The following is a 115343-nucleotide window of genomic DNA, read 5'->3' as shown; positions in this document are numbered from 1 at the left end:
GTATTAGTGTAGACCTGTCAACCAATACGATGTTTACGGCCGGATATTTAGCCATTCCTGAAAAACAAAGTGTTTACGGCCGTGGTGAAAACAATACTTATCAACAAACGAAAGACCAGTCCTGGGGTGGTGCAATGGACGGATCCACTCAAACACAATGGGATCCTATCGCAAAAGAATACAGGGATTATGCATATTTACCGGTAGGAAAAGACAACTTCAAAAACTTTCTGGAACAAGGCTATATCACAAATAACAATGTAAATGTTGCTTTTAACCAAAAAGGCATTGCACTTAGGAGTTCGTTAAACTGGACGCAAAACAAAGGCCGCTATCCAAATGCGAAAGTGGATAAATATACTTACACCTTAGGGGGGGATATCAATTTGGAGAAGTTCCGCTTAACATCCAATTTATCGTATACCAGAAGGCACACTCCCAATATGGGCTCAAATGGCTATACTTCCTATGATCCAATGTACACCTTACTGGTAAATAGCTCGGCTGATTTTGATGTACGCGACTATAAGGATTATTGGTTAAACCCAGGTGTGCTCCAAAACAACCATTTTGGTTACGATTTAGAGAATGATTCATATAGTGGGAAAAACCAAAACAACCCTTATTACGACAGATATGAAAGACTAAATGAAGTGACCCGTGATATTTTTAATGCCGACTTAACTGTAAGTTATGATGTGACAAACTGGCTAAGGGCTACCTTGCGTTCTGGTCTGGATTTCTATGGAGATGTTGGACAATTGAGCTTGTCGCAAGGTTCCTATACTTCACTCGGAGATACGGGGATTCCGTATTTCACCTATAGATCCGGATTAACATTTAACGGATCACGAACAGGGGCTTACCTGGTAGGGAAAACATCCGGAATGAGTTCTAACAGTGATCTGCTATTAACCGGCATCAAGAAATTTGTTGATGATAAACTTGAAGTAGAATATCTTGCAGGAGGAACTATTTTCTATCAAAAAGACGAAAATATTAATGCTTGTACGGTAGGCGGCATTTCCGTTCCGGGCTTTTTCTCATTAGCTGCATCGGTTAATCCGGCTACGGTTGCAGAAGAAAGAAGATCACAGCAAGTTAATTCAGCATACGGACGTATAGCTCTGTCATGGAATAAATTAGTTTATGTGGATGTGACAGGCCGTAACGACTGGAGTTCTACTTTAGCGGGACCTGGTGTTGATAAATCAAGCAGGTCGTATTTTTATCCTTCGGTTTCCGGTAGTTTTATTGTTTCAGAATTAATAGGTGAATCATCAAAAGAATGGTTGGACCTTTTCAAAATAAGAGGTTCGTGGACACAGGCAAAAGATCCGGCAGGCATTTATGCCATTAACAGTGTATATACCTCAGTATCCAGTATTTGGAATGATGTAAGTGGGACTTATGCTCCGGATGTACTTTATGACCTTGCCAATATTCTTCCATCTGCTACTGATACCTATGAAGCAGGAGCACAGGGTATTTTCTTTAATAAGCGACTGACGGCTGATGTTTCTTATTTTAACCGCCGAAATTATGACGCGCTAACAAAAGGTCCATTGACCTCTGCTTCGGGATATAACTCAATGTATATCAACACCGAAGAAGAGACGAAAAGAAAAGGTTGGATTGTGGCCTTAACAGGAACTCCGGTTGAAACTGCTAACCTGCGCTGGGACATGGGGCTTAACTGGTCAACTTATAAAGAAGTTTATTCCAAATTAGATCCTGTTTACTCGGCCAACAAACCATGGGTAAAAGTCGGCGAACGAACTGATGCCTATACTATCAGGACATATCAAACAGTTCCATCCGGAGAATATGCAGGACAGCGTATCTATAAATCAGGTCTGTTACAAAGAGAAAACTTTAATTCAGTTATCGGGTATAAAAGCCCAGATTGGATTTGGGGATTTAACACAAGCTTACAGTATAAAAACTGGAGTCTGTATGCATCGTTTGATGGAGTTGTTGGAGGGATGATGTCTTCAACTACAGAAGCATATATGTGGATACAGGGAGTTCATCCTGAGTCTGTAACTCCCGAAAGGGCGTTGGATGTGGCTACTCCCGGATCTAAAAACTATCTTGCAAGTGGTGTTATGGTAGTTTCCGGCACCTATACAACAGATAGTAACACCGGAGAAATCATTGAAGATAGCCGGGTTTTTGCTCCAAACGATGTGTTTGTGACCTACAAAGATTACATCCGTTCGTTGCACGGAGGTACAGCCTGGGGTGGCACAGGATACGAAGAAGACATTTTAGACAGAACCTTTTTAAAGCTTCGTGAAGTATCACTTACGTATACATTCCCAAAACAAATGCTGGCCAAAATAGGCCCGGTTAAAGGCGCATCCATAAGCTTTATAGGACAAAATGTATTGTTCTGGGCGAAGGAATTCAGGTATTCCGACCCCGATGGTGGTAATGAAAACTTTGCGGATCCATCTTCAAGGTATATTGGAGCTAATATTAAACTTTCATTTTAATAATTAGAACTATGAAAAATCTAAAATATCTTTTAATAATTATAATTTTCCTTTATACAGCAGCGTGCAGTAATTTTGAGGAAATTAATACGAATCCGGACAAATCGACATCTGCTACGCCGGATATGCTCGCATCCTATACCCTGATGAAGACATTTAAGCTATCGAACAATAGCCCTGATGTCTATACTCAAATCACTTTGTTTGATCATCACGTAACCAAGCTAACCTCTACGCCAGACCCAGGTCAGTATTATTGGGCCTACTGGATATACGGAAGCTTTGGTAATTTTAAATACCTAACCGATCTCAACGATATGGTTCAGTTTGCCGAAGGCAGTGTAGCAGAATCTTCCTATAAGGGCCTGGCATTGTTTTTAAAAGCGTGGTATGGATTTAATGCAACATTGAGTATGGGAGATATTCCTTATTCCGATGCCGGCAAGGCAAAAGAAGGTATCACTCAACCTGTTTATGACAAACAGGCCGATGTATTTGCGCAAATTCTTGACGATCTGAAGCAAGCAGAATCCTTTTTTGCTCAAGGCCTTGATTTTAAAGGTGACATAATGTATGACGGAGATGCCGGCAAATGGCAAAAACTCTGTAATGCCTTACAGCTAAAAGTGATTCAAACCATCAGCAAAAAAGCAACTGCTGAACAAAAAGCCCGATTTGCGGCCATTGTAAATTCAGGGAATTTAATGACCAGTTATGATGATGATTTAAAATTGGTATACACCGAAAACACCAATGCAACTTATCCTTTTTATAATGGAAATAATCAGAGGCTGGACCAAGCTCCTTCAACAATTTCAGTAGATGCCCTCAAAAAGAACAATGATTATCGATTATTTTATTTTGCAGAACCGGCAGCTCAAATGTTGGAAACCTACACTGCAACTGACTTTGAAGCTTATGTAGGAGCTCCTTATGAAATGGATGCAAACACATTGTCAATCAATAATGATGCGGGTATGTATTCAATATTGAATCAGCGCTATGTGAAATTTAGAGACAACGATCCGTTGCTATATTTTACTTACGCTGAACAATGTTTCATTATAGCCGAAGCCATAGAAGAAGGCTGGGTGAGCGGCAACGCAAAAGATTATTACGAGAAAGGAGTGAAAGCTCAATTATCTTACTACATGAATCTCCCTCACACGGAAGGCTTCGTACACGGAATGGAAATCACACAAGATTATATTGATAACTATTTCACAGGTGAGGCTGCATATAAAACCGGAGGGAGTAAAACAAATCGCTTGCAACAGATCTGGATACAACGTTGGCTGATTGATTTTTTCCAACCCAACAGCAGCTATTACTATCAGTTTCTACGTACTGGCTATCCGGAATATATTTTAAATCCTGTAACCTGTTTAAATCAAGACAATCCAAATGAGTTCCCAAAACGTTGGTATTACCCAAACAATGAGGTAACCACCAATCCTGAGAACTATCAGAAAGCCATTGATGAACAATTTGGAGGTATTGACAACACGATGCAGGTTCCCTGGTACCTGAAATAACGCTTTTAGTTAGATTACAAATAGTCTTGTTTAGTTTGAAAGGAATGGGAAATGTTCCCATTCCTTTCCTTTCACTGCCAATTAGGATAAAGCTATGGGATTCCAGATTGACAGCCGGACAAATTTCCGGCTTTAGGGAGGACAGCTATTTCTTCGCGCATATCAAATTTGGCGCGCAACGAAAGACACTTAAAAGGCTTGAAGAACCTAACCAATGCAGGGTTCCATTCAAAAACGCATCGGGACAAAACAAAATCTTACAGTAACACCATTAAAAACATAGATAGATGACACAAATAAAAAGTTTGCTTTTACTTCCATTGATTGCCTTGTTCTTCATCCAATGCGGAAGCAGCAAAAAGCAAAAAGCCGATACCATCACGGTAGATCAGAACACCTGGGAGTTGGTTTGGTCTGACGAGTTTGATACCGACGGACTTCCCGATACCAGCAAGTGGAACTACGACACCCGCGGAAATACCTATGGATGGGGCAACAATGAAAAACAATGGTACACGGTGGCTGATCCTGACAATGCTTACATCCGTGACGGGATTTTAACCATCACCGCCATCAAGGAACCAACTGAAAACAAAGACTACAGCTCGGCCCGCCTGACGACCAAAAACAAAGGCGACTGGCAATATTGCAAAGTGGAAGTGAGAGCCCAAATGCCCACCGGCAAAGGAACCTGGCCCGCTATCTGGATGCTTTCTACCCACAACTCTTACGGCAACTGGCCCAAAAGCGGCGAAATCGACATTATGGAACACGTGGGTTACGATCCCGACACAGTGCATTCAACCGTTCATACCGAATTTTTCAACCACACCATTGGTACACAAGTGGGAAAAGAAATCTACCAACCAACCGCGACTACTGATTTTCATGTGTACTCAATGGAATGGGATGCCAACGAAATCAGAAGCTATGTTGACGGACAACAATACTTTAGCTTCAAAAACAATGGAGAAGGTCCCGGAGCATGGCCTTTCGACCAGCCCTTTCACCTGATTCTGAACCTTGCCGTTGGAGGTGGCTGGGGAGGAAAACACGGCATCGACGATTCGCTGTTTCCGCATCAGTACCACATTGATTATGTACGGATTTACCAAAAAGAGCTTACCGGAAAATGAAAACCTTTGTTGAGAAGACCTGGATAATATTCCTTACTGCCGCAGTGTTTTGCGCCTGCTCTCCTTCGGGAAAAAAAAGTCCTGAAATACTTGTACAGAACACTGTTGCTGACACCAACGTAATTCTCCCACCGGCATGGGCATTTGGCCTGGTATATGGCGCTTACACCAACCAGGAACAGTCGATCGAACTGATCAACAAGATCATCGAACATGACTATCCGATCGATGCTTTCTGGATCGATTCTTGGTTCTGGGACTGGCAAAACCAGGGACAGGGCCCCAAGAAGTACATGGATTTTGTAGCCGACACCATCTCCTATCCCGACATGAAAGGCATGTGGGACTACATGCAGGAACAAAATATCAAAGCCGGCATATGGATGTGGGATGCCATTATGCAAACCGGAAACGAAGCCGAATACGAAGATTTCAAATCAAAAGGATTTTTTAAGGCTGAAAAAATACGCACCGATGGCTGGCACAACGGATTACGCACGACCATTATTGGCGACAACAGCCAGAAAGTAAGGGGAACCTGGTGCGGCGACATCGATTTTACCAATCCAGAAGCCACAGCTTACTTTCAGCAAAAAGTAAAACACTTTTTTGATAAGGGGGCCGATTTTATCAAGCTCGATAAAACCGATGCCATTCCGGTTTGCAAAGCTATGTTTGAGACGACCCAAAAACTTGGAAAAGAAAGCCGGGGCCGTGGTTTTATTCTCTCGCACAGCCACGGGGTGGAAACCGAAGAATTCAAACGCTATCCCGGAAAATGGACCGATGATACCCGCTCCGACTGGACGGTTGAAGATCCGAAGCACGAATTTTCGCCCTGGTTGCCACGGGTTGCCTTTAAAGAGAACCTGGCCATGTACACCGATACTTCCCGCCATTTCCACCAAATTCCGTTTTTATCGAACGACCTTGGAGGCTTTGCGGTTGGACTCGATGGCCAGATTGACGAAGAACTGTACATTCGCTGGGTTGAGTTCGCGCATTTTGTGCCGCTTACAACTCCTTTTTCGCAACCCGAAAACCCAAGCGGCAACATTGCTTTCAATATCTCGGAACGTGCCGATTCGGTTTTCCGGTTTTATTCGCACCTGAAAATGCAGTTGTTCCCTTACATTTACTCGTATGCACACCTGGCCCGCCTGGAAGGGGTGAACATCATCCGCCCTACCCGCCTGTACGAATATTTGTTTGGCAACGAATTACTGGTAGCACCGGTTTACGAACAAGGTGCGCGTACCCGCGAAGTGTATCTTCCGGCCGGAGCGAAATGGACCCATTACTGGAGCCGCCAAACTTTTGAAGGCGGACAAAGCGTGGCGGTGGAAGCACCCCCCGGACAAATTCCCTTGTTTGTAAAACAGGGGGCTATTGTTCCGAAACGCGCCTATGCCCGTTCAATTGAAGCCGGAACCAATGACTGGCTTGAACTCGACATTTTTACCGGCGACAACGGAACATTCAGGCTGGTGGAAGACGATGGCGCAAGCAACGATTACCTGGAGGGAATGTTGGCACAAACAACGCTGTCGTACACCGAAAGCGACAAAAAAGCGACTCTTACCATTCACCCGGTGGAAGGCAGCTTCTCGGGAATGAACCAACTGCGAAGCTGGCGGATCGTTCTGCACGGCGCCGGCAATGTAAACCGGATTCAATACAAAGGAAAATCCATCGATTTTACGGTGTGTTCCTCTTCGGTTCAATTTGAATTGCCGGAACAGAACAAACACGAAACAATCGAGATCAATATTTCGAAGGACAGATAAGATAGCCCAACGGGAAAGCGCTACAGACAAGCGGCTTTCCCGGCTATCTTTTATTCCTGTTCTTTCATTCCAAGCTCCAGGCCCAGCTGTGTCATAAAACCCAACTCGTCCATAATTTCCCATTCTTCCATAATTTTCCCCTCTGCCAGGCGAAAAATGGTAAACACACTTACGCTGATCTGCTTCCCTGTTGGCGGCAGTCCGTCGAGTTCGCCTGTATGGGTTCCGCTTAAGCTTATGTAGCTGGTCACCCAATCTCCTTCGGCTATTAGCTTGTTAATTTCCACATGTGTGGCGGATATGGCTGCGAGGTAAGTGCCGTACACCTGTTTGTATTCTTCCATGCCGTTCATTTGCATCGAAGTGCCGTGGTACATCACATCTGCAGACAGACATTCACCCAGGATTTCGGGCCGCCGGTCGTTCCATTTGCCTTCCCAATAGCGCTGAACAAGCATCTTGTTCTGCTCCTCCACCTTTTGCCGGGCTTTTAATGCCTCCAGTTCGGTTTCGTCTGTTTTATGATGACAGGAAGTAGCTGCCACTAAAACACATGCCAGGATCATAAAAACGATTTTTTTCATGACAGTTAATTTTTGGTTGCAGCATACAAGTTACGAAACAACTACCTGGCAAACAACCAAGTAGACACTGCACCACAAGCAATCTTCAGCACGATTGGCTTACTGTTCTGAAGATGGAAGATGCTTCTCCGGACTTTTCAGCACGCATCTTCCCATTACTGGCCCTGTGGTTCCGATTTTATTTCCGACGAAATGATTTCTGCCGGGAAAGCTTTTTTCCACTGGCAGTTCCAGCGAAGCCAAAACCTTTGCCAGCAGTTGAAATAGGTTTTCCGGTAATGTTTCACCCTTTCCTTTTCGATTTGCTTGCGGGTTGGATGGGCAGGCTCCATTTTATTTTTATGATCACAGAACTCACGCACCCGATCAAACGACCGTTCCCAGTCTTCCTTCTCAAACATTACGGCTTCCGGGGCATCTACCTTTTTCTCATCACCCAAAATATTATCCTGAAGAATCTGGTGCATGGTTTTGATCCACTCGATTTTGATATCGACGGGCACATAATGGTTGCGGATGTAAAAAAGCTGTTTGTGAAACAAGCCCAGCATATCGCGCTTGATGGTTGCCGGGGGATTCCCCTCCTGAATCTGCCGCATGTAACAGCGAAATTCTTTGGAGCAACTCTCGATGGTGGAAAGGTACTGAGTCTTTTTACTCACCGAATAAGAAACAACGGCAAACAAAGCGGCAATAGCCATTATCACACTGGCTACGGCAGTTAAAAACGGCCACAAGTGGCTGTTTCTGCACAAAAAATCGGCCTGTACGGCTACGGTTACAAAATTCATGGTTTTTCTTTTTAGATGGGTTGATTGTTTTTTGAAAATAACGGGCTGAGTTTATCTCCCGCTGTGGTATTTATGAGTGTTCACACTCTCTTGTTGAACTTACATATTGCCTTATTGAAGATTTAGATTGCTCATTCGAACATTCATAATGCTTTTTTGAACTTTTATACTGCAATATTGAACATGCATATTGTCTTTTCGAACATTTATGTTTCTTTATTGACCATCAAGAATGCTCTTTCGAAGCTAAAGACAGGTCTTTTGAATTTATAGGATGCTCTGTTGAAAGTTTATGGAGCTCTAATGGAGAGTCAACCCGGCTGTTTGCACAACCGGGTTTATCTGTTGCAGTTAAATCTTCTGTTTTGTAAAACGCAGCTTGCCTATTTGTTTGTACTGCGGGCTCGATGCACCAAACACTGCCATTACATAACTTTTCACGGTTAGCGCTATGTCGCACAGGCCGCTTACGGGCGTGTACAACACTTCGTCGCGGGCAATGCGGGCGTTGCTTAGCGGAACGCTGGCATTGATCACTGCCGCATTCTTTGCTTTCAGGTCTTCGCCCTGCGCGGTAAGGGTGGCCACCTGCAGTTCTTCTTCGTTGGGGGCATACTGCGGAATGGCGGCCAGCAGCTGGATAAAGCGGCCGAAGTTTTCTTCGCGGCTGTCGTAGCTCATTTGCGAACTCGACACAGTTCTGACTTCCGCAACGGGTTCTTCTCCCCCATCGGCGGGCACTGTTTTGGGTTTGGCCGAAGCCCGGGCTCCTTTAATCTTACGCGCTACGGTTAACACGCTGTCGTACACTTCGGGGGTAACGCCCGAAGCTTTCAGGAAGCTCATTACCCGTGTAACCAGCTTGCTTAAGGGAGCAAAAGCCACCTCGCGGGCGGCAACGGCGGCATTGTACGGCGCCTGTGCGGTATACACCGCATCGAGCAGGGTGCCGGCACTGGCGGCAAGGGTCTGCAACTGTGGCAGGGCAAGGGCCTCGTTCGATGGGTTGTAGGCACTTCCGTAGCCGTTTACGAACGAAATTAAATCGTTGAAGGTTGCCACGTTAATAGCGTGGCCTGATTCTGTTTTACTGGGCATAACACTTAAATTTTAAGTTAATAAATGGATGTCAGGGCGGCTAAAAACCATCTGCAGGAAACGGATTCGCGTGCCGAAGGTTCAATAGCACTAACCAAAGTTGAAGTTACGGCAGTAATTTCTGTAATGCAATGTTTTACAGCAGGTAAGAGAGGAAAGGCAGAGGGCGAAGGGCGAAGGGCGAAGGGCAGAGAGCAGGGAGCAGAGAGCAGAGGGCAGAGAGCAGAGGGCAAAGGGCAGAGAGCAGAGAGCAGGGAGCCAAGGGCGGAAAGAGCGATGAAGCATGACCGGGGCTGAAGCCCGGAGGCGGTCCGGGTGCATTAACCCCAGGCTTAAGCCTGGGGTTAGTGCGTATTCCTGTGAACGGGCTTTAGCCCATAACTGAAAGCGGTTAAAAACAGCATTAGGAAATACCTCAACATACCGCTTCATTTCAAATGAAAACACACTTATTATCCCCCTGGCAGGACAATGCTTATTCAATAAAAAGTTAAGATGATAGAATCCGGAAAAAAGAAAAGAGGGGAAAGCTATGGACGCTTTTTGAAGATGATTGATAATTTACAAACCCCTAAACACAAAACCAATCATAAATACAGAAGTCGCTTTCCCCCTATTTTTTATCTCTTTTTTATCATGGACGGGAAGAGTAAAGCAAGTAACAGGCCAAAAATCCTTAGTCACTGTTTTTCAACGAAGTAAATATTTTGTTAAGCATTTGCCTTTCTCTATGTGGGAAAAATTTGCCAAAACGGAACCGAAAAGACTCCTTTTTGCCTGCCGGATGTGTCCCTCAAACAAGTTACCCGGGAGGCAAAACAAGCCGGGCTTCTGCCCCATTTTAATCGAGGGTAATGGCGGTCATTTCATTTTGAAGAAGGGCCGTCATGGCGGCGGCAAGCACCAGTTTTGTATCCTCATCGAGGCCCTTGTGCAGCCAAACAATGCTTTTGTTCATGCCCAGCACTCCCGCGCCCAGGTACTGAATGGCCGAGAGCGTTTGTTCGCCTTCGCGAAACTGGTAACCCCGTGCCGGGAGCATTTGCCGGTGTTCCCCCTCCTTTTCCGAAGTAGCCGAAACAATCAGGATCTTTCGCTGCCCGTTGGTAAGCACAGCGCCACCGGGTTCGTCCGATTCAGTGCCCGCCGACTTTTTCATAAACAAGAGCCAAAGGTGGGTGGTGTCGTTGTTCAGGATAATGGATGCCGAGAAATTATGCTGCGCCAGTTGCAGTTCGTCGTCGCCCAGGTAAAACCCCGAAAAAAGCTCCAGACTGTTTTTGAGTTGCACCTTTACATCGGTTGCGGCATTAACACGGGCGGTGTTCGACTTGCCGTCATCGAGGGTAAACGAGAACTTGTTGCGGGTGGTGCTTTCTTCGCGCGTGCCCCAGAAATTTGACTTCCCGCGGGTGGTGGTCCAGCCGTTTTTGCTTTCGGTTACCGCGTACCCGCCAAATTTGTATTTGGCAACTTTCCCCATGCTTTGTACGCCGATCTTAACTTTCAACGGCTCCGAGTTATCGGCCAGGTCTTGATCGATCACCACGTTTTTCTGGGCCGAAGCCCCGAGAACAATCATTGCCAGCATGAACAGTAAAATGGTTTTCATAGCTACCTCCTTTTAAAAGTGTTGCCTGCTTTCGGGAGATAAAAGTTACGGCGAAAAAACGGTTTTTGCCTTCGGCGCTAACTTCTTTGCGGGGCCGCACCCGCGTCATTCTAAAAAGAAAGGCCGGTATTCCAACAAGGGAAGCCCGGCCTTTTGCACTGTTTGCTGTTTAATTATTTCTCTTCTTTCTGCTTCTGTTCTACTTCTACGTTTACTTTTACTTCGTCGCCTTCGCGGGTTTTGCGAATCACGATCTTTTTACCGTCTTTTTCAATCACTTTCACGTCTTCGCTCATTTCTTCCACGTGAATTTGTTTGCCGTCTTCAATGATCTCCACTTTGCCATCGTCGCCTGCAATTACCTGAATGGTTTTGGCTTTGTGCGGCAGTCCGCTGTGCATCATCACCGGCGCCCCGGGAATCACGATCTCCTCGTGCACTTCCATTGCTTCGCCCGATGGTTTCTCACGGATGATGGTGATCTTTTCGCGGCCGTCTTTTAGTTCTTTTTTCTCAAACGAAATAATTCCGGGATCGCTCAGATCGATCACATTTCCGTTGGCACCGCTGCGCATCATCATCATTTTAGGCCCTGCAAAAGGAGCGCCCATCAGGTTGTTACTACCTTTACTGGTCCATTCCATAAGCTCCCGGTCGTCGCCCGAAGCAATCATTTTCACCTTGTACTGCCGGGCAGAGTCCTCATCACAGAAGAATGAAATTATTTTGGAACCCGAAAGATCGCCTGCCTTGCTTATAAATATCTTATGAATGGAATCGGTATCAAAGTCGAAGTCAAAATCCATGTCGGAGTCGAACATAAACTTTCCTTCTTTGGCCATCCACTGCATTTCCTTGTCGTGGCCGATGGTATCGCCGTTCCACACAAAAACTTCCCCGGCATTTAGTACCGTATCCAGTTCGGTTTTATTTCCCTTGTTGTCGATTTTCGTGAGTTGAATGTGTTTTTTCCCGCGGGGCGGGTCCTGTGGCATTTCCCCGATCGAAACAGCCGAGGTCAATAAAACTGTCAGTACCAAAATTCCGCTTGCCGATAAAATGTTCTTCATGTTGTTATTTTTTGAATTGTTTTCCTGCAAACAAAGATAGATGGAAGGCTGCCTGCCAATCAGTTAAAGCCAGGTTAAACTCTGTTAAGGAAAAGTTAAAACCGGTTTTTGCCCTGCTCAAATAACTATATTTGAAACATGAACAAAAAATTATTTACCGGACTGATTGTGTTGATGGGGATTTCCATTTTGGGGATTATTGCCGTTCAGCTGGTTTGGATGAACCAGGCCGTCAGGGTAAAAAATGAAATGTTTGGGCGCAGTGTGAACGAAGCACTGATCCGCACGGTAAACCGACTGGAGGACGTCCAGAACCTGGGCATTGTAAACGAAATGATATTTTCGGACGACTCGGTATTTCGCATGCCGTCCCACGCTACCACTCTCAATATGGATTTTGATGTGGACACCGAGTTTGAGTGGAAAAGCCAACCCGAATCGTTAAAAGTAGTTACCCGCCCTCCACCCCGGCCTTCCGGGAAACCGGTTCAGATCATCCGGCAGGTAAGTCCCGACAAAAAGAACGCGCTGATTGAAATAAAAACGAAAAGCGACTCGACCCAAAGCACGCAAACATTTTCGTACAACGTAAGCACTTCGTCGTCAACCAGCAACCATGTGGTAATTGCCGGGAACAACACCCGTTCGAATGCCACGGTGTTTGTGAGGCAGGACACCCTTTTCACCGATATGGATTCGCTGTATACGATCAGTACCCTAAAAATCGACTCGCTGCTTACCGACCTGGATACCTTTAAGATACTGCGCCCCGATCTTTCGCAGCGTATTCATTTTAAAGCCGGCAGCCTGAAAAAACTGGCCAACCGGATGGTGACAGAAGTGTCGACATGGGATGTGCGGAAAATTGACGCGCAGCTGGTTTCCGAAACCCTCAAAAAAGAACTGGAAGAAAGCAGTATTCCGCTTGATTTTGAGTTTGCAATCCTCCGCGACAGCAATGCTGAGTTTCCCCTTGGGGTGAGCGACTCGGTAGCGGTGGTTCATTCGGGCTTCCAGGCAGAACTTTACCCCAACGATATTTTCCAGAAGAACCTGAAACTGGCGGTTAGCTTCCCCGGGAAAAGCGGGTTTATTTACCGCTCGCTCAACTGGCTGCTGGTGGCTTCGTTCCTGTTCTCGTTGTTTATCCTGACCACGTTTGCACTCAGTATCTTCTACATTTTACGGCAAAAGAAGATTTCGGAAATGAAGTCGGATTTTATCAATAACATGACCCACGAATTTAAAACACCGATTGCCACCATTTCGGTAGCCACCGACTCGATCACCAACGAGAAAGTGCTGGGCGACACGGAACGCATCCGGTATTTTGCGGGCATGATCAAAAAGGAAAACAACCGGATGAACCGGCAGGTGGAAGATATACTGACCATTGCCCGGCTCGACCGGAAAGACTTTGAATTTAACTGGGAAGCGATTGATGTGCACGAACTGATCAAAGACGCGGTGCAGGGAATTATTCTGCAAGTGGAAAAGCGGGGCGGCAAAATCGACCTCGACCTGCAGGCCCCCAACCCGATGATCACCACCGACCGGAATCATTGCACCAACGTGGTGTACAACCTCATCGACAATGCCAATAAATACTCGGCCGATGTGCCGGAAATAAAAGTGCGGACACGTAACCAGCACAACGGCGTTCTGGTTTCGGTAGAGGACAAAGGGATTGGGATGAGCAAAACGGTGCAATCGAAAATATTTGAACGCTTTTACCGGCAAACCAGTGGCAATATTCACAACGTAAAAGGTTTTGGACTGGGACTCAGCTATGTAAAAGCTGTACTGGAGGCCAACCGCGGAAACATCAGCGTACAGAGCGAACCCGGGAAAGGAAGCAAATTTGATGTATTTTTACCTTTTGTGAGGGAGTAAGGGACCACCGCCTGCAGGAGGAGAAATTGACCCGGCAAAATTAAACCGGCAAATAGATTCCGGAGCTGACAACAAAAATAAAAATTGAAGATGTTACTAAAGCATATAAAATAAGGTTCTCGCAAAGACATAAAAGAAGCGCCAAGATCGCAGAGTATTCACTACCGTTTCTGATTTTGCGTTCTTTGGGCAAAACCTTAGCGTACTTTGCGTGAAATTTGTTTTTCGGACATCCTATCCGGTTTTAACCGGGGAGTGAACCAAGATGACAATGACAGCAAAACAACACATATTCCTGGTAGAAGACGACCTCAGCTTTGGGGCGGTGTTAAAATCGTATCTCGAAATCAACGACTACGAAGTTACGTGGGTGGACGACGGGAAACACGCGGTGGAAAGATTCAGGGCCGGCGAATACCAGATTGCGATCCTGGATGTGATGCTCCCCAACATCGACGGCTTTACCCTTGCCACCGAAATCCGAAAGCTGAACAAGGACATTCCGCTGGTTTTTCTAACCGCCAAAACGCTGAAAGAAGACATTCTGAAAGGCTACAACGCAGGTGCCGACGACTACATTACCAAGCCTTTTGATACCGAGGTGCTGCTGTGCAAAATTCAGGCGATCATTAAACGGCAGTCGGTAGAAACGCCGCCCGATCGTCCGTTTTTCACCATCGGTTCGTATGAATTTGACGCCCGTTTGCGCACCATCAGCCGCGACCACGAACAACAAAAGCTCTCGCCCAAAGAAGCCGATCTGTTAAAGCTGCTTTGCCAAAACAAAAACGAACTGCTGAGCCGCGAAACAGCCCTTCGAAAAATATGGGGCGACGACGGCTACTTTACAGCCCGCAGCATGGATGTCTTTATCACCAAACTCCGGAAATACCTGAAAGACGACCCCAACATCGAAATCCGCAACATTCACGGAAGCGGGTTTATGCTGGAGGAGAAATAGTTATCTCCCCGTCCTTCAATTTTTATTTCAAAACTTCTGATTGTATCTTTCGGAAAAAACAGCTTATGATTATCGAAAACCGAATTGCTGTAATTACGGGAGCAGGCAAAGGGATTGGGGAGGCTATCGCGTACGGACTGGCAGAAATGAACTACCAAACCGTGCTGATCGGCCGCAACCGGAAAAACCTGGAGCAGGTGGCTGCTGAAATCGTGAACAACGGAGGGTTGGCACCGGTCATCTTTCAACTGGATGTTACCGACACCCCTAAAATGAAGGAAACCATACAATCTGTTATCTCACAGTTTGGCCGGATCGACGTGCTGGTCAACAACGCCGGTGTGTATTTCGACGGTACATTGGAACTGGCAGAAAGTGAGTTTCAAACTATGCTAAACACCAATCTTACGGCACAATTCACTCTCACCAAAGAAGTGGTTCCGTGGATGGAGCACCAGGGAAGCGGCTATATTTTTAACATTGCTTCGCGTTCGGGGAAAACAGGATATGCAGGCAGCGGAGGTTATTGTGCATCCAAATTCGGAATGCTGGGGCTTAATGAATCGTTGTACCACGAACTTACGCCCAAAGGGATAAAAGTAACAGCGCTTTGCCCGGGCTGGGTAAATACGCAAATGGCTCTCGACGCGGGAACTCCCTTAAAAGCCGAAGAAATGATCCAACCGGAAGATCTTTTTAAGACCATCCGGTACCTGCTCCAACTTTCACCTACTGCAATTGTAAAGGAAGTAGTTATTGAAGCCCCTTCGGGAATTCGTTAACACATTAAAACGAAGTAAAAAAATGAAATCTTCAAGAAGAAATTTTATGAAGTCAATGCTGGCAGTTCCTTTTGCAGCATCAGGATTGCAGGTATTGGCCACAGAAATGCCGTCTGTTTGGAGCAAGTTGGGACATAAATTTAAAATCAGCCTGAACCTATATTCATTTAACAAGCTTCTCCTGGACAAAAAGATAGATTTGTTTGATGTCCTTGACTTTTGTGCGGAACATAATTTTGATGCCATTGATCCAACTGGCTACTATTTCCCAGGTTATCCCGATGTTCCAGGCGATGAGTTTATGATGAAATTTAAGAAGCAGGCCTTTCTGTTGGGCCTTGATATCAGCGGAACCGGCGTGAGAAACGATTTTGCCAATCCGGATGAAAATAGCCGGGAAGCAGATGTTGTCATGATAAAAAAATGGGTTAGGGCTGCAGCAAAAATGGGAATCCCCAATGTTCGTGTTTTTGCAGGAACAAACCAACACACAGGCTACTCGCGCAATCAGGTCTTTGAATGGATGGCTAAGGACCTGAAAACCTGCTGCGATTTTGCGAAGCAGTATGGAGTGATTATCGCTATTCAAAATCACAACGATTTTATAAAAACGGCGGCCGATGTTGACCGTATTTTTGAGATGGTTGATTCTGAATGGCTGGGACTAAACCTTGATATTGGCAGTTACCGGCAACATGACCCTTTTGACGAGATTCAAAAAAATATAAAATATGCCGTCACCTGGCAAATCAAAGAAAATATGTGGATGGACGGCAAGGAAACGCCCACCGATTTTAAAAAGCTTTTTAAAATAATCAAAGATAAAGGCTACCGGGGTTATTTGCCTTTGGAAACATTGGGAGAAGGCGATCCATACCAAAAAGTGCCTGCATTATTGGACAAGGTAAACAATACAATACAACAACTTTGACATGGATAAAATAAAGGTTCCTTTTTATGAAATGAGGTCAGAGTTTAAGCGCATTTTGTTGGACCATTCTTTTTCAGAACCCCGGGCCGGGAAGTGTGCCGAAATTTTTGCCACAAACAGCCTCGAAGGAATATATTCGCATGGCATTTACCGTTTCCCGCGTTTTGTTGAAAACGTACAGAAAGGTTTTATAAACCCGGATGCTGAACCAGAAAGAACAAACGCCGCCGGAGCCATCGAACAATGGAACGGAAATCTTGGTCCAGGTCCGTTAAATGCGGAGTTTTGTACCGATCGCGCCATGGAACTGGCCACCGAAAATGGCATTGGCTGTGTGGCCATTGCCAACACCAACCACTGGATGCGCGGCGGAACGTATGGCTGGCAGGCAGCGCAAAAAGGGAAGGTTTTTATTGGCTGGACCAACACCGAAGGCAACATGCCGGCCTGGGGAGCCAAAGACAGCCGGCTGGGAAATAATCCGCTTGTGCTGGCGGTTCCTTTTGGCAATGAAGCCATTGTTCTTGACTTTGCGATGACACAATTCTCGTACGGGAAGATGGAAGCCGCAAAGATTGAAAGGACCTTGTTGCTCTTTCCGGGGGGATTCAATAAAAACGATGAATTGACAACATCGCCAGACGAAATACTGGAAACCAAACGCGGCTTGCCCATTGGCTACTGGAAAGGAGCGGGCTTGTCGTTGCTCCTGGACATACTGGCTACCGTTTTATCGGCAGGGCTCGCCACCAAAGACATTACCCGCAAAGAAGCAGAATACGGGGTTTCGCAGGTTTTCATTTGTATCGACTTAAAGAAACTGCACAATTACCCTGCAATCGATCAAAGCATTTCCGCTATTATCGACGATTTTAAAGCCTCCCTCCCGATCGACGAAAGCCAGCAGATTAGGTTTCCCGGAGAAAGGGTGATAAGCACGCGAAATGAGAATCTGAAACAGGGAATTCCGGTGGACAAATCGATTTGGGAGAAGATTTTACGGATGTGATGCACGCTCAAAGATTGCCAACAAAAAACACTCTTGTCAACTCCTCAAACGTATTTCCCTGACATCAAAGACTTCTATCACTTGATGGTATCACACAAGTTTTTATCTTTACCGGATAACCGTGATACTTTATAGCTCAATTAAAAACTTGGGGTCGCAGCTGATTGGCTTTGATAAAAATGAAGACGGAACCAAAAAAAGTCCAACCCGGAATTAACCTTTTCGTTTACTGACAGTCAAAGTCCGTGTCGGCACCTCAGGGCTTATTTGCAGACATAAACTGACTAAATTTATCGACGTGGGCACAAAAAAAGTTTTCCGACTGATCCTTTCAGTCATCATTTTGCTATTTCTTGCCGGGATAATTTTATACCCGAAGCTTAAACCGTTATTGAGCAAACACAACGAGGACGGCCCTGCACGGGGGTTTGCAGGCATGCGTGGCGGCATGCAGAAAACCTTTGCCAGCGGGTATGTTATCGTTCCGCAGGAAATGAGCGAGCTCATCATCAGTACAGGTTCGCTGTTGCCCGATGAAGAAGTAGAGCTATCGTTTGAAACCTCGGGAAAAGTGGTGGGTATCTTTTTCGAAGAAGGTACGCGGGTAAAAAAGGGTGATCTGTTGGCAAAAATAAACGACCGCCCGCTACAGGCCCAGTTGTTAAAATTACAGGCTCAGCAAAAGCTTTTAAAGGAAAAGGAGTTCAGGCAACGGCAATTGCTCGACCGCGATGCCATCAGCCGCGAAAGCTACGACCAGATTTCCACCGAATTGCAATCAGTGGAAGCTGACATTATGCTGATTGAGGCCCGAATTGCAGAAACCGAACTGCGTGCTCCGTTCGACGGGATTGTGGGTTTGCGTTTTATCAGCGAGGGAGCCTATGCCGGCACACAAACAAAAATCATCCGACTCGTAAAAATAAGCCCGCTCAAAATTGAATTCTCGGTAAACGAACGGTATTCGGGCGAAATTGCCCCGGGGTTTCCGATCATTTTTCAATTCCCTGACAGTCCGGAAAAATTCAATGCAAATGTGTATGCAGTAGATCCGAAGGTGAACATCGAAACCCGGACCATCACGGTAAGGGCGCGGTATCCCAATAAAAACGAAGAACTAAAGCCCGGCCGCTCGGTTAAAGTAGCTGCGCTGCTGTCGAAAATCGAAAATACCATTGCCATTCCCACAGAAGCAGTGATTGCCGAAATGTCGGGAGAAAAAGTGTTTGTGTTAAAAAACGGGAAAGCCGAACAAAGAGATGTGGTACTTGGCTTGCGCACCGAATCGCAAATACAGATAAGGGAAGGGCTTGAATTTGGTGATACGCTACTTACCACCGCTATTTTGCAGTTGCGCGAAAACCTGCCGATCCAGTTGGATACATTGTTTACTAACCAGTAATTCCTGAATCATGAGTTTATCTTCGGTAAGTATAAAACGCCCGGTACTGGCCACCGTTTTTTCGCTGGTCATTCTCCTGTTTGGGGCAATCGGGATGACCTACCTTGGGGTTCGCGAATTCCCGAGTGTTGATCCGCCGCTGATCTCGGTAAGTACCTCGTATCCGGGGGCCAACTCCGATGTTATCGAAACACAGATCACCGAACCGCTAGAACAGTCCATTAATGGTATTCCGGGTATCCGCACCCTGACCAGCCGGAGCAGCCAGGGGCGCAGCTGGATTTCGGTTGAATTTGAATTGACCGTTGACCTGGAAACGGCGGCCAACGATGTTCGCGACAAGGTTTCGCAGGCCCAGCGTTTTTTGCCCCGCGACTGCGACCCTCCGACTGTTTCAAAAGCTGATGCCGATGCCAGCCCCATTATGTTTATTGCCGTTCAGAGCCCGAAACGTTCGCTGCTCGAACTTTCTGAGATTGCCGAACTAACTTTTAAAGAACAGTTGCAAACCATTTCGGGAGTCAGCTCCATTGCCATTTGGGGAGAAAAAAGATATGCCATGCGTATCTGGCTCGATCCGGCCAAACTTGCCGGATACCAAATGACGCCCCTGGATGTTCGCAATGCCATTCTTCGCGAGAATGTGGAGTTACCTGCCGGCAGTGTGGAAGGAAATACCACCGAGCTGACCATCCGCACCCTGGGATTAATGAAGACACCCGAAGAATTCAATAACCTGATTCTCAAACAAACCGGAGACCTTTCGATCCGGATCCGCGACATTGGCCGGGCAGAACTGGGCCCCGAAGATCTGAGGGGAATCATGAAAATGAACGGCATCCCCATGGTGGGCACTGTTATTGTTCCGCAACCCGGCGCCAATCATATCGATATTGCAGACGAAGTATACCAGCGTCTTGAATACATTAAAAAAGACCTGCCCGATGATGTGGGCATTGAAATCGGTTTTGACAATACACAATACATCCGCACTTCCATTTCTGAAGTGCAAAGTACCATCTACCTCGCATTCTTTCTGGTGGTAGTAATCATTTTTGCCTTTTTACGCGACTGGCGCACAACCGTCTTACCGATCCTTGTTATCCCGGTTTCGCTGGTGGGCGTGTTTTTCATTATGTACATGGCCGGATTCACCATAAATGTGCTCACCCTGCTGGCCATTGTGTTGTCCATCGGACTTGTGGTTGACGATGCCATCATTATGATGGAAAATATTTATGTGAAGATCGAACAGGGTATGAAGCCGCTTGATGCAGGGATAGCGGGTGCCAACGAGATTTTCTTCGCGATCATTGCCACCACCATTACGCTTATTGCCGTGTTTTTTCCCATCGTATTCCTGGAAGGGATGACCGGCAGGCTGTTCCGCGAATTCAGTATTGTTATTGCCGGAGCCGTGGGCATCTCTTCCTTTGTTGCCCTGACTTTTACGCCCATGCTTTCAACCAAAATACTGAAAACAAGGCACAAAAGGAGCAAGGCCTACATGTGGACCGAAAAATTCTTTGTCAAGCTGAATAGTGCCTATAAAAGCTCGCTGGATACTTTTCTGAAACGCAGGTATCTTTCGCCTCTTGTGCTTGTGGCAGCGCTGGGATTGATTTTTACATTGTGGAAAGTCATTCCGTCGGAAATGGCACCGCTGGAAGACCGCTCTCAACTGAATATTAATATTACAACACCCGAAGGTTCAACCTATGAGTTCAACCAGGCTTATACCGAAGAAGTGACCGCACTTGTGGAACGAATGGTTCCGGAGCGCGACAAGGTTACTTCCATGGTCAGGGGCAGCCGTGCCTTTGTAAGAGTGGTTCTGGTTCCACCCTCCGAAAGACAAAGAACACAACAGGAAATTGCCAGCCAGTTATCGGCCGCCTTGCGAAAAATGACCAAAGCAAGAGCCAGCGTAATTCAGCAATCAACCTTTGGCGGACGACGTGCGGGACTGCCCATTCAGTATGTTTTACAGGCGCCCAACATTGACCAGTTGCGGAAAATCCTGCCCGAATTCATGGCCAGGGTCCACGATAACCCCACCTTCGAAATGGCGGACGTTGACCTGAAATTCACCAAACCGGAATTACAGATCGAAATCGACCGCGATAAGGCCAACCTGCTGGGTGTGTCAACTCAAAACATCGGGCAAACACTTCAGCTGGCATTGAGCGGCCAGCGTTTTGGCTATTTTATCATGAACGGAAAGCAATACCAGATTTTGGGTGAGATTGCGCGCCAGGACCGCAATAAACCGCTTGACTTGAAATCATTGTACGTCCGCAACAACACCGGACAAATGATCCAGCTCGATAATTTTGTCAGCCTGAAAGAAGAGACCGCTCCTCCGCAACTGTACCGCTACAACCGCTTTGTGTCGGCAACGGTTTCTGCAGGCCTCGCACAGGGAAAAACCATCAGCGAAGGCCTGGCTGAAATGGACCTGATTGCAGCCGATGTGCTCGACGATTCGTTCAGAACCGCCCTTGCCGGCGACTCCAAAGACTTTACGGAAAGCTCTTCCAGTTTGATGTTTGCTTTTCTTCTGGCCATTATCCTGATTTTCCTGGTTCTTTCGGCACAGTTCGAAAGCTTCAAAGATCCGGTTATCGTAATGATGACCGTTCCGCTGGCACTTACCGGGGCCATGATTTTTATGTGGTATTTCAATATTACAATGAATATTTTCAGCCAGATCGGGATCATCATGCTGATTGGTCTGGTCTCGAAAAACGGAATTCTGATTGTGGAATTTGCGAACCAGCGCAAACTGGCCGGCATGAGCAAGCTGGACGCCATTCGTTATGCATCGGCAGCCCGGTTCCGCCCCATTCTGATGACCAGTTTATCAACCGTTCTCGGCATTCTGCCGTTGGCGATTGGTCTTGGCGAAGGTGCGCAAAGCCGCGTTGCCATGGGTATTGCCGTTGTGGGCGGATTAACGATTTCCACTTTCCTGACCCTTTATGTGGTTCCGGGAATCTATCTTTTTATTTCAAGTGAAACAAAAAACATTCATGATGAATCGGTTCAAGTACCAAATATCGAATCTTCCGAGAATAAGTAACACTCTGCTTATCGTAGCGCTTCTAGCTGCCCCGTTTTTTACCGCTGCGCAGGAAGTTTACGACCTGAATCGGTGCATTGCAACCGGGCTGGAACGGAATTTCTCCATCAAAATAGCACGAACCCAGGAACAACAGGCAGAGAATAATTACACAAAAGGAAATGCCGGTTTCCTGCCCTATGTAACTTCAACCAATCGTTTCGGAGGCACGCTGAATAATACAAATCAGTCGCTTGCTACAGGCGATGACAATGTGAACAAGGGCGTTCATAACATGACCGGTTCGGCGAATGTAAACCTTGATGTAACACTTTTCAGGGGTTTTAATGTACAAACCACGTACGAAAAGCTGAATCAGCTAAAGCAAATGGGCGGGCTCAATACCCAGATGAATATGGAAAACCTGATTGCCAAAATCATTTCCGAATACTATTTGTACGTGCAACAGCTGAACCTGAACAAGAACCTCGTTTATGCCGTGGAGCTTTCGCGCGAGCGGGTTCGAATTGATGAAGCCCGTTACCTGCTGGGGTCTTCCTCAAAACTTGAATTATTACAATCGATGGTTTACCTGAATGCCGACAGTTCCAGGCTGGCCAACCAGAACGAAGCCATTGTAGCGTCGCAGGTGAGGCTCAAAAAACTAATGTCGGTAGAAAGGCTGGAAGATGAACTTGAAGTAAAAGACAGCGCTATTCAGATCAACGACAACCTGCAATACCAGGCGCTGCTCGACCAAACGCTTAGTAACAATACCAGCTTGCTGATAGCTGCCAAAGACCAGGTAATCTCGGAACTCGATTACAAGATCATCGCATCGCGGGCTTATCCTTATTTAAATGCTTCAACAGGGTACAATTTTTCACACAACAGATACGGAGCGGGCTCCGTCAAAAATCAAACGGTGAACGGTCTGAATTACGGACTGACACTCGGGATCGATATTTTTGACGGATTCACAAGAAGACTGGAAAAAACAAATGCCCGGCTAAACATCGAAACACAGCAATACCAATACCAGCAAGTGGAACAGGAAGTAAAGGCCGACCTTCTTACCATTTACTATTCGTATGAAAACAACCTGAAGCTTTTGGAGCTAGAAAAACAAAACCTCGAAGTGGCAAAGGAAAACCTTGAAATTGCCCTGGAACGTTACAAACTGGGAGACCTCTCGGGGCTTGAACTGCGGGAGGTACAGAAAAGCCTTCTCGATGCAGAAGAACGCCTGATTTCCATTCAGTATCTTACAAAGGTGGCGGAGATTTCGCTTCAGCAAATAGCGGGGAACATCATGGTTTACTACCAGTAAAAATACAGGCAAACGCATACTATACCTTAGCGGCACAAGTATCTTTCAGGCATTAAGTATTTGCACCAATCCGGGGCTTATACCCTCAATGCGTTACCTTTCCGGCTCATTTAGAAGTTTCCTATTAAAAATCACACCTATGCTTAAAAGAAATGCTAAATTTGCACGCTCGTTTAAGGAAAGCGGAAAACATAGATGCATGTACTTGAATTTGATACGGTTGTAATAGGAAGTGGATTGGCCGGCCTTTCGGCAGCTTATCACTCGTCTGAATTTGGAAAAGTTGCCATTGTTACAAAATCGCAGCTCGACACAAGTAACTCCTATTATGCACAGGGCGGTATTGCAGCCGCTATCTCGAAAGACGATTCTCCGGAAAAACATTTACACGATACCCTGGTAACCGGGCGCGGGCTTTGCGACCGCGATGCCGTTGAAATACTGGTGAACGAAGGCCGCGACCGCGTGCTGGAACTCATTGAACTGGGCATGCCTTTCGACCGTGAAGGGAAAGACTTTGTACTCGGGCTTGAGGGCGGGCATTCGAAACGCCGCATTCTGCATGCCGGCGGCGATGCTACCGGCAAAGCACTTACCTGTTTTAAACTGGGGCTTGTTCAGGCAAAAAAGAATATTGAGTCGTTTGAATATGTAACCGCTATCAAGCTGCTCATCCAGGAAAACCGCATTCAGGGAGTACATGCCTACGATTTCAAAACCGGCGAAAACATTGTTTTCAAAGCAAAGGCTGTGATTATGGCTACCGGAGGAATGTCGCGAATTTTTGCGCGTTCAACCAACCCTCACACGGCTACCGGCGACGGAGTTGCGCTGGCGTATGAAGCAGGTGCACAAATTTCGGACATCGAGTTTATCCAGTTTCATCCTTCTGCGCTTTACATTCCCAACCAGGAAGCTTACCTGATCAGTGAGGCAGTGCGTGGCGAAGGTGCCTGGCTCCTCAACAACAAGGGTGAACGGTTTATGAAAGACATTCATCCGCTGGCCGAACTGGCACCGCGTGATGTGGTCGCTTACAGCATTTTCAGACAAATTCAGAAATCGGGGGATAAATTTATTTACCTGTCGTTAAAACACCTCGACAAGGAAAAAATCAGAAAACGCTTTCACAACATCAACCTGCACCTGAAAGAATTTGGGTTCGACATTACCGAAGACCTTCTTCCGATTGCGCCCGCAGCCCACTACATGGTGGGAGGAGTGCATACCAACCTTGATGCTGAAACCAATATTTCAGGATTGTTTGTTTGCGGAGAACTGGCTTCAACCGGGGTAATGGGCGCCAACCGGCTGGCAAGCAATTCGCTGCTCGAATGTTTGGTGTTTGGAAAACGAGCCAGCGAGAAAGCCGCAAAAATTAAAGCTTCTACCGGCGACATTGAGTTACCAAAGCCGGTTTATGTGGACCAAGCGAATGAAGAAACCTTCCTGAATTACCGCAACAACCTGGCAGAAATTATGTCGGACAAGCTGGGAATTGTACGAAACAGAACCGGTTTGGAAGATGCGGTTCGGCAGTTAGCCGAAATTACAGAACAATTCAAAAACGAAACAAACGAATACAACCTACTTAAAATCCAAAACGAAGCCGCTATTTGCCAACTGGTTGCAAAGGCTGCATTGATCAGAGAGGAAAGCCGTGGTGGGCACATCAGGGAAGACTTCCAAAATGAAAATCCGGATTTTAAAGTACACTGCATACAACAAAAAAACAAAGAAATTCATTTCGAACCTGTTAGAGAGTAAAGGTTATGATGGACGAAAAAACATTGCGCTCGGCCGAGGTACTTTTTGACCTGGCTTACGCAGAAGACATAGGCGACGGAGATATTACCACCAACAATTTAATTGATCCGGAAGAAACAAAAACCGCCCGTTTTGTGGCAAAAGAAGCGGGTGTTATTGCCGGGCTTCCAGTGGCTGAGATGGTATTCCGTAAGTTTGACAAAAACCTGGAATGGCATGCCCTAAAACCCGACGGAAGCGAAGTGGTTCCCGGCGACATCATCGCCGAGTTCAAAGGAAACTACCGCGCACTGCTTACCGGGGAACGCAAGGCACTCAACTTTTTGCAACGACTTTCAGGAATTGCAAGCTATGCGCATCTCTGTATGAAGGAAATTGAAGGCACCAAAGTGGAGATACTTGATACCCGGAAAACACTGCCGGGCTATCGCTACCTCGACAAATATGCCGTTCGGATGGGAGGCGCTTCCAACCACCGTTTTGGCTTGTACGACATGGTAATGATCAAAGACAACCACATTCAGGTGGCCGGTGGAATTACCAACGCCGTGAATGCCATTCGGAAACGCATTCCGAAAAGTATTAAGATTGAAGTTGAAACCACTACGATAGAACAGGTAAAAGAAGCGCTGGCTGCCGATGTAGACATTATCATGCTTGACAACATGAGCACCGACCAGATGAAAGAGTGTGTGAAAATCATCGACCGCCGGGCAAAAATTGAAGCTTCGGGCAACATGACCATTAAGCGCATCCAGAAAGTGGCACACACCGGGGTAGACTATATTTCAATCGGAGCGTTGACCCATTCGGTTAAAGCACTCGACATCAGCCAACGCATTATCGATTAAATGAACCTGGTAATAGACATCGGAAATACACGCACCAAGTTTGCCGTTTTTAACCGGGGAGAAGTATTGATTACGGTCCCAGTTGACGAGTTTTTGCCCTCGCACATCGATGTTTTGCAACAAGAACATCCCAGTCTGACGAAGGTAATACTATCGACTGTAAAGGATTATTCTCCGGAACTCAAACACGCCCTGCAAACCCGTTTCGAGACATTTATTGAACTTGATGCAAACACCCCGCTTCCGATTGAAAACTGTTACCAGACAAAAGAAACACTTGGCAAAGACCGGATTGCCGCCGTTGTTGGCGCATTTGATCTTTACCCGGATACCAACGTGCTTGTTATCGACGCAGGTACAGCCATCACCTACGACCTGCTGACAGCAGAAGGCAAATACCTTGGAGGAAACATTTCGCCCGGAATTGAAATGCGGTTTAAAGCGCTGCATCATTTTACGGGGAAATTACCTTATGCCGGTAAAGCAGAACAGAATAAGCTGTACGGAACAAGCACAATTGAGGCAATCAGGGCAGGTGTTCAGAACGGGACTGTATATGAAGTAGATACAACAATTACATTGTTTAATGAATTTTATAAAAATTTAAAGGTTATTATCACAGGCGGCGATGCTGAATTTTTTGATAACAAATTAAAAAATTCTTTCTTTGTACACTTTAATTTAACCAGCTTGGGTTTAAACCGCATTTTAGAATATAATGGCGAGTAATAGCAGAGTACTTATATTGATTGCCGGACTGATAATGGTCCCGGCTATGTTATTTGCACAGTTTAACAACAATACCTCGTCACCATATTCGAGGTATGGGCTGGGAGACCTGCAATCATACAGTTTTGGGAGAACAGCAGCAATGGGAGGCGCAACACTTGGCAGCAGGTATGCACTTCAGGTAAATAATGCCAACCCGGCTTCCTATACGGCAACCGACTCCTTGAACTTTCTTTTTGAGTTTGGCTTGAAAGGAGATTTTTCGCGTTATACCAGCGAAATCAGTAAAATGAATACCAGCGACATCAATTTCAATTATTTTTCGATGAGCTTTCGTATCAACCGCTGGATGGCCACCAGTCTTGGGATAACCCCTTACTCAAACGTAGGATATCAGATCGAAGTCAACGAAGATATTGAAAACACTGGCGCAGCCCGTTCCATTTATTATGGCACAGGAACCATTTCCGACGCATACTGGGGCTTGGCTATCCAGCCGTTCAAAAACCTGTCGGTGGGAATGAACCTGAACTACCGTTTTGGCAAAATAAGCCGGAATTCGGAACTCACTTTTGCGTACTCCGATATGTACCTATTGCAACGTTACTCGCAACTGCGGGTTACTGGTTTCGGCCTTGAATTAGGAGCGCAATTTATTCTCCCTATGAAAGAGAACAAACAACTGGTGCTGGCCGGCGTATTTGAAAGCAAACCAACGTATACCACTTTTGACTCCGATATTGTTCTAAAGAATATCGTATACGCACAAAAGGGAGACCAGGACACGCTCTTTAGTAAAGACGAAGAAAAAGGGAAAATTGTATTTCCCACCACCATCGGACTTGGGGTTTCCTTCTCGAAAAAGAATGTTTACGAGATTAATGCCGACTACTACCACCAGGGTTGGGCTGATGCAACTATTATGGGGGAAAAAAGTGCATTTCTTTCAGATTTAAATAAATTTGCACTCGGAGCAGAGTGGATACCCGATAAATTTTCCATCCGTAATGCCTGGAAAAGGGTTGCTTACAGGGCAGGTATCAAATACGAACAAACATACCATTCGCTCAACAACCATCAGATTAATGACTTTGGCATAAGTTTTGGGTTAGGTTTACCAATATATCGCTCTAACTCTACCATTAACATATCGGCAGAGTTTGGGAAAAGAGGAACGACAAAATATAATTTAGTGCGCGAAAATTATGCGAAATTCAACCTGAGTGCCAACTTGCACGATTTATGGTTTATGTCGAGAAAAATTGATTAGAATTAGAGATTAAACTGAAAAAATAAAAAAACTATTATGAAAGCTTTGTTACGCATAACACTCTTCTACGCTTTACTGGTGATTACCGGCATCACCGTTGCGCAAGCTCAAAGAGTTTTGAAAGGGACGGTTTATATGGATGGAAAACCGGCCGCCGGAATTACCGTTGAAGCCCAAAGAGGTGGGATGATGATGACCAGCTTTGACGGAAAATACGAAGTAGAAGCCGATGCCAAAACCAAAAGGATCACATTTACCTTTATCGACGATAAAAAGACCCTTGATATTGAAGGAAAAACAGGCGATGTTTTTGATTTTGCATTTACCGGAGAATTACCTTCTGGTGAAGCTGGCGACGACAACGGCGCAGGAGGTGAAGTGAACCTCGGCACGGCGGATGATTTGATTAAAGCCGGTGATGAAACCTTTAGAACAGAGTATTCATTGTACCTTGAGTTTTACAAGCAGAAAGATTATAAATCGGCCAAACCACACTGGCAGGTACTTTACAACCAGTATCCAAAATCAACCGAAAATATCTACATCCAGGGAGCTAAAATGTGGGAAGATTTTATTGAAAAAGCAACCACAAAAGAAGACAGGCTTAAACTGATCAACGAGTATATGAAAATATACGACAAAAGGACCAAGTATTTCGGAGAAAAAGGATATGTTCTGGGACGTAAAGGCGCGGCGTGGCTAACTTACCGATACAAACTTTGTACCGACAAAGGCGAAGCTCCGGAAGGAGATGAACTGATCCAGGTTTACAAATCAGGATATGAGTGGTTGAACGAGTCTATCAAGTTACAGGGCGCAGAAACAGAACCAACCGTTTTGGTATTGTTTATGCAAACTACTGTGGCACTTTTCAAACTGGGCGAGCTTCCAAAAGAGCAGGTAGTTTTAAACTATGAAACAACCACAAAAGTTGCCAACGAGATTATTACTGCCAACAAAGATGAGCAAAATGTAAAATTGGTTCAGGAAACTGTTCTACCATTTTCAGAAGAGATTTTTGGTAAATCGGGTGCTGCTGACTGTGAAGTGCTTGAAAAAATATACTTAGCTGACTTCGACGCCAACAAAGACGACATCAATTACATTAAAACAATGTTGCGTCGTTTGGGTAAAGCCAACTGTACTGAATCGGAACTTTTCGCACAGGCAACAGAAAGACTTTATGAACTGGATCCATCAGCAGAAGCTGCCTTTAACATGGCACGTCGACTGATCAAGAAAGGTGATATTGCCAAAGCCAAAGAATACTACAAAATGGCGATGGAACAAGAAACCGACAAAGAACTGCTCGCATCATACTACCTGCAGTACGGCCAGGTTTTGTATTCTGAAAGTGCTTACTCAGAAGCCCGTTCGTATGCACGCAAAGTATTGGAAATACAATCCGACAATTGCGACGCCAACATGTTGATCGGAAATATCTATGTAGCGGCAAGCCGTTCTTTCGAAGGTAAGGGCGTTGAAAAAGCTGCCATATTCTGGGTAGCTTGCGATTACTACGAAAAAGCACGTCGTAGCGAAGATTGCTCGATCGACGCTGCTCAAAAAATTGCTGAGTACAAAAAGTACTTCCCAAATAAAGAAGAAGCCTTTATGGAAGGTCTTCAGGCTGGGGCAACCTACAAAGTTGGAGGATGGATTAATGAAAACACAAGAGTTAGATTCTAATTTGTATCTACTCATTAAAAGATATTGTATTGCAGTTCTCCTGGTGGGGACTGCAATACTTTTCTATGCCTGTGAGGACAACGAAATAGCCAAAATCAAAACAATTGAATCGACCAACCTGCCCATACTGGAAGCTTCAAATTTTGAAACACTGGTTACAGACTCCGGACGGGTTAAGTATTTATTAAGAGCCCCTAAATTGCTTCGTTTCGAGAATGAGGGAAAGATATATACTGAATTCCCCGAAGGCATGTACATAATTAACTATGACGCCAACAAGAAAATTACCTCCAGCATTAAGGCCAACTACGCTAAAGAATTCCAGAAGGATCAACGATGGGAGGCTAAAAACAATGTAATTGTTACCAATGCCAAGGGAGATACGCTTAAAACAGAGCACCTGATCCTGGACGAAAAAACCGGCAAAATACATACAGAAGAATTTGTACGGATTATCAGTGAAGACAGAATATTGACCGGCGACGGACTGATTTCGGACCAGGAGATGAAAAACACAAAGATTTTGAATCCCAAGGGAGAAATTTACGTTTCGGTGAACAATACCGGTACACCAGCAACAGCTCCGGTAGTAAACGATACATCAAAAACGAAAGAAATAGAAATACCCAAACAAGATTCGAACAGGGTATTGCAATTTAAGTAAACGTTTAAAATGAATAGTTATTTGCTGATCATATTGGTGACAATGCTGCTTTCAGCATTTTTCTCCGGAATGGAAATCGCTTTTGTATCGGCCAATAAACTACGCCTCGAACTCGACAAGAAATCAGAACCTTTTAGTTCGCGTATTTTAAAATTTGTTACTGCCAACGGCGGGCAGTACATTGCCACCATGCTGGTGGGCAACAACATTGCGCTGGTTATTTACGGTATTGCCTTTGCCGCCCTCCTACAACCGGTGTTTGAACCCTATTTTCAGTCGGCGTCGGTTGTGCTGTTTATGCAAACCATCACCTCCACCATCATCATTCTGGTATTCTCTGAGTTTCTGCCCAAAACCCTTTTCCGTTTATTCCCCAACTCTTTACTGAATTTCTTCTCGCTTCCGCTGGCTTTCTTTTATGTTCTTTTTTACCCCATTACCCGCTTCTCCATCGGCATAACCAACACACTGCTAAAGCGTGTTCTGAAAACCGACATTGCAAAAGGACAAAAAAACCCGGTATTTAGCCGGATAGACCTGGATGAGTTTGTTAACGATAACGACCCCGGAAGAAAAGAACTGGCTGAAAAAACAGTGGAAACAGAAATCAAACTGTTTAAAAATGCACTTGATTTCTCGAAAGTAAAACTGCGCGAAATTATGGTTCCGCGAACGGAGATCGAGATGTTGGAAATGGGGGCAGCCATTGGCGAATTGCGCCAAAAATTTGTTGAAACAGGCTATTCCCGCATTCTTTTCTATAAGGAAAACGCCGATAACATTATTGGCTATGTGCATTCGTCGGTTTTGTTTCACAACCCAAAATCGATCGAGCCGTTTATCAAAAAAGTACTGATCGTTCCAGAAACCATGCCCGCCAACAAACTGCTGAGCACTTTTATCCAGGAACACAGAAGCATTGCCATTGTGGTGGATGAGTTTGGCGGAACATCCGGAATGGTGACCAGCGAAGATATTCTGGAAGAAATATTCGGGGAAATTGAAGACGAACACGACACCAGCGACATCATTGAAAAGAAGCTAAGCGATAACGAGTATATTTTTTCAGCACGGGCAGAAATTGACCTTCTCAACGAAAAATACTTCTTCGACTTGCCCGAAACCGAAGAGTTCGAAACCCTGGCCGGCTTTATACTTTTCCACCACGAAAGCATTCCCAAGATCAACTCACTTATTACAATCGGAAAATTCCATTTCAAAATATTAAAAGCCACCAATACCAAAATAGAACTGGTAAAACTCACTATTGCAGACGATTAACCATTGTCGTTTGAGCGATCATAAAATATTCATTTTCTGACCCTTAACTACGCTCCTCTTTGCCCCCTAAAAAAAAATCAAATAGCTGTGTTAAATAGTTAAAATTGTTATCTTCGTAGCTCGAAAAAAATCAAATAAAATTTTGCATTAAAATAACTGTAAATCAATGGCAACGTTACAAAAAATTAGAACGAAAGCAGGATTGTTAGTGGCAATTGTAATCGGTGTTTCATTGGCAGCATTTATCCTTGGCGATATGCTCCAGGGAGGTTCGTCGATGTTTCAGAGAAACCGTTTAGAGATTGGAGTTATTGACGGTGAATCCGTTCAGTACCCTGACTTTCAGAAGAAAGTAGAAGAGTTAGGTGAAATATTCAAACAAAACTACAACACTACCCAGCTCGATGATAATATGTGGGCACAGGTAAGAGAACAGGCCTGGCAACAACAGATCAGTGAAATTGTAATGGGTGATGTTTTCGATAAACTCGGTATTGAAACAAGCAACGAAGAACTGCTTGATATGTTAACTGGGGCAAACATTCACCCCATTGTTCAACAGATTTTCCGCAACCCCGAAACCGGGCAGTTTGACCGCGGTGCAGTGGTTCGTTTTCTGAAAGGCATGGAAACCGGCGCCGTTACGCAGGAAAACAAAGCTTATTGGTTAAACCTGGAAAACCAGATTGTGGAAGAACGTGCACAATCGAAGTATGCCAACATGGTAGGAAAAGGTTTGTATGTAACCAAAGAAGAAGCTGAAACCAGCGCTGCTGCTGCCACCAAAACAGTTAACTTCGACTACATTTCTGTGGCTCAAAGCACTGTTGCTGACGACCAGGTGACCGTTACCGAGCAAGACCTGAAAGAATACTACGCAGCCAATCAGGATGAGTACAAAGAAGCTACCAGCAGAAGAATTGAATACATCACGTATGCGGTTAAACCATCTGCATTGGATTATGCTGATGCTGAAAAATGGATCAACGATATTAAAAGCGATTTTGAAAAGACCGAAGACAACGTTCAGTTTGTAAATGCCAATTCGGATGTTCCTTTCCAAAGCGTTTGGAGCAAAAAAGAAGATCTTCCAGAAAACATTGCAGCCTGGGTATTCGACGAGAATGCAGAGGTAGGCAGTGTATTTGGCCCCTATGCCGATGGAGATGCTTTCACGCTGGCCAAACTGCACAAATCAGAAATGATGCCCGACTCGGTGGAGGCTCGTCACATTCTGTTGCCTGTAAATTCTCAAGTAGAAGCAATGGCCGCTCAGGCTTTGGCTGACAGTTTGAAAACGCTGATCGAAAGCGGTGCTGACTTTGCCAAACTAGCGCGTGAAAATTCAAGCGACCAGGGTTCTGCCGTTAACGGTGGAGATTTGGGTTGGTTCCGTCGCAACATGATGGTAAAACCTTTTGAAGAAGCTGCCTTTAACAACAAAAAAGGTGAAGTAAGCATTGTGGCAAGCCAGTTTGGTATTCACATAATCCAAACTACTGAACGCGGAAAACTGACTCCGCAGGTTCAGGTGGCCTATTTAACACGCAATGTGGTGCCAAGCACAAAAACATACCAGGAAACTTATGCTCTTGCCAGCCAGTTTGCCGGAGAAAATACAAGCCGCGAAGCTTTTGATGCTGCTGTAACTGAACAGAAACTGGCCAAACGTGTTGCCAATGTTGGTGAAAACGATCGCCAGATTGCCGGACTGGAAAACGCCAGGATGCTGGTAAAAGCAGCCTACGAAGCAGAAGCAAACGATATTCTGAAAACAACGCAGGGATCACCGATCTTTGAATTGGGTGACAACTTTGTGATTGCGGTGCTTACAAAAGTAACCGAAGAAGGCGTTGCTCCTTTCGACCAGGTTCGTGCACGTGTAGAACTTGCTGCAACCAAAGCAAAGAAAGCTGAATACCTGGTTGAAAAGCTAAAAACAGCCATGGCTGGAAAATCGGATCTGAATGCCCTTGCACAGGAAATGAATACAGAGGTTAAAAATGCTGCCAACATTAACTTTAACTCTTTCTCGATTCCTGGTGTTGGTTTAGAACCTGCGGTTATCGGAACTGTTACCAATATGCCGGTTGATAAATTATCTGAACCTATTTCAGGAAATAACGGAGTATTTGTAGTAATGGTAACTTCGGAAACCGAAAACCCCGTTTCCAATGTAGAGGCTGAACAAAACAGACTTGCACAAACCATTAGCTACCGTGCAGCGTCTCAGACTTTCGAAACACATAAAGAGGCGGTTGAGATTGTCGACAAAAGATCGAAATTCTATTAGAAAACGATAGCATATAAGGAAAAGCCGTTCAGTAATGAGCGGCTTTTTTTATGCATACAGCCCAAATACAAGTCTCCGTAAGCACCGCTGGCCGAAACACGAGTGTACGAAACAGATACGCCTGCCATACAGATCGAAAAGCGTTCCTTCTTCTTAGAAACAAGTTTCCTGTACTTCGAAAAGCTTTCTGTGTACCTCGAAATATATTCTATGCTCATTGAAAAGTCTTCCTTGTTCCTAGAAATATATTCTATCTTCTTCGAAATGTATTCTATCCACCTCGAAATACATTCTATGTTCATAGAAACGTATTCTATCTTCATCGAAATATATTCTATCTTCTTCGAAATGCGAGTCTAACACATCGAAATAGTCCATCCCCTGTACCGAAACAAGTGCTCATTTTGCCGAAGTTATGGGTTCTCCACCTTTTTATTCATATTCCTTTTCTACTCTTACTGAAAAAAATACTAAATTAAAGCCCAAAGTTCAAACCCGGAGATGAACAAAGCCGATTCTCCTCTCGGAAGAAAGTAACCTAAAAGATAACCAACTATGCAAAAGTGGATTTTCCTGGCAACCCTGATCACGGGCTGGCTGCTATGGTCGTGCAACGACATCGAGAAGAAAACCATCAGTAACGAAGAAGCTGTGACCCTCCTGACCGAATCGGTTACCGCCTACGACCTTTTCTCCAGTATCCAGGATGAAGCGTTTCAGAGAGGTGATGTGGTCGAAAACTCGCTGAAAAGTGCCACCAAACAAAACGATACCTATCCTCGTCTGAAGGTGGAACCATCCGATCTGACCACCTGGCCGAAAACCATTACCATTAACTATGGCAGCGAAGAAATTGAGGGAATTGACCAAAGGATGCGAAAAGGCAGCATCATTATCAATGCCAACAATTTTGCGAGCGTACCGAATGCCAGCTGGGAGATTACTTTTGATGAGTATTACCAGGACGGCTACAAAATAGAAGGCACACAAACCATTCAGAACAAAGGGCTGAACAGCAGCAATCACCCGGAGTATTCCTGCAAAGTGGAAGATGGTGCCATTACATCGCCCGACGGGAAACAATTTCGCTTTGAACAACAAACCATCCGCGAATGGATTTCCGGCTACGATACCCACCTGGTTTTAAGCGGAGATACCGAAGATTTTTGCGACGATGAGTATTTGATCTCGGGTTCGCACAGCGGCATCAGCTCGCACGGTTACCTCTATGAAATGAGCACCAAACAGGATTTGCATATAAATGTTTGCTGCCGGTGGATAATGGAAGGAATTTTGTCGGTAACCCTCCCCGACAACGATTTAAATTGTCAGATCAATTACCGTCCGTCGTCCGAAACAGGCGACCTTTGTAACAACCAGGCCGTATTTACTATTTTCGAAGAACAAACACCGATTACTCTCCCCTAGCCTGAACAAGCGGGAAAAGATTGATGATAGATTGACACAGATTATTCAATCCCATCAATCCATTCAATCATTTCAACCTAAGGCCGGTCGCTAAGTTACGCTAGCAGATTTCCACCAAACGAATATCAAAGCTCAAAACGGCATTGGGTGGAATTTTATTCCCTGTACCTTTTCGCCCCCAGGCAAGATCAGCCGGTACCCAGAATTTATAGCGACTTCCCACCGACATCATTTGCAGCCCTTCCTGCAAACCTTCGATCAGCTCTTCCAGTTTTACTTTATCGGGCCTGTTTTGGCGATAGGTGTCTTCGAGTATCTTGCCATCGAGCAAAAGTGCCCGTTGATGAATCAAAACCTCGTCAAACAAGCCCGGTTTGTGACCGCCGGTTTCTTCCACTACCAAATACTGAAGACCTGATTCAGTTTCAGAAACTCCGGTCTTTTGCAGGTTATTTATCAGGAAATCCTCTCCTGATTTCCGGTTATTGCCTGCCGACCCTTTGTTACGCGATTTCTTTTCTCTCCCTGCCATTTCCAATACAATCTCTACTTCCCCTAAAATTACTGTTTCTGCACCTTGCCAACCACAACGAGACGGGTCGCCATTTCAAATCCAAACTTGTCAAGCGCTTCTTCCATTTCCGGAATTTCATTTTTCAGTTCCCAATATTCCGGTTTATCCTTTACTGTTTCCACTGCCTCGTACAACTTTTGCTTTCTTTCTTCGATATCCGCTTCTCCCGGAGACTCCGCCGGGCTTTTATGCTCAAAATAAAGGGATATTGTTAATCCGGAAGTCTCTGCCATTTCAAGAATTTCATTTTTCGTGAATGAACTGTTGTGGCAGATCCCGTTCAGCCGGTCGATCTTGCTTCGGAAATGATGCATCGCCTTGTGCACTTCCTGTGCCGGATTCAGATCGTCGCTAAAAAGCTCGTTTATAACAATCCATCCACCCGGTTTTACCACGCGCTGCATTTCTTTCAGCGTAGCCTTTACATCGGACAGATGGTGAAGCGCCATGGATATGGTGGCCACATCAAAACGGTTGTTGTCAAACGAAAGTGTTTCTCCTTTCATAACCGAAAAATACGCCAGAGGATACGAAAGGGCGGCTTCGTTCAATGCGTCTTCATCCGGATCAACTCCGTAAATCTCAGCATTTGAAAATACCTGATTCAGGACTTTAATAAAATGACCGGGGCCGGTTCCAACATCCAAAACCGATCCAACCTTTTTGTCTTCAAAAAAATCAATAAGAGCTTTCATATTAATAATAAAAATGCGGATAACGCGGTTAAAACAATAACAGCTGTGCGGTATAGTTGTTCCGAAATCTGCTTAACCAATGCGATGCCAAGAAAGGCCCCCAGCGCAATGGCCGGCAACATCAGAATATTCAGTGTAAGTGTTTGCCAGTTGATGGTTTTCCAAAACAGAATGTGTAAGGGGAATTTTGAAAAATTGACAATTAGAAAAAACCAGGCTCCGGTACCAATAAACGATTTTTTGGGTAAGTGCATGGCCAGCAAATAAATGGCAAAAATGGGCCCGGCAACGTTTCCGATCATCGTGGCAAAACCACCCAGCACCCCCATGACTGCGGCAAACCACCAGGAATTCGGAAAGAGTTGCCCATTCTTCTGACGGTCTTTCCAAAGCATCAGCCCAATACACAGGAACACCAGCACTGCCATGATGTTCTTGAACCATTCGTCGTTCACCACATGCCCCACCCAAAGTGCAATGGCGATGCCCACAAATGCCCAGGGCAAGAGTTTCAAAAGGTACTTCCATTCGGCGTGGCGGTGGTAATAGCTAACGGCAAAAATATCAGCCATCATCAGCATGGGCAGTAAAATTCCGGCAGAAGCTTTTCCTCCGAAAACAATGGCAAGCGCAGGTACCACCAGCATCGATACACCAGGCACTCCCACTTTTGACATCCCCACCAAAAGCGCACAAACAGCAAATAAAATCCATTGGAGTGTTGAAAAATCGAATCCGTGCATAGGCTAGCGTTAAGCTCTCAAAAGTATTGAAAATAGCCGAGACAGACAGCCTGAGGCATTAAAAAACAGCCCCGGTTTCCCGAGGCTGTTCGCTAACAATTCGAAGGTTGAATCCTTCACAAAAAACAAAAAACAAAAAGCAAGGTTACCTTCTATCCATCAATTATCCCTCAGCAACCACTTCTTTCTTTGAAGTCTCCTTGCAGAAATACTTATTCAATTAGCGTGCCAGACCCCATTCATTTTCAACCTTTAACCTCTGTTAACGCTGACCTGTCACCCCACCCGTACGTCTATTTCTAGCACCTTCCGTTAAGCTGACGGGTGAGACTCCTTCTCGCTGTTTTTATACAACTGTTTAGAATAAAGCCTTTCAGTTCACCCCTTTTTTTACTGAGTGTGTTGTAAAGGAAATTCTAATATTTCAATATCACTATGGAGAACATCGTAGAATGCCGTAATCTTACTCATTACTACGGCGACAAAATGGTCTACGAGGACCTGAACTTTAACATTAAAAAAGGGAGTATACTGGGGCTGCTGGGAAAAAACGGAACCGGGAAAACGACCACCATCAATATACTGAATGGCTACTTAACGCCCCGTAGCGGAGAGTGTATTATTCTTGGTGAGAATTCGAAAAACCTGTCGCCTTACGTAAAATCCCAGATCGGTTACCTGATCGAAAACCACGTGCAGTATGCTTTCATGAATATTTACCAGATTGAAAAATTTTATTCGGGTTTCTACCCCAACTGGAAGCGTGATGCCTATTACGACCTGATGGCCAAACTAAAGGTAACACCCAAGCAAAAGATCTCAACCATGTCGTGCGGGCAGCGCTCGCAGGTAGCACTGGGCCTGATACTGGCACAAGACCCGCAACTGCTGGTACTCGACGATTTTACCATGGGGCTTGATCCGGGTTACCGACGCCTGTTTATCGACTACCTGCGCAACTATGCAAAAGCCGAAGGGAAAACCGTGTTTACCACTTCGCATATTATCCAGGACATGGAGCGACTGATCGACGAATGCATTGTTTTCGACTACAACAAGGTACTGGTTTACATGCCGGTGCAGGAGTTTATGACCACCTTCAAACAATTTGATTTCGAGGTCACCAACCCCAATGTTGAATTCGACAAAGGCGGGCTGGTTGAGAACTATGAAAAGATGGACAATTCAATTGAGCTTTTCAGCTATTCGACCGAAAAAGAAGTGAAAAGCTACCTGGCTTCGCAGGGCATCGAATACTCAAATTTCAAACAGGTGCCAATGACCCTCGAAGACGCATTTATAGGTTTAACCGGAAAATATTAGGATATGTGGAAATCAATGTTTTATAAAGAATGGATTAAAGTCAGGCTTGCTTCAATACTATCACTGGCAGTTGGTACAGTTGCCATTCTAGGTATTTATCTAAATGTCAGGCATACCTTTATCATTACAAATGCACACGAGTTTTGGGATGGAATAATCAATCAACGACACATCTATTTCAAACTATTTAAATACATACCCTTGGGAATTGGAATTCTAATTGGGCTCTCCCAGTTTCTTCCCGAGGTAAAAGACAAGAGAATTAAGCTTACCTTACACCTTCCGCTAAACGAAGAAAAAGCAGGTCTGAAAATGGTCGCTTTTGGCCTAACTTGTCTGTTAACCTTATATTCTATCTTGTCAGCACTGCTAATCCTTCCAGGCCGGTATTACTTTCCATACGAGGTTGTTGCCTTGTCGGCAAACACAATAATTCCGTGGTTTTCTGCCGGATTGGCTGCCTATTTCATAACCGGTTTAATTACCATTGAACCCTTATGGAAGTACAAAGTTTTTTATACGTTGCTGGGTTTTGCATTTATCAACCTGTTTTATCAATCCGACTTAGCAGGAGCCTATCAATATGCCTGGCTACCCTTTCTGGGAATTATTTCACTAGTGAGTATTTCTATTTTATTTTCAATTTACCGTTTCAGGAAAGGAGAAATGTAATGTTACAAAAATTTAGCAGATATCTATTGGTGGCAGCAGCCATCATCATCCTGTCCAGTGTTATTCCAACCATTTACAGAACCTTATTCAAAACTCCCTATAAGTACGAGAGCATTTATTACAGTTTACTGAAAGATGAGTTTTTCAAATCAAGATATGACTTTGAAACAAGTAGTTCAAACTACGAAAATTCAAAAGGGGAAGCGCTTACCGAAGAAGAGTTTCACAAAGCATGTCCTATCGAAAATTCGTATTTTCTCATCACCAAGGGACAATTTCCGGACAGTATAAACGGAATAAAAATCGATGTTGAAAAATTCCGCCCCGAAAGTGACTATGCATCTATTCGCAGTCAGTATTTCGAAACGCCTTCCTATCACCTTTTTCCGTTGATGGATTCAAAGGGGCCACTCACTTATCCGCAAGACGTATGCCGGATTGGCACAAACAAAGTCGAATTTATTGTAGCAGAAACCAATAAGGTTGATGAAGCCAAGAGCGACCAATATACCAGGGTATTCGACAACGAAGAATTCAGCTACCCCGTGAAATTATTGGCAGGAATACCAACGACCATGAAACCATACGATAACGGCTGGTTTATTACCGACAGTAAAGACGCCTTTTATCACATGAAAATGGAGAATGGAAAACCATTTTTGAAGAAGATCCAAACGCCCGAAGGTTTTAAGGTAAAATATGTGAGTCCATCAACGATTGAGTCGCGCAGTATACATGCCTATGTGATTTCGGCAGAAAACAAAATCTATGTCCTGAGCAGTTTGGATTACAGCTTGAACGAACTACCGATTTATGATTACAACCCCGAGCGGCACCACTCGTTGGAAGTAAGAAAAAACCCCTATTTCACCAGGATTAGCTTTTCGTCTTTTCATTCTAAAAAGGTGTATGTGCTCGACAGAAATTACAAGCTTCTTAATACCTTCGAAGAAACAGGCACTCCTTATGCCGAAATGACAGTTGGTAAAGCCTTTTCTGCTCTGTTTCCTTTTCATCTTAACTTTTCTGAAGGACACCACAGTTTTGTCAGGTTTGTATTCAAAGGATATAAGAATATTTCATGGATCGTCGTCAATACACTGCTGGTACTAGTGAACATTTTCATCATTATCCGGAAGAAAAGCAGGTTTAGAAATAATATTCTGGACTTGTTACTAGTTGCTGCAACAGGCATCTTTGGTTTTGTCGCAGTTAACCTGTTCCCAAATAAAGAATATTAAACATCACATCTCTTTAATAAGAAAAACAACCACTATGGAGAACATCGTAGAATGCCGTAATCTTACTCATTACTACGGCGACAAAATGGTCTACGAGGACCTGAACTTTAACATTAAAAAAGGGAGTATACTGGGGCTGCTGGGAAAAAACGGAACCGGGAAAACGACCACCATCAATATACTGAATGGCTACTTAACGCCCCGTAGCGGAGAGTGTATTATTCTTGGTGAGAATTCGAAAAACCTGTCGCCTTACGTAAAATCCCAGATCGGTTACCTGATCGAAAACCACGTGCAGTATGCTTTCATGAATATTTACCAGATTGAAAAATTTTATTCGGGTTTCTACCCCAACTGGAAGCGTGATGCCTATTACGACCTGATGGCCAAACTAAAGGTAACACCCAAGCAAAAGATCTCAACCATGTCGTGCGGGCAGCGCTCGCAGGTAGCACTGGGCCTGATACTGGCACAAGACCCGCAACTGCTGGTACTCGACGATTTTACCATGGGGCTTGATCCGGGTTACCGACGCCTGTTTATCGACTACCTGCGCAACTATGCAAAAGCCGAAGGGAAAACCGTGTTTACCACTTCGCACATTATCCAGGACATGGAGCGACTGATCGACGAATGCATTGTTTTCGACTACAACAAGGTACTGGTTTACATGCCGGTGCAGGAGTTTATGACCACCTTCAAACAATTCGATTTCGAGGTCACCAACCCCAATGTTGAATTCGACAAAGGCGGGTTGGTTGAAAACTACGAAAAGATGGACAATTCAATTGAGCTTTTCAGCTATTCGACCGAAGAAGAAGTGAAAAGCTACCTGGCTTCGCAGGGTATCGAATACTCAAATTTCAAACAGGTGCCAATGACCCTCGAAGACGCATTTATAGGTTTAACCGGAAAATATTAGAATATGTGGAAATCAATGTTTTATAAAGAATGGATTAAGATCAGGCTTGTTTTCTGGCTGTCGTTTGTGGTTGGAATCGGCATTGTTGTGGCCATGTATGCGATCATTAGAGGAGAGTTGGCAGACATGCCTACCAATCATTACATCTGGAATATGATCAACAGGAACTTTGTATTTTTTACTTTGTTCAAATTTGTTCCATTAGGAATTGGGACATTAATAGGAATCAGCCAATTTATTCCGGAAATAACCGAAAAGAGACTCAAGCTTACCCTGCATCTTCCATTAAATGAAGAAAAGGCAGGTTTGCAGATGGTTACATTTGGCGTAATAAGTATTTTCATCATTTTCTCGTTAATGCTTTTTGCCTTCCTCGGAATGGGGCGCTACTTCTTCCCCTTTGAAGTAATGCGGGTAGCAGCCATCACAGTTGCACCCTGGTTTATGGCTGGCTTTACCGCATATTTTGTTACCGGGATAGTAGCTATTGAACCCATTTGGAAATACCGCATTGCTTACCTCATCATCGGGGGCTTGTTTGTTAAAATGTATTTTGTACTGTGGGAGGCTGGTTCATATATTCATGCCAATGCCTTTTTCGCTGCACTGTTAGTACTTTTTAGCGTATCAATTTTATTTTCAATTTACAGATTCAGGAAAGGAGAAATGTAATGTTACATAAACTAAGCAGATATTTACTGGTATTAATTGGCATCCTTACGTTGGCCTATTCAATACCTATTTTATACAATACACTTTTCGACAAGAGGATCAATACACCACAAATACTCTATAGTGCCTTAAATGACGATTTTTACATCAGGCGCCACGATGACAAGAAAGTGCTGAACCCGGTCGACACAAAAGGTAAGGAATATACCCAAACACAAATGCTGGAGCAGTGCCCCATGTTTTATGCTCCTTCTTTGCACCAGTCCGGGCTTCTACCCGATAGTATTGATGGTGTAAAGATTGACATTGAAACCTGGCATAAACATTTTATTATGTACGGTTTCCTTCCCCAATCGCTCATGAACCCTTCCGACGAATACAGACTATTCCCCTTGTATGAGGCCACAGAAAAAATCACCTTGCCTGGAGACTTGTGCCGGATTAACAAAAGGGTGGAATTTGTGAACACACAAAGCAACAAAGTAAACGAAGAAAAAAGTGGGCTTTTTACCGATGCTTTTGAAAAGGAAGGATTTGTTTTCCCGGCAAAGATTATGGCAGGTAACTCCAGCCATAATAAAAATCGTGTTGATGGCTGGTTTATTACCGATCAGCGGGGAGACCTTTTCCATCTCAAAATGGAAAAAGGACAACCGTTGCTCAAGCGAATTGCCCTTCCGGAAGATTTTAAAATTAAGTATATGCAGTACCTGGAAGTGCAGAATGAAAAGCTATATTGCTTTATTATAACGGAAGATAACCGGTTGAATATACTCTATGCAAAAGACTATGAGATAGTTGAATTACCCATCTATGATTATATTCCAGAAGAACACAGCATATACATAATGGGCAACATGCTCTTTTATATGTTCCAGGTAAATACCGAAAACAGCGTGGCCGCTTATGCTGTCGATCACGACCATAACATTATGGATTCTTATTACGAAGAGTTCAAGCCAAAGTCGGAAATGTTAATGGGCAAAGCTTTCCACTTTATTTTCCCCTTTACATTAAAACTTACACATCCCAGATCGGATATAAGATATACCAACTACGTAAAGTTTAATTTCGAAGGATTCAAAACCTTTAATTGGATATACCTCAATCTGCTTTTACTTGTTATAACATACCTGCTAATTAGAAAAAGGAAGCTAAGGCTAAAAAACAATATGGTAGATTTACTGATCGTCGCTGCTACCGGGATATTTGGGTTTATTGCCATAAATGTTTTTCAGAACAAAGAGTACTGAATTTCCAAAATCCGTTGAATAAAAAAGAGGTTGTATGAACAGTAAAAGGAGAGGAGCAAGTGCTTCCTATTTTTCGAAAAACGATCTTCTTACATCCTCTTTTTTATTTATTAATCGAAAGTTTTTAATCCATATGTCTTGTTAATTATAATTTTATTTAGCTTTCAGGAAGAAATTTGCTATCGTGCATATAAAATATTTATTTTTATGCGATCTAAAGCAAATGAACTTAAGAAATAAACATATCAGGCAAATTGCAAAAGGAGATGTCGAAATTTTTAAACTATTCTACGAATCACTTTTTCAACCCTTATGTGTGTTTTCTTATACTTTTCTAAAGGACGAAAGAGAGGCACAAGACCTTACCCAAGACCTTTTCTTAACATATTGGAATAAAAAATCGGAATTTGAAACCCTTGATCTGGCCAGGGCTTTCTTATATAAAACAGCAAAAAACAGATGCTTCAACATATTGAGAACGCAAAAAATTCATCAAAAATACTCTGAATATGTTCTAAACAATGAGCAAAGTTATATTAAGCAGATGATCATTGAGAACGAAACGTACACCCTTCTTCATCAAACAATAAACGCCCTTCCTTCTCAAACCAAAAGAATAATCCGACTGAGTCTTGCCGGGTTAAAAAACAAAGAAATTGCCGATCATTTGAACATCTCCATTAACACGGTTAAAACACTAAAAGGACATGGATATGCAACGCTTCGGCAAAAGCTTTCCAGAGATATGTTGGCATTAACAATACTCTCGGTACTGTTAAACTAATTGCTTTGAATTTATTGTATTTGGGCAAGGTTAACTGCTTTTATTCCTCTCATGAACAATTTTTAATAAAAAAATTATTTTCTATTCACCCGTTTTTATTCGTAACGTGTTGATAAAAAAAGATTACCATGGATAGTATTAATCAACATCTGAAAATATCTAAACTGATAGCCAAGTCTATCGGTGGAGATATTGGCCCTGAAAGCCAAAAGGAGCTTGATTCATGGTTAAATGAATCCCCCGAAAACCTCCGATTATTCAATAGATTAAGAGACGACAACAACTTTAAGAACTGGGAAGAGATTTACCATCGTTTCAGCAAAGAGCAGTCGTGGCAAGAAATTGAACCATTGCTGAAAGGCAAAGCACCTAGCCGCAACATCTGGATGATAAGCTTGAAGTTTGCGGCCACACTACTTTTGCCACTTGCCATCTACATCCTGTTCAAGGTTGGAGGTCAAACTACATTGCCGGTGGAAACAACAAAAATGGTTAGTTTCGATCCCGGCCAACCACGGGCAGTTTTACTACTCGATAATGGTCAAACCCTTGATCTCGAAAACAAAGACACAACCGTAAACCTCGATGCCGGAGCTACCGACATACACATTGCTGACAATAAAATAGAATACACCCATAAAAAGAAACGCAATCAATCGGTTCAATACAATACCATCCTTATCCCTCACAGGGGAGAATTTTTTCTGGTTCTCTCCGATGGGACAAAAGTGTGGCTAAATGCCTCAACAACTATGAAGTATCCGGTTTCGTTCGATGGTAATACCCGAGAGGTTGAACTTTCGGGCGAAGCATACTTCGAGGTAAGCCCTGATGCAGACAGGCCCTTTATTGTAAAAACCAACCACGTTCAAGTTGAAGTACTCGGAACTCATTTCAATATAAAAGCCTATCCGGAAGACAAACTGGCACAAACTACACTCAGCGAAGGAAAAGTAAAAGTTATTGCCAACGAAAACGAGGTTATACTACTCCCCAATCAGCAGGCAAATTTTGTTGAGGGAAGTAGGGAGTTAAACGTTCAGAATGTGGATGCGGCAGTATTTACAGCCTGGAAAAACGGGAAATTTATGTTTGTGGACGAACGCATTAGCTACATCCTCAACGACCTTAGGAAATGGTACGACTTTGAAGTAAACTACGAATCAGATGATTTGAAAGACATCCGCTTCTCAATCAACGTTAACCGTTACGAAGATCTGAATGAGTTATTAAAACTAATTGAAGCAACAGATAAAATAAAATTTTCAATAGAAGGAAATAAAATTAATATACACAAGAGATAAAAAAACAGGAAATGCAAAAGCACTTCCTGAAATTCGGAGTTCGCACCTCCGTTTTTTTGAATCTAAAAATAACTTTCTAAAATTATGAAAAAAGATGTTAGGTTTCCAGCCTTTTGGTTCAAAAGGCTGGAAAAAATCAGGCGAATTATGCGGCTAACTGTTTTATTTATGCTTGCGGGTATTATGCAAATATCAGCAAATGTTTACTCCCAGGGCAATAAAATGAGTTTGAAATTTTCGGACATCACCCTGACCAAGTTGTTTTGGGAAGTGCAGCGCGTTACCGATTTTGTATTTGTGTATGGCACCGACGATCTGCAGGAAAACACCGAACCCATTTCAATCTCGATCGAAGATGCAACTATCCACGAGTTTATGAAAGAGGCACTGAAAGGTACCGATCTGACTTACACCGAAATTGATAAAGTTGTTGTTATTAAAAAGGCTGAAAAAAAAGAACAAAGCACTAAGGTAAAGTCGGGAAAGACTCAAAAACAGGAACCAAAAGGGAAAAAAATTACCGGGAAGGTTAAAGACAAAAACGGAACAACTCTGCCTGGTGTAAATATTCTTGTAAAAGGAACCGCCATAGGGGTACCCACTGATACCGACGGGAATTTCGAGTTATTGCTGCCCGAGGATAAAAACCGTATACAGGTTTCGTTTGTGGGATTTGTAACCCAGGAAGTTGAAGTTGGGAAGGAGTCGGATTTTTTAATCGTGCTCGAAAGCGACATCCAAAACCTTGACAACATTGTTGTAACCGGTTATCAAACCCTTTCACGCGAAAGGGCTACCGGTGCTTTTGTGTCGGTTAAAAGCGACGATCTGGATAAACAAATCGGCTCAACTTCACTTACCGATAAATTGCAAAGCGGTATGTTGCCGGGTGTCCTGATAGATAGAAATAATAATATAACTATCCGTGGGAAAAGCTCTATCAATGCCTCAACCGCACCGGTGATTGTATTGGATGGCTTCCCCATTGAATCCAGCATTGACAATATTAATCCCAACGACATCGAAAGCATTACCGTATTGCGTGATGCTGCTGCTGCTTCCATTTGGGGAGTCAGGGCATCAAACGGGGTGATTGTAATCACCACCAAAAGCGGGAAAGGGATACAGGCACCCGGCGATGCAAAAGTCAGAAATAATGCAAAATTCGACTTTTCTTCAACATTGAACATTTCTAAAATGCCAGACCTGGATGACCTTCGTTTAGCCGATGGACCAACAACCGTAGATTATCATCTTGAACAAATAGAAAAAGGCTATTGGAATCTGAACGAGACGGGATACTCCGATGGACTGTCACTCGTTATGGATGCCAAAAGAAAGCAACACCAGGGACTGATTTCTGAAGCCGAGGCAAATTCCATTTTCAATCAACTTCGTTCAAACAACATATTCGACGAAGCCACCGACCTGTTTTTCAGGAACAGTGTTTCTCAGCAATACAACTTATCGGTACTGGGCGCTACTGAAATTAGCAATTACTATGCTTCTGTAAACTACCAGAATAACAAATCATACAGCATAGGCAACAACAATGAAAGCCTGAACTTTATGGTTAAAAATAGTTTCAAACTCCTCCAAAAACTACGTTTCGACCTGATCATCAGCGGAAATTACAACAAAGGAGAACAAAATGGCATTTCCCTATATTCTTTAAAAGACTACAATGCCTACGAAAGAATCCTGGACGACAATGGAAATTATGTGCCAAGTTGGAGTAACGGGCCATCCTCGAATCAAATGACACTGGCTGAAGCACAGGAATTGGAAGCAAAAGGATATCACAACTGGACCTATAACCTTAAACAGGATTTTGACAACAAAGATAATTCATACAATAGTTTTTCTCCCCGAATAAACCTTGGTCTCCACTACGGTATTATTGACGGGCTAACATTTGATTCAAAATTTGTATATGAACAACGTGATTACAAAAAAGAATCATATTATAACACGGAGACCTGGTATTCCAGAGACTGGATAAACAAGTTTACACTCTACGAAAACGGGAATCTTACGTACCAATTCCCCAACGGACCAACCTTGTTTATAACAAACAATAAAATGAATGCTTATTCGCTCAGGAACCAATTCAACTTTAACCGGTCGTTTAACAACAGCAAACACGAAGTAATTGCCATACTGGGAACAGAAGTCAGCAGAAACATCCACCGAAGCCATGGCCAGTTATACAATAATTACGACAAAGATAAGTTAACATACGACTACATCGACCAAAGGGGGCTAGCCGGAGGTAAATACTACAACTGGAGAGGGCAACCAGGTTATTACAGTGTTCATAACTGGGAATTGCGGCGTACTGAAATAGAAAACCGTTTTTTCTCTGCCTATGGAAATGCCTCGTATACCTACAACCAGAAATATACCATTTCGGCAAGTGCCCGGATGGACGAATCAAATCTTTTTGGAGCAAGTGTTAACGACCGTATCACTCCTTTGTACAGTATTGGAGGTGCCTGGAAAATATCAAAAGAAGACTTTTTCAACGTAGATGTAATCGATTACCTGAATCTGCGGTTTACAACAGGTGTAAACGGGAATATCGACAAAAAAACCAGTAAAGAACTTGTTGCAGCCGCTGATAAAGATTATTATACACAAGAAGGTTATCTGGACATTGAGTCACCCGAAAACAAAGAACTGAAGTGGGAAAGCACCCGCACCAATAACCTTGGTATTGACTTGAGTATATTCAACAACCGAATCAGTACCCGGATTGATTTGTACAACAGGAAAAGTTTCGATCTTTTAGGTTATGTCGCCTCAGACCCCACCAATGGCTTTGGTCAGGTATATAAAAATACTGCAGAGGTAAAAAACAACGGATTCGACATTGATATCGACGCGCTTGTTTTCGACGGGGAATTCACCTGGGAAACCGGGATAAATATTTCGTACAACAAAAACGAAGTAACAAAAGTATACAATCCCAACCCTACCGTGTGGAACTACCTTTACTATCTGCCGGGTAAAGAAATACTGGGAAGACCTCTCGACCATCTTTATTCTTACCGATGGGCAGGTTTGAGCAGCGAAGGAGAACCACAGATTTACGATGATAAAGGAAACATTGTTTCCTGGGAAGAGCCCGACCTGGAACACCACGAATGGCTGGTTTATTCAGGATCATTCGCGCCTAAGTTTTTTGGGGCATTTTCAAACACATGGAATTATAAAGGGCTCACTCTGAACGCAATTTTTTCATACAAACTGGGACATATGATGCGTATGCCATCTCCTATGCACAACGGTGCTTACTTGAGCTCAGACATTGCCAAGCGCTGGAAAGAAGCGGGAGACGAGGACCATACTTATGTTCCTAAAACGCCGGATAACTACTCGAATAAAGGTGAGCGTACCGACTTTTATCAGTACAGTGATTTTCGGACACAGTCGGCGTCCTACATCCGTTTAAGCAACGTAAGCCTCACGTATGATCTTCCCAAGCGTTTAACAGGGAGACTGTTTGACAATGTGCAACTACAAGCGCAAGGACGCAACCTGTGGCTCTGGACTAAAAATGACGAAGATGTTGACCCGGAAACTTCAGATAAAATGGGAGGGGTAAATTTTGGTATCACACCTGAATATACTTTCGGAATAAGAGTTCAATTTTAAATAATGGGAAGGATGAAACGAGTGTAGAAATCAGGATTTCCATACAGGAGGATCATTCTAAGCAAGTTTCATCGAATGCCATTGAAAAATTTTAAATATAACGAGATGAAGAAAATAATTATACTCACTTTAACTCTGGCAACTTTAACTTTTCTGGGTTGCGAAGACTACATGGACATTAGCCCTAAGGGAAAAGTTATTCCCGAAACAATCGACCATTACCAGGAACTAATGTCCAACCGGAATAAATTCCAGATTGGTCCAACTAATATGTTTCAATTATCGGACGAGATAGTCATGTATGACGATGAGATCAACCGGTTGTTTACAAAAATTATCGAGACCGAAAATACCTATTTATTCCGGGATCACATTTATCTGAGTACCGATGACCCGGATTCCGATTGGGAGTCACTCTATGGGCAAATTTACGTTTGCAATGTGGTTTTAGACAACATTGATCAAGCAGAAGGAAATAATGAAGAATTACGGAAGCAGGTAAAAGGAGAAGCGCTGGCCCAAAGGGCACATGCTTTCTTCTGGCTCATAAACCTGTATGCCAAACAATACGATAATACTACCAGTGCAACCGACCTGGGAGTCCCAATGCCAGTTGAAGCTGATGTGAATGCTACGCTCGAAAGAACTACTGTTCAGGCAGTATATTCCTTAATCGAAAATGATCTACTGGAAGCTGAAAAAGTGCTGCCGCTTACACCGGAATTCAATTACAGACCGAGCAAACCTGGCGTACAAGGCTTACTGGCCAAGATGTACCTTAATATGGGTAAATTTGACAAAGCGTTGGAATATGCCAACAAATCGCTTTCGGAATACTCGTTCTTATACGATTATAAAACGTTCGACTTTCATCCGTTCATGCCCAAATTTATGGGCCCATTCCCCTGGCCGAGTGTTGTTATCGATGATCAGGAAGCAGTTTGGGGCCGAAGCCCATCTTTCCCTTTCCCCTATACTGTTGCCGTATACATAACCGATGAGTTAAAAGCCTTATACGATGAAGGTGACCGCCGTTACTACTTTTCGTTTATCGAAGCTTCGATGTTTGGACCAAACCTGCATGGCCCTTCCATTATTGCGCCAGGATTACGGCACCGTTCCGGAATACATACTGCAGAACTGTATCTTATCAGGGCAGAATGTAATGCCCGTTTGGGAAATGCAGCTGCTGCCATTAATGATTTAAATACACTGCGTGAGAAACGTTTTAACGAAGGAGCCTTTGTTGCGTATCCAACCGATTTGAGTAGCGACGAGGCCCTTAACCTTGCTCTAAAAGAAAGAAGAGTTGAACTGTTTTTGGATGGCCAGCGCTTGTTCGACCTTAAAAGGTTAAACAAAGAGCCCCGGTTTGCCAAAACCATTACCCGTACGTTCAAAGGAGAAACTTATACCATTGAACCGGATGACGAAAATTATGTTTTGGCAATCCCTAAAAAAGTGATAGCCCTGAATCCTAAGATTGAACAAAATCCGCGTGCCGGACGAAATTAAAACTATCCTCCCAGGTAATTGAATAAATAAAATTGCGGGAGGCATTCATCTGCCTCCTTCTTTTTTCCCATTAACAGAGTTAGGTCGCTCATTTTCGGAAATATAATACCCCGTAAATGAATGAAAGCACGGGTACAAAACAATTTCCGAAGAGCATTTTTTATATCACGGTGAATTATTAAATCCAACAAAATGAATCGCTTTATAACTAAAAATAATGTCATTCTGCACCTATTGTTAGTGGCACTTACTTTTACAAATTGTAAAGACAAATCAGCAGAGAAACTCCCCATAACCCCTGACGTTAAAATTGGAAAACTTGAAAATGGCCTGACATATTACATCAAACACAACCGGCGCCCTAAGAACGAAATACACATGAACCTGGTTGTTAATGCCGGATCGGTGCTGGAAGATGAAGACCAACGTGGTTTTGCCCACTTTTGCGAACACATGGCATTTAACGGAACCGAATATTTCCCGGATAAAAAGCTAATCGAATATTTTGAATCGATTGGCTCAAAATTCGGAGAAAAAATAAACGCTTATACCTCCTTCGACGAAACGGTTTATCAGCTTAGTATTCCTGCCGAAAACGAGGAATACATAGACAATGGATTACTCGCAATACGTGACTGGGCCTGTGCAATAACTGATTCGGACGAAGAGATTGATGCAGAAAGAGGCGTAATTCATGAAGAATTTCGCACGCGGTATGATGTGAGCGGGCGCTTGCTGAATAACGCACTTCCTTACTTATTACACCAGTCGAAATATGCCGAACGCCATGTAATCGGGACCTACGAAGTAATCGATTACGGAAAACCAGAGGCGTTGCGCCGCTTCCGAAAAGACTGGTACCGCCCCGACTTACAGGCCGTTGTTATTGTTGGCGATTTCAACATCCGCGAAATGGAGGAAAAGGTAAAGGACCTTTTTTCGAAAATTCCGAAGAATAATACTCCCCGCGAAAAAACACCTGAAGAAATTCCCGATCACCCGGAAACGCTGGTAGGCCATTCTACCGACGAAGAACTAAACTCAACTTCTGTCTCTGTTTACTTTAAACACCCTTTTACACCGATCAAAACGGTTGGTGATTTCAGAACCCAACTGGTTCGCAATTTATACATTAGCATGTTAACCGACCGGCTTTTGCAGGTTGCTGACGACGAAGACATCATTGCACCCTTTTTTAGCGCCGGGGCAAGTTATTCACAGTTTATCGGCCCCAAATCGATGTATACGCTAAGGGCTACTGTAAAAGAAGACAAAGTAGCAGAATCAATCTTTTCCATATTGGAAGAAAATAAAAGAGCTTTTAGTTTCGGTTTTACCAAAGACGAATTTGAACGCACAAAGAAGAAATTTATAAGCAATGCCGGTAAAGCATTCCGCGAAAAAAACACCCGGGAATCTTCAGATTACGTGGATGACTATGTAAATAATTTTACCTTGTCTGAAGTTGCCCTGATCGACCCAAAATATAAATACGACCTTACCAAAGAGCTGCTTGAAGACATCTCTTTAAAGGAAATAAGAGAAGCCGGTGAATTGTTAACCACCCGTGAAAACCGGGTCGTTATTATCAATGCCCCCGAAAAAGGTAAAGATATTTTACCGGACGAAGCAAGCGTATTAAGTATTTTCTCGGAGGTTGAAGCGAAAGAACTTGAAGCCTTTTCGGAAGAAAAAAGTCTGGAAGAGCTTCTTCCAGAAGAACCGGTTCCGGGAAAAGTAGTAGAAGAAAGCATAGTGGAAGGTGTTGAAGACCTTGTGGAATGGAAGTTATCCAATGGAGCCAGGGTACTGCTTAAACCAACCAAATACAAAAACGACCAGATTTATTTTGGAGCATACAGCCCGGGAGGTTTTTCGGTGTATGACGACACCGATTATTTATCGGCCAGTTTTGCTCCCGATATAATTTCCTATGTCGGGGTTGGCGAATTCAGCCCTACCGACCTGTCAAAAGCGCTTTCAGGAAAAATGGTACAGGTCCGGCTGGGTTGTGGCGACTACTCCGAAGGCATGGGAGGTAACTCTACCGTTGAAGACCTGGAAACCATGTTAAAAATTGCTTATTTGTATTTTACTGCCCCCCGGGAAAGTAAACCCCGATACGACGCATTGCTCGAAAAAATAAACATGCAGTTAAAGAATAAATACCTTGATCCGAATGTTGTCTGGGGCGATTCGATAAACCGGATCATGACCTCCGATCATCCGCGGTCCAGACCCGTAACTGTAGACCGTGTTGCCAGCGAACTCGATTACGAAACGGTATACACTACCTACCGCGAACGATTCTCCAATGCCGGCGATTTTTCATTCTTTTTTACGGGGAGCCTCGACCCGGAAACCCTGAAACCATTGGTTGAAAAATACCTTGGTAGTTTACCTGGTAACGGGGATAACAAAGAAAGCTGGATTGACAGGGGAATTGAGCCCAAGCCAGGAAAGGTCGAGCACACCATGTACCTGGCCAAAGAGCAACGAAGCGTGGTAAGAATACTTTTTCCGGACAAAGAAATGGCCTATTCGCAAAAAAACAGAATGGTGTCGCAGGTAATGTGCGATGCTTTATCAAACCAGCTAATGGAAAACATCAGGGAAAAACAAGGAGGTGTGTATTCCATTCGTGCCTATCCTTATTTCTCTCCCTACCCAAAAGCGAACCTGAGCGTATCCATCCAGTTTGTTTGCGATCCAGAAAGGGTAGATGAACTGAAGGAGCTTGTTTTTAGTGAGATTAAGAAAATAAAAACCGAAGGAATTACCGGGGATGACCTGACCTCCATTGTAAAACAAATTGAGCACGACGACAGAACTTCGCGTGAAACAAACGATTACTGGATGGAACTAATACAGGAACACCTCGTGTACAGTATGGAATTCAACGATTTTCCAGAACTAATCCCTACGTTACAACAGATCACGAATCAGGACATACAAAACATGGCTAGAGAAGTTTTCACAATGGACAATTACAAGAACTTTAACCTAATGCCGGAACAAAAAGAATAATATGGCAATAACCGTTTTTTCATACATTTCATAAGATTAAACAGCGCAATTTTCATAGAATAGCAAATGTACGCTTCGTTGAGCACACACATAAAAGGCTGTGATTTTCACAGTCTTTTATTTTTTATAATTCTGGCCTTTCGTACTCAGAGTTGATCCGTCAGCCCACCCGCTCATCAATTTCTTTTAGTTCGCCGGGGTCTACTTCACCAAACCAGTCGTTGAGTTTCTGCCGGGCTTTGATCTTAATTTCCGGTGTAATACTTTTCGAAATCTGGGAGAGTGCAAACAGCAACACACCCAAATCGTCGGAATAACCGATTAGCGGTGCCAGGTCGAAAATGGCATCGGTGGGAAGGATAAAATACCCAAGTGCAGCAGCTATGCTCAGCTTTGTTTTTATCCCGGTTCCTTTGTCCTGCATGGTGTAATACAGCAGCAGAACCGCGTAAACTACTTTTGTGCCCGCTACTTTGGCATACTTTTTCAGTTTCTCCCAAAGCGACTCTTCTGAAAAATACTGGTTGTAATTATTTTTTGTCATTTTAAGCTTGATTGATTAAAGTCGAGTTGCTGATCTCCGTACTGCGCAACAATTTTCACCAGAATTTCATCCACTTCCAGGTTTGTTTCGGCGCGAAGCAGGGCAATTTTTAACTCCCTGAAATTGGGCAGACCGGGAAAATATTTGGCAAAATGCCGGCGCATCATCAGTATTCCGGAGCGTTCGTTGTCTTTCCATTCCAGGTTCATAAACATTTGCTCCTTCAGTACATCTACCGCTTCGGCAACCGTTGGCTGAGGAAATTCTTCGCCCGTAGAAAGGTAATGTTTTACTTCGCGGAAAAGCCAGGGACGGCCGATGGCTCCACGTCCGATCATCAGTCCGTCCACACCGGTTTCATCCAGGAATCTTTTCGCCTTTTCGCCGCTGTTTATGTCGCCGTTGCCAATAATCGGAATCCGGATTTTCGGGTTATTTTTCACTTCTCCTATCAACGTCCAGTCGGCCTCGCCGGCGTACAGTTGCTCGCGCGTTCTGCCGTGAATGGCCAGGGCCTGGATTCCCGCATCCTGCAAACGTTCTGCCGCTTCCAGAATTGGCATGTCGGCAGCTGTCCAGCCTAAGCGTGTTTTGGCTGTAACCGGCACACTCACCGCTTTTACAATCTCTGCTGCCATTTGCTGCATTTTGGGCAGATCTTTTAGCATGGCTGCTCCCGCACCGTGGCGAATGATCTTTTTCATGGGGCAGCCAAAATTGATGTCAATAAAATCGGGCTGGCTTTCTTCTGCCACCTGGGCAGCGCGCACCATCGACTCGATGTTGTGTCCGTAAATCTGAATGGCCACCGGGCGATCAAATTCAAAAAGATGCATTTTCTCACGGGTTTTCTGAATGTCGCGCACCAAAGCTTCTGACGACACAAATTCGGTGTACATCACATCGGCGCCAAATTTTTTGCACATCCAGCGAAACGACTTGTAAGTCACATCTTCCATCGGCGCCAGAAAAAGAGGCGTATTTCCCAGTTCAAGATTTCCAATCTTCATCTATAAATCCTTCTATCAATAGGCCGGCGGTCGCATTAACCACCACAGTGCCACCGTTCAACTTTTAAAAACAGGGCAAAGGTAGAAAATATTTCAGGCAGTGGATTTTAAAGCAGTCGCTTCACCTTGGTGTGTTCCGTTAGTTGCAGATTTTTCAGTTGAACACCGGTCAGCAGGTTCACCCCCGGTTTTTTCCCGGTATCAAAACTTCCGAAAGTATCTGAAATATGCAAAGCTTTGGCTCCGTTTACACAGGCCCAGCTAATAAGTTCTTCCAGTTGAATCTCCGGGAAATGTTGCTGAAGCGTGGTCATTTCTTTTAAAATGGAAAGAACCGAATTGGAAGCCAGACTGTCTGTTCCCAAACAAATATTCAACCCATACTTCCTGAAAAGCTCGACCGGAGGAAGCGCATTTTCAATGTATAAATTGGAACCCGGGCAGAGTACTAAAAAAGTATTTTCCATCGACCGTTGTAGTTCCAGATCTTGCAGATCGTTTTCGCTGGTGAACGTATTATGAACCAGCAGCAAGGTATTTTTTGCCGGCAGAAATTCCATTGCACAGTTTAATGAAGTGCCTCTGCCTGCCTGCCACTGCGAAAGATCGAGGCCAATGTTCTGTTGTAAGTGCTCTGCAATCGCCCCGGTACCTTCGTTAAAAAACTGCTCTTCGGCCTGGCTTTCCTGGTTGTGAATCGATAGAATACCGCCATTCTGCACTGCTTCGGCCTGTATTTTTCTGAAAAGTAGCTCTGAAACAGAATAAGGCGAGTGAGGGACAATGCTTGCCGGAAGTCCGCTTCGGTTGAACTCATTCCGGGCCTGAACCGCCAGATCAAAAGCCCGTTCGGCACGCGAAGGATGAAAACCAAAAGCTTCTACAAAGGTGTGGTAAGTTATTTTACTATTTTGCTTCACCGGAATGGAAGTCCCTGAATTAGATACATCGCCTACCGCAGCAATTCCTGCAGCCCACATCAAACGATCGGCCAGCTGCATGGCTTTCAGAACATGCCCGGGCTCTGCCTTTCGGAGCTTATTAATTTGCCCGAGAAAACCGCCCATACCGGTTTTTGCTGCTACTTTTTTATGTAAATGAGAAAGTTCGAGGTGACAATGTGCATTTACAAAGCCCGGAACAATAACGCCGCTGTAGTATTCCACACCGGCCTCTTCGCGCCAGTTATCAGCTCTTTCCTGTAATTCAACAACTGTTCCGTCGTCGTCGCAAACAAGAAGTCCGTTTTTTACAGGTGGCCTGTTTCCGGGGAAAATATATGTGGCCGCCAGTTTTCTCACATCTTTGGGCTATTTATCAATTTCGGCCTGCTCTTCCTTTAACTTCAGTTCATCCTGCTTTCTGCCGGATAATTCCTGCTCCATTTCACTCAGCTTCGAAGTTACTTTCCGGTACATTTTGTCGAAATTCTTCGGAACGCTGGCGTAGTAGATAAAAGATTGCTCGAACAAGCTATCCTGAACATGGTATTTGTCGAGCACCGAATAATAGAAGTTAACCGACGAATTATCTCGCATGATCGTATCGTAGCGAAACTTGTTATAAGTCGCTTCCGCCAAATGTATGTCTACCAGCATGTCGATCATCTGGCTTTCCTTAATCAGATTTTCTGGTTTCGGAACCACCGGATCGTCGCACGAAGCCACAACAAAAACCAGTAACAATACTATAAATTGGAATCTTTTCATCATCAGGGTGCCAAATTATAAATAGTTCGGTCAGAAATCAAAAATCGGAAGTTAAAAAAATTTATTTACCCTTTGTTTTGTCCTCATCCTGTCAAACGAAGTCTTCGCCTCAGCCATGGTGTTCCAAAACAAATTTCACGCAAAGTACGCTATGATTTATCCAAAAGAACGCAAAAAGGAAACTGGGAATGAGTACTCTGCGACCTTTGCGCGTCTTCAGTATCTTTGCGTGAACCTGATTTCAATATAAAACACTGCCTCGTTGGTGCCGCTTACTTCGCTGAAGGCCCGGTGAAAGCAGAGTAGTTTTGCCTCTGAAACTAATCAGGTTTATGCGAAAATCGTTTTGAATACTTCTTCCACCCGGCTTACTTTCACAATGTCGATTTTGAACTTCTTCGCATCAAAACCTTTGTTCAGCGACGGCACATAAATCCGTGAGAAACCCAGCTTGGCAGCTTCGGCAATCCGTTGTTCAATCCGGCTGACAGCCCTTATTTCGCCAGTTAATCCCACCTCCCCGGCAAAACAGATTTTGTGATTAATCGCAATGTCAATGTTCGACGATAGAATGGAACAAATAACCGCCAGGTCGGTGGCCGGATCGCTGATTTTAAGCCCGCCTGCAATGTTCAGAAATACGTCTTTGGCGATCAGTTTAAAACCCGCCCGTTTTTCGAGCACCGCCAGCAACATGTTCAGCCGCCGCAGATCAAAACCCGTAGAAGACCGCTGCGGAGTTCCGTAAGCCGCCGAACTCACCAGCGCCTGAATCTCAATCAGGAAAGGACGTACACCTTCGATAGTGGCAGCAATCGCAGTTCCACTCACATCGTGGCTCACTTTCGAGATCAGTTGCTCTGATGGATTGGTGATTTCGCGCAAACCATCGCTGCGCATTTCAAAAATTCCGAGTTCGTTGGTCGAGCCAAAACGGTTCTTGTTCGAGCGCAAAATACGGTACATGTAATTGGTGTCGCCTTCAAACTGCAAAACCGTGTCAACCATGTGTTCCAGCACTTTCGGGCCGGCCAGGTTGCCGTCTTTTGTGATATGACCGATGAGCACCACCGCCACATTATTTTTCTTGGCAAACTTTAAAATCGCCGCTGTACACTCGCGCACCTGTCCCACCGATCCGGGAGATGATTCGATCATTTCAGTGGAAATGGTTTGAATTGAGTCGATGATCAGCAGTTCAGGGTTAACCTGCTCGGTGTGAGCCAGGATGTTTTCGAGCGAAGTCTCACTTAAAAACAAACAAGTGCTGGTGTTATTGCTGAGGCGTTCGGCGCGCAGTTTTATTTGCTGCAGGCTTTCCTCGCCCGAGATGTAGAGAATATTTTTCGCGTTCAAACCCAGCGCCATTTGCAGTGCCAGGGTAGATTTCCCAATACCGGGATCGCCCCCCAGCAATATCAGCGAACCGGGAACAATACCCCCGCCCAGCACACGGTTAAATTCTTCGATACCTACCGAAATGCGGCTGTTTTTCACGGTTTCGATCTTGTCTAATGTCAGCGGCTGGTTGCCGGAAATCTGCACCGACAGTTTTCCGGTAGTTTGCTTTGTTGCCACGATTTCTTCCACATAGGTGTTCCACTCACCACAGGAAGTACATTTCCCGAGCCACTTGGGCGACTGTGCTCCGCAGTTTTGGCAGGTGTATATTGTTTTTGCTGAAGCCATATTAAAATAAATAATTACAGCGAAGTTACCATTAAAATTCGATTCTTTACCTGAAGTCTGTTTGTCCGCTTTCTTGCAACACAACACTGAAAACCCAATTTTTGGAAAGATTATTCTGAATCCGATCTCATGCAGACCACCAGCAAAAAAGCGCAATCAATAAAATTTCAAATATTAAGACAAAACTTACATTTTGTGTTAATCCTACGCTTTATAAATCATTATTCGTCGGAATTTATAATTTTGCTGACGGTGTTTGATAGGGATAGTTTTCACAAAAGTTAATTTAGAGACTCTGCATTGTGGCTTTTGCCCATGACAGACAAAGCAGGTTTCGGTTGTTTCATGAGAATTGGCGGTAAGCATAAAAACAAAAAAATAGTTGAGGTACTGTTTAAACAGCACTACGGCGAGTTATGCAATTATGCGTATGCAATTGTGAAAGACGACAGCGAAGCCGAAGATATTGTTCAGCAGTTTTTTGTAGATTTTATCGTATACAAAAGGTACAAAAAAGTAGAAAGCTCGATGGAAGCCTATCTTTTTTGCAGCGTAAAATTTGCCGCGCTTAAATTTTTAAAGCAAAAAATCAGAAAACAGCATGTCTTAATTGATGACTATACAAACAGTCTGCCGGCCGATGAAAATAAACCCGGCACTATTAACTACAAAAAAGCTCTGAACCAGGCGTTAAACAATCTTCCGCCCCGTTGCAAGGAAGTATTTGTAATGGTTCACCTTCAGCACCTTTCTTACTCTGAAGCCTCGGATGTACTGGGTGTTTCGATCAATACGGTAAAAACTCAACTCAAAAGGGCCATCAGCATCATTCGCGGGCAAGTACCCTATCCTTTTGAGCCCGAATTTGAATAAAAAAGAGTATTAGCCACCCCCTTGAAACCCTACAAAAAGCTGTATCCTAACATATAAAACAAAACGCCGTCAATTCCCCTGCAATTTTTTTTGAAAAAAAAATTAGTTTTTCTTTCACCCTTTTCTTCTTTTTGAACACTTACAGATAAACATTAAAACATAACAAGCAGAACCAAAAGAACCGATGGAAGACAAAAGACGCTATGATGTCAATAAAGCCTGGGAAAACGTAAACTCGGCTGCCACGCGCAAGCAACACCGGAGAATTGCGGTTAGAGTGGGAAGCACAACCCTGGTTGCAGTATTGGCTGTTCTGATATTGATTCCCTTGCTCCGGACCAATCCGGTTAGTGAAATGACAGCACAGGAGCAATATACCGGAAGAAAAAAAGCAACTTTGTATTTAGCCGATGGACCAACCGTGGAACTGTTGGATTCGTTGGACCACAGTCTGGATCAGATTATTATTCAGGAGAACATCACACCACTTAATAATACGGCAAAAAACAGCGTAAAAAAGAATGTACTGGAAGTACCGACCGGGGGAGAATATTATTTCGAACTTCCGGACGGTACCAAGGTATGGATCAACTCGCAAACAAGGCTCGAATTTCCGTCGGAGTTTACCGGGAAAAAACGCGAAGTATTTGTAAGCGGGCAGGCTTATTTCGACGTCGTACACAATGCCGAAATGCCTTTTGTTATTCATACGCCGCGCGGAGATGTGGAAGTTAAAGGAACATCCTTCGATTTGAAAGTTTACGATAATGACCAGACTTTTGAAACAACCCTGGTAGAGGGTTCAGTTAGCCTGGCCATTCCGGAACTGCCCAACACATTAATGCGCCCCGGGCAACGATGTGTATTTTCAGAGGCTACCGGAGAGATATCCACTCAAAATGTGGACGTAAAACTTTATACATCGTGGAAAGACGGGGTTTTTTATTTCGAGGACAAAAACCTTTCAGAAATTGCCAAAGAACTGGAACGCTGGTACGAAGTATCTTTTGCATTTACAGATGCAGAAGCTGCCCGGGTAAGGTATTCCGGTCAATACGATAAAAACCAGCAGCTCGACGAAATCCTTCAGCTGCTAAGCCAAACCGGAGGTATCAATTTTATTACGGAGGGAAACACCATTAAGATTAAATCACAACCTTCTAGTTAGCAGATAGATCATCCATATAATTTGTCTTCGTTTGAAACCGAAGAAGAGTCATCATTGGGCTTTGAATTTCCAAAATCCGAAGGTGAATAGCACGAAATATGCAAAAAAACAAACCATACATGATTAAGAATTTACAAAAAATGATGCGAAAAACTGCATTTACCTTTTTGCTACTGACCTTGTTCAGTACAGCGTATTTTAGCTCTGCTGAAAATCCACAATCGGGCACTGCAACCGTGACCGTAAAGCAGGTGATGGACCACTTAAAAAAGCAAACCGGGAAAAATTTCTTCTACAGCACCACCAATATCGATACTAAGAAATCGATTCAGGTGAATCTGCGCGACAGTGCGGAGAAGATCCTTGATGCCTTGTCGGATCAGCTTTCGGTGGATGTGGAAGTAAAAGAAAAAATAATCGTACTTACTCCGGCTCCTGCAGAAAAAAAGGAAGAACCGGTAGTTGTACCAGTAAAAAACGTGCAGGAAAAAAAGCGGACAATTACCGGGTTGGTAACAGATGAAAACGGAGAAGGTATAATAGCTGCAACCATTACTTACCGCATAAACGGGCTACTTCAGGGCACAACTACCCTGCTCGACGGAACGTTTGAAATCACTATTCCCGAAGAAGTAAAAAGCATTACGGTTAACATGATCGGATACCAGGAAAACGTGGTTGCGATTGATGATAAGAACCACTATAACATTGCATTAAAACTCTCTCTGCAGGGATTGGACGAAGTAGTAGTTACCGGGTTTCAGAATGTTGACCGCCGCGAGTTTACAGGGTCGGTACAGAAAGTAAAAATGGCTGATGTTCAGCAACCGGGACTCGAAACAGTTGATAAAATGCTTCAGGGACAGGTGGCCGGTGTACAAATTGAAAACGTTTCGGGAACCACCGGATCAAGAAGCAAGATCCGAATCAGAGGAAATTCATCGATCAGTGGTAACCGCGAGCCATTGTGGGTTATCGATGGTGTGGTAATGGAAGATGCCGTAAAAATCAATCCCAACGAATTGTATTCCGGAGACCCAACAACCCTGGTTAGTTCGGCAATTGGCGGCTTGAACCCCAATGATATTGAAGAAATTTCGATATTGAAAGATGCATCGGCCACTGCGCTTTACGGCACACAAGCCGTAAACGGGGTAATTGTGGTTACTACCAAACGTGGGAAAAAAGATCACTTTAGCATTGATTATGCAGGAAACTTCACCACAGAAATGAAGCCTGAAATCGCTGATTTTTACATGATGAATTCCAACGACAGGATATTACTGTCGAAAGAAATGTTCAACAAAGGCCTGATGAACTACAACAACCTCGATTACTATGCCGGAGGTTTTGGACAGGCCGTGATGCGCTACTACGACAAATCGATTACCGACGAACAATTTCAACAGGAAGTTTACCGCCTTCGGAAAGAAAATACCGACTGGTTCGACCTGCTGTTCAGAAACTCTTTTAAAATGGAGCACAACGTTAGTATCACTTCCGGTACTGAACGTGCACAATATTACTTTTCGTTGAATTATTTCAAGGATATGGGCAATACAGTCGGGCAAAGCACCGATCGCTTCATTGCCAACTTTAAAGCCAATTACAATGTTGCCAGAAACTTCAGGGCAGGCATCAAATTCAACGTCAGCAATAAGGAACAGGAAATATTTAATTCCAACACCAACCCATATGTATATGCGTTGTCAACCAGCCGGGCCATCCCCGAACAAGAAGCTGACGGATCGGACTATTACTATACCTACAACAAATCGAAAATGAACATTTTCAACGAAATTGAAAACTCATTTTCGAACCTGAGCAACATCGATGCACTTTGTCAAATTGATCTGAACTGGAAAATCCATCCCAATATCGATTTAAACTCGATTGTTTCGTTCCGGAAAACCTATGCCCATGTTGAGCGGATCTATACCGAGAATTCGAACGTGGCCAATGTTTACCGCGATAATTCCGATTACTTTTTTGTTGATTCGGACGATGAAGATGCCCCCTCCGAAGGTGTAAGCATTCTTCCCCGCGGCGGGCTGATGCAAACCAACGACGACCGCAGTTCGTTTTTTACCAACCGAAATACGATTGCCTGGTCGAAAATATTTGACGACCACAAGGTAGATCTTTTTGGAGGACAGGAATACCGGAGCAAAATCTACGATTATTCTTATGTATTTGGTTACGGCTACGAATACTACCGCGGCAAATCAGCCAATCCGAGCTACTTGCCCATTAAACGCGCCGAAGTTTATTCGCTCGATCCGTATTTTGGCTTAAATACCAGCCCAACCTACTTGTTCTCGTACTTTGCCACTGCAACCTATACCTACAAAGGAAGATATACCCTTAACGGGAACATGCGTTCGGACGGGTCGAACCAGTTTGGAAGAGCTGCCCGTTACCGTTTCCTACCTATATGGAGCTTGGGCGCCAACTGGAACATCACCCAGGAAGGCTTTATGAAAGATCAGAAGTTCTTTTCCAACCTTGCACTGAGAGGATCATTTGGTCTTAGAGGCAACGTTTCGGGAAGCTTCTCGCCACAAGTGTTGGCCTATTATGACCTGTCGTATGCCATCGACCCTACCGACAAAGAAGAAGTACTCTATGTAATGCAACCGCCCAACCCGGATTTACAGTGGGAAAAGGAACATATTTATAACCTGGCTGTCGACTTTTCGATTAAAAACAATATCAGCGGTAGCGTGGAATACTACAACCGCAGTAACTTCGATCTCATCAGCCCATATCCGGTTTCCAGGGTTACCGGTTTCGACCAGGTAAACCTGAACTGGGCAAGTATGCGTAACCAGGGAATCGAACTGGCACTGTCCTCGACCAACATACGGACAAACAAACTTACGTGGTCAACCAACTTCACCTTTGGTTATAACAAAAACGAAGTTCTCGAGGCTTTTTATACCCCAACACTTCGTACGCTTACAGCAAGCAATATAGTCGCACCTGTGGAAGGAAACCCGATGACCGGTATTTATGCTTTCCGCTTTGCCGGACTGGATGAAGCCGGTATCCCGACTTTCTATGACGCTGATGACAATGTAGTGTACGGAATGGACCTTTCGACCCGCGACATGGATGCGCTGGAATACATGGGAAGCCGCGAGCCCGTATACTCGGGAGGGATCACGAATACATTGACGTACAAAGACTTCAACTTTTCGTTGCTGTTTGTATACAGTGGCGGAAATAAAACGCGGCTCGACCCGGTTTACCAGTATTATTACGAGGACACCAAAAACGTTTCGCAGGAAATGGTGAACCGCTGGCAATTCCCCGGCGATGAACAGTACACCAGTGTACCGGCCATTCTCGACCTGGAAACACAGTATGCCATGCAGATACAGGGATATGACATTCCCTACATGTACAACAACAGCAACATCCGGGTGGTGAATGCATCGTACCTAAAACTGCGCAATGCTGCGATCGGCTATAACCTTCGGAAAGAAAAGCACAAAGTTACCGGGGTTGGCGATATCCACCTGCAGATACAGGGACAAAACCTATGGTCGCTTACCCACAAAGACCTGAACGGCCGCGATCCGGAAGCCATGGTGCAAGGTTCGAATATTCCACTTCAAACCTCCTTTACATTTAGTGTGAAAGCCAATTTTTAAGAAACAAATAAGTAGTTAAATATGATTTTCAACAAAAAATATTTTCAAAAATTAAGCGGGACCCTTCTTTTCGCCACGCTGCTTTTCACCTCGTGTGAAGACCAACTCAGCACCGATCCGGTGGACAGAGTGGTGCCCCATACCGTGGAAGACTACCATGCTGTAATGGTGGGTGGTTTGCCCGGAGTTTACCACGCCTTTACCGACCTGATGACAGACGATGTAGCAGCCAAAAACTACACGTCATTCAATAACCCGAGTGTTTATTCGGAATGGAGTAAGGCTTACCTGTGGATCGACCAGCGGGCGAGCGACCAAGCCTCATCGCCCGAATATGCCTGGCGCTGGTACTACGCTGATATTTACAAACTGAACCTGGTAATTGCCAAGGTAATGGATGCGGAAGGAGACAAAGACTTTGCAGCGTCTATTCTGGGAGAATCACTGCTTTTGCGTGCTTATTCCTACTTTAGTTTGGTTAACCTTTTTGGCAAACACTACGACCCGGCCACCGCAGAAACTGATTTAGGTGTACCGGTTTTGCTGGAGCCGCTTGAGGCAGGATTCCATTACTTTAAAAGGAATACCGTGGCCGAAGTGTACAAACAGATTGAGGACGACCTGCTAAAAGGCCTTGAACTGATCAATGACGAATTCATTGAAAAACCAAAATTTCATTTTACCAAAGTTTCGGCCCTGGCTTTTGCCTCGCGTTTTTACCTGTATAAAGGTGATTACCAGCAAACGCTCGAATACAGTAATAAGGCCTGGGCCATCAATTCAACCTTGCTCGACCACAATGAATTTCCGAACGTGGACGAAGGTGAGGTATTTGAACCGCTGCCACATGCCAACAATTATTTTACCGACGACAGGGAAAACGTATTGTTCATTCGCCCCGGTTATTTTGCTGTAAATTATCTGCGAAGTGGTTATTATGCCAACGATTTTCTGCATACTTATGAATACCGCGATTTACGGCGTGAACAAAATTTCACTTTTACCAATCCTTCCGCGCCCAACTACATCACAACAAAGCTTTCGCTAAGTTACCAACAGTACAATTTCCCGCTGTTCAGAACAGAAGAAGTGCTGCTAAACCGGGCCGAAGCCTATGCCAAACTAGGAGGCGACGACAACAAAGCCGAGGCCATCCGCGACCTGAACACTTTACGCAAGGTTAGGTTCCGTCCGAAATATTACGTTTCCTACAAATTCAGCAATTTCAAAACACAGCAGGAATTGATAGACGCTGTTTTGCTTGAACGACGCAAGGAGTTGTGTTACGAGGGACACCGGTGGTTTGACCTGAAACGCAACGGAGCTCCTGAGATCATACACTATTTTAACGGGCAACTGTATACACTGGAGCAAAACGACCTTCGCTACGTATTGCAGATCCCTGACAACGAATTGATTAATAATCCTGAAATTGAAAAGAACCCAAGATAATTTTGACCATGAAAAAAATATATTTATTGCTTTCAGTTTCTGCATTTGTCTTTCTGATGAATGCCTGTAACTCAGATGATACGCTGGAAATAGAGCCATACGAATACCAGGAAATGGATGTTGACACCACCACTGTTCTCGGTAAAAAGATATACGAGATATACCAGAAATACGAGTCCAAGATTATTTACAACTGGGATTCGCACTTTATCGGAAACGATGCCAACGCTTTTCCTCCCAAGGTAGAAAAGGTGTACGATTTTATTCTGTTAATGGAAGAAATTTGGTTCAAGCCTTATTACAGCGACGAATTTCTGCGCAAGAATCTACCACGTGAGATTGTGCTGATTGGTGGAGCCATTAATTATGGAGAAGAAAACGGGTCCAGTATGAGTGCCGCCGGACAGGCCGATTCGCAGTACCGTATTAACATTGGCCTGGTAAATGACTACGCCCCAGATATGGCACCCAATCGTTACCTGGATTACCGCTTGGAACTTCAAAAAATACTTCACCACGAGTTTGCACACATTCTCAACCGCAGATATGGCTTGCCCAAAGGCTATACTGATATCAGCAAAGGCCTGTACCTTAAAAACACCCATTTTTCTTCGTTAAGCCCCTTGGAGGCCTTAACCCGCGGATTTATCCGCCCCTATGGAGCATCAAACGAAATGGAAGATTTTGCCACACTTTCTGAAATTGCAGTTACACGCTCGAAAGAAACAGTTATGAATAGCCTGTTTAGAATAGTGAATGAGGACGGAACCGGCTATGACTACATCGGAATTACCGAATTCGAAAAAATACATAAAAAATACAGTCTTTTAATCGAGTACTACAAAAATCTGGGAATAGACATTCAACGCATTGGGGATGAGATGGAAGAATGGATCACTAAATATATCGAGGAACATAGCTGATAGACCAAGAAAACTGTCAATACATCATTAAGAATAATTGAACACAAACAAATTCAAAATGCGAAATATTATTAAACTATCAATACTGTTGCTGCTGGGGATTATAGTATTAAACGGGTGCGACGACTCTTCGTACAACCCTTTCCCCGACGATCGGTTGACAGCAGAAGAACACGAACAAAAGATTACCGAGCTGCTTACCGGTTCTGAACATGGCTGGGAGTTTGTTTTAAAACCTGACGGAGACAATGTGGGAGGTTTTAATACAGCTGTAAAATTTAACAGCGACGGAACCTGCGAAATGGTCGGCGACTATTACGAGTACAACTACGCATACGGCACAAAGCCCTTTGATGCCTCCAAAAAGCAAAACGATATCCGATATGCAGTAAAGCATGTTGGCAACTTCGAATTATCGTTCGAGACTTACTGCTTTATACATAAGCTGTATGAACTGGGCTACATCTCAACCTTTCAATACCAGATTGAAAGCTATTCAGAAGAAAAAATCGTCCTTAGTGACGGGAATTCAAAAATGATAATGACTCCTGCCACCAGCGCATCGTGGGACATGAACAGGTTTTTATTGTCAGAATTAAAGTTCAAGCAATTTGTCGACAACACCGTTCTGTTTAACTATCTCCACAAAGGCGAAGCCCCCAAACTGCAACTGAGCATGGGATTTTTTAGCCGTTCTATTGGTTTTTATTATTACAACGAAAAAAGCCAGTTAGAGAATCAGAAAATCGGTTTCTATTACACCGAAGATGGTCTGAAGCTCACACGACCGCTTGCCGTTCCCGGAATGGAAGCCTTCAGTACAATAACTTTTGGAGAGCTGACGGAAGGTGAAGGCATTTCGAAAGTCTTGAACGTAACCCTCGACAATGGCAGCGAATCGTCCTTTTATTCAAGTGTACGCACCATGGTACCTGTTGACGATGGGGTTGAGCACTTCCTTAGAGTTAATGGCATAAGCCTCAACGATGGTGGCCGCTTCTGGAGTTCAAGACCCGCATTCGAAGGCGGTTTCAGGTACGGGAACCTCAGTACTTATTTCGGTGCGGAAAGCAGCCCTTATTTCTCTGATTTCAGTATCTACCTGGGCTATTTCAATCCAAAACTGAATAACACCTACAACTTTTTCAGCTTTGTATACCAGGGCGGCGACCGCGACCCTTTCTACGACGTTTACTTTACCTATGAAACAACGGGAAGCGACCAAATCGTGTTTAAACTCGACACAGAAAAAGGCAACGGCGGATACTCCAGCTACATTACCGACGATGTAAGACAGGAAATAGAAGGTATGGTCAATAAAATGATCCAGCCCGAAGGCTTCACCCTGGTTTCAAACCCTTATGCCAATGCAATTGACGGAAGCTTGTCTCTGTACATAGTCGATAATAAAGACGACGGCTTTATGTACATGCGAACCGGCACCCTTCGTTAACCACGCAAACAATGGCCATTGATAATGAATCTGAATATTAACTAAATAAAATTTCAAGCGTATGAAAAAGCTACTTCTACTTTTTGCATTGACTGCAACGCTCAACGTTGTGGCGCAGGTGCGAGAGCCCTTTGCTCCGGCCGGATCGACCTGGAAATACTGGTATGCCGATGAATTTACTACCGGGTACATTAATGTAACCGTACTTACCGATACAACTTCACTAACCGGCGTAATTAGCGGAACAACCGATACTATTACAGTACAATGTTCCGAAATATATACTCCCAAGGGTATGTGGATAGGCCCCGAGGCGAGACCTCAAGAAGAACCTTCGCCCGAGGAATATAACAAGGAAAGTGCCCGTTATATGTTCAAAGAAGGCAATAAAGCCTACATCTACGACAAGTACGACCAAACTTTCTACAAACTGATTGACATGGATGCCCAACCGGGCGACCAGTGGGAAATGTCTCTGTTTAACGGAACAATTGCAAATGATTATTCGCACTACAAATTCACACAAGACACCACTCAAAGAGTTCCTGAAGAACTTTTGCCCTATTACCGTTATAATACCACTTTGTGTATTACAGAAGAAAACTGGGCTTGTCATCTGGAGAATGCAGACTTCCTTAGTTTTCTGACCAACAATGGCATAACAGAAGACCAAATCGATGTATGGGAGGCTGAAGCCAGTTGCGTGACTACCGGAACTGTTGACGCCGGTCCGGAACACGAGCTTTACACCAAAGCAACCAACCTCTTAACATTAAAAGAATATGAATGGACAGACTCGACCTGGGCTTGTGATTTCAAATATTATAACGATAATATAAAAAAATGGTCGTGGGCTGAAATAACAGGTCCCGAAAAAACTACCATTTTCGGCTTATGCGATGCACCGCTTGCTACGCTTAAAGAGGCTATTCCTATGCCAGAAGAGATTGCAAAACTTTGGAAGAAATCGGACAATTATGATGCGAAGGACGGAGTTCCTACCAATTACAAATTTAAACTGATTACCAGATACAACTGGCCCGCTCACATTGACCGGAATATGGAAACACAATTGCAGAAGCCGGTTGAAGAAGGAGGCCTCGGACTTACAGCAGAACAAATCGACACCGCCTATACCCTATATTCAACCATTGTGTATGTTGATCGCCTTGTACCCGGAGAAGTGGACCTGATTGAAGTAACAGAAAAGAAAAGCATTGAAGTAAGCGGCCAACAAATCCCCGTAGTAGTGATGGGGCCCGCTTGCAAAAGTCTGCTCAACTCGAGTGCTTTGCGCTCGGAAGTAACCCTTAACGGTGCATTTAACATCGACTTTTTTAACCTGATATCAGAACCCTGGCCAAAATGGTTGAAAAGTGGTTCCAGCTATGAAATTCATTACTTAGGATTGTTGTGTGCACAAAATGGCGAAAAATCATTGGAAACTCCGGCCCTGACAAGATACTTCGAAAACGGCCTTAAAGATAAATTTAATGCTGGTAATATTTCGTGCGACGAAATTGAAGCACCAAAATTCAATGTAAGCAATAAATCGGCCCAAATATTTCAGGGCGACAATCCGTTTGGACAAATAAGCAGCACCGGTAACTATTCGCTCAAAAACGGAACGCTGGTTAGTGAGCCTGATTCAGTGCTGATCGTAAACACGGTTGTACATGTTGTTCACAACGAAAACAACCCTCAGGGGAAAATCTCAGAAGTGCAGATCAACGAAATGATGGATGCCATCAACAGCGCGCTGCTTGGAACCAATGATCAATCGGGCGTTAACAAGGCATTTACGGGGGTAATCGGGATACCGGGTGTTAAACTCAAACTCGCCACTCTCGACCCCAACAACGCAGCCACCAATGGCATTGTGTATCATACTACCGAAGAAGAGTTCTTCCAAGTAGGTGCGGGCACAGCACCCGAAGACAAGTACGCTTTTAAGTTCGACGATATTGGTCGCCCTTACAATTGGGACCACAAACGCTATCTGAACATCTACATTGCCGATTTCGACGGTAAAAACGGTGGAGCAGTTGGTGGTTTTGTTACCAACCCACAGCCTACGGGCAGCAACGACCCGCTTTACACTGCCTGGCTCGAAAGCAACGACAGTACCTTCTGGAAAAACTGGCTCGACTCGGAAGACAGCGATGCCGCTGTGCTCGACGGTTTAAGTTTGGACTACTACAACACTTTCCTGGCCGATGAGTTAACACCCGACATCAAGTTCAAAACGGCGATCCACGAGCTCGGACACTATTTTGGGCTAAAACACACCTTTGCACTACTGGTTGAAAAACTAGTACCTATGCCACCACGCCCGCCACAGACAGTTGAAATATTGTACGGCGATAATTTCGACGATACACCGGAGCAATATTACAAAACTACCGTGTACGACAATTGCCAGCGCGAGCTGTACCAGTGTGGCAACCTGATACAAATCAATAATTTTATGGACTACTCGTTGCCATGTGCCTGTATGTTTACAGAACAACAGGCTGCCTACATGCAAAGCTTTACCGAAGCATTGCGCCCGGGAATATTTGTAAAAAAAGATTTCGGAACCGTAACCGGAATTGAAGATATACCTGCCCTTAACTTCGATGTGTGTCCCAACCCTACAAGTGGGATTGTAAATGTGAGCATTATGGACAATAAACCTTTTAGTGTTTATGTTGCCACATCGCAGGGACAAATTATTGATGTGGTTGAAAATGCCTACAACCAGACGGAAATTAACCTGGAAGGACTGCCGTCGGGCATTTATTTCCTCCGGATTGTTTCTGAAGGCAAAATTACGTCATCCAAAATATTGAAACAGTAATAGTTTTAGTTGTTAATAACTCAGGAAGGAGGCTCGTAACGGGGTCTCCTTTTTTTTTCTGAAAGTCAATTTTAAAAAATATCCAATTCTCAATTTTGAATGTAAAATATCTAACCAACCCCTCCCAAAATGCTAAGCAAACGCAGTGAAGCAATCTGTTGTACTGTAATTATTCTTACCGGACAAAAGTGAGTTCAGTTATAACAATCTCCTGCTCCGTCCCCGCTTGTGATTACCTTTCTTATGCACAAATATGAATCGGGAAAAAGCAAGAAAATAAGAAACAGAGGACAAGGAATAACGAATAAAAGAAGGGTCAAACACTGATAACTCAAATTCTATTGATTTTATCTGTTCTATCTGTGATTATCCATCAAAATCATTGTTATCAGCGTTTCGGTTTTACCTCGGATAAGATTAAAAGCTAGCCGGGATTAAAGGTCGGCAAAGGGGTTTATAGTTTTTTTATACGTTCAATCAGTTCGCTGGTGGAGATGCCTTCCACCAGGTCCAGCCGCTCTACTTTTCCGCCGTTGTTTAGCACCGTATCGTGGCCGGCAATTTCTTCAACCTCGTATTGGGCGCCTTTTACCAGCACATCGGGAATAATTTCGGCTATGATCTCTGCGGGTGTTTCCTCGTTAAAAATAATGACGGCATCCACGCACTCAAAAGCCGCCAACACCGCTGCGCGCTCCATCTCTTTCAAAATGGGGCGGTTTTCTCCTTTTAGCATCCGTACCGATTTATCGGAATTCAGCCCCACAATCAGCTTGGTCCCAAGGGCAGCCGATTCCTGCAACGAATCCACATGTCCGTGATGAATCAGGTCGAAACAACCGTTCGTAAAAACAATGGTATTATTGCTCCCTTTCCATATTTGCAAAAGCGGCGAAAAAGAAGCAAAATCTCTGAATATTTTTGATTGCGTCATTAAATTCATAGGAATCAAAAATAACCATAATTCAAACGCACAGCAATAAAAAACCTCACAGTTAATAAAACCGCGAGGTTGCTTATATTTTTCTAATGCAACCGCTAGCTCATTATCAGTTCATGCTCTAATAGGAGTGACTATATTCCCCAAAGAATTTTATTCTCAATAAAAAACGACAGTTCTTATTTTGAGCCATACTTCATCATCTTCATGCACTTTTAACATATTATGTAGTTGAGATTTCCTGTTTTATTCTATTTTTGTTTCCTGATGAACCCCGCTTCATCAACACAGTTTTTCTAAAGGGACAAAAAGTTAGGGATAGAAAACAAAAATACAGAGGTGTTTTTGTTGCAGTAATTTTTAGTAAAAAATGAATTGCCAATTATTTAGTTATTGTCGGGCAATTTATACAAAATAAAACCAAGGGTAAAAAGTAACCCAGCCCTTGTAAAAAAGACCGGGTTACAACAGATGTTTTATTTAACCGGAACGAGGAGCAGCAACTCCCCTTTCCACAAAACTTTACAAAGAAATGAAAAAATTAGTATGGTTTGCTATGGTAGTAGCAGGATTAAGCATTTTTAATGCTTGTGAAAAAAGTGATGAACTGACGGGCCCAAATGATGAAAAATTAGTGGTGGAAACAGTTAAACCCGATGTGTCTTCCGAAGATGGATATTTGGTTTTTAAAAATATTGAAGCCGTAGATAGCATTATCCTGTTGCTTTCCCGAATGACAACTCTTGAAATTGAGGCATGGGAAAAGTCGATGGACATAATTTCTGCCAGAAGTGAATTTGAGCAGCTCTTTTCGGAATATGAAAAACTAAATTCATACGAAGAGTTTCTGACTTTCAAGAATAAAAATCATGAAAAGCTAAAATTTAAAGATTTAGTTGCCGATGACCATTCTATTGACTATCCATATGCCACCATCCACTTTTTACCCGTACTTAATAACAAAGGATTGGTAAAAATTGGTCAATCCTTAATAAAATATACTAAGGAAAATCAGATCCTTATAAAAAATGGAGATATCAATGCTCTTAACAATCTGCACAAAAACATCGAGGACAATAATGTGGTTGTTTCTAAAACTTTAAAATCAGTTGAATCGAACGAACTGGTAGTAGATAATTTCCCTGACTATGACCCATTAAATCGCCTCAACACAGCTTGGCATATGGTGGAAGGAGTATCCAAGCGCAGGATGATTAATGAATTGATTTTTGAAACCTGGCGAGAATACCTTGGAGTAGAGGGGGTTAGCAGCAAATGGAGAAGGGGATATTTTGTATATTTCCAACAACGTGCCCACAAGAAAACCTGGACTGGATGGAATAGCTATACAACCCGTTATTATTTCGATGAAATGAAACTGAGAGTTGGAAACAATGAAACCTGGTTTTTTAATCCAAACCCATACATCACGAGCCCCGAACGGAAAACCGGGCGTGTGAAGATGTATACTTATTATACTCCAATACAGTACTATACTTTATACGGAATCATGGATTTCCTCGAAAGGCCACAAATAAGCTTCTCTGTAAAGACATCATGCCAAGGTTTTGGTGCTGATAAATTGTATGAAATTAAGTTTGAAGAACAAGGGTTCACTCTTACCAATGACTGGAGCCCAAATCCAAGCTATTATAATTGATTCTCTATCATTAAGGGCAGGCAACCACCTGCCCTTCCCTTAAAAACAATGAAACAGAAAACTTTAATTTATTATCTCCTGGTGATGACTTCTTTTTGGCAGGCATGCGAAAAAGAGGTTGATCTTGAAACAAAGCATCCTCAAAAACTTTGCTTAAACTGTGTGTTAAATCCCGATTCGTTAGTAACGGCCGAGCTTACTTTGTCGAGAGATATTAACAACGGTTATAATTTCGAACCTGTCAATGATGCAACTCTTATACTTTATACGGATGAAGGAGACAATGACACCTTAGTTTCGGCGGGTAATGGCAAGTATAGTCTTCATTACAAACCAAGAGAAGGCACTACGTACAGCATTCTTGTGAAGCACAATACATTCGAAGATCTGCAAGCAACTGCCACTGTACCCAACCGCGCTTTTGTTACCTGGAAGACCGATACAACATATAGCTATCCGCAGGAGAATAAGTACTTTGTCCGCGTTGATATGACAGTACACGACAACCCCGACGAAACAAATTACTACTGGATGAAAACCTTTGAAACCAATGCTGTTTTCATCGATGATTTTAACCGCGATATTGATACTGAGTCGAAGTATGGGTATGTTTATTACTATTATCTGCGCTTTTCTGATGTAGGCTATAACGGGCAAACGATGGATTTAACATTTACAAGACTGTCAGGGATAAAATGGTACCTGTGGTCGTGCGACCCACACTACGACAAGTATTTGAAATCAACTTTAAAAGCCCGGCTAAATGCTGAAAAAGATCTTCCGTTTCGCGAACCTGTGCAGATTTACAGCAACATAGAGAATGGTTATGGAATTTTCGGAGCAGTTACCGCAACACGAATAAAATTTTAACATGCAAAGGCTTATCTTATCCATTCTGATATTATTTCCACTTATTACTGTCGCACAAGAGAAATTTACAATTAGCGGCTATGTTGAAGACGAGCTGTCGGGCGAGCGATTGATCGGAGCCAGTGTGCTGGTAGATAAAGCACGTGGTGTTGCCTCTAACCAATATGGGTTCTACAGCCTGACTTTACCTGCCGGAAGCTATGGTTTAGCGTGCAGATACATGGGCTATAAACCTGCGGTTAAAGAAATTAACTTATCCTCCGATACTGTCGTTAACATCAGCTTATCTCTTGGACTGGAATTGAAAGAAGTGCAGGTGACTGCCAGCAAATCAGGTGGCCCCCGCACGGCTTCGTCCTTAAATTATTTCAACCCTGACATGGAAACGATGAACCGCATACCGGCAATACTTGGCGAACAAGACTTATTAAAAGCCATTCAGTTTTTACCGGGCATTAAAGGAGGCGCCGAAAATACCACCGGCTATAGCGTACGGGGAGGCAGCGCGGATCAAAACCTGATTCTGTTGGATGGTGTGCCTGTTTACAATGTAAATCATCTCTTCGGTTTTTTCTCGGTATTTAACAGCGATGCCATAAAGAATGTTTCCTTGTACAAAGGCGGTATTCCTGCGCGCTACGGTGGCAGATTGTCATCAGTTTTAGACATTAACATGAAAGAAGGGAACATGCAACAACAGCATGGCGTGTTATCTGTCAGCCCCATTTCTGCACGCATGACATATGAAGCTCCCATCGTTAAAGACAAAGCTGCCTATATTGTTTCTTTCAGAAGAACAATGCTCGACCTGCCAATGCTGTTGTACCAAAAGCTAATTGGTCTTGAGAATTCAGCCGGATTTAATTTTTACGATCTTAACGCTAAAGCCAACTGGCTTATTAATCCCAGAAACAGGGTCTATTTAAGTGTATATTCTGGGCGCGACAAGCAATTTAGCAAAACCAACCGGGATGGAATAAACAGTAAATACTATTACAAATGGGGAAATATAACCTCAGTGCTTCGGTGGAACCATCAACTATCTTCCAAGCTCTTTTTTAATACTTCTGCCTATTATAGTCAATACGATTTAACAAACTTGATTTTATCAAAAACCGATGAACGTTATGCCAAATACCGCGCAAGCTCATCGCTGAACGATCTAAGCTTAACTTCTGACATGGATTGGTACCTGTCGCCGAGCTACACATTAAGAATGGGAGGCAAGGCAACAATCATGCATTTTGCTCCCAATATTATCCAAACTATTGATGATGAATATGAAACCAAACGAAACCAGGAAGATAAAAACACTGCAAACAATCTGGAGCTTTATGCTGAAAACGAACTAACGATCAAGAAGATCAGAGCTAATATGGGGCTAAGAACTGTTCTTTTTGATACGGGGGAAAAGAACTATGTGTCAGTGGAGCCAAGGTTTGCCCTTAAATACAACGCAGATAACGGACTAGCCGGAAACATTGCTTTTACCCAAATGTCTCAATTTATTCATCTGCTATCCAATTCTTCACTTGGTCTGCCCACCGATTTATGGGTTGGCTCAACAGATGTGGTTACCCCCCAGAAAAGCTGGCAATATTCGGCAGGTATTGAAAAACGTTTTTTAGATTATTCTGTAGGGGTTGAGGCTTATTACAAAGAGATGGAAAATGTGATCCGATTTACAGAAGGAGCCGTTTTTTTAAGCTCACAGAATAAAAACTGGATGGAGAACATTAATGTTGGACAAGGCAAAGCCTACGGTGCCGAGTTTATGATAAAAAAAGAAAAGGGGTCTTTAACCGGGATGCTCTCTTATACGCTGGCATGGTCAGAACGACAATTTAACGAAGTAAATCAAGGTGCCTGGTTTTCCTATAAATACGACAGAAGACATGATCTTTCTTTGCTGGGGGAGTATCAGATATTTAAGTCGGACTGGCAAGAAAAAACATTCTCGTTCGGATTTACACTTCAGTCAGGGAACAACCTAAGCATACCCGATGTTGAATACCAGGGCTTACCAATGCCGGGCATGGAAGACTATTTGGGAGGAATACCCGAGTGGTCGACGGTAAGACAAACATATGACAATCCCAATAATTTTAGAATGCCGGTATTTCATCATCTTGATTTGGGGTACAGCACCAAGCGCATTAAAAAACAAGGGAAAAGTATCACATGGACATTCTCGGTTTACAATGTCTACAACCGAATGAATCCATGGTACTACTACAAAGATACCCGGGGTAAAGTGAAACAGGTATCAATCTTCCCTATCATGCCCTCAGTCAGTTACAAATATTCATTTTAAAAACGCTCATCATGAAACAATTCTCAGTGTTCTTTCTTTTGACCATCTTCTCTCTTTTGTCTGTAGCCCAAAAAAGGTTTGAAGTGTCAGCCACCGGAAAGCTTGGCTACTACTTTCCCGGAACTGAAAACACCCCATACTTTTCTCCGGACAATACATTTTCGCCCGGATTGGGTGTTTCTTTCAATTACCATGTGCTTAAACGTACAACACTATCGCTCGGGCTCGAAGGAGTTTACCTTAAACCCGCCATGATTGATCACTACCGTGAGCCTGTTGATGTTAAGTGGCACAGACTAGACATCCCTTTTGAAATACGTCAGGGTATAGGAGAATCATTTTTTGTTGCAGGAGGGGCAACCCTTGCCAGGCAAATAACCGGATACCGCAGCGGACAGAAAATACCGGAATACAACTGGCAAACAGGAATAGGATGGATGTTTGAGAAATTCGCCTTATCACTGCATTACGAGGGTGGTTTTAGCAAAATCGAGAAAAAGATTACACTCGGTCCCAACGAGTGGGCAACAACCGACATCAAACACCGCGAAGTTTACCTGAAAATCAGCTATCCTTTATCCAACCTCCGTTCTATTGCCAAAAAGCAATAAAAAAAGTGAATACCGAACTGTTTTCTGCTGACTTAGCAATCAAACAATCGATTCACCTACTTTGGGGTTGGTCGTCACCCACTATCAGCTTATGCTCATAGAGGGGTGATGACTTTTCTAAATCTTATACAAGGCTATTGGTTTCGGTATCGGGGAAAACAAGGCTGGGCTTAAAGGTTTTGGCTTCCTCAAAGTCCATGATTCCGTATGAAATAATGATCACCACATCGCCTACAGCTACTTTGCGCGCTGCAGGGCCATTTAAACAAATGGTGCCCGAACCACGCTCACCTTTAATAACATAGGTCTCGAGCCGTTCGCCATTGTTGATGTTTACCACCTGCACTTTTTCGTTTTCAATCAGGTTGGCTGCATCCATCAGATCCTCGTCGATAGTAATGCTGCCCACGTATTGCAGGTTGGCCTCGGTAACGGTTACTTTATGAATTTTTGATTTACAAACTTCAATTTGCATGGCTATTCAATTCTTCGTTCTAAATCCTCTTCTCTTTTTACTTAATCTCAGTACTTAGATCTAACTCACTCAATACTAAAAAACAATGTTGTCGATCAGTCTGATCTTTCCGCAATAAACAGCAATGCACCCCACTTTTATGGAATTGTCATCCCAACTCTTTACTGGTTGCAATTGCTCGTCGTCCACTATTGCAAAATACTCCACTTCCAGAAACGGGTTATTGTTTACTTCGCTTGTCACCCATTCTGCAAGTTCTCTTACGTTTTTTTGTCCGCGAAGTTCTTTGGCCTTGAAAAGCGTTCTTGAAATCGCTACTGCATTTTCGCGCTGCTCTCTGGTTAGCAGCTCGTTGCGCGAACTCATCGCCAAACCACCCGGTTCGCGAACAATGGCGCAAGGTACAATTTCGACCGGAAGTTGCAGCTGTTTTACCATGTTTTTTATGATGGCAAGTTGCTGAAAGTCTTTCAACCCGAAATATGCTTTGGCCGGTCGCACCATTTCAAACAAGCGGCTTACCACCTGCGCAACCCCGTTAAAATGCCCCGGGCGGAATTTTCCTTCCATCACCTTTTCGAGGTCACCAAAATTAAATTTCCGGGTGTCTTTTTCGGGATAAATTTCGTGCACCGCCGGTGCAAAAACAATGCTGCATCCGGTGGGTTCGAGCAATGCCAAATCGGCCTCCAAAGTACGCGGATAACGCTCCAGATCTTTGGGGTCGTTAAACTGGGTAGGGTTTACAAAAATGCTTACCACAACCGCTTTGTTCTCAGCCACTGCCTGCTTTACAAGCGACAAATGCCCCTGGTGCAAAGCACCCATGGTTGGAACAAATCCGGGGCCCTGTTCGTGGCCCGCTTTCTTTAGTTCCTTTTGCAGATCTTCTACTGTCCTTACGAGTTTCATACCCCTCAATTTGCGGCTGCAAAGTAAACAAATATAATTGTGAAAATACCACAATTTCACGGCAGAGTAACTGAACCTAACCCACTTAAATTGATTAATTGGTTTATTTTTATTAATTTTGCCCCCTGTTTTTAACTGCACTATAGGTTGATGGAAAAGAAAAGAATCCTTTATATCTCACAAGAAATAACACCTTACTTACCAGAAAGCGAAATGTCGGAAACAGCCCGGTATTTGCCGCAAGGTGTTCAGGAAAGAGGCAGAGAGATCAGAACATTTATGCCCCGTTATGGCTGTGTAAACGAGCGTCGTAACCAGCTCCACGAAGTAATCCGTTTATCCGGAATGAACCTTGTTATTAATGATACCGATCATCCGCTAATCATAAAGGTGGCGTCGATTCAGGCGGCACGGATGCAGGTATATTTTATTGACAACGAAGACTATTTTCAGCGTAAATCGGTCCTCAAGGATGATAAAGGAAACGAATTTGAAGACAACGACGAACGTGCCGTTTTCTTTGCGCGCGGCGTACTCGAAACTGTAATTAAGCTGCGTTGGGCGCCCGATATTATTCACTGTCACGGGTGGTTAACCTCGCTGGTTCCGCTGTATATTAAGAAATACTATTACAACGACCCGCTGTTTAGCCAGTCGAAAGTAGTGTATTCGGTTTACGACGACGATTTCAAAAAAACACTCGACCCGCGCTTTAACGAAAAGCTGCTGCTTGAGGGAATTACGAAAGAAGATGTGGAGGCGATCAACGACCCAACCTTCTTTAATGTAAGCAAACTCGCCATCGATTATTCGGATGCTGCCATTCAGGGAACGGCCAGCATTAACAGCGATGTGAAGGATTATATTAAACAATCGGGTAAATTATTTTTGGATTATCACCCCAGAGAAACTTACATTGATGCCTATAACGAGTTTTACGACAAGGTTTAGCATCAAAACTTTGTTAAAAGATCAAAATAAATTTTAAAATCTTCATTTAAACAATGATTGCCGAAATGCTCTCGTTGTTTTTTCATACGTTTGTGTGATTGAAGAGAAAACAGAAAAGCATACTAATTAAAATCGGAAATTACGTGAGAAAACATATTCATCAGGTACTTCGTTTCGGAACCGGATTCCTGTTCCTTGTTTTTGCATTTACTGCCTGTAACGATAAAAACGATCTGGGACTGGAACTGCTTCCCGGTGAAGATCTGATCAATGTAAAAAGTGTAGTGGTAAAAAGCGATATTTCAGCTTTTACTTTTACCGAAGACAGCATTGTAACAAGTGAACATTCCACCAACCTGTTGGGAAGTATCAACGACGAGGTTTTTGGGAACACCACCGTTAGTTTTGCATCGCAGTTCAGGCTTACTTCGTATCCCGATTTTGGTGACAACCCGGTGGCCGACTCTACCTTTTTGTTTCTGTATTACAGGATTATTTACGGAGATACCATTACACCGCAGAATCTGAAAGTTTACGAACTGACAGAACCTTTGAATCCGGACATTGAGTACACCCAGGAAACCGATTTGAAAATGATGGCTTCCAACAACGTGTTGGGAGAACTCACTTTCACACCTAAAGTGGAACTGGATTCTGCATCGCAGGACACGTTGTACCAGTACCTGAAAATTCCGATCGACAACGCGCTTGGAAATAGAATTGTAACGGCTGACTCGCTTGATTTGTCAACCAACGCAGCTTTTCTGAGCCTCTTTAAAGGCTTGTATATTGAAGCAGAGAAACTGGCAGCTTCGGCAAGTGGGACCCTGCTTTCGATTGAAACGGTGCCAACGTCTACGTTCAACGGATCGGTACTCGCGGTTTATTACAACAACGACGAAAACCGACACAAATACGAAGTGGACACACTCACTCCGGATACGCTTTCAAGAGTTTTCAGAATTACGCAGTACAGCGCCAGGGTTAGTAACATTACGCACGACTATTCGGGTACTGCTTTTGAAAACAACCTGGACCAGGTAGAAGAGCAACAGGAACACATTTATATTCAGCCTACAGGGGGATTAAAATCAAAGATCTTTATTGATAATCTTCTGCAATGGCAGGATTCAACCAAAACTGCCATAAACAAAGCAGAGCTGGTTTTCCAGATCGATACCATTGCCAGCAACAAGGATAAATATGTGCCGCCTTCGCGCTTAATACTTACCTACGTTGATAAAAACGGAGAAGAAAAACTCCCCGTTGACGCCGGCTTTAATTCGTTTTATTTTGATGGTTATTTACGAAGCGATTACACCTACCATTTTAATATTACGCAGCATCTACAGAGGATTATCGATGTAACCGACCCCAGCAAAGAAGAATATGTTGGCAACCAGGGCTTTTACCTGACAACCGGGCGTCGCCCCGATTTTGCCAACCGCGTAGTACTGCACGGGGCCGACCAACCCGATGGAATAAAGCTGGTCATCACTTATTCGAAATACTTGCAATAGCAAAATATAAAAGACACAAAAAGGGCGGATCAAAAAAGAATGATCCGCCCTTTTTTATGCCTGTCAGTTTGCTTTACTTGGTGGTAATCTTTACAATGGTGATTTCATTGTTCTTATCATCTCTTTTTACATCAATGGTTTTGATATCCAGCTTTTTCAAGTCCTTTATTTTATCGGCATCCACCTTTTTGCCGTTCAGAAAATAAACCGTACTGTCACCCGGGTAATTTAGGAAAATAGGCTCGCGCTGGTATCTCTCGGCCATTTCACGGTACCTTTCGGCCACTTCCATCTCTCTTTGTGCCTGTCTTTCTGTCCGTTCCTGGATACGTTTTACCTGCTCTTCGGAAAGTTCCACCTGCCGCTCGGCCATTTCGCGGGCGCGGGCTTCTATCACTTCCATCCTGCCTTGGTCGAAATATTCAGAAGCACCGGTTCCGTACAAATAATACGAACTCTTATTGTCAATTTTATTGAGGTTCTCCAGCCCCCGTATATTCAGGGCAGAGCTCAAAGAAGCCACATTCGCCAAATCAATATCTCCGTCCAGCTCCACCAGCGAGGTCACCGCCGACGAGTTGGTGATTAACGCCAGTGAGCTGATCTTGTCGTTCTCTTTCTTCAGGTAAACTTTCACATCTTCGCCCATTCGTTTTTCGGTTTTCAGCAAGGTAAATCCGCCTCCTTTGTAGTGGTTCAGCAACTCACCATGCAACACCTCCAGGCTCTCGTTTTTGGGTTTTTCACTTTTGTTGACGCCCGTACTTAAGGCTTCTATTCCGAGTCCGACTTTGCTTTGGGAAACCACCATAATTCGGTCCAGTTTTTTCAGGGCGGCCGCCACTTCCGACGTTTCATCCAGCTTTTTTCGTTTCAGGTAAAGGTCAAACATATCACTGGTCAGCATGCTGGCACTAAAACCGTCATTATCGGCATATTTTCCGGTGAGGGTTTCAAAAAACCGCTGCGTATCCTGCGCCTGAACACCTACCGAAAGCAGCAGTACAAACGCTATTAAAATCAATCGTTTCATTGCTTTATTTTTTAATTTGTTATTCTATTTTGTTGGCAACCGGGCCTGCAGTACCCGGTTTCATTTTCTAATTAATAACGATCTCCACATCGTCGTCCACCCAAAGTACCAGCATTTGCTTTTGCTCTTCGGGCTGAAGGCTCTCTGAAACCTGGAGCAAGGCCTGCTCCATCATACGAAAGTCGTTCTCCATTTTACTGATCCGCTTATTCCGGACATCCAGGAAAACCGTCAGTACAATTAAAATAACCGCCGCCGCTGACCCCATGCTTGTCAAGCGTCTTATTTTGAACGACCGGGTCCTCCGTTTTTCAACAGCTCTCATTAATTCTTCTTCCAAACCATCGGGTAAAATGGCCTCTTGTCCGAAAAAGTCCAGCATATCCTGTTCTGCATCCGGTAATTCATTTTCCGGTGCGAGTTGTTTTAACTCCCGCTCTTCATCCAGCGATGATTCTCCTCTATAATATTTCTCCAACAGTTCTTCTCGTCTGGTCATAATCGTACATTTTTTCAACTTCTTCTTTCACTTTCTGGCGTGCCCTCGAAAGGATTACCCTCACGTAAGACACTTCAAATCCGGTCATTTCACTGATCTCATCAAACTCCATCCCATCAATGTCGCGCAGCTGAATAACGGTCCGGTACTTTTCCGGCAATACATCAATGGCTTTCCGTACATGCGAATAACGTTCCCGGGTTTCCATTCCGCTGTCCTCATCCCGCAAATCCCTGATCTTCTGCTCCTCTTTCTCGCCTATTCGCAACGGCCGTTTCTTTTTTAAAAGATCAAAGCTGTGGTTCTTTGCAATGGTTATAATGTAGGCAGAAGGATTCGAGCAATTTTGCAGTTCGTTCCTCTTGTTCCACAATTTCACCATCAGATCCTGCAACGCATCGCGCGTTTCTTCCTCATCTTTCAAAATTCGGAAAAGCATCGGATACAACTTCCGGGAAAATGGAATCACCGTATTTTTAAACTCTTCGGACGTCATCTGCTACATTTGACGATTGATCTTTCAATTTATAACAAACCGTATTTAATTTTCAGAAATAATTTAACCATCTGCGGTTGAACCTTTATCGCTGTTCCCGTTCAAATGCTTATTTTTGCCCCCTCAAAAATGACACTGGTCCAATTCATAACGTTTTTACTGATCGGCATCGGGCTAAGTTTCGATTCTTTTGCCGTATCGGTCTCCTGCGGGTTACTGCGACGTGAAATTCAATTTCTGCAGGCATGCAAAGTAGCGGCTTCGCTGGCCTTTTTCCAGGCACTTTTCCCCTTGTTGGGCTGGTTTATCGGAAGTGCCGTCGAAAATATACTTAAATCAGTCGATCACTGGATCGCGTTTGGGTTACTGGCGGCTATCGGTGGTAAAATGATTTTTGAAGGCATCAGGGATAACGGTTCGCTCAACAACCTCGATCCGTTTAAAACGAGTGTGCTGATCGGGCTTTCCATCGCCACCAGCATCGATGCTTTTGTGGTAGGAATCAGTTACGGCTTCCTTGAGATCCCCATTTTTCTTCCGGTTTTGGTGATTGGGGCGGTTACTTTTATTGCGTCCATGCTGGGAATGCTTTTCGGAAAATACATCCCCGCCAAACGCAGCCATCAGTCCATTATCCTCGGAGGGATCATTTTAATTCTGATGGGATTTAAAATTCTGGCTGAACACCTTTGGTTTTAAGGATCAACTCGTCTGACTTTCAGCGTCACCTCGTAATCTTCCTGTTCAATCTCGCGTGAAATATCGGGATAAGGACTTACATCCACCAATTCAATTTCGTAGTTCTGCACCGTATCTTTTGGCTGACGGACTGTGCTCAGCACCAGTTCCTGTACGTTCTGTGTCCTCACATACAAATAAACGGTAGCCTCCCCTTCCCAAATACAAACAACGCCGGTGGGACAACGCGAATCACTCACATGTTCCACACTAATGCTCAACCCGTGATCCACCGAAGCGTATTCTTCCTGAAGCGCAAAACGCTGCCCGCTGTCCAACTGAAAAACATGATCATCGTCTCCTGAACTACATGCCGAAAACACCAGCATTCCCATTAAAACCAACTCCCGGATTTTCATTGTTCTCAAATTTTACTGATTCAATTGTTTCTACGCATTGCTTTTGTTACCTGCCTCTCCATTAAAAGGACGCAATTTTAACAAAAATGGTTGCGTTTGCATTTCGCTACTTTCTATTCAGGTTTTGCTGAAAAAAACCTTACTTTCACACTACCAAAAAGGGACTGACATATGCCGAGGATAAGGGTAACCAAGCGTTTTGATTTTGAAATGGCCCATGCACTTTTAGCTTACAACGGAGTTTGCAAAAACGTTCATGGCCATACGTACGAACTGGAAGTGACATTGATAGGTGATGCCAAAAACGAACCCGGTCATCCGGAAGACGGGATGGTGATGGATTTCGGACAGCTAAAAAACATCGTCAATACAAAAATCATCCAGTTTTTTGATCATGCACTGGTTATTAACGCACTTACCCCGGCGCCTCAGAAAGAAGCATTGGCGCTGACTACCGAACGCCTCACCGTGCTCGGTTTTCAACCCACTTCCGAAAACCTGGTCACTTATTTTGCAGGTATTCTTCAACAAGAAATCCCTTCAAACGTTTCACTATTTAGCCTGCGGCTTTACGAAACCAAAACTTCGTTTGCCGAATGGTTTGCATCCGATAATCAGTAAAATCTCGAATTATGCCCGAAACTGGTCAGCAAAAACTTTTTCTTTTAGATGCGTATGCATTGATTTACCGCAGTTATTTTGCCTTTATCCGCAATCCGCGTTTTAATTCCAAAGGATTAAATACTTCGGCAATGCTGGGCGTTACCAACACCATTGTGCAACTTTTCGAGAAGGAAAATCCTGATTACATCGGGGTGGTTTTTGATGTCTCCGCGCCCACTTTCCGGCACGAGATGTACAAGGAATACAAAGCCAACCGCGAGGAAATGCCCGAAGACCTTCGGAAATCAATTCCTTACATTCGCCGGATTATTGAAGCGTTCAATATCCCGATCATCGAAAAAGAAGGTTTTGAGGCGGATGACGTAATCGGCACACTGGCAAAAAAAGCGGAAAAGGATGGTTTTATCACTTACATGATGACACCCGACAAAGACTATGCACAGCTGGTTTCGGAACATGTGGTGATGTACAAACCCGGGAAAGCCGGTGGCGATGCCGAAGTGTGGGGGCTTGACCAGGTAAAGGAAAACTATGGCATTGAACGGGCCGAACAGATGATTGATATCCTGGGATTGATGGGCGACACCGCTGATAACATTCCGGGCTGCCCCGGAATTGGCCCCAAAACAGCTCAAAAACTGATTGGCGATTTTGGCAGCATCGATGGTATTTACCAAAACACCGACAAGCTAAAAGGCAAGCAAAAGGAAAACCTGATCGAACATGAAGAGCAGGTTCGTTTGTCGAGAACACTGGCTACGATTATTACCGATGTTCCGATTGAGTTTGAAAAAGAAAAACTGATTCGCGAAGAGCCACACGCCGAAGACCTGAAAAAGCTGTTTGAAGAGCTGGAATTTAAAGCGCTGATCACAAGACTGAACCTTGGAGAAGCACCGCCGGCTGTGGAAACCGCTTTCCAGGGAACACTTTTCGGTGCGCCGGAAGTAGCTGTTCAGGCAAGCAAAAGCACCGAAAACATCGATTCGGTTCCTCATCAGTATTATCTGGTGGAAAACGAACTGCAACGTGCCAGTTTGCGTGCCGAATTATCAGTGCAAAAAGAATTTTGTTTCGACACGGAAACCACCGGGCTGGATACCCACACTGCCGAAATTGTGTGTATGTCGTTTGCGTTTCGCACACATGAAGCTTACTGCGTAACCATTCCAAAAGATAAAAAAGCGGCACAAAAAGTAATGGATGAGTTCCGTGAAGTTTTTGCCGATGAAAAGGTGGCAAAAATCGGGCAGAACATAAAATACGACATCCTGATTTTGAGCAATTACGGCATTGAAGTAAAAGGAACGCTTTACGATACCATGCTGGCTCATTACCTGATTCAGCCGGATATGAAACACAACCTCGACCAGTTGTGCCTGCAATACCTGAACTACGAAAAAGTTCCCACCGAGCACCTTATCGGGAAGAAAGGGAAAAACCAGATCACGATGCGTTCGGTTCCGGTTGACAAGCTGCGCGATTATGCCTGCGAGGATGCCGACCTTACTTTTCAGTTGAAACTTGCCATCGATCCGGACCTTGACAAAGCGGGTGTTCGGGACTTGTTCGAAACCATTGAAATGCCGTTGGTCCCGGTGTTGGCCAGCATGGAAAATGCTGGTGTGAAACTAAACTCCGAAGAGTTAAATCAGTACGCCGTGGTGTTGCGCGAGCAAATCATTGAGCTGGAAAAAGAAATTATTGAGCTGGCCGGGGAGGAATTCAACGTTTCATCGCCCAAACAGCTGGGGCCGATTTTGTTTGAAAAATTAAAGATCGACACCAACGTAAAGAAAACAAAGACCAAGCAATATTCCACTTCTGAAGATGTGTTGATCCGTCTGGTGGACCGCCACCCGATCGTTCAGAAAATACTGGATTTCCGCGGCTTGAAAAAGCTGCTTTCGACTTATGTAGAAGCTTTGCCCTTGCTGGTGAACAAGAAAACCGGAAAGATCCACACTTCGTACAATCAGGCGATTGCAGCAACCGGGCGTTTGAGTTCGGTGAATCCGAACCTTCAGAATATTCCGATCCGCGATGATAGCGGACGCGAAATTCGAAAAGCTTTTATTCCGTCGGACGGTGAGCATACTTTCCTTTCTGCCGACTACTCGCAAATTGAACTTCGGGTGATGGCGGCACTTAGCGGCGACGAAGAGATGCAACGTGCTTTCCGCGAAAACAAAGACATTCATGCCATTACTGCGTCGAAAATTTACCAGGTCACCGAAGACAAAGTGGATTCGGACATGCGTAGAAAAGCCAAAACCGCCAACTTTGGTATCATCTACGGAATTTCGGCTTTCGGGCTTTCGCAGCGGCTAAACATCCCGCGAACAGAAGCCAAAGAACTGATTGACGGGTACTTTGAAAATTTCCCGAAAATCAGGGAGTTCATGGATAAGCAGATCAAACTGGCGCAGGACTTGGGGTACGTGGAAACCATTAAAGGCCGCCGCCGGTATTTGAGCGATATTAATTCGGCCAATGCGGTTGTGCGTGGAATGGCCGAGCGAAACGCGATCAACGCCCCGATCCAGGGTTCGGCGGCAGACATTATCAAAATTGCGATGATCAATATTCACCGCGAAATGCAAAAGCAAAAGCTTCAGTCGAAAATGATCCTGCAGGTACACGACGAATTGAACTTCGACGTAGCAAAGCCCGAATTGGAAGCCATGAAGAAGCTGGTGAAGGAGGGGATGGAAAATGCGGTAAACATTGGAGTCCCGTTGATTGTTGAAATGAATGCAGCCGACAACTGGCTGGATGCACATTAGTCAGGATCAATAAAATACCGGCACTCAGCATGATCTATGATATTGTAACGGAAGATGACTACAGGGACGCCCTCAATCGCTTTCTTCAAATTTGTGAAGCTCCCAAAAGCGAGGACGAGGTGAAAGAAATGTTTTTGCTAATGACCCTTATGGAAAAATACGAACGCGAAAATTGTTCGTTCAGTTGAGTGTGTTGTTTCCCGAAAACAGTGCTTCATTGTTGAGAATACTTCCGGCTTCGGCTTTAAACAGCGCCAGGTTTTTCGACTTTTTAATTCGTTTGAAAGCTTTGGCCTGCGTTGTAAAGTGGTAACTAAAGTAAATCCAGAACTGCTGCATTTTATTCAGCGCATTGCCCGGGTTATCGGTTGTTGCTTCGTATTCTGTCACCATCTTTTGATGAAAGAGCACCAGTGCAGCTCGTTTTGCCTCCCCGGTCAACTGAATACCTTTTATTGCTGAAGGTAAAAAAGCATTCATCAGCACTCCTCTGCCCAGCATCCAGTTGCCAACGGAAGCAAACTGTTTCTCCCGCCTGTGAAAATCTTCCAGCGTAAAAATATCACCGTTGTAAGCCAGCGGATGCCGGAGATTTTCAAGCGCAAAATCAACTGCCGTATCAATCGTTTCGCCTTTGTAAAGCTGACGGGCAATACGCGGGTGCAGAATCACCTCTTTTAACGGAAACTCATTCAGCACCGGAACGATCCGCTCAATTTCCTCCGGAGCTTCCAGCCCGGCACGAAGTTTTACCGACAAGGCAGTGTCAAAACGCTGAAAATATGTATTTAAAATGCGGTAAACCTGCTCCGGGTCCGGTAAAAGTCCGGCACCCCTTCCGCGTTTGGTCACCATCGGGTAGGGGCATCCCATGTTGAGGTTGATTTCCGAGTAACCGTGGTTCAACAAGGTTTCCGCCAAAAAACAGGCTTCGTCTTCATCCTTGCACAGAATCTGAGGGACAACGCGGCTTTGCAGGTTATTCTGCGGAAGAATTTCACGCTCATACTTTTTTAAAACACCCTCGTTCTGAACGGTGATGTACGGAATAAAAAAAGCATCGATGCCCTGAAAAAATTCGGCATATACTTTCCGGTAAACAAAGTCGGTAAATCCTTGCAGAGGTGCCAGGTAAATCATACGTTCTTCACTTGAATAAGAGCGGAAAATTACAAATTATAGTTGGTACACATGCGATCTTCCCATGATTTGGCAATCCAAAAAATGGTATCTTTGCACGGCTATACACAATGGATGCATTGATAACATATCAACCCGACTCCATACAGACACAGAACCAAAGTCTGAAACAGGGTCAGCAAGCACAACAAGCGGTGCTTCCAAGGCCGCAAGGTGTTCGCCAAAGTTATCATCCAAGATACAAAGATCCGATCCTGGAAGGAGGCTATCTTCTTCCCAGGCCTGCTGAAAGCATCGCGTATTCCGAAATGCCTGCATCGGATATTGTTTTGCCCGTTCATAAAAAACAAAACACTGAAACCGACTGGCTGGTCGTGGTTTTGTTTGTGGCCGTGTCGTTGTTTGCCACCATCCGTTACTCGTACATCAAATACATCGGGCATCTCTTTTTGTCGCTTGTCAACTATCCGACCTCTGTCAGGATGTTACAGGAAAATAACTATCCAGCATCGCATGGCGCTTATCGCCTGGATGCCGTTTTTTACCTGACGTTTTCCATCTTTGTATTCCAGTCTTTCAACATACTTAACCTGGCTCATTCAGCAAAAGGCATCACTTATTTTGCCTTTGTACTGGCGGGCGTTTTGCTTTATTTTTTAGGAAAGAAGCTTGTTTACCTAACGGTAGGCTCGCTGTTTGAGACTCAGGCCGAAACCGGTGAATATCTTTTTAATGTGGACAATTTTAACCGCGCACTAGGCCTGGTGTTGTTACCACTGGTTGCATTGGTTTCCTTTTCGCCCTGGAATAACCCGCTGATGATTGTTTTGGCAGGTTTGGTAATCGTTATTGCATTTAATTTGGTACTACTTCAGAGGGGGGTAATAATTTTATTAAGGAAACAATTTTCTATATTTTATCTGTTTTTATACCTTTGTACCCTTGAAATTTTACCCTTGCTTTTAATTTATAAAGTAGTTGTAGTTGAATAAGAAGGGATATGTTTCATTAAAAGCATAAAAATTTGAAAGTCAAGAGCATTTTAGTTTCGCAGCCGGAGCCCCAGACAGCAAAATCACCATATTTTGAACTGGCGGAAAAAAACGGCCTAAAAATCGATTTCCGGCCTTTCATTCAGGTGGAAGGCGTTCCGGCAAAGGAATTCCGCCAAACGAGAATTCAGATCCTGGACCACACTGCTGTGATCTTCACCAGCCGTACGGCAATTGATCATTATTTCAGAATTGCACAAGAGTTGCGCTTAACCATTCCGGACACCATGAAGTATTTCTGTATTTCGGAGGCCACAGCGTTTTACCTGCAAAAGTACATTGTGTACAGGAAGCGTAAGATCTTTTATGCCGATGGCAAATTTGCTGACCTGGTAAATGTGATGAAGAAGCATGCCGGCGAACGTTTTTTGGTGCCACTTTCGGATATCCACAAACAGGAAATTCCAACGCTGATGGATAAAGAAGGCTACAAGTACACCAAAGCGATCCTGTATCGTACTGTAAGTGCAGATCTTTCAGACCTGGCTGACATCAAGTACGATATCCTGGTATTTTTCAGCCCGTCGGGGATTAAGTCGCTGTATCAGAACTTCCCTGACTTTGAACAAAACAGCACACGAATTGCGTGCTTTGGCCCCTCCACAGCAAAGGCAGTCCGCGATGCAGGTTTGCGTCTCGACATTGAAGCTCCAACGGCCCAGGCTCCATCCATGACCATGGCTTTAGAGCAGTACATTAAGAAAGTAAACAAGAATTAAATTGAAAAAATCAATACTTTTGAAAGGCTGTCCAACACCATCGGACAGCCTTTTCATTTTTCAATGCAAAACAATCAAGAAATAAAACCCAGCGGCTCTTTTTCGTTAAACAAAGAAGAACGGCTTTGCAGCCAAAAAGTAATTGAAAAACTTTTTGCTGAAGGCGAATCGTTTTTGACATTTCCCGTAAAAGTGGTTTACCTAAAAACGGAGTTAAACACGCACTTCCCGGCTCAGGCTGCTTTTAGTGTCAGCAAAAAAAGCTTTAAACGGGCGGTTCGCCGCAACCGTATCAAACGTTTGATGCGCGAAGCTTACCGGCTTAACAAACACGAATTCTACCAGCAACTGGGCGACCGGCAACTGGCCGTTTTCTTTATTTATGTAGGAAAAGAAATGACCAACTATGCTGCCATTGAAGGAGCTTTCAAAAAAGCCCTGAAAAGGCTCGTCAAACAATTGCGCGACCAAGCCATTGACAAAGCTTCGTAAATAAAAAAAGTGCAACTCGCGCTGCACTTTTCTATCATCTTTATACGAATCCTATATTCTTAAGAAAGCAGTTTGCCGAGATTGGCAAATTTATTATTGTAGTCTTCCACCGAAAGTTTGATCACTTCCAGTGCTTCTTCCACTCCGTAGGTAGTGGTAATCTCGGTGTTGCTGTCAACCCCGGGCATATCCTTGTAAGTAAGGAAATAGTGCTCGAGCCGCTTGACTACAATCTCCGGTAATTCTGAAACATCGTGAAAATGACCGTAAACGGTATCGTTCATTAAAACAGCAATAATTTTGTCATCGGCCTGGTTACCATCAATCATTCGGAAACCGCCAATGGGGCGCGCAGTTACCAGTAAATCGCCGTGTGCAAGGTCTTTTTCGGTCAGCACACAAATATCGATCGGGTCGCCGTCGCCTTTAATGTCTTTTCTCCCGGTTTTCTTGTTGCAGTATTCGCCTACTTTCTCTCCACAATAGGTTTGCGGAATAAAACCGTAGAGCGCCGGTACCACGTTCGAGAATTTCTGAGGACGGTCAACACGCAGGTACCCGCTATCCTTGTCAATTTCGTATTTTACAGTGTCGGTTGAAACCACTTCTATAAAAGCGGTAATTACTTCAGGGGCCTTCTCTCCGATGTTTACTCCGTGCCAGGGATGGGATTTATAACGAAGCCCCATTAATCGTCCAATAGGGTCTGATATTCTGTCTACCATAGAGTTGTTATTTAGTTTTGTTTTCAAACCATTGAAAACAGCATAATGTTCAAAAATAATGTTTCAATTTGGTTAAACTTGTATTCCTCTGCTTTATTTTAATTTGAGACCGGGTTAAGTGTCCATTCTGCGTTAAAAACTAAAGCCTCAATATCGAACATCCAAATCATCATTTTCGAAGTCTTACATCAATAATTCCTCCTTTAAAATAGTAGCACTTTTTATCGCATTCGCTGTTCTCCCGCTTTAGATTAAAGCGATCGCCGTCAACCACATGAATTGTATCACCACCCCTTACATACCTGGCTTCCACCGAGTAATATTCATCCACCGGAACATCGATCTGTTCTTCCTTGAAAAAGGCCGTGTCGGCGTACTCCACCACACAATCCTCGAAATCACCTTTGTAAATCGTGTACAAAACAAAATCGTTTTCGTCGTCGATGGAGAAATAGATGATCAGCGGCCCGTAATCAGGCTTTTCCTGGTAGCAATCTTCGCAGTCGAACTCAAAAAAATCAAATTTCCGTTCGCACGAAATCACGGCAAGCAAAAGTATAAGAAAGAATATTCCTCTTTTTAAGCCTGACGACTTCCCAATTAAATCATGTACTGCGGTCATTTTCATTACTACATCCTCCCAAAATAAAAATGAAACTGCATGCCCCATTCTCCGGTTTCATCGACCTGAAACAGGTTCTTTTTGTAGCCAAGTCTTGTTTCTACAAAACCCTGCCGCCAGAACACCCCGGCTGCCGGCAACAGATTTACTTCAGATGAAGGCTTAAAGCCGGTTCCTCTGTAACTTCCAAAATCAAAACCCGTTTCAACTCCTGCCCAGATTCCCCATTCAGTCCGAAAACTTTTATGAAATGCAAAGTACTTATCCGCCTCAATCGCCAGGCGGTAATCGCGTTGCCAAAACTGGTACTTCTTACCTCCGATCTCTGTCAGCGTACTGTAGACAAAGGGTGTGACACCAAAGGCTGCCTGAACCCAGAAATTGTACTTGGTTTCCCGAACGCCCACCAAAATGCCCGTTGTCAGATGACTTTCGGTCCATCCGAGCTTTACACCTCCTGCCCAATCTTCCAACACCGGCGACAGGTTTCGTTTTACCTCTGCTTCACGCAATACCTTTCGCATGTATTTTCCGGTACCTTTTGAAAAATACCAGTGGTCTCTGGCTTCCCGCGAAAGCAGGTTCCCATCCGCTCCATTCAGCAGGAATAGTTCTGCCAGGTAGACATTTCCGTTTAAAATGGCGATGCTAAGTGCCGAATAGCCCTGATCGTTTACCGCATTCAGATCTGCACCGTAACTCACCAGCAGTTCAGCGGTGGAGTTAAAATTCTCTGAGGTTGCCACCATCAGGGGAGTAAATCCCTGTTTGTCTTTTGCATCTGCCTTCGCTCCGGCATCCATCAGCACATTCACCAGTGAATCGTTGCCAAAGGCGGTTGCAAAATGAAGTGCAGTATTTCCATCGCTGTTGGCATCGTTCACAGTTGCCCCCCAACGCAGGAGCAAGCGGAGCATTCCGGGATTATTGTTTTGTGCGGCATTTAAAACCGGCGTGTTTCCCCACTGGTCTTTGGTATTTACATTGGCTTTGTTTTGCAACAATAATTCAGCCGCTTTCGCCTTATTTGCGACAATCGCACTTTGCAGCGCAGTAGTTTTATTTTCGGGAAGTTGGTTTACATCCGCACCGGCCTGTAAGAGCTTTTCAATAAAATGCAGGTTCCCTTCCTCTGCAGCGTACATCAGCGGCGTTACCCCTTCGTTTGCCGCAATGTTGACATCTATCCCGGTTAAAATCAGGCTATCGGCTTTTAATGTATCGTTGTTTAAGATGGCTTCGGAAAGAAGAACAGAAAGCTGTAGCGAATCGACGGATGCTTTTCCCTCCTGCGAAAAGCCTTTTGTTGGATTTGCCAGGAGGAATATCCCCAATAGACAGTGTAAGATTTGTTTAGTAAAGGCCATGTAGTTCTATTGATTTACAAAACTCCGGATTCTCAAAATTCATACCACGGAAAGCCTTTTTTGCCGTCAGTCAATTTACGAAATCCCGGAATAAATCTTCACCAGGCTCGCTTTAATTTTCCTGATTTTGGCAGCTTTTGCAGGCATTGGCAATTTTAAGCGTAAACACCGAAGGATATTTTTCCATGAGCGGCTCCAGTGTTTGTACCAGCAATGTCATCACTGCATTGTATTCCCCGCTTATCAATGTACTCATCATCCCGGGTTCAACACTTATTCCCGCTTGCCTGTCAATTTCTCCGAGAAACTCCAGCACCGGCGAATTGTAATCATCCTGCAAAGCGTAGTAGCTAATTTCAACCGATATTTCCATAAGATTTATCTTTTCTGCACAAGGGCGCCGATAAAAGCCGGCTTCACGGTATCCTGTTTTTCTGAGCCATCCAGTAAATCGAAGGCCGGTGAAAAATAAACTCCCGAACGAAGCACTGGTTCACCAAACCGCAACAATTTTTCCTTTACCTCTTGCGAAGAGAAAAAACGGGCATGGCGGAAAACCTCGTCGTTGTCTTTGTATTTTCCCAGTTCCGATTCCGAATTTAAACATCCCAGCAGCAAATACCCACCCGGTAAAAGCAAGCGATCGATTTCGTCAAAAACCGCTTCCACATCGTCCACAAACTCAAGCATGGTAATGGAAACTATCAACGAGAAACGTTGGTCGGGGAAAGGCAGCTTCGCGGCATCTTCTTTTTGAAAAGTAGCCTTGTGAATGTCCTTTGCACGGGCTATTTTCAGCATCTCTTCCGAAGCATCGATAGCAGTCACCTGAAAGCCTTGCTCACAAAGATAGTGTGTCCAGTGGGCGGTTCCGCATCCCAGTTCCAGAAGCTCACCGGCCGGAATGTCTTTCATCAAACCGGAAATAATCATCTTTTCAATGTTATCGACCTCTCTCCCCTGAGGCGTGGTGTAATACGCATCGTACTCACCGGCCACTGTATCTTTTGTATAAACGTTCATCTTTCTACTTTAAATGATCCGGAAATACCTTTTCTTTTGCTGCAATGGTAACGGAGAAATACCGATCATCCGAAACCACAGAAAACATTACTTCGACTTTAAGAGTACTTCAAAAAAGTTCCCGTATTTCGTTCCCCATTTGGGCTTGCGAACACTGGTCAGCATCATTTCTTTTAGCTCGTCAATTCCCAGTTTTTCCTCATTAACCGTGTATACATCAAAAAGCGAACAGTACCCGGCAACAGTTTTCGCGATTTCCTCTTTATTCTCCCAAAAAGGAGGGTGCAGCGACAAAAGCACAACCAAATCTTTTTGTGCCGAAAGTATCTGCATATCTTTTTCGATCAGACTCTCAGCACCTTCAATATCAATCTTGATAAAATTAAAGCCGTTGATCTTGTTTTGTTTCATCCATGTGCAAATGGTGGATGAAGGAATTTGCCAGGCATTTCCGCGAATCGAAGAGGCACTTGAAGCGTCTGCATCTTTTTTGCCGCCAAAATCAACCTTCCCCCCATCAACGTCTGTGATACAGAGGTTATAAAGACTGAGTTTTTCTGAAACAACCTGGTTCATCTGGCTGTTTTTGCTCAAAATCTTATAAGTCACCGGATTGGCTTCTACTCCGTAAATCTTTTTTGCCCCAATCTCGGTCGCAAATAAAATGGTTGGGCCGATCCAGGTACCAACATCAATGTAGTTCTTTTCCGGTGACAGGTACTTATTCATCAACTGATAGGTCTGAGGCTCCCAGTTTTTTCGTTTAAACTTACGCCAAAACCAATGGTTCATTACATTAAAGCTGGTATCGTTTACCTGAACACAAATGGTTTTCTGATCACGTTTTAGAAGAAAAGAAGAAATGTCTTTTAATTTACAAATAAGGCTCCTGTCTGGAGAGTTAGTCATATCTAAGGTTTTTTAAATTCTAACTTGTAAAATACATGCTTATAAAACATCTATAAGCTGAAGTGGTGCAAAACTATATTTTTTTGATTTTATTTCGGGTACACCTTTCATAAACAATGTGAAAAACAGGAATCATTTTATGATAAAAGCTCCCGTAGCCACGTGTTCATAAAAATTCCTTTGGGGAGGAAACTATTTCCCAATGGTTTCAACGTACAGCTTCTCCACCTTATCGCGGGCCCACTGGGTTCTTCGTAAAAATTTTAAGCTTGATTTTATGCTGGGGTCTTTTCGGAAACAATTGACCGGAATTATCTCACCCAGTTCCTCCCATCCGTAATAGCTGACCAGGTAAACCAGAATGGCTTCAAGCGTTTTTCCGTGAAGTGGATTATTGGGCTGTTCCATAAATCAATTTTTTAAATTAATTGCGACGCAAATATATTGATTTAGTACCAACCGTCAACAGAGCCCGGCTACTGCCAGCTTTCCTACCCGCCCCAGTTCTCACGGTCGAGGCTGCGGTAATGAATGGCTTCGGATAAATGATGAGTCAGTACGTTCTCTTCCGCTTCCAGGTCGGCAATGGTTCGTGCTACCTTAAGAATCCGGTCGTAAGCGCGTGCCGAAAGCCCCAGGCGGTCCATCGCATTTTTGATCAGCTCGATGCTCTCCTCATCCAGCTGAACAAATTCGCGAATTTGTTTCGAATTCATTTGAGCGTTGGCATAAACACCTTTGTGTTCCTTAAAGCGCTCTTCCTGAATATTTCGGGCCCGGATCACCCGTTCTCGAACCGATTCGCTTTTTTCCGAACCGTTCATTTCAGATAGTTTCCGGAAGGGAACCGGCACCACTTCCAGGTGAATATCGATGCGGTCGAGCAGCGGCCCCGATATTTTATTGAGGTATTTTTGTACCACGCCGGGCGCACAAACACAATCTTTTGAAGGATGATTGTAGTAACCACACGGGCAGGGGTTCATCGAAGCCACCAACATAAAACTGGCGGGATATTCGACTGAAAATTTCGCCCGCGAGATAGTGATATTTCGGTCTTCGAGCGGTTGCCGCATTACTTCGAGCACGGTGCGTTTGAATTCAGGCAGTTCATCCAAAAACAAAACACCGTTGTGCGCCAAACTAATTTCCCCCGGCTGGGGATAATTTCCACCTCCAACCAAAGCAACGTCCGAAATCGTATGGTGGGGCGACCTGAAAGGCCGGCGGGTCATCAGCGAAGTTTCCTTGTCGATCTTACCGGCAACCGAATGTATCTTGGTGGTTTCGAGTGCTTCCTTCAGCGAAAAGGGCGGAAGAATGGTAGGGATCCGCTTCGCCAGCATGGTTTTCCCCGATCCCGGAGGCCCGACAAGAATTATGTTGTGACTTCCGGCAGCCGCGATCTCCAGCGCCCGTTTTACATTTTCCTGCCCTTTTACATCCGAAAAATCGAGCGGATTGTTGGTTGTCTGCGCATAAAACTCGGCCCGGGTATCGATAACCGTCTCTTCGAGGGCCGGTTTCCCGTTCAGAAAGTCGATCACTTCCACAATATTTTCGGCACCGTACACTTTAAGCGTATCTACCACCGCAGCTTCCCGCGCATTTGCTTTCGGAAGGATAAAGCCCTCAAAACCTTCTTTTCGGGCATTAATGGCAATGGGCAACACTCCTTTTATGGGCTGCAAAGTCCCGTCGAGCGATAATTCGCCCATCAAAACGTATTTCGAAAGCAAGGAAGCATCGATCTGCCCCGAAGCGGCCAACACTGCCGCGGCCAACGGAAGATCGTAGGCAGAGCCTTCTTTGCGGATATCGGCAGGCGCCATGTTGATAATGATCTTTTGTTTGGGCCATTTGTACCCGTTCAGCCGAAGAGCCGATTCAATGCGTTGCTGGCTTTCTTTTACAGCACTGTCGGGCAGGCCAACCAACATGAATTTAATCCCGGTGGTTACATCCACCTCCATGGTAATGGTGGTGGCGTCGATTCCAAAAACTGCGCTTCCGAAGGTCTTTACTAACATATACGGGGACTTTAGTAAAACCTAAATTTAGGGAAATTAGCAGACTTTAAAAAGCCATGCCCGTAACCTTCTGCAACTTAGCACTACTAAAATCAAAAAAAAGAAGGGGATCAACTGCCACTGCCCCTGTTTACAACTGGCTGAAATCGGCCGGAGTCAGAAATTTCTTCTTCACTTTACTAACCGAGTTGGCATATTCAGGTTTGTTTTTCATTACATCCCACTCCGGGCTGCCGATAAATTTCGCCCAGTTGGCCTCGCGTTCTTCCATGTCGTTAAACCACAGCATGTAGGTTAAGGCAGGCATGTATTGCCCGGCCAGGTGCTGCCCAAAAAATACCGAATGCAAGCCCACTTTGTCAAACAACGGAAGTTCCTCGTCGTTAAACATTTTTACCTTGCGTATGCCGGCATCTTCGTTGTAACTCTCGTAGGTTCGCAGTTCAAAAAGGCCACGGTTTTTAGCCGGCTCTTTTAAGCGCGGAATGCCATCAAAAGCTTCGAGCAAAAAGGTTTCGTACCGTTCGAAAACCGGGTTATCAGCCGGAAGATTCAGGTAGTCGTTTGCCGCCTTCAGAAACGATGCATCCGACCGCATTCCCTGAACGGCTTCAAAATAAGCAGCCAAACTACGGTGGGCATGCAGAATGTACATAACCGGCGGATCTTCTTTACTGTATTCGTTAAAAGCGCCTACCCTGGCCCCCTTTTCATTCAGAAAAGGAATCACTGCTTCGGTATAGAATTTCTTTAGCTGATTTCGGCTTCCACCGCTTTTCAGATGGTACACGCGAAGTTCGTAAATGTCTTTTTCAACAATGGGTGAAGTGTTGGCCTTTAAACTGCCGGCAGTCATTGCGGCACCGGTTGCCAGTGCTGACTTTTTCAGGAATGATCTTCTTTCCATGCTTATCGGTTTAATTTGGTTCTTTGGTTTTAGTCTCTAAATAAGATTATTTAGAGGAACTCTAAGATACTTTTATTCACCGATAAATAAATGTCGTATTCAACAAAATTTGAATGACAGGAAGAGAGTATCCAGTAAATATTACCCGGAAACGAGCACAAAAAATGCAAAAACGACTCAAAATTGCTCGTCATCGACGTTCCGGAATGCAAAAACGACGAAAAGGGATGGAGAAACGACGGTGATAAACGCAAAAACGACCCGGCGGAATGGAAAAACGCCCCGGATCGATGCAAAAGTGACGTGGATGGATGCAAAAGTGACGTGGCGGAACGGAAAAACGACTCGGATGGATGCAAAAACGACGACGCTGTTCAATTAAGTGGGTCTGTTTATAACCACCGCTCACCGCTACCGCGCGGTAGCAAAAGATCAAAGAAAAAAACTAAAGAGAAGGTTGAACTAGAAAAGCTTCTTTCGCTTTACCAAATACGAAAACAGCACTTCTTTAAAATCTTTGTTGATATCGGCCTCGGCCAAATCGATCTGGTACTGACCGCATTTCACTTTCAGGTCGTCGAAATATTCCTTTACCGTGGAAACGTAGTGCTTTTTTACTTCCCAGGGATTGAACTTTACCGTTTGCCCACTTTCGAGATCCACAAATTTGTGTGGCCGGTTCGAGAACTCAAATTCGCGTTCCAGCGAATGATCGGTGACATGAAAAAGAATGACTTCGTGCTTGTTGTAACGAAGGTGCTGAAGCGCCGAAAAAAGTTCTTCGGTTTTCTGGCTGTCGAGCATATCGCTGAAAATGATCACCAGCGAACGTTTGTGAATGTTCTCGGCAATCTGGTGAAGTACCTGTGTTGTGTTGGTGTTTTTCCGCAAATGCGCGTTTTCGGGCTGAATCAGTTCCGACAGTTTGCTGAACATGATCTCGGCATTTACCGACGATAGCCGGGGGGTGGAATGAAACTCAATTTCATCCGAAAAAAGCGTAAGCCCGACGGCGTCGCGTTGTTTCCGCATCAGGTAAATAAGTGCCGCTGCGGTGTACACCGAAAAAGCCAGTTTATTTTGCAAATGCTTGCTGCCTTTTGAATACGGGAACAACATCGACGAAGAAGTATCCATCACCAGCTGGCAGCGCAGGTTGGTTTCCTCTTCGTATTGTTTTACAAAAAGCTTGTCGGTGCGGGCATAGAGCTTCCAGTCAATCTGGCGGGTTGATTCTCCCTGGTTGTAAAGCCGGTGTTCGGCGAACTCTACCGAGAAACCATGAAACGGACTGCGGTGAAGACCGGTAATAAAACCTTCCACCACCTCCTGTGCGATCAACCCCAGGTTATCGAACTGATGAAATTGCTCTATGTCGAAAATGTTTTTCACTTTCCAAAAATGAATTCACCGGGTGACTAATTGACACAACTCAGAGTCACCCGGTGAATACTATTTCGTTATGGATTACAGCAGCGCATCCAGTTTAGTGGTAAACGCCTGTTTTGGAGCAGCGCCCACTTGTTTGTCAACTACTTCGCCGTTTTTAACAAACAAAACAGTAGGGATGTTACGGATTCCGTATTTCATGGCAACGTCCTGGTTGCTGTCTACATCCACTTTTCCAATTACCGCTTTTCCTTCGTACTCTGCCGCCATTTCTTCAACGATCGGAGCAATCATACGACACGGGCCACACCAAACAGCCCAAAAGTCCAACATAACCGGTTTGTCTGAATTCAAAACCAATTCCTCGAAATTGGCATCTGTAATTTCTAAAGCCATAATGTATTCTTTTTAATATTTGTTGTTACAATTTGCAGCAAAACTAACTAATTAATTCTATAACTCACGTCCGGCTGATCGTCAAAAAAGCTTAAGAAATCATCCGACGGATCAACCTTTGCTGTTCTTGAAAACATTTCTAATTGCATATTGTTTTCGAGGTCGTACACTACAAATTTCAGCAGTGCATTTCCTCTGTGTTCTTTTGCCAGGTGATCAATATCCGTCACCAGTTTTTTATTGAGTGCTGAAATCGGCATATTGACGGTTACACTTTTCACATAATTCGCCCTTACATCAGAGAGCAACTCGATGCTGTTCACTTTGTACTCGTAAAAATTACTGTTGAAACGGGCTTTCACGGTTCCCCGAACCATCACAAAAAGCCCCGTTTTACAGTATTTCCCAAAGTTGACATAGTCGTTTCCAAAAAAGAAGAGCTCCTTGGAATCAGTGTAATCCGACAAAGTCAGCGTTGCATACATGTTCCCGTTTTTCGACTGCCCTTCACGTGAGGCAGTCACCATTCCGCCAAAAGTTAAATCTTTGTCTTTCAGCTTTTCAATGTCCTCATTCAGTTCTTTCAGCGACACATCTCTCGAACAGAAGTTCTCCAGTTCGAGCCGGTAATCGTCGAGCGGGTGGGCTGTCAGGTAAATCCCGATCAGGTTTTTTTCTTTCTCCAGCAGAATAATTTTTGCCCATTCCTCCACTGGCGGAATGGTCGGCTTTTTTACCACCGACCCCGTATCGAAAGCACCAAAAAGGCTTTGCTGTGCACTGTTGCTCTCCTGCTGTAGCTTGTTTCCGTAGCGGATCAGCTTCTCAATAAAGTTGGTATCATCGTTTTCGTGCTCACCTGCAAAAAAACAGCTGCGCTTCATTCCCAGGTTGTCAAACGCCCCGGCCATTGCCAGCGCTTCCAGGTTTTTCTTGTTTACGGTTTGCAGGTTGACGTTTTCTACCACGTCGAAAATGGTCTTAAACCCTTTCAGCTTTTCCCGCACGTTAATAATGTTCTGAACAGCTCCTGCACCTACGCCTTTAATGGCACCCATTCCAAAACGAATGTCTCCGTTTTTATTGGCCGTAAACTTCACAAAACTCTCGTTTACATCGGGGCCAAAAACATTCAGCTTCATGCGTCGGCATTCCGTCATCAACTTGGTGATATCGGTAATGTTACTGAGGTTACGGCTAAGGTTGGCCGCCATAAACTCTGCCGGGAAGTGTGCTTTCAGGTAACCGGTTTGATAGGCAATGTACGCATAACACACCGAGTGCGACTTGTTAAAGGCGTAAGACGCAAATGCTTCCCAGTCTTTCCAGATCTTTTCGATCACATCGTCGGGTTTTTTACCCGTGTTTTTACATTCGTTTACAAACTGAAGATTGGCTTTACACCCGTCAATAAATTTTGCTTTCAGCTTGTTCATCACCGCCATAATCTTCTTACCCATCGCTTTACGAAGCGTATCGGAGTCACCACGGGTAAAACCGGCCAGTAAACGCGAAAGTAACATCACCTGCTCCTGGAACACCGTAATACCATAGGTATCGTTCAGGTATTTCTCCATCATCGGAACGTCGTAATCTACTTTCTGCCGTCCGTGTTTACGGGCAATGTAATCAGGGATGTATTCCATTGGCCCCGGGCGGTACAAGGCGTTCATGGCCACCAGGTCTTCAAAACGGTTGGGCTTCAGATCCCGCAGGTGCTTTTTCATCCCATCCGATTCAAACTGGAAAATAGCGGTGGTTTCGCCGTGGCTAAAAAGGTCGAAGGTTTTTTTATCGTCGAAAGGTATTTTTTCAATATCAACTTCAATCCCTTTTGAAATTCGTATGTTCTCCAATGCTTCCTTGATGATCGAAAGCGTTTTCAATCCGAGGAAGTCCATCTTCAGCAAACCAATGTCTTCCACAAAGCGGCCGTCGTACTGAGTGGTCAGAAGGTGTTCTTCATCCTTGGTCGGCATCAGCGGAATATGGTCCGAAAGCGTATCGCGGCTGATCAGAATCCCGCAGGCATGAACGCCGGTTTGCCGGACCGATCCTTCCAGTGTTTCGGCAAATTTGATGGTTTGTGCTACCAGTTCGTTAGGCGATTTCTTTTCAGCTGTCAGTTCAGGACTTTCCTTGTACGCTTTGGCAAAACTCATTTTCGGTGCATCGGGCACCAGTTTTGCCAGGCGGTCGGCTTCGGGGAGCGGAAGTTTCAACACCCTTGCCACATCGCGGATGGATGACTTGGTAGCCATGGTTCCGAACGTACAAATGTGGGCCACTTTGTCGCGCCCGTATTTATTGGTTACATAATCGAGTACCAGTTGCCGGCCGTCATCATCAAAGTCGATATCCACGTCGGGAAGCGATATACGGTCGGGGTTCAGGAAACGCTCGAAAAGCAGGTCGTACTTAATCGGGTCGATGTTGGTAATTCCGCAACAATAAGAAACGGCTGCTCCCGCTGCCGAACCACGCCCCGGACCAACCAACACACCGTTATCCTTGGCCCAGTTGATAAAATCCTGCGTAATAAGGAAGTACCCCGGGTACCCCATCACCTTAATGGTGTTCAATTCGAAGGTGAGCCGTTCTTCCACCGAAGCTTCGAGCGGATCGCCGTAACGCTCCCTGGCCCCCTCGAACGCCAGATGCTCCAGAAAAGCGGATTCAAGCTTTACGCGCAATACTTTGTCGTAGCCCCCCAGACGCTCAAAAGCAGCGTCGCCAAATTCTTCGCGCAAATCGGCTTCCGAATATTTTTGGGCAAATTCTTCTTCGGTTCCAATTTCCTCCGGGATAGGAAACACGGGCATAATAGGGGCAGAATTCAGCTCGTAATTCTCGATCTTCTCCACCACTTCCATGGTGTTTGCCAGCGCCTCCGGAATATCGCCGAAAAGCTGGTTCATTTCGGCCTGCGTTTTAAACCATTCCTGTTTGGTGTAACGCATCCGGTTCGGATCGTCAAAGTCCTTCCCGGTATTGAGGCAGATCAGCAGATCGTGTGCATCGGCATCTTCCTTGTTGGTAAAGTGAATATCGTTGGTGGCAATCAGTTTTACCCCCAGTTTTTTGGCCAGTACCACCAGCTGTTTGTTCACCATCACCTGCCAGTCGTAAACCTCCTGCCGTTGTTCGATCGCTTCCGCGGGGTGGCGCATCAACTCCAGGTAGTAATCTTCTCCAAACAAGTTCTTGTACCACAAAATCGCCTCCTCGGCATCTTTCATGTGGTTGTTCATGATCAGCTGCGGAATTTCCCCTCCCAGGCAAGCCGAAGAAGCAATCAATCCTTCGTGGTGTTTTAGCAGCAAATCTTTATCGATACGCGGCTTGTAGTAAAAACCTTCGGTATTGGCTACCGAAATCAGTTTGATCAGGTTGCGGTAACCGGTTTTGTTTTTAGCCAGCAAAATAAGGTGATGCCCCGAACGGTCCACCTTATCGTTTTTGTCATTAATTGTACGGGATGCCACGTACGTTTCGCAACCCAGAATGGGTTTAATCTCGCTTTTGTTACAGGCGGCATGAAATTCCTTGATGCCAAACATAGTCCCGTGGTCGGTCAGCGCCAGCGCGGTCATATTGTCCGACTTGGCCTTGTTTACCAGGGCCGGAACACTGGCTGCCCCGTCGAGAATTGAATACTGTGAGTGTACGTGTAAATGCGTAAATGGAACCATAAATATACGTTTCAAAAAGTCCCTTAAAGGTACTTAATTTGGCTGCGGCGAAGGGGCTTTGTTAATAAAATTTGGTAGAATCGGGGAAGCAAAAAAAAGCCCGGTGAATACCAGGCTGTTATTTTATTCGATGCTATCGGCAATCAATTTTGCGATGGCTTCCATCTCCTCCGGCGGAAACTTTACTTTCTCCGAAAAATGGAGCAAATCCTTTTCACTTTGCATCGGGACAAGATGAATATGCGCATGCGGCACTTCAAGCCCCAAAACCATCACACCTACTTTTACACAGGGAATGGCTTTCTGTATTCCAAGTGCTACTTTTTTGGCAAACATTTGCAGTCCGGCGTACATCTCGTCATCCAAATCAAAAAGATAATCCACTTCCTTTTTGGGGACTACCAACGTGTGCCCCTTGGCGGTTGGAAATACATCGAGAAAGGCCAGAAAGTTATCGTCTTCAGCAACTTTGTAGGCTGGTATTTCTCCGTTTACAATGCGCGTGAAAATGCTTGCCATTTTTAATTAAATTGAGATTTCTACAATTTCAAAAGGAATGATACCTGATGGAACTTTGATTTCCACCACATCGCCCACTTTTTTCCCGATCAGCCCTTTGGCAATCGGTGTCTGAACTGAGATTTTCCCTTCTTTCAGGTTTGCTTCACTCTCCGGCACCAGCGTATACTGCATGGTTGCATTGTTCTTTTGGTTCCGGATGGTTACCTTATTCAGAATCTGAACTTTCGACGTATCAATTTTTGATTCGTCGAGAATGCGTGCACTGGCCACTTTCGACTGCAACTGCGCAATTTTGGCTTCCAGCATTCCCTGTGCATCTTTAGCTGCGTCATACTCTGCATTTTCAGAGATATCGCCTTTTTCGATGGCCTCGCCAATCTGTTTCGAAATCTTCGGTCTTTCAACCGTCACCAGACGCTCAAGCTCTTTTTTAAGCTTGTTTAGTCCGTCCTGCGTTAAATATGTTACTTCGGACATTTCTTATCCTCCTTCATTTTTCTTTTTGATACTATGATAGTGCATAAAAAAATAGAAAGAATCCCGGTTGCCCAGGACCCTTCCTTTCCTGCAAATGTAAATAATTTATTCAATTTTGAAATGATCCGGCCGAAAAAATATTCATAATGAATGATTTATATATACTTCCGGTTCATTATCTCGCTGTAAATAATGGCCTTTCGAATGGAAAATCTTTCCCCGTCAACCAACACCGGCTTTTTAAGCTCGCGCTGGAGAATTTTCTTCACTTCCACCACTTCTGAACTTCCTTCAGCTTCCGCTTTAAACTGATAAACAGGCTTGGGCTTGGGAACGGTATCCACCACTTCGTCGTAAAGATCTTCCTCCTCCTGAGGTACCGTTTGGTAAACCGGGGGCCGCTCTTCCTGCTGCATAATCATTTCCCAAAAATCAGCAGGCTGCCCTGCCTCTTCGGAAACAGAAGCAGAAGCAGACGCCTCGGCCTCCCTTTTCTTTTTTCGTTGATTGAGCGCTCCTACCACTGCAACCAGAATCGTTAATATTATGACGATCAGATCATCCATGAGTTATACGGCTTACGCAATAAATTGCTACTTTTGATAGTTCCAGTAAAAATAATAAAAATGAAGCAGTTGATTTTAAGAAGAGGGAAGTATTTATTTTTTTTCGTACTGGTTTTGTTGCTTTCGCTGTCGTGCAACGAAATAGACTCGCAAATTCCGGATGTTCCGGTTGCTTTCCAGGTTAGCCTGATAACGCACAACGAACTGACGGTTCCCGGAAACTCAGCTTATTTTCCCGGCCCCGGGTTTGGCGGCTTAATTATTTATTGCGAAATGGAAGGTTCGTACTATGCCTTTGATGCGGCCTGTACCAACGAAATAAACTCAAGCTGCCGGGTTGATAGCAAGGGTGCCACCGGAACCTGTTCCTGTTGCGAATCGCAATTTATCTTTATTGGCGGCAGTGTTGTAAAAGGTCCGGCATCAGCCCCGCTCAAACAATACAATGTGTCGCGTTTTGGAGACATGCTAAGGGTTTACAACTAAAAACGGGCCCCAAAACTGAGACCCGCTTTCTTATATCTTTTCACATACATTAATATCTGTAGTGTTCCGGTTTATACGGGCCTTCTTTGGGAACACCCAAATAAGCCGCCTGCGAATCGGTCAGCACAGTCAGCTTAACACCAATCTGCTCTAAATGTAAGCGGGCTACTTCCTCATCCAATTTTTTCGGAAGCGTATACACACCCACTTCGTAATCGTTTTCCCAAAGCTCGATTTGTGCGAGCGACTGGTTGGTAAATGAATTACTCATTACAAACGAAGGGTGACCGGTTGCACAACCCAGGTTTACCAGGCGTCCTTCGGCCAGCAGATAAATGCTGTGTCCGTCTTCGTAGGTATATTTATCTACCTGTGGTTTGATGTTTGTCCGTTGAATTCCGGGCCACTTCTCAAGACGCGCCACCTGAATTTCGTTGTCGAAGTGACCGATGTTACAAACAATGGCCTGATCTTTCATTTTAGCCATGTGCTCGCCGGTGATCACATCTTTGTTTCCGGTGGTAGTTACATAAATATTTCCTTCACACAATGCGTCTTCCATGGGCTTAACTTCGAAACCTTCCATCGCAGCCTGAAGCGCACAGATCGGGTCGATTTCAGTCACAATCACCCGCGCACCGTAACTGCGCATTGAGTGAGCACAACCTTTACCAACATCGCCATAACCGGCAACAACTACCACTTTCCCGGCAATCATTACATCGGTGGCACGCTTGATACCATCGGCCAGCGATTCGCGACATCCGTAAAGATTATCAAATTTCGATTTGGTAACCGAGTCATTTACATTGATGGCAGGGAACAGCAATTTACCTTCTTCCTGCATCTGGTACAAACGGTGTACCCCCGTGGTTGTCTCTTCCGAAACACCTTTCACCTCTTTGGCTACTCTTTGCCAACGGGTTGAATCTTCTGCCAGAATCTGCTTCAGAATCAGGTTTAGCTGCAGTTCATCTTCTCCCCCAACAGGTTCGTCCAGGATGGCTGCATTGCTTTCAGCTTCGTATCCACGGTGAATCATCATCGTAGCATCGCCGCCATCGTCTACAATCACAGTGGGACCAAGGCCATCGCCAAAGTTCAAAGCCTGCTCGGTACACCACCAGTATTCTTTCAACGTTTCGCCTTTCCAGGCAAATACAGGCACACCGGCCTGTGCAATAGCCGCTGCGGCATGATCCTGCGTAGAGAAAATGTTGCAGCTTGCCCAGCGAACATCTGCTCCCAGTTCCACCAGTGTTTCAATCAAAACAGCGGTTTGAATGGTCATGTGAAGGCTTCCCATGATACGGGCGCCTTTTAAAGGCTTCGATGGGCCAAATTTTTTCCGGATCGACATCAACCCCGGCATTTCTCTTTCCGCGATCTCTATTTCTTTTCGCCCAAAATCAGCCAGTGAAATATCGGCTACTTTGTAAGCAAGTTTTTCGTTAACTGCAACTGTCATATTTTGTTGTATTAATTGTTACAAATAATAAAGCGGTGCAAAAGTAACATTTTTGCATGTAAAAAGTTGAATATGTGTATCGGTATCTTAATTCCCCATGTCGGAGAAAAATTTGACACGCATCAGCCGGATATCATCTTCCGAATATTCATCCTCTCCCAGTTCGTCCAATGCCTCTTGTACAGAATCTGACTTGGCCTCCCTGAAATAATCAAAAATCTCTTCCTGATGATCTTCATCCAGCACATCGTTGATGTAGTAATCAATGTTCAGTTTTGTGCCTGAATTAACGATTGCCTCCACTTCGCTGATCACTTCCGAAACTTCAATTCCTTTGGATTCAGCGATATCTTCGAACGAAATTTTGCGGTCGATGCTTTGAATGATGAAAACTTTCATTTTCGACTTGTTGGCCACGGTGCGCACCACCAGATCTTCCGGGCGTTCAATGTCGTTGTCTTCCACATATTGCTTGATCAGCTCCACAAAATCCTTCCCGTACCGGCGGGCTTTCCCCTGGCCAACACCCTGAATATTCTGCAATTCCTCAATGTTGATTGGATACTGAATCGACATATCTGAGAGCGAAGGATCCTGAAATATTACGAACGGCGGCAGATTATGCCGCTTGGCAATACGCTTGCGCAGATCCTTTAGCATTGAAAACAACTGCGGATCGCCACTCGATCCTCCGGAGGGTGCTCCTCCTTCGCTTTCGGCTTCTTCCTCGTAATCATGATTTCGCACCAGCATAAAACTTACCGGATTGGCCAAATACGCATGACCTTCGGGGGTAACCTTCAGCAAACCGTAGTTTTCAATGTCTTTATTGATAAGGCCTGCTACCATCGACTGCCGGAACACGGCATTCCAGAAACGTTCGTCGTGATCGGCGCCCGTTCCAAACGATTCAAGCGTGTAGTGCTTAAACGATTTTATGGCGGCGGTTTTGTTTCCGATCAGAATATTGGCAATGTGGTCGCCTTTGTATTTTTCATTCACCTCCAGAATGGCTTTCAGCGCAATAACAATTTCTTCCTGGGCCTCGATCTGCTCTTTCGGATTTAAACAATTATCACAATTGCCACAGTTTTCCTGCTCGTATTTTTCTCCAAAATAGTGCAACAGAATAATCCTCCGGCAAATCGCGGTCTCGGCATAAGAAACTGTATCCAGCAGCAGTTGTTTCCCGATTTCCTGCTCGGCCACCGGTTTTCCGTGCATAAATTTCTCCAGCTTCTGAATGTCTTTGTAGGCATAAAAAGTGATACATTTCCCTTCGCCGCCATCACGACCGGCACGCCCGGTTTCCTGGTAATATCCCTCCAGACTCTTCGGAATATCGTAGTGAATCACAAAACGCACATCGGGTTTATCGATCCCCATTCCAAAAGCGATGGTCGCCACAATTACATCCACCTCTTCCATCAGAAACTTATCCTGATTGGTCGAGCGGGTATTGGCATCCATCCCGGCATGGTATGCCAGTGCTTTGATGCCGTTTACCTGCAGGTTTTCAGCCAGTTCTTCCACCTTCTTCCGGCTCAGGCAGTAAATAATCCCCGATTTCCCTTCGTTCTGCTTGATAAACCTGATAATCTGGTTCACTGTCTTCACCTTCGGACGTACCTCGTAGTAAAGGTTTTCGCGGTTAAACGATGCCTTAAACACTTGTGCATCCAGGATTCCAAGGTTTTTCTGTATATCGTGCTGAACTTTTGCCGTTGCCGTTGCCGTTAACGCAACAATCGGCGATTTACCGATTTCTTCTACGATGGGCTTTATTCTGCGGTACTCAGGCCGGAAGTCGTGCCCCCATTCCGAAATACAATGTGCTTCATCGATGGCATAGAACGATATCCTGATCTGTTTCAGAAATTCGATGTTCTCTTCTTTTGTCAATGATTCAGGTGCTACGTACAACAGCTTTGTTTTCCCGGCCAGAACATCTTCCTTCACCTGCGCAATGGCTGCTTTCGACAGGGAAGAATTCAGAAAATGCGCCACATTATCTTCGGCATTCATTCCGCGAATCGAATCCACCTGGTTCTTCATTAACGCAATAAGCGGAGAAATAACAATCGCTGTTCCTTCCATTATCAGCGCGGGCAACTGGTAGATCAGCGACTTTCCTCCCCCCGTTGGCATCAACACAAAGGTGTTATCACCGCCCAATACATTTTTGATCGCAGCTTCCTGTTGGCCTTTAAAGCGATCAAAACCAAAAAAATGCTGCAGTCGCTCCAGCAAATCAATATCCTTATACATAACTAACTCTCCCACAATCTACTATTTAATCGGATAGCAAATTCTAATTTATTAAAAGTAAATAAAACAGCAATGATTTTTAATGATTTTTAAAGCTTGTCATTTGTTTTCATAACATCTGCCTCAAACCTTAACCCTTTCCACTTTTTATTCCCTCAATACAAATATGGAAAGTTTTCCGTTCAAAAACTGCTTAAATATGATTTCAATTTGAATTCATGCAAATCAGACCTGCCAATAATAAATAGCTTCTTATAATATATGTATATTCGAAACCTCGGAATTAGTGGCTTTACAGATTTCGAAAATGTGAAATTTCAAATGCCAAAAATTCCTGTACATTTGTGAAGTTTTTATTAAGCCTGAAAGCCAATGAGCGAAGAAAATACCAGAGAAGAACAAAGCACTAAAAAGCGCAAAGAACAAAAAGTAGAATCAGAAATGTCGTTTCTGGAGCACCTGGAAGAATTAAGGTGGCACATTATTCGTTCTTTTATTGCCGTGTTCGTTTTTGCAATTGCTGCTTTTGCCCTCAAAAGCCTCATTTTCGATACCATTATAATGAAACCGATGACCCCGGAATTCTGGACCAACCGGATGTTGGCCAAACTCGGGGAAATGGTTGGAACCGATGCACTCAATATCAACCAACAGCCTTTGCACCTGATTGCCATCAAAATGTCGGATCAGTTTATGATGCACATTATGATTTCAATTATTGCCGGGCTTGTTATAGCTGCGCCGGTGGTTTTTTATGAATTCTGGCGTTTTATTAAGCCGGCACTGTACGAAAAAGAACAAAAACATGCCGGCGGTGCTGTATTTTATACTTCCATATTGTTTATGCTGGGCGTGCTTTTTGGTTATTTCCTGATCGTACCGCTTTCGATACAGTTTTTGGGAACCTACAGCGTATCTGAGTCGGTTACCAACCAGATCAATACCCGGTCGTACATTGCCACAGTTACCTCCATTTCGCTGGCATCCGGGGTAGTTTTTCTGCTTCCTATCTTCTCTTACTTTTTGAGTAAAGTTGGAATCCTCACCCCTAAGTTTATGAAAACTTACCGGAAGCATGCTTATGTGTTGATGCTGCTCCTCTCGGCCGTTATTACGCCGCCAGATGTGTTCAGCCAGATCATGGTTTGTATTCCTTTGGTGCTGCTGTACGAAGTCGGGATTTTCATCTCGCGCCGGGTGGTTAAAAAACGTGAAATGGAGATGAATGCCTTGTAATTCATCCAAAAAAAATCCGTTATTTGAACTCAAATGATTTTACGAGCAGAAAATATTGTCAAAAAATACCGGAAAAGAACCGTTGTAAAAGGGGTTAGTTTTGATGTAAAACAGGGCGAAATTGTAGGTTTGCTGGGGCCCAACGGTGCCGGAAAAACCACATCGTTTTACATGATTGTGGGCCTGATTCAACCTTTTTCCGGAAAGATTTTTCTCGACACCGAGGAAATCACCAAACTGCCGGTTTACAAAAGAGCCCAAAAAGGAATTGGCTACCTGGCCCAGGAAGCTTCCGTTTTCAGAAAGCTTAGTATCGAAGACAACATTCGTGCGGTGCTGGAAATGACTGATTATTCGAAAGAATACCAGAAAGAAAAACTGGAAACGCTTTTGGATGAATTCAGCCTGCAACATATCCGCAAGAGTAAAGGAATCCAGCTGTCGGGAGGAGAACGCCGCCGTACCGAGATTGCCCGGGCGCTGGCCATCGATCCAAAGTTTATTTTGCTTGATGAGCCCTTTGCCGGCGTAGACCCTATTGCGGTAGAGGATATCCAGCAGATTGTAATGAAGCTGAAAGAGAAAAATATCGGCGTATTGATTACCGACCACAACGTGCACGAAACGCTTACCATTACCGATCGTTCGTACCTGTTATTCGAAGGTAACATACTGAAGGCCGGGACTGCAGAAGAACTTGCTGCCGACGAAGATGTAAGACGTGTTTATCTCGGACAAAACTTCGAACTGCGATAAAAATAAAAATTTTGCATTTTTTTATTTGCAAATCCAAAAAACTTGCTTTTCTTTGCAGCGCTAAAATAAAAACGGCTTTTTAAACGAAAGAAGACCAAAATTTAGCTGAAATATTTTTCCTGAAAAATTTGGCGGATAACAAAAATGCAGTATTTTTGCAGTCCCAAAATCAAGGGAATTAACATGATGGCCCGTTCGTCTAGGGGTTAGGACGCAAGATTTTCATTCTTGTAGCAGGGGTTCGAATCCCCTACGGGCTACTAATTTTTTTAAAAGAAGAAAGGTAGAAATGGCACATCATAAGTCAGCATTAAAAAGAATCCGTCAGGATGAAAAAAAGAGAGTACACAACAAGTACTACGCAAAAACTACTCGTAATGCAATTAAAGCATTGCGTAATGCTACTGATAAGGAAGAAGCCGCAAAGCTTTATCCAGGCGTTGTTGCTATGATTGATAAACTGGCAAAACGTAACATCATTCACAAAAACAAAGCATCGAACTTGAAATCAAGTCTGGCTTTAAAAGTGAATCAGTTGTAAGAAACAATATTCAACAAAAATAGAAGCCTCTCCGCTATGCGGGGAGGTTTTTTTTTGCCTTAATCTGACATATGTTCCGGAACTATTCATTCGGCCTTTTACAAATCATTTATTCTGTTTATTTTTAAAAGAGAAGTTCCGGAGATATGAGCGACTACAAAAAGTTAAATATTAAAGACTGGGCAGCGGAAGACAGGCCACGCGAAAAACTACTCTCAAAAGGCGCACGTTCGCTTAGCGATGCCGAGTTGATTGCCATACTCATTGGGTCGGGAAACCTGGAAGAAACAGCCGTTGAGCTTTCGCGCAGGATACTCGCCGCCGTGAACAACAAGCTGAACGAACTTGGCCAAAAGAACATCGAATTTCTGAAAACCTTCAACGGAATTGGCGAAGCAAAAGCAGTCACCATTGCAGCGGCACTTGAATTGGGAAAACGCCGCAAAGATGCCGAAGTATTCAGCAACAACAAAATTACCGGGAGCAAAGACGCGGCCGATTACTTCTCCCCTTTGCTCGAAGACCTGAGCCACGAAGAATTCTGGGTGATGCTGCTCAACCGCGGCAATAAAATAATCGATACGTTTATGATCAGCCAGGGAGGCATTTCCGGAACCGTGATCGACGTGAGAATTATACTGAAACCCGCCATTGAAAAACTAGCCAGTGCCATTATATTGTGCCACAATCACCCGTCGGGAACCATGCAGGCCTCTGATGCCGACAAAAAAATAACCAGAAAAATCAAAACCGCCGCCGAAACCATGGACATTGCCGTGCTCGACCACATTATCATCGGGCACAACAATTACCTGAGTTTTGCCGACGAGGGAATGCTAAACTTTTAAACGAAACCAAATGATACTAATCTACTCTGAAAAAATTACCTCCCGAATCGAGTACATTTCCAAACTCATTTTTACGAACATCCTGCAAACGGAAGTTGCGTTCACTAAGAATTCAAAAGAATTTCAGCAACACGATGGGCCAAAGTTCAACTATTCGTACCAGAAATTTGGGGATGAATTTTACATCAAGCCACACCGGCTGATCCTTCAGAAAGCATTGATCAAGCCAAGCATTCAACCGGTTTGGTACGAAGGGAACAAATACTTTTGCGAAAGTTCGCAGGATTCCGATCTGCCGTTCGATCCGCTGGCTGCCTCTTTTTACCTGGTTAGCCGCCACGAAGAATATACCGACAAAACACGCGACAAACTCGATCGATACACGCCGCAGAACAGTATCCTCGTAAAATACAATCTCTTTCAGAAACCCGTAGTAAACATTTGGGCACAGCTACTGGGAAAGAAGTTAAAAGAGAAACATCCGGAGTTGAGCTTCCCTCAATCCCAATTCGACTTTATTTCAACCATTGATATTGACAATGCCTGGGCCTATAAAAACAAAGGTTGCTGGCGAACAGGAGGTGCCCTGTTAAAATCGTTTTTTAAAGATCGGGCTGAATTCAGGCAAAGATTAAACGTACTGGCCGGGAAAAGCCACGATCCATATGACACTTATGAATACCTGAACACGGTATTTCAAGGAAACGAGGAGAAAGTAAAGTTCTTTTTCCTGCTGGGTGACTGGGGCCGTTACGATAAAAACATCTCGTACCGGAACAAATCATACCAAAAACTAATCCGCACCATCAAGGAAAGGTACGATGTGGGATTGCATCCTTCATTTGCCTCCAGCAAAAAAGGGAACCGCAAGAAAACGCGCACCGAACGAATTCGTTTGGAAAAAATCCTGAAATCCAATATACTGAAAAGCCGTCAGCATTTTCTGCGTCTTCAACTGCCCGCTTCGTACCGGCGGCTGATCAAAAGCGGAATTGTGGAAGACTATACAATGGGTTACTCTTGTTTGCACGGATTCAGAGCCGGAATTTGCACGCCTTTTTACTTTTACGACCTGGAACGCGAAACCACCACCAACCTGCTGGTTGTGCCCTTCCAGGTAATGGACGGAACTTTTACGCACTACCTGAAACTGTCTCCGGACAAAGCTTTTGAAGAAATTAAAAAAATCATGACCGAAGTTAAGAATGTTGGTGGTACATTTGTGAGTATCTGGCACAACGAAACCGTTAACGACAAAGGAATCTGGAAAGGTTTCCGCCAGGTGTTTGAAGACATGAACCAACTTGGATTTAGCTGGGCAAATGAAAGAACAACCCAACATTAGGTACATAAAAAATACGGACATTGATTACAACAAGTGGGATAACTGCCTGAACAATTCCTCCAACCAGCACATTTATGCCGCCTCCTGGTTCCTCGACCGTGCTGCCGACAACTGGGATGCGCTGGTAATGGGCGATTATGATTTTATTATGCCGCTGCCTGTGCGAAAAAAATGGGGAATCTCCTATGTTTATCAACCTGATTATTGCCAGCAACTGGGAATATTTCCGGCTCCCTCGGAAGAAATTACCAGGCAATTCTTTCAGAAAATCTCGCAGCTGTTTAAATATTGCGATACACAGGTGAACACAAAAACGCCTGTGGAAAATACCGGCATCCACTTGAAAATTTCGCCCCACACCAACTATATTCTTCCTTTAAATATGAATTATGCCGGGTTGTATTCGGGGTATTCGCCCGATGCCAAAAA

Annotated in this window: 96 protein-coding genes and 1 tRNA gene (2 of these 97 running past the window's edge); 59 read left to right on the top strand and 38 right to left on the bottom strand. The window is 44.2% G+C overall.

Annotation, left to right across the window (positions count from 1 at the left end):
• The 4 genes from D1614_RS03995 to D1614_RS03975 all read left to right on the top strand — a co-directional run.
• Positions 1-2498 carry the 3' portion of a SusC/RagA family TonB-linked outer membrane protein gene (locus D1614_RS03995; protein WP_162304405.1) on the top strand. Its footprint begins 940 nt before the window's first position, so the window shows 2498 of its 3438 coding nt (coding positions 941-3438); its start codon lies off the left edge, out of view; its stop codon occupies positions 2496-2498.
• Between the two features lie 11 nt (positions 2499-2509).
• Positions 2510-4033 carry a SusD/RagB family nutrient-binding outer membrane lipoprotein gene (locus tag D1614_RS03990; protein WP_119436602.1) on the top strand — a complete coding sequence of 508 codons (1524 nt, stop codon included), beginning with the start codon at positions 2510-2512 and terminating at the stop codon, positions 4031-4033.
• Positions 4034-4320: 287 nt separating this feature from the next.
• Entirely contained in the window at positions 4321-5169 is an 849-nt protein-coding gene (locus D1614_RS03980; RefSeq protein ID WP_119436600.1) for a glycoside hydrolase family 16 protein, read from the top strand.
• Positions 5166-6956 carry a glycoside hydrolase family 31 protein gene (locus D1614_RS03975; protein WP_119436599.1) on the top strand — a complete coding sequence of 597 codons (1791 nt, stop codon included), beginning with the start codon at positions 5166-5168 and terminating at the stop codon, positions 6954-6956. The genes D1614_RS03980 and D1614_RS03975 overlap by 4 nt, the downstream gene beginning before the upstream one ends.
• A gap of 50 nt (positions 6957-7006) precedes the next feature.
• On the opposite strand, the gene D1614_RS03970 is transcribed toward D1614_RS03975, so the two are convergent.
• The 5 genes from D1614_RS03970 to D1614_RS03945 form a co-directional block, all read right to left on the bottom strand.
• Positions 7007-7540, bottom strand: coding sequence for an ester cyclase (locus tag D1614_RS03970; RefSeq protein ID WP_119436598.1), 534 nt, complete (start codon positions 7538-7540; stop codon positions 7007-7009).
• A 155-nt stretch (positions 7541-7695) separates the two neighbouring features.
• The gene (locus D1614_RS03965) at positions 7696-8331 is read right to left on the bottom strand and encodes a hypothetical protein (protein ID WP_119436597.1); all 636 of its coding nucleotides are present in this window, start codon (positions 8329-8331) and stop codon (positions 7696-7698) included.
• A gap of 351 nt (positions 8332-8682) precedes the next feature.
• Positions 8683-9429 carry a hypothetical protein gene (locus tag D1614_RS03960; RefSeq protein ID WP_119436596.1) on the bottom strand — a complete coding sequence of 249 codons (747 nt, stop codon included), beginning with the start codon at positions 9427-9429 and terminating at the stop codon, positions 8683-8685.
• An 841-nt stretch (positions 9430-10270) separates the two neighbouring features.
• Positions 10271-11041 (bottom strand): hypothetical protein, encoded by a 771-nt coding sequence (locus D1614_RS03950; protein WP_119436594.1) that lies wholly within the window; start codon positions 11039-11041, stop codon positions 10271-10273.
• 173 nt (positions 11042-11214) lie between these two features.
• Positions 11215-12111 carry a hypothetical protein gene (locus D1614_RS03945; RefSeq protein ID WP_147384009.1) on the bottom strand — a complete coding sequence of 299 codons (897 nt, stop codon included), beginning with the start codon at positions 12109-12111 and terminating at the stop codon, positions 11215-11217.
• A gap of 138 nt (positions 12112-12249) precedes the next feature.
• Here D1614_RS03945 and D1614_RS03940 point away from each other — a divergent pair, with 138 nt between their 5' ends.
• The 17 genes from D1614_RS03940 to D1614_RS03855 all read left to right on the top strand — a co-directional run bounded on the left by D1614_RS03940 (position 12250) and on the right by D1614_RS03855 (position 35452).
• Complete coding sequence (locus D1614_RS03940) at positions 12250-14004, top strand: sensor histidine kinase (RefSeq protein WP_119436592.1); 1755 nt, start codon at positions 12250-12252, stop codon at positions 14002-14004.
• Between the two features lie 271 nt (positions 14005-14275).
• Positions 14276-14965 carry a response regulator transcription factor gene (locus D1614_RS03935; RefSeq protein WP_119436591.1) on the top strand — a complete coding sequence of 230 codons (690 nt, stop codon included), beginning with the start codon at positions 14276-14278 and terminating at the stop codon, positions 14963-14965.
• Between the two features lie 65 nt (positions 14966-15030).
• The gene (locus D1614_RS03930; RefSeq protein WP_119436590.1) at positions 15031-15747 is read left to right on the top strand and encodes an SDR family oxidoreductase; all 717 of its coding nucleotides are present in this window, start codon (positions 15031-15033) and stop codon (positions 15745-15747) included.
• A gap of 22 nt (positions 15748-15769) precedes the next feature.
• Positions 15770-16678 (top strand): sugar phosphate isomerase/epimerase family protein, encoded by a 909-nt coding sequence (locus tag D1614_RS03925; RefSeq protein WP_119436589.1) that lies wholly within the window; start codon positions 15770-15772, stop codon positions 16676-16678.
• A gap of 1 nt (position 16679) precedes the next feature.
• On the top strand, positions 16680-17687 hold the full coding sequence (gene yiaK / locus D1614_RS03920) for a 3-dehydro-L-gulonate 2-dehydrogenase (protein ID WP_206609919.1): 1008 nt from the start codon (positions 16680-16682) through the stop codon (positions 17685-17687).
• A 298-nt stretch (positions 17688-17985) separates the two neighbouring features.
• Positions 17986-19089 (top strand): efflux RND transporter periplasmic adaptor subunit, encoded by a 1104-nt coding sequence (locus D1614_RS03915; protein ID WP_119436588.1) that lies wholly within the window; start codon positions 17986-17988, stop codon positions 19087-19089.
• A 10-nt stretch (positions 19090-19099) separates the two neighbouring features.
• Complete coding sequence (locus D1614_RS03910) at positions 19100-22171, top strand: efflux RND transporter permease subunit (RefSeq protein ID WP_119436587.1); 3072 nt, start codon at positions 19100-19102, stop codon at positions 22169-22171.
• Entirely contained in the window at positions 22125-23480 is a 1356-nt protein-coding gene (locus D1614_RS03905; RefSeq protein ID WP_194086703.1) for a TolC family protein, read from the top strand. Before D1614_RS03910 ends, D1614_RS03905 begins: the two co-directional genes overlap by 47 nt.
• A gap of 195 nt (positions 23481-23675) precedes the next feature.
• On the top strand, positions 23676-25247 hold the full coding sequence (gene nadB / locus D1614_RS03900) for an L-aspartate oxidase (protein ID WP_119436585.1): 1572 nt from the start codon (positions 23676-23678) through the stop codon (positions 25245-25247).
• Positions 25248-25252: 5 nt separating this feature from the next.
• Positions 25253-26098, top strand: coding sequence for a carboxylating nicotinate-nucleotide diphosphorylase (gene nadC, locus D1614_RS03895; RefSeq protein ID WP_119436584.1), 846 nt, complete (start codon positions 25253-25255; stop codon positions 26096-26098).
• Positions 26099-26827, top strand: coding sequence for a type III pantothenate kinase (locus tag D1614_RS03890; RefSeq protein ID WP_119436583.1), 729 nt, complete (start codon positions 26099-26101; stop codon positions 26825-26827).
• On the top strand, positions 26817-28097 hold the full coding sequence (gene bamG / locus D1614_RS03885; RefSeq protein ID WP_147384007.1) for a BamG family beta-barrel-assembly machinery protein: 1281 nt from the start codon (positions 26817-26819) through the stop codon (positions 28095-28097). The genes D1614_RS03890 and bamG overlap by 11 nt, the downstream gene beginning before the upstream one ends.
• Before the next feature lie 36 nt (positions 28098-28133).
• Entirely contained in the window at positions 28134-29786 is a 1653-nt protein-coding gene (locus tag D1614_RS03880; RefSeq protein ID WP_119436581.1) for a tetratricopeptide repeat protein, read from the top strand.
• Complete coding sequence (lptC, locus tag D1614_RS03875; protein WP_119436580.1) at positions 29761-30450, top strand: LPS export ABC transporter periplasmic protein LptC; 690 nt, start codon at positions 29761-29763, stop codon at positions 30448-30450. Before D1614_RS03880 ends, lptC begins: the two co-directional genes overlap by 26 nt.
• 9 nt (positions 30451-30459) lie before the next feature.
• Positions 30460-31731 carry a hemolysin family protein gene (locus D1614_RS03870; protein WP_119436579.1) on the top strand — a complete coding sequence of 424 codons (1272 nt, stop codon included), beginning with the start codon at positions 30460-30462 and terminating at the stop codon, positions 31729-31731.
• Between the two features lie 166 nt (positions 31732-31897).
• Positions 31898-34024, top strand: a complete 2127-nt coding sequence (locus tag D1614_RS03865) for a peptidylprolyl isomerase (protein ID WP_119436578.1) — start codon at positions 31898-31900, stop codon at positions 34022-34024.
• 555 nt (positions 34025-34579) lie between these two features.
• A complete protein-coding gene (locus D1614_RS03855; RefSeq protein ID WP_119436576.1) occupies positions 34580-35452 on the top strand; it encodes a hypothetical protein in 873 nt (290 codons plus the stop codon).
• 100 nt (positions 35453-35552) lie between these two features.
• On the opposite strand, the gene D1614_RS03850 is transcribed toward D1614_RS03855, so the two are convergent.
• The 3 genes from D1614_RS03850 to D1614_RS03840 are packed head-to-tail and all read right to left on the bottom strand — an operon-like array spanning position 35553 to position 37464.
• Positions 35553-35984, bottom strand: a complete 432-nt coding sequence (locus D1614_RS03850) for an FKBP-type peptidyl-prolyl cis-trans isomerase (protein ID WP_119436575.1) — start codon at positions 35982-35984, stop codon at positions 35553-35555.
• Positions 35985-36013: 29 nt separating this feature from the next.
• The gene (locus tag D1614_RS03845; RefSeq protein WP_162304402.1) at positions 36014-36721 is read right to left on the bottom strand and encodes a class I SAM-dependent methyltransferase; all 708 of its coding nucleotides are present in this window, start codon (positions 36719-36721) and stop codon (positions 36014-36016) included.
• Positions 36718-37464, bottom strand: a complete 747-nt coding sequence (locus D1614_RS03840) for a sulfite exporter TauE/SafE family protein (RefSeq protein ID WP_119436573.1) — start codon at positions 37462-37464, stop codon at positions 36718-36720. Before D1614_RS03840 ends, D1614_RS03845 begins: the two co-directional genes overlap by 4 nt.
• A 435-nt stretch (positions 37465-37899) precedes the next feature.
• Here D1614_RS03840 and D1614_RS03835 point away from each other — a divergent pair, with 435 nt between their 5' ends.
• From D1614_RS03835 to D1614_RS03785, 11 genes are all read left to right on the top strand, one after another.
• Positions 37900-38787 (top strand): ABC transporter ATP-binding protein, encoded by an 888-nt coding sequence (locus D1614_RS03835; RefSeq protein WP_119436572.1) that lies wholly within the window; start codon positions 37900-37902, stop codon positions 38785-38787.
• Between the two features lie 3 nt (positions 38788-38790).
• Complete coding sequence (locus D1614_RS25725; RefSeq protein ID WP_162304401.1) at positions 38791-39459, top strand: hypothetical protein; 669 nt, start codon at positions 38791-38793, stop codon at positions 39457-39459.
• Positions 39459-40700, top strand: coding sequence for a DUF4857 domain-containing protein (locus D1614_RS03830; RefSeq protein ID WP_162304400.1), 1242 nt, complete (start codon positions 39459-39461; stop codon positions 40698-40700). The genes D1614_RS25725 and D1614_RS03830 overlap by 1 nt, the downstream gene beginning before the upstream one ends.
• Positions 40701-40734: 34 nt before the next feature.
• The gene (locus tag D1614_RS03825; protein ID WP_119436570.1) at positions 40735-41622 is read left to right on the top strand and encodes an ABC transporter ATP-binding protein; all 888 of its coding nucleotides are present in this window, start codon (positions 40735-40737) and stop codon (positions 41620-41622) included.
• Positions 41623-41625: 3 nt separating this feature from the next.
• Entirely contained in the window at positions 41626-42294 is a 669-nt protein-coding gene (locus D1614_RS03820; protein ID WP_119436569.1) for a hypothetical protein, read from the top strand.
• A complete protein-coding gene (locus tag D1614_RS03815; protein WP_119436568.1) occupies positions 42294-43547 on the top strand; it encodes a DUF4857 domain-containing protein in 1254 nt (417 codons plus the stop codon). The genes D1614_RS03820 and D1614_RS03815 overlap by 1 nt, the downstream gene beginning before the upstream one ends.
• A gap of 184 nt (positions 43548-43731) precedes the next feature.
• On the top strand, positions 43732-44331 hold the full coding sequence (locus tag D1614_RS03810) for an RNA polymerase sigma-70 factor (RefSeq protein ID WP_147384005.1): 600 nt from the start codon (positions 43732-43734) through the stop codon (positions 44329-44331).
• A gap of 128 nt (positions 44332-44459) precedes the next feature.
• The gene (locus D1614_RS03805; RefSeq protein ID WP_119436566.1) at positions 44460-45635 is read left to right on the top strand and encodes a FecR family protein; all 1176 of its coding nucleotides are present in this window, start codon (positions 44460-44462) and stop codon (positions 45633-45635) included.
• 147 nt (positions 45636-45782) lie between these two features.
• Entirely contained in the window at positions 45783-49292 is a 3510-nt protein-coding gene (locus tag D1614_RS03800) for a SusC/RagA family TonB-linked outer membrane protein (RefSeq protein WP_162304399.1), read from the top strand.
• Positions 49293-49397: 105 nt separating this feature from the next.
• Entirely contained in the window at positions 49398-50807 is a 1410-nt protein-coding gene (locus D1614_RS03795; protein WP_162304398.1) for a RagB/SusD family nutrient uptake outer membrane protein, read from the top strand.
• Positions 50808-50999: 192 nt separating this feature from the next.
• On the top strand, positions 51000-53834 hold the full coding sequence (locus tag D1614_RS03785) for a M16 family metallopeptidase (protein WP_119436562.1): 2835 nt from the start codon (positions 51000-51002) through the stop codon (positions 53832-53834).
• A gap of 160 nt (positions 53835-53994) precedes the next feature.
• Here the strand turns inward: D1614_RS03785 and D1614_RS03780 are convergent, their stop codons facing one another.
• The 5 genes from D1614_RS03780 to radA all read right to left on the bottom strand — a co-directional run bounded on the left by D1614_RS03780 (position 53995) and on the right by radA (position 58786).
• Positions 53995-54378, bottom strand: coding sequence for a YkvA family protein (locus D1614_RS03780; protein ID WP_119436561.1), 384 nt, complete (start codon positions 54376-54378; stop codon positions 53995-53997).
• Positions 54375-55388, bottom strand: a complete 1014-nt coding sequence (gene dusB, locus D1614_RS03775; protein ID WP_119436560.1) for a tRNA dihydrouridine synthase DusB — start codon at positions 55386-55388, stop codon at positions 54375-54377. Before dusB ends, D1614_RS03780 begins: the two co-directional genes overlap by 4 nt.
• A gap of 107 nt (positions 55389-55495) precedes the next feature.
• On the bottom strand, positions 55496-56689 hold the full coding sequence (locus tag D1614_RS03770; RefSeq protein ID WP_119436559.1) for an amidohydrolase family protein: 1194 nt from the start codon (positions 56687-56689) through the stop codon (positions 55496-55498).
• Between the two features lie 9 nt (positions 56690-56698).
• Positions 56699-57100, bottom strand: a complete 402-nt coding sequence (locus D1614_RS03765) for a DUF4296 domain-containing protein (RefSeq protein ID WP_119436558.1) — start codon at positions 57098-57100, stop codon at positions 56699-56701.
• Positions 57101-57427: 327 nt separating this feature from the next.
• Complete coding sequence (gene radA / locus D1614_RS03760; protein ID WP_119436909.1) at positions 57428-58786, bottom strand: DNA repair protein RadA; 1359 nt, start codon at positions 58784-58786, stop codon at positions 57428-57430.
• Between the two features lie 315 nt (positions 58787-59101).
• Between radA and D1614_RS03755 the strand changes: the two genes are divergently transcribed.
• The 7 genes from D1614_RS03755 to D1614_RS03725 all read left to right on the top strand — a co-directional run bounded on the left by D1614_RS03755 (position 59102) and on the right by D1614_RS03725 (position 71150).
• Complete coding sequence (locus D1614_RS03755; protein WP_119436557.1) at positions 59102-59659, top strand: RNA polymerase sigma factor; 558 nt, start codon at positions 59102-59104, stop codon at positions 59657-59659.
• A 184-nt stretch (positions 59660-59843) separates the two neighbouring features.
• Positions 59844-60827, top strand: coding sequence for a FecR family protein (locus D1614_RS03750; protein ID WP_119436556.1), 984 nt, complete (start codon positions 59844-59846; stop codon positions 60825-60827).
• Between the two features lie 119 nt (positions 60828-60946).
• Entirely contained in the window at positions 60947-64483 is a 3537-nt protein-coding gene (locus D1614_RS03745) for a SusC/RagA family TonB-linked outer membrane protein (protein WP_162304397.1), read from the top strand.
• Between the two features lie 21 nt (positions 64484-64504).
• Positions 64505-65935: a RagB/SusD family nutrient uptake outer membrane protein gene (locus D1614_RS03740; protein WP_119436554.1), complete on the top strand. Its 1431-nt coding sequence runs from the start codon at positions 64505-64507 to the stop codon at positions 65933-65935.
• An 8-nt stretch (positions 65936-65943) separates the two neighbouring features.
• A complete protein-coding gene (locus tag D1614_RS03735) occupies positions 65944-66858 on the top strand; it encodes a substrate import-associated zinc metallohydrolase lipoprotein (RefSeq protein ID WP_119436553.1) in 915 nt (304 codons plus the stop codon).
• A 58-nt stretch (positions 66859-66916) separates the two neighbouring features.
• Entirely contained in the window at positions 66917-68311 is a 1395-nt protein-coding gene (locus D1614_RS03730; protein ID WP_119436552.1) for a DUF4302 domain-containing protein, read from the top strand.
• Between the two features lie 61 nt (positions 68312-68372).
• The gene (locus tag D1614_RS03725) at positions 68373-71150 is read left to right on the top strand and encodes a zinc-dependent metalloprotease (protein ID WP_119436551.1); all 2778 of its coding nucleotides are present in this window, start codon (positions 68373-68375) and stop codon (positions 71148-71150) included.
• A gap of 454 nt (positions 71151-71604) precedes the next feature.
• Here the strand turns inward: D1614_RS03725 and rfaE2 are convergent, their stop codons facing one another.
• Entirely contained in the window at positions 71605-72084 is a 480-nt protein-coding gene (gene rfaE2 / locus D1614_RS03720; RefSeq protein ID WP_119436550.1) for a D-glycero-beta-D-manno-heptose 1-phosphate adenylyltransferase, read from the bottom strand.
• Positions 72085-72622: 538 nt separating this feature from the next.
• Between rfaE2 and D1614_RS03715 the strand changes: the two genes are divergently transcribed.
• From D1614_RS03715 to D1614_RS03700, 4 genes are read left to right on the top strand one after another with little or no spacing between them, the layout of a single operon-like run.
• Complete coding sequence (locus D1614_RS03715; protein ID WP_119436549.1) at positions 72623-73750, top strand: hypothetical protein; 1128 nt, start codon at positions 72623-72625, stop codon at positions 73748-73750.
• A gap of 48 nt (positions 73751-73798) precedes the next feature.
• Positions 73799-74620, top strand: a complete 822-nt coding sequence (locus D1614_RS03710; RefSeq protein ID WP_119436548.1) for a DUF4249 domain-containing protein — start codon at positions 73799-73801, stop codon at positions 74618-74620.
• A gap of 1 nt (position 74621) precedes the next feature.
• The gene (locus D1614_RS03705) at positions 74622-76934 is read left to right on the top strand and encodes a TonB-dependent receptor (protein ID WP_119436547.1); all 2313 of its coding nucleotides are present in this window, start codon (positions 74622-74624) and stop codon (positions 76932-76934) included.
• An 11-nt stretch (positions 76935-76945) separates the two neighbouring features.
• On the top strand, positions 76946-77545 hold the full coding sequence (locus D1614_RS03700) for a hypothetical protein (protein ID WP_147384003.1): 600 nt from the start codon (positions 76946-76948) through the stop codon (positions 77543-77545).
• 124 nt (positions 77546-77669) lie between these two features.
• On the opposite strand, the gene panD is transcribed toward D1614_RS03700, so the two are convergent.
• On the bottom strand, positions 77670-78020 hold the full coding sequence (gene panD, locus D1614_RS03695) for an aspartate 1-decarboxylase (RefSeq protein ID WP_119436545.1): 351 nt from the start codon (positions 78018-78020) through the stop codon (positions 77670-77672).
• Between the two features lie 75 nt (positions 78021-78095).
• On the bottom strand, positions 78096-78932 hold the full coding sequence (gene panC, locus D1614_RS03690) for a pantoate--beta-alanine ligase (protein ID WP_119436544.1): 837 nt from the start codon (positions 78930-78932) through the stop codon (positions 78096-78098).
• A gap of 150 nt (positions 78933-79082) precedes the next feature.
• Here panC and D1614_RS03685 point away from each other — a divergent pair, with 150 nt between their 5' ends.
• On the top strand, positions 79083-79883 hold the full coding sequence (locus D1614_RS03685) for a glycogen/starch synthase (protein WP_119436543.1): 801 nt from the start codon (positions 79083-79085) through the stop codon (positions 79881-79883).
• 143 nt (positions 79884-80026) lie between these two features.
• Positions 80027-81403: a DUF4270 domain-containing protein gene (locus tag D1614_RS03680; RefSeq protein ID WP_162304396.1), complete on the top strand. Its 1377-nt coding sequence runs from the start codon at positions 80027-80029 to the stop codon at positions 81401-81403.
• Positions 81404-81476: 73 nt separating this feature from the next.
• On the opposite strand, the gene D1614_RS03675 is transcribed toward D1614_RS03680, so the two are convergent.
• From D1614_RS03675 to D1614_RS03665, 3 genes are all read right to left on the bottom strand, one after another.
• The gene (locus D1614_RS03675) at positions 81477-82436 is read right to left on the bottom strand and encodes a DUF4252 domain-containing protein (protein ID WP_119436541.1); all 960 of its coding nucleotides are present in this window, start codon (positions 82434-82436) and stop codon (positions 81477-81479) included.
• A 67-nt stretch (positions 82437-82503) separates the two neighbouring features.
• Complete coding sequence (locus D1614_RS03670) at positions 82504-82935, bottom strand: hypothetical protein (protein ID WP_147384001.1); 432 nt, start codon at positions 82933-82935, stop codon at positions 82504-82506.
• A complete protein-coding gene (locus D1614_RS03665; RefSeq protein WP_119436539.1) occupies positions 82898-83431 on the bottom strand; it encodes a GFO_1088 family ECF-type sigma factor in 534 nt (177 codons plus the stop codon). The genes D1614_RS03670 and D1614_RS03665 overlap by 38 nt, the downstream gene beginning before the upstream one ends.
• 129 nt (positions 83432-83560) lie before the next feature.
• On the opposite strand from D1614_RS03665, the gene D1614_RS03660 reads away from it, so the two are divergent.
• A complete protein-coding gene (locus D1614_RS03660; protein ID WP_162304395.1) occupies positions 83561-84130 on the top strand; it encodes a manganese efflux pump MntP in 570 nt (189 codons plus the stop codon).
• Here the strand turns inward: D1614_RS03660 and D1614_RS03655 are convergent.
• Positions 84127-84528 (bottom strand): hypothetical protein, encoded by a 402-nt coding sequence (locus D1614_RS03655; RefSeq protein ID WP_119436537.1) that lies wholly within the window; start codon positions 84526-84528, stop codon positions 84127-84129. The genes D1614_RS03660 and D1614_RS03655 overlap by 4 nt on opposite strands.
• Positions 84529-84699: 171 nt before the next feature.
• Here D1614_RS03655 and D1614_RS03650 point away from each other — a divergent pair, with 171 nt between their 5' ends.
• Positions 84700-85149 carry a 6-pyruvoyl trahydropterin synthase family protein gene (locus tag D1614_RS03650; protein ID WP_119436536.1) on the top strand — a complete coding sequence of 150 codons (450 nt, stop codon included), beginning with the start codon at positions 84700-84702 and terminating at the stop codon, positions 85147-85149.
• 11 nt (positions 85150-85160) lie between these two features.
• A complete protein-coding gene (gene polA / locus D1614_RS03645) occupies positions 85161-87938 on the top strand; it encodes a DNA polymerase I (protein ID WP_119436535.1) in 2778 nt (925 codons plus the stop codon).
• Between the two features lie 180 nt (positions 87939-88118).
• Here polA and D1614_RS03640 read toward each other — a convergent pair whose 3' ends face one another.
• Complete coding sequence (locus D1614_RS03640; RefSeq protein WP_119436534.1) at positions 88119-89078, bottom strand: tRNA dihydrouridine synthase; 960 nt, start codon at positions 89076-89078, stop codon at positions 88119-88121.
• Positions 89079-89188: 110 nt separating this feature from the next.
• Between D1614_RS03640 and D1614_RS03635 the strand changes: the two genes are divergently transcribed.
• The 3 genes from D1614_RS03635 (at position 89189) to rnpA (ending at position 91341) form a co-directional block, all read left to right on the top strand.
• Complete coding sequence (locus D1614_RS03635) at positions 89189-90070, top strand: DUF4271 domain-containing protein (RefSeq protein ID WP_119436533.1); 882 nt, start codon at positions 89189-89191, stop codon at positions 90068-90070.
• Between the two features lie 32 nt (positions 90071-90102).
• Positions 90103-90849 (top strand): uroporphyrinogen-III synthase, encoded by a 747-nt coding sequence (locus tag D1614_RS03630; RefSeq protein ID WP_119436532.1) that lies wholly within the window; start codon positions 90103-90105, stop codon positions 90847-90849.
• 63 nt (positions 90850-90912) lie between these two features.
• A complete protein-coding gene (gene rnpA / locus D1614_RS03625; RefSeq protein ID WP_119436531.1) occupies positions 90913-91341 on the top strand; it encodes a ribonuclease P protein component in 429 nt (142 codons plus the stop codon).
• 59 nt (positions 91342-91400) lie between these two features.
• Here the strand turns inward: rnpA and D1614_RS03620 are convergent, their stop codons facing one another.
• The 15 genes from D1614_RS03620 to D1614_RS03550 all read right to left on the bottom strand — a co-directional run bounded on the left by D1614_RS03620 (position 91401) and on the right by D1614_RS03550 (position 105966).
• Positions 91401-92066, bottom strand: coding sequence for an inorganic pyrophosphatase (locus D1614_RS03620; protein WP_119436530.1), 666 nt, complete (start codon positions 92064-92066; stop codon positions 91401-91403).
• 169 nt (positions 92067-92235) lie between these two features.
• Positions 92236-92688: a hypothetical protein gene (locus D1614_RS03615; protein WP_147383999.1), complete on the bottom strand. Its 453-nt coding sequence runs from the start codon at positions 92686-92688 to the stop codon at positions 92236-92238.
• A gap of 8 nt (positions 92689-92696) precedes the next feature.
• Entirely contained in the window at positions 92697-94022 is a 1326-nt protein-coding gene (locus tag D1614_RS03610) for an ankyrin repeat domain-containing protein (RefSeq protein ID WP_162304394.1), read from the bottom strand.
• 145 nt (positions 94023-94167) lie between these two features.
• Entirely contained in the window at positions 94168-94428 is a 261-nt protein-coding gene (locus D1614_RS03605) for a hypothetical protein (protein ID WP_119436527.1), read from the bottom strand.
• Between the two features lie 5 nt (positions 94429-94433).
• Positions 94434-95078, bottom strand: a complete 645-nt coding sequence (locus D1614_RS03600; RefSeq protein WP_119436526.1) for a class I SAM-dependent methyltransferase — start codon at positions 95076-95078, stop codon at positions 94434-94436.
• An 87-nt stretch (positions 95079-95165) separates the two neighbouring features.
• Positions 95166-95987: an FkbM family methyltransferase gene (locus D1614_RS03595; RefSeq protein WP_119436525.1), complete on the bottom strand. Its 822-nt coding sequence runs from the start codon at positions 95985-95987 to the stop codon at positions 95166-95168.
• A 192-nt stretch (positions 95988-96179) separates the two neighbouring features.
• Positions 96180-96395 (bottom strand): VF530 family protein, encoded by a 216-nt coding sequence (locus tag D1614_RS03590; protein WP_119436524.1) that lies wholly within the window; start codon positions 96393-96395, stop codon positions 96180-96182.
• An 83-nt stretch (positions 96396-96478) separates the two neighbouring features.
• Entirely contained in the window at positions 96479-98017 is a 1539-nt protein-coding gene (locus tag D1614_RS03585; protein ID WP_119436523.1) for a YifB family Mg chelatase-like AAA ATPase, read from the bottom strand.
• A 130-nt stretch (positions 98018-98147) separates the two neighbouring features.
• On the bottom strand, positions 98148-98924 hold the full coding sequence (locus tag D1614_RS03580) for an NIPSNAP family protein (RefSeq protein WP_119436908.1): 777 nt from the start codon (positions 98922-98924) through the stop codon (positions 98148-98150).
• Between the two features lie 462 nt (positions 98925-99386).
• The gene (locus tag D1614_RS03575) at positions 99387-100316 is read right to left on the bottom strand and encodes a DUF58 domain-containing protein (protein WP_119436522.1); all 930 of its coding nucleotides are present in this window, start codon (positions 100314-100316) and stop codon (positions 99387-99389) included.
• A 75-nt stretch (positions 100317-100391) separates the two neighbouring features.
• A complete protein-coding gene (trxA, locus tag D1614_RS03570) occupies positions 100392-100709 on the bottom strand; it encodes a thioredoxin (protein ID WP_119436521.1) in 318 nt (105 codons plus the stop codon).
• Between the two features lie 47 nt (positions 100710-100756).
• Entirely contained in the window at positions 100757-104401 is a 3645-nt protein-coding gene (gene dnaE / locus D1614_RS03565) for a DNA polymerase III subunit alpha (protein WP_119436520.1), read from the bottom strand.
• A 123-nt stretch (positions 104402-104524) separates the two neighbouring features.
• Positions 104525-104920, bottom strand: a complete 396-nt coding sequence (locus D1614_RS03560; protein ID WP_119436519.1) for an HIT family protein — start codon at positions 104918-104920, stop codon at positions 104525-104527.
• A 6-nt stretch (positions 104921-104926) separates the two neighbouring features.
• Positions 104927-105400: a transcription elongation factor GreA gene (gene greA / locus D1614_RS03555; protein WP_119436518.1), complete on the bottom strand. Its 474-nt coding sequence runs from the start codon at positions 105398-105400 to the stop codon at positions 104927-104929.
• A 155-nt stretch (positions 105401-105555) separates the two neighbouring features.
• Positions 105556-105966, bottom strand: a complete 411-nt coding sequence (locus D1614_RS03550) for a hypothetical protein (protein WP_119436517.1) — start codon at positions 105964-105966, stop codon at positions 105556-105558.
• A gap of 60 nt (positions 105967-106026) precedes the next feature.
• Here D1614_RS03550 and D1614_RS03545 point away from each other — a divergent pair, with 60 nt between their 5' ends.
• Positions 106027-106452: a Rieske (2Fe-2S) protein gene (locus D1614_RS03545; RefSeq protein WP_119436516.1), complete on the top strand. Its 426-nt coding sequence runs from the start codon at positions 106027-106029 to the stop codon at positions 106450-106452.
• 49 nt (positions 106453-106501) lie between these two features.
• On the opposite strand, the gene ahcY is transcribed toward D1614_RS03545, so the two are convergent.
• Together ahcY and recQ are read right to left on the bottom strand one after the other, a co-directional pair.
• The gene (gene ahcY / locus D1614_RS03540; protein WP_119436515.1) at positions 106502-107920 is read right to left on the bottom strand and encodes an adenosylhomocysteinase; all 1419 of its coding nucleotides are present in this window, start codon (positions 107918-107920) and stop codon (positions 106502-106504) included.
• Between the two features lie 87 nt (positions 107921-108007).
• The gene (gene recQ / locus D1614_RS03535) at positions 108008-110203 is read right to left on the bottom strand and encodes a DNA helicase RecQ (RefSeq protein WP_241558075.1); all 2196 of its coding nucleotides are present in this window, start codon (positions 110201-110203) and stop codon (positions 108008-108010) included.
• Positions 110204-110560: 357 nt separating this feature from the next.
• Between recQ and tatC the strand changes: the two genes are divergently transcribed.
• From tatC to D1614_RS03500, 7 genes are all read left to right on the top strand, one after another.
• Complete coding sequence (tatC, locus tag D1614_RS03530; protein WP_119436513.1) at positions 110561-111424, top strand: twin-arginine translocase subunit TatC; 864 nt, start codon at positions 110561-110563, stop codon at positions 111422-111424.
• Positions 111425-111457: 33 nt separating this feature from the next.
• Positions 111458-112180: an LPS export ABC transporter ATP-binding protein gene (gene lptB, locus D1614_RS03525; RefSeq protein ID WP_119436512.1), complete on the top strand. Its 723-nt coding sequence runs from the start codon at positions 111458-111460 to the stop codon at positions 112178-112180.
• A 188-nt stretch (positions 112181-112368) separates the two neighbouring features.
• Positions 112369-112440, top strand: a tRNA-Glu gene (locus tag D1614_RS03520).
• A gap of 29 nt (positions 112441-112469) precedes the next feature.
• A complete protein-coding gene (gene rpsT / locus D1614_RS03515; protein ID WP_119436511.1) occupies positions 112470-112721 on the top strand; it encodes a 30S ribosomal protein S20 in 252 nt (83 codons plus the stop codon).
• Positions 112722-112867: 146 nt separating this feature from the next.
• The gene (gene radC, locus D1614_RS03510; RefSeq protein WP_119436510.1) at positions 112868-113569 is read left to right on the top strand and encodes a RadC family protein; all 702 of its coding nucleotides are present in this window, start codon (positions 112868-112870) and stop codon (positions 113567-113569) included.
• A gap of 10 nt (positions 113570-113579) precedes the next feature.
• A complete protein-coding gene (locus tag D1614_RS03505) occupies positions 113580-114914 on the top strand; it encodes a polysaccharide deacetylase family protein (protein ID WP_119436509.1) in 1335 nt (444 codons plus the stop codon).
• Positions 114892-115343, top strand: the 5' portion of a protein-coding gene (locus D1614_RS03500) for a hypothetical protein (RefSeq protein WP_119436508.1). Its footprint extends 469 nt past the window's final position; the window shows 452 of its 921 coding nt (coding positions 1-452); its start codon is at positions 114892-114894; its stop codon lies beyond the right edge, outside the window. Before D1614_RS03505 ends, D1614_RS03500 begins: the two co-directional genes overlap by 23 nt.

The sequence above is a fragment of the Maribellus luteus genome, from assembly GCF_003576475.1.
Classification (GTDB): Bacteria; Bacteroidota; Bacteroidia; order Bacteroidales; family Prolixibacteraceae; genus Draconibacterium; species Draconibacterium luteum.
The sequence above is the reverse complement of the archived record's forward strand: the minus strand, read 5'-3'. Positions and strand labels throughout refer to the sequence as shown.

What these genes read in the sequence shown, in the direction of transcription:
- tatC (WP_119436513.1), top strand. Translation starts at nt 110,561, where the DNA reads ATGAGCGAAGAAAATACCAGAGAAGAACAAAGCACTAAAAAGCGCAAA.
- D1614_RS03950 (WP_119436594.1), bottom strand. Translation starts at nt 11,041, where the DNA reads ATGAAAACCATTTTACTGTTCATGCTGGCAATGATTGTTCTCGGGGCT.
- D1614_RS03795 (WP_162304398.1), top strand. Translation starts at nt 49,398, where the DNA reads ATGAAGAAAATAATTATACTCACTTTAACTCTGGCAACTTTAACTTTT.
- radC (WP_119436510.1), top strand. Translation starts at nt 112,868, where the DNA reads ATGAGCGACTACAAAAAGTTAAATATTAAAGACTGGGCAGCGGAAGAC.
- D1614_RS03545 (WP_119436516.1), top strand. Translation starts at nt 106,027, where the DNA reads ATGAAGCAGTTGATTTTAAGAAGAGGGAAGTATTTATTTTTTTTCGTA.
- D1614_RS03840 (WP_119436573.1), bottom strand. Translation starts at nt 37,464, where the DNA reads ATGCACGGATTCGATTTTTCAACACTCCAATGGATTTTATTTGCTGTT.
- D1614_RS03835 (WP_119436572.1), top strand. Translation starts at nt 37,900, where the DNA reads ATGGAGAACATCGTAGAATGCCGTAATCTTACTCATTACTACGGCGAC.
- D1614_RS03825 (WP_119436570.1), top strand. Translation starts at nt 40,735, where the DNA reads ATGGAGAACATCGTAGAATGCCGTAATCTTACTCATTACTACGGCGAC.
- D1614_RS03865 (WP_119436578.1), top strand. Translation starts at nt 31,898, where the DNA reads ATGGCAACGTTACAAAAAATTAGAACGAAAGCAGGATTGTTAGTGGCA.
- D1614_RS03615 (WP_147383999.1), bottom strand. Translation starts at nt 92,688, where the DNA reads ATGACCGCAGTACATGATTTAATTGGGAAGTCGTCAGGCTTAAAAAGA.
- D1614_RS03780 (WP_119436561.1), bottom strand. Translation starts at nt 54,378, where the DNA reads ATGACAAAAAATAATTACAACCAGTATTTTTCAGAAGAGTCGCTTTGG.
- ahcY (WP_119436515.1), bottom strand. Translation starts at nt 107,920, where the DNA reads ATGACAGTTGCAGTTAACGAAAAACTTGCTTACAAAGTAGCCGATATT.
- D1614_RS03820 (WP_119436569.1), top strand. Translation starts at nt 41,626, where the DNA reads ATGTGGAAATCAATGTTTTATAAAGAATGGATTAAGATCAGGCTTGTT.
- D1614_RS03505 (WP_119436509.1), top strand. Translation starts at nt 113,580, where the DNA reads ATGATACTAATCTACTCTGAAAAAATTACCTCCCGAATCGAGTACATT.
- D1614_RS03830 (WP_162304400.1), top strand. Translation starts at nt 39,459, where the DNA reads ATGTTACAAAAATTTAGCAGATATCTATTGGTGGCAGCAGCCATCATC.
- D1614_RS03945 (WP_147384009.1), bottom strand. Translation starts at nt 12,111, where the DNA reads ATGAAGAACATTTTATCGGCAAGCGGAATTTTGGTACTGACAGTTTTA.
- bamG (WP_147384007.1), top strand. Translation starts at nt 26,817, where the DNA reads ATGGCGAGTAATAGCAGAGTACTTATATTGATTGCCGGACTGATAATG.
- D1614_RS03745 (WP_162304397.1), top strand. Translation starts at nt 60,947, where the DNA reads ATGATTAAGAATTTACAAAAAATGATGCGAAAAACTGCATTTACCTTT.
- D1614_RS03590 (WP_119436524.1), bottom strand. Translation starts at nt 96,395, where the DNA reads ATGGAACAGCCCAATAATCCACTTCACGGAAAAACGCTTGAAGCCATT.
- D1614_RS03980 (WP_119436600.1), top strand. Translation starts at nt 4,321, where the DNA reads ATGACACAAATAAAAAGTTTGCTTTTACTTCCATTGATTGCCTTGTTC.
- D1614_RS03740 (WP_119436554.1), top strand. Translation starts at nt 64,505, where the DNA reads ATGATTTTCAACAAAAAATATTTTCAAAAATTAAGCGGGACCCTTCTT.
- D1614_RS03665 (WP_119436539.1), bottom strand. Translation starts at nt 83,431, where the DNA reads ATGACGTCCGAAGAGTTTAAAAATACGGTGATTCCATTTTCCCGGAAG.
- lptC (WP_119436580.1), top strand. Translation starts at nt 29,761, where the DNA reads ATGAAAACACAAGAGTTAGATTCTAATTTGTATCTACTCATTAAAAGA.
- D1614_RS03845 (WP_162304402.1), bottom strand. Translation starts at nt 36,721, where the DNA reads ATGAAAGCTCTTATTGATTTTTTTGAAGACAAAAAGGTTGGATCGGTT.
- D1614_RS03935 (WP_119436591.1), top strand. Translation starts at nt 14,276, where the DNA reads ATGACAGCAAAACAACACATATTCCTGGTAGAAGACGACCTCAGCTTT.
- D1614_RS03940 (WP_119436592.1), top strand. Translation starts at nt 12,250, where the DNA reads ATGAACAAAAAATTATTTACCGGACTGATTGTGTTGATGGGGATTTCC.
- D1614_RS03975 (WP_119436599.1), top strand. Translation starts at nt 5,166, where the DNA reads ATGAAAACCTTTGTTGAGAAGACCTGGATAATATTCCTTACTGCCGCA.
- D1614_RS03815 (WP_119436568.1), top strand. Translation starts at nt 42,294, where the DNA reads ATGTTACATAAACTAAGCAGATATTTACTGGTATTAATTGGCATCCTT.
- D1614_RS03660 (WP_162304395.1), top strand. Translation starts at nt 83,561, where the DNA reads ATGACACTGGTCCAATTCATAACGTTTTTACTGATCGGCATCGGGCTA.
- radA (WP_119436909.1), bottom strand. Translation starts at nt 58,786, where the DNA reads ATGGCTTCAGCAAAAACAATATACACCTGCCAAAACTGCGGAGCACAG.
- D1614_RS03990 (WP_119436602.1), top strand. Translation starts at nt 2,510, where the DNA reads ATGAAAAATCTAAAATATCTTTTAATAATTATAATTTTCCTTTATACA.
- nadB (WP_119436585.1), top strand. Translation starts at nt 23,676, where the DNA reads ATGCATGTACTTGAATTTGATACGGTTGTAATAGGAAGTGGATTGGCC.
- D1614_RS03700 (WP_147384003.1), top strand. Translation starts at nt 76,946, where the DNA reads ATGAAACAATTCTCAGTGTTCTTTCTTTTGACCATCTTCTCTCTTTTG.
- D1614_RS03870 (WP_119436579.1), top strand. Translation starts at nt 30,460, where the DNA reads ATGAATAGTTATTTGCTGATCATATTGGTGACAATGCTGCTTTCAGCA.
- D1614_RS03970 (WP_119436598.1), bottom strand. Translation starts at nt 7,540, where the DNA reads ATGAAAAAAATCGTTTTTATGATCCTGGCATGTGTTTTAGTGGCAGCT.
- D1614_RS03805 (WP_119436566.1), top strand. Translation starts at nt 44,460, where the DNA reads ATGGATAGTATTAATCAACATCTGAAAATATCTAAACTGATAGCCAAG.
- D1614_RS03640 (WP_119436534.1), bottom strand. Translation starts at nt 89,078, where the DNA reads ATGATTTACCTGGCACCTCTGCAAGGATTTACCGACTTTGTTTACCGG.
- dusB (WP_119436560.1), bottom strand. Translation starts at nt 55,388, where the DNA reads ATGAAGATTGGAAATCTTGAACTGGGAAATACGCCTCTTTTTCTGGCG.
- D1614_RS03965 (WP_119436597.1), bottom strand. Translation starts at nt 8,331, where the DNA reads ATGAATTTTGTAACCGTAGCCGTACAGGCCGATTTTTTGTGCAGAAAC.
- D1614_RS03890 (WP_119436583.1), top strand. Translation starts at nt 26,099, where the DNA reads ATGAACCTGGTAATAGACATCGGAAATACACGCACCAAGTTTGCCGTT.
- D1614_RS03670 (WP_147384001.1), bottom strand. Translation starts at nt 82,935, where the DNA reads ATGACCAGACGAGAAGAACTGTTGGAGAAATATTATAGAGGAGAATCA.
- greA (WP_119436518.1), bottom strand. Translation starts at nt 105,400, where the DNA reads ATGTCCGAAGTAACATATTTAACGCAGGACGGACTAAACAAGCTTAAA.
- D1614_RS03705 (WP_119436547.1), top strand. Translation starts at nt 74,622, where the DNA reads ATGCAAAGGCTTATCTTATCCATTCTGATATTATTTCCACTTATTACT.
- lptB (WP_119436512.1), top strand. Translation starts at nt 111,458, where the DNA reads ATGATTTTACGAGCAGAAAATATTGTCAAAAAATACCGGAAAAGAACC.
- D1614_RS03930 (WP_119436590.1), top strand. Translation starts at nt 15,031, where the DNA reads ATGATTATCGAAAACCGAATTGCTGTAATTACGGGAGCAGGCAAAGGG.
- D1614_RS03905 (WP_194086703.1), top strand. Translation starts at nt 22,125, where the DNA reads ATGAATCGGTTCAAGTACCAAATATCGAATCTTCCGAGAATAAGTAAC.
- panC (WP_119436544.1), bottom strand. Translation starts at nt 78,932, where the DNA reads ATGAAACTCGTAAGGACAGTAGAAGATCTGCAAAAGGAACTAAAGAAA.
- D1614_RS03675 (WP_119436541.1), bottom strand. Translation starts at nt 82,436, where the DNA reads ATGAAACGATTGATTTTAATAGCGTTTGTACTGCTGCTTTCGGTAGGT.
- D1614_RS03560 (WP_119436519.1), bottom strand. Translation starts at nt 104,920, where the DNA reads ATGGCAAGCATTTTCACGCGCATTGTAAACGGAGAAATACCAGCCTAC.
- D1614_RS03650 (WP_119436536.1), top strand. Translation starts at nt 84,700, where the DNA reads ATGCCGAGGATAAGGGTAACCAAGCGTTTTGATTTTGAAATGGCCCAT.
- D1614_RS25725 (WP_162304401.1), top strand. Translation starts at nt 38,791, where the DNA reads ATGTGGAAATCAATGTTTTATAAAGAATGGATTAAAGTCAGGCTTGCT.
- rpsT (WP_119436511.1), top strand. Translation starts at nt 112,470, where the DNA reads ATGGCACATCATAAGTCAGCATTAAAAAGAATCCGTCAGGATGAAAAA.
- D1614_RS03725 (WP_119436551.1), top strand. Translation starts at nt 68,373, where the DNA reads ATGAAAAAGCTACTTCTACTTTTTGCATTGACTGCAACGCTCAACGTT.
- D1614_RS03755 (WP_119436557.1), top strand. Translation starts at nt 59,102, where the DNA reads ATGACAGACAAAGCAGGTTTCGGTTGTTTCATGAGAATTGGCGGTAAG.
- D1614_RS03735 (WP_119436553.1), top strand. Translation starts at nt 65,944, where the DNA reads ATGAAAAAAATATATTTATTGCTTTCAGTTTCTGCATTTGTCTTTCTG.
- D1614_RS03785 (WP_119436562.1), top strand. Translation starts at nt 51,000, where the DNA reads ATGAATCGCTTTATAACTAAAAATAATGTCATTCTGCACCTATTGTTA.
- D1614_RS03715 (WP_119436549.1), top strand. Translation starts at nt 72,623, where the DNA reads ATGAAAAAATTAGTATGGTTTGCTATGGTAGTAGCAGGATTAAGCATT.
- D1614_RS03710 (WP_119436548.1), top strand. Translation starts at nt 73,799, where the DNA reads ATGAAACAGAAAACTTTAATTTATTATCTCCTGGTGATGACTTCTTTT.
- D1614_RS03595 (WP_119436525.1), bottom strand. Translation starts at nt 95,987, where the DNA reads ATGACTAACTCTCCAGACAGGAGCCTTATTTGTAAATTAAAAGACATT.
- D1614_RS03585 (WP_119436523.1), bottom strand. Translation starts at nt 98,017, where the DNA reads ATGTTAGTAAAGACCTTCGGAAGCGCAGTTTTTGGAATCGACGCCACC.
- D1614_RS03685 (WP_119436543.1), top strand. Translation starts at nt 79,083, where the DNA reads ATGGAAAAGAAAAGAATCCTTTATATCTCACAAGAAATAACACCTTAC.
- panD (WP_119436545.1), bottom strand. Translation starts at nt 78,020, where the DNA reads ATGCAAATTGAAGTTTGTAAATCAAAAATTCATAAAGTAACCGTTACC.
- polA (WP_119436535.1), top strand. Translation starts at nt 85,161, where the DNA reads ATGCCCGAAACTGGTCAGCAAAAACTTTTTCTTTTAGATGCGTATGCA.
- yiaK (WP_206609919.1), top strand. Translation starts at nt 16,680, where the DNA reads ATGGATAAAATAAAGGTTCCTTTTTATGAAATGAGGTCAGAGTTTAAG.
- rfaE2 (WP_119436550.1), bottom strand. Translation starts at nt 72,084, where the DNA reads ATGACGCAATCAAAAATATTCAGAGATTTTGCTTCTTTTTCGCCGCTT.
- D1614_RS03655 (WP_119436537.1), bottom strand. Translation starts at nt 84,528, where the DNA reads ATGAAAATCCGGGAGTTGGTTTTAATGGGAATGCTGGTGTTTTCGGCA.
- D1614_RS03960 (WP_119436596.1), bottom strand. Translation starts at nt 9,429, where the DNA reads ATGCCCAGTAAAACAGAATCAGGCCACGCTATTAACGTGGCAACCTTC.
- D1614_RS03855 (WP_119436576.1), top strand. Translation starts at nt 34,580, where the DNA reads ATGCAAAAGTGGATTTTCCTGGCAACCCTGATCACGGGCTGGCTGCTA.
- D1614_RS03750 (WP_119436556.1), top strand. Translation starts at nt 59,844, where the DNA reads ATGGAAGACAAAAGACGCTATGATGTCAATAAAGCCTGGGAAAACGTA.
- D1614_RS03730 (WP_119436552.1), top strand. Translation starts at nt 66,917, where the DNA reads ATGCGAAATATTATTAAACTATCAATACTGTTGCTGCTGGGGATTATA.
- D1614_RS03800 (WP_162304399.1), top strand. Translation starts at nt 45,783, where the DNA reads ATGCGGCTAACTGTTTTATTTATGCTTGCGGGTATTATGCAAATATCA.
- D1614_RS03910 (WP_119436587.1), top strand. Translation starts at nt 19,100, where the DNA reads ATGAGTTTATCTTCGGTAAGTATAAAACGCCCGGTACTGGCCACCGTT.
- D1614_RS03620 (WP_119436530.1), bottom strand. Translation starts at nt 92,066, where the DNA reads ATGGTAGACAGAATATCAGACCCTATTGGACGATTAATGGGGCTTCGT.
- dnaE (WP_119436520.1), bottom strand. Translation starts at nt 104,401, where the DNA reads ATGGTTCCATTTACGCATTTACACGTACACTCACAGTATTCAATTCTC.
- D1614_RS03580 (WP_119436908.1), bottom strand. Translation starts at nt 98,924, where the DNA reads ATGGAAAGAAGATCATTCCTGAAAAAGTCAGCACTGGCAACCGGTGCC.
- D1614_RS03550 (WP_119436517.1), bottom strand. Translation starts at nt 105,966, where the DNA reads ATGGATGATCTGATCGTCATAATATTAACGATTCTGGTTGCAGTGGTA.
- trxA (WP_119436521.1), bottom strand. Translation starts at nt 100,709, where the DNA reads ATGGCTTTAGAAATTACAGATGCCAATTTCGAGGAATTGGTTTTGAAT.
- D1614_RS03605 (WP_119436527.1), bottom strand. Translation starts at nt 94,428, where the DNA reads ATGGAAATATCGGTTGAAATTAGCTACTACGCTTTGCAGGATGATTAC.
- nadC (WP_119436584.1), top strand. Translation starts at nt 25,253, where the DNA reads ATGATGGACGAAAAAACATTGCGCTCGGCCGAGGTACTTTTTGACCTG.
- D1614_RS03880 (WP_119436581.1), top strand. Translation starts at nt 28,134, where the DNA reads ATGAAAGCTTTGTTACGCATAACACTCTTCTACGCTTTACTGGTGATT.
- D1614_RS03635 (WP_119436533.1), top strand. Translation starts at nt 89,189, where the DNA reads ATGGATGCATTGATAACATATCAACCCGACTCCATACAGACACAGAAC.
- D1614_RS03850 (WP_119436575.1), bottom strand. Translation starts at nt 35,984, where the DNA reads ATGGCAGGGAGAGAAAAGAAATCGCGTAACAAAGGGTCGGCAGGCAAT.
- rnpA (WP_119436531.1), top strand. Translation starts at nt 90,913, where the DNA reads ATGCAAAACAATCAAGAAATAAAACCCAGCGGCTCTTTTTCGTTAAAC.
- D1614_RS03765 (WP_119436558.1), bottom strand. Translation starts at nt 57,100, where the DNA reads ATGATGAAAAGATTCCAATTTATAGTATTGTTACTGGTTTTTGTTGTG.
- D1614_RS03925 (WP_119436589.1), top strand. Translation starts at nt 15,770, where the DNA reads ATGAAATCTTCAAGAAGAAATTTTATGAAGTCAATGCTGGCAGTTCCT.
- D1614_RS03600 (WP_119436526.1), bottom strand. Translation starts at nt 95,078, where the DNA reads ATGAACGTTTATACAAAAGATACAGTGGCCGGTGAGTACGATGCGTAT.